Origin of the sequence: Actinomadura litoris (genome assembly GCF_009733595.1) — a bacterium.
Taxonomy (GTDB): Bacteria; Actinomycetota; Actinomycetes; order Streptosporangiales; family Streptosporangiaceae; genus Spirillospora; species Spirillospora litoris.
Map to the genome: position 1 here is coordinate 451123 of NZ_WOFH01000002.1, position 113172 is coordinate 564294.

Below are 113172 nucleotides of genomic sequence, written 5' to 3' on the forward strand. Positions count from 1 at the left end.
TCGGGCAACCGCAACTTCGAGGGCCGCATCAGCCCCGACGTGAAGATGAACTACCTCGCCTCCCCGCCGCTGGTCATCGCCTACGCGCTGGCCGGGACGATGGACATCGACATCCTCAACGACCCGATCGCCGACGGCACCGACGGCCCGGTCCACCTGCGCGACATCTGGCCCGAGCCGGAGGAGGTCGCCTCGATCGTCGAGTCGTCCATCGGCCAGGAGATGTTCGTCAAGGACTACGCGGACGTCTTCAAGGGCGACGAGCGCTGGCGCGGCCTGGACATCCCGACCGGCGACCTGTTCGAGTGGGACGCCTCGTCCACCTATGTCCGCAAGGCCCCCTACTTCGACGGGATGGGCGCCGAGCCGGAGCCGGTCACCGACATCCACGGCGCCCGCGTCCTCGCGCGGCTCGGCGACTCGGTCACCACCGACCACATCTCGCCGGCCGGGTCGATCAAGGCCGGCACGCCCGCCGCGCAGTACCTCCAGGAGCACGGCGTCGAGGTCAGGGACTTCAACTCCTACGGCTCCCGGCGCGGCAACCACGAGGTGATGATCCGCGGGACGTTCGCCAACATCCGGCTGCGCAACCAGCTGCTGGACGACGTCGAGGGCGGCTTCACCCGCGACTTCACGCGGGAGGGCGCGCCGCAGTCCTACATCTACGACGCCGCGCAGAACTACGCCGCGCAGGGCACGCCGCTCGTCGTGATCGCGGGCAAGGAGTACGGGTCGGGCTCGTCGCGCGACTGGGCCGCCAAGGGCACCGCGCTGCTGGGCGTCCGCGCCGTCATCGCCGAGTCCTACGAGCGCATCCACCGCTCGAACCTGATCGGGATGGGCGTGCTGCCGCTCCAGTTCAAGGACGGCGAGTCGGCGGCCTCGCACGGCCTGACCGGCACCGAGACCTTCGACATCACCGGCGTCACCGCCCTGAACGAGGGCGGCGTGCCGGACGAGGTGACGGTGAAGGCCGACGGCAGGGAGTTCACGGCCGTCGTCCGGATCGACACCCCGGGTGAGGCGGACTACTACCGCAACGGCGGCATCATGCAGTACGTGCTGCGGAACCTGCTGCGCAAGTAGGCGTGAGCACTGACGGGCCGCCCCTTGAAGGGGCGGCCCGTTCGCGTCAGCGGCCGGTCGGGAGCGTCAGGCCGCCGTTGCACTCGATGACCTGGCCGGTGATGAAGCCGTTGGTCGCTGCCAGGACCACCGCCTCGGCGACCTCCTCGGGCCGGCCCACGCGTCCGACCGGCAGCGCCGCCGCGTGCTCGGCGAACACCGCCGCGCGGCGCGCCTCGGGAAGCGCGTCCCACCAGGGCGTCTCGATGACGCCGGGGGAGACCGCGTTCACCCGCCGGGGCGCCAGCTCGGCCGCCAGCGGCCGGACCACCGCCTCCAGCGCGCCGTTGATCGCGGCGAGGCCGGAGGTCCCGGGCAGCGCGGCGCGCGCCGAGGAGGCCGTGAGCAGCGTGACCGAACCGTCCTCGGCGAGGTGCGGCAGCGCCGCCTGCAACAACCGCAGGTGCGGCCAGAACTTGCCCTCGAAGCCGTCGCGCAGCTCGTCGAGGTCCAGCGTGGCGAAGGGGCCCGCGCCCGAACCGCCGCTGAGCGCCAGCACCAGGTGGTCGTAGGTCGCACCGGCGGCGAAGAACGCCGCGACCTGCTCGCCGGACGCGGCGTCCATCCGGCGGCCTGTCACGTTCCCGTCGATGTTCGCGGCGGTCTTGGCGAGGCGCTCCTCGTTCCGACCGGTGATCACCACGTCGGCGCCGCGTCCGGCGAACAGGGCCGCCGTGGCCGCGCCGATGCCCGAGCCTCCGCCGCACACCAGAACCCGCTGTGCCATGTCCGCTCCCTTTATCGAGACCAATCGTCTCGACAAGTATTCATCGAGACTCACGGTCTCGTCAAACCTTGTAGGGTGGCGGCCATGACCGGGGAGGCCCGCCGCCCGCACACCGGGCGGCGCCGCAACGAGGCCGCGCGCCGCGCGATCCTCGACGTGGCCGTCGACCTGCTCGGACGCCCCGGCGACACGCCCGTGACGATCGACACCATCGCCGCCGCCGCCGGGGTGGGCAAGCAGACGATCTACCGCTGGTGGCCGTCCAAGGGGGCGGTGCTGCTGGAGGCGATGGCCGAGCACGCCGGGACCGCGATCCCGGTGCCCGACACCGGCACCCTGCGCGGCGACCTGGAGGCGTTCCTCACCGCGACGTTCCGCGCGGCGGGGGAGCGGCTCACCGCCACCGTCCTGCGGCACTCGATGGCCGAGGCGCAGCGCGACCCGCACGCTCGCGAGCAGATGCGCGCGCTCATCGAGACGCGGCGCCGCGTCCTGCGCGGGATCCTCGAACGGGGCCGCGAGCGCGGCGAGGTCTCGGCCGGCTCCGACCTCGACCTCATGGTCGACCAGGCGTACGGCGTCCTGTGGTACCGGATCCTCACCGGGCACGCCCCGCTGGACGACGCGCAGGCCGCCGAACTGGCGCGCGCCCTCTCCGCGCAGGCCGGCTAGCGCTCGGCGGCCAGGCGCAGGCCGAAGCCGATGAAGGCGATCCCGGTCACCTGCTGGCGGCGCCGCCGCACCGCCGGACGCGACAGCGCCCGCCGCGCGGCACCGGCGGCGCCCACCACGAGCGCCAGCCACAGCAGCGTCTCGACGACGTGGATCGCCGCGAACAGCGCGCTCGTCCCGAACACCGGCGCGCCGCGCGGATAGAACTGCGGCAGCAGGCTCATGTAGAACACGCCGACCTTCGGGTTCAGAGCGTTCGTGACGAACCCGCTGCGCCACGCGGCGAGACCGGTGAGCGGCGCGCCGGGGGCGTCCTCGGTGCTCTCGGCCTTGCGGCGCGTCCGCCAGAGCGTCTGCGCGCCGAGCCACAGCAGGTAGCAGGCGCCCGCGACGCGCAGCACGTCGAACGCGATGCGGGACGCGGCGAGCAGCGCGGTCAGCCCCGCCGCGCTCGCCATCGCCCACGCCAGGCACCCGGACGCGACCCCCGCCGCCGTGAGCAGGCCCCTCCGGCGCCCGCCGGCGACGGTGGTGCGCACGACGAGCATCGTGTCCAGACCGGGGGTGATCGTGATCAACCCGGCGACCAGCGCGAAGGCGAGACAGGCGGCAAGCATGCGGACATCTTGCCAAAAATCCAGGTGAGTCCGTCCGAATCGACCGGTAGCGTCCGGGCGGTGCCGCACCTCGACTTCGTCCTCGTCGCCGGGTTCGCCGCCCTGCTCGGCGCCATCGTTCAGGGCAGCGTCGGCCTCGGCGTCGGGCTGGTCGCGACGCCCGTCGTGACGATGCTGTTCCCCGCCGCCATGCCCGGCTCGATCCTCGTCGTCGCCGCGATCATGCCGCTCGCGACCCTCTCCCGCGAGATCCGGCACGCCGACCTGCGCGGACTCGGCTGGGCCTGCGGCGGACGCCTCGCCGGGACACCGCTCGGCGTGCTGATGGTCGCCGCCGTCCCCGCCCGCGTCCTCGGCGTCGTGATCGGCGGCCTCGTCCTCGCCGCGCTCGGCGCCACCACCTGGTCGGCCGAGGTCCCGCGCAACCCCGCCACGCTCGCCACCGCCGGGGTGATCGGCGGCGCCACCGGCACCGCCACCGCGATCAGCGGCCCCCCGATCGCGCTGCTCTACCAGCGCGAGAGCGGACCCCGCGTCCGCGCGACGCTCGCGGCCTTCTTCACCCTCGGCGCGCTGCTGTCGCTGGTCATGCTCGCGGCCGCCGGACGCCTCCCGACCTCGCAGATCACCGCCGGGCTGGCGCTCACCCCGTTCGTCCTCGCGGGCTTCCTGGCCGCCGGCCCGCTCCGCCGCCACCTCACGGGCCCCCGCATGCGCGCCGCGCTGCTGGCCGTCGTCGCCGCGTCCGCTTTGACCCTGATAACCCGAAGCCTCCTGTGACCCGGCTCAGAACTCGGCGAACACCCGCGGGTCGAATGGGTCGGTTTGTCGTTTCGGAGGCTCGGGGGTGTGCGCGGGCTCGTAGGGTGGGGCGGTGCGTCCTACCAAAGCCGAGCTTGAGGCTGCTCGGGATCGGGTCATTCCGGACGTCCTGCCGCCGGTGGGTGAGGTGTTCCGGGTGCTGTTCTGCGGGATCAACCCGGGGCTCTACTCGGGGGCGACCGGGCACCACTTCGCGCGGCCGGGGAACCGGTTCTGGCCCGCGCTGCACCGGTCGGGGTTCACCGACCGGCTGCTGAGCCCGTCCGAGCAGCACCTGCTGCCCGGCTTCGGGCTCGGCATCACGAACCTCGCGCACCGGACGACCGCCCGCGCGGACGAGCTGACCGGCGAGGAACTGCGGGAGGGCGGGCGGCGGCTCATCGAACTCGTCGAGCGGCACCAGCCGAGGTATCTCGCGGTCGCCGGGGTGACCGCGTACCGGACGGCGTTCGCCCGGCCCCGCACCGCGATCGGGCCGCAGGACGAGGCGTTCGGGCCCGCGCGGCTGTGGGTGCTGCCCAACCCGAGCGGGCTCAACGCGCACTGGACGCTGGAGCGGATGGCCGGGGAGTTCGCTCGGTTGCGCGAGGCGGCCGAGGCGTGAGCGTCAGGACGGCTGGTTCGCCGCCGCCGTCGCCTTCGCGGCGGTCGCGGCGGCGAACATCGCGTTCACCTCGGTGACGAGGCCGGGTTTCGGTTCCCAGACCCCGGGGCGGCCGAGCGCGACGATCGGGCGCGGCAGCGCGCGGACGTTCGCCAGGTGGTAGTGGTGCGCGCCGCGCTCGGACCAGGGGCCGCAGTCGCAGGGGCCGCCGGGCGCGCCCGCCGAGCAGACGTGCGCGAGGTCGGCGACCGCGATGACGGCGCCGATCGTGGCCAGCGGGTCGCGCGGGTCCCAGCCGGCCGCCTGGATGAGCGGCGAGTCGCACGCCTTCAGGTCGACGCGCATCGAGGCGTGCACCAGCAGCGGCCCGCGGTAGGCGGTCGGCAGGCCCTGGTTCGAGACGGTCTTGCCGCCTCGCGCGATCGCGAACGCCCAGGGTTGCTGAACACTGATCGCCTGCACGCGGTCACCTCCAGTGCTCGACCTGCCTCCGGTGGCGCGGGACGATGCCGTGAGAGTAGGCGCATCCCGGCGAATATGCCAACGGAGCGGGCGAGTGTGTATCGACATTGATCAGATATGGGACGCGCGAAATTCTCACGGGGTTGACGCGATCACCGTGGGTGCCGGGATTCATGTGACGTCAGCCCTTCAGCGCGCCCGCCATGAGACCGCGCATGAAGAAGCGTCCCAGGAGGAGGTAGACGAGAAGTGTCGGGAGCGAGGCGAGAAGGGCCGCGGCCATCTGCTGGTTGTACTGGACGGCGACGGCGCCCGAACCCGCGGTGTTGTTCAGCATGACGGTGACCGGCCAGCTGTCGGGGGCGCCGAGGAACACCGCGAACAGGAAGTCGTTCCACATCGAGGTGAACTGCCAGATGATCGTCACCGCGAACGCGGGGGCGGACACGGGCAGGACGATCGACCAGTACGTGCGGAGCATCCCGGCGCCGTCCACCCGGGCGGCCTCGATGAGCTGGTCGGGGATCGTGACGTAGTAGTTGCGGAAGATCAGCGTGCAGATCGGGATGCCGTAGACGACGTGGGCGAGGACGAGCCCGCGGATCGTGCCGACCAGCTCCAGGTCGGTGAGCAGGCCCGCGAGCGGGATCATGATGGCCTGGTAGGGGATGAACATCCCGAACAGGAACAGCGCGAACACCGCGTCCGCGCCGGGGAAGCGCCACTTGGACAGGACGTAGCCGTTCAGCGAGCCGAGCACCGCCGAGATCAGCGAGCCGGAGACCGCGATCTTGACGCTGTTCTCCAGCCCGGGGCGCAGCGTCTCCCACGCCGAGCGCCAGCCCGACACGCTCCAGTGGCCGGGCAGGTTCCACGCGCTGCCGGGGTCCGCCTCGTCCAGCGGCTTGAAGCTCGTGACGACCAGGACGTACACCGGCATCAGGAACAGCACGACGAACAGCAGCAGGATCGCGGGCCGGAGGATCCGCAGCGTCCTGGCGGAGGCGGCGGGCGCGGTCATCGGGTCCGCTCCGCGCGCACCGACCACACCAGGTAGGGGATCACCAGCAGGGCCACCGCGAGCAGCAGGTAGGTGGCGATGGTGGCGCCGTTGGCGGGGTCGTGCCGGTCGAGCACCTCCACGTACGTCGCGATCGCCGGGACGTAGGTGATGATCTGCTTGCCCGCGATCGCCATGACCAGGTCGAACACCTTAAGCGAGATGTGCCCGAGGATGATCAGTGCGGACAGGGTCACCGGCCGGAGCTGCGGGAACACCACGTGGCGGTACACCTTCCACTCGGACGCGCCGTCCACCCGGGCGGCCTCGCGCAGCTCCTCCGGGACGCCGCGGAACCCGGCCAGATACAAAGCCATGACATATCCGGACATCTGCCAGATCGCTGGGAGCGCCATCGCGGCCATGCCCCACTCCGGGTCCTGCCACCAGCCGTTCGCGAGCGCTCCGAGGTGCAACTCGCCGAACAGCTGGTTCAGCCCGACGGCGCGCTCGGGCGGCGCCGGGTTCATCAGCCATCGCCACACCACGCCGCTGGCGATGAACGAGACCGCCATCGGGAACAGGTAGACGACCCGGAACGACGCCTCGCCGCGGATGCCCTTGTCCATCAGGAACGCCAGGAACGCGCCGAGCAGCAGCGCGCCGGCGACGAACACGGCCGTGAACAGCAGCGCGTGCTTCACCGCGCCGGGCCAGCTCGGCTGGTCCCACAGGTCCACGAAGTTCCTGCCCTTGTCGAACCGGTAGGGCGAGATCTCGTCGTGCCTCCCGCTCACCGCCTCCCGCGTGTTCCAGAAGATCAGCCCGTACACGAACAGGCCGACCGCCAGGATGGACGGCGAGACCAGCAGCAGGCCGGGCAGCCAGTTCCGGACCCGGCGCGGCACCCGGCGCGTCACTGGCCGCTGTTCTTCGCCGCGCTCACCAGCCCGGCCTGGAGTTTCGCGACGTCCTTGTTCTGTAGGAACAGGCCCACCGCGGTGTCGATGTCGGTGTGCTGCTTCTTGCTCGCGTTCACGCCGTGCCAGAACGAGCCCGCCAGCTTGACGCCGGGCTTGTTCCATTCGTTGAACGCGTATTCGAGGTAGCCCTTGTAGAGCGTCCTGTCGGCGTCCTTGCGTGCGGGGATCGAGCCCTTCTTCGGGTTGAAGAGGTCCTGCCCCTCCTTGCTGGACGCCTCCTTCAGCCACGCGATCGCGCCGCCGCGGTGCGGGGCGTTGCGGGGAAGGGTGAAGGAGTCCGACAACCACATGTACGTACCGTCGGTGCCCGGGGACGGTGCGTATTTGAAATCGGTGTCGAGTTTCTTGCCGAGGCCGTTCGGGGCGTTCCCGGTGAAGTACCCGTAGGCCCAGTCGCCCATGATGTTGAAGGCGGCGCGGCCGTCCACGACCGCCTTCGCCGCGCCCTGCCAGTCGGTGGACGCGGCCTCCTGCGTCGTGTACCCCATGATCTCGCCGAAGTCGCCGAGGGCCTTGCCGACGGCCGGGGTGCCCCAGTCGGCGCCCGGCTTCCACAGCGCGTTGTAGGCGTCGGTGCCGAGGTCGCCGAGCAGGACGTTCTCCAGCAGGTGGTCGGCCGTCCACTGCGCGCCGAGCGACAGCGGCACCTTCTTCGTCTTCGCCTTGACCGCCTTCAGGTCGGCGATGAACTCGGCGATCGACTTCGGCGGGGCGGAGATCCCGGCGTCCTTCAGGACGCCCGGGTTGTACCAGAGCACGTTCGAGCGGTGGATGTTCACCGGCACCGAGTAGATCCTGCCCTGGTAGGTGATCTGCTGGAGGAGCTGCTCCGGGTAGGCGGCCTTCAGACGGTTCTCGTCGTAGAAGGAGTCGAGCGGCTCGATCTGCCCGGCCTTGATGTAGTCGAGCAGTTCGGCGCCCGCGTGGCCCTGGAAGGAGTCCGGCGGCTTGCGGTTCTGGAGGCGGCTGGCCAGCACCGCCTGTGCCTGGGTGCCCGACCCCCCGGCTATCGCCGCGTTGGTGAACTTCGTGCCGGGGTTGCGCTTCTCGAAGTCGGCCTTCATCGCGGCGAGCCCGTCGGCCTCGCCCGCCCCGGTCCACCACGAGAAGACCTCGACCTCGGAGGTGTCGTTGGAGCCCGTCGAGCCGCCGCCGCAGCCCGCCGCCGCGAGCGCGCCGGTCACCGCCACCGCGGCGACGGCCATGAGGCGCCCGCCGGAGGGGCGGCGCCTCCCGGAAGAGCGGGGGGAAGCCTGTCGTCGCATCGTCGCCCGTCCTTTCGTTGCCCCGGAAAACAAACACAGCGTCCGGGCGGACGGGCGGCGGGTCAACACCGCGTATCGAAAAGTGATCTCGCGGTTATCCGGCCATCCCGGTCACCACGGGAGCGCCGGGGGCAGGCCGGTGGTGCCCGCGTCGGGCCAGTCGAGCGGGGGGCCCAGCGGGGCCAGCTCGGCGAGCTGGAGCCGGTACCAGGGCGAGGACTCGGGGCGCCCGGCCAGGTCCAGGCACTCGCGCCAGGTCCACCACGCGGCCTCCTCGACCTCGGCGGGGTTGGCCGTGACCGGCGTCCCGGCCGGCACCGTCGCGCGCACGACCGGGCAGCGCTCGTGCTCGACCGTCCCGTCCTCGGCGACGGCGCGGTACTGGAACGCGGGCAGGACGGGGGACAGGGCCATGACGGCCAGCGACTCGTCCGGGATGCCCAGTTCGTCCTGCAATCGCCGGACCACCGCGCCGCGCAGGCCCTCGCCCGGACCGGGGTGCCCGCAGCAGCTCCCCGTCCACACCCCGGGGAAGGTCCGCTTCGCCAGCGCCCGCTGAGTGATCAGCACGCGACCGTCCGTATCCACGGCATAACAGGAAAAGGCCAGGTGATACGGGGTCTCCCGGTGGTGGCTCTCCGCTTTCGGAGCGGTACCGACGGCTTCGTCAGCCGCGTTGAGCAGCACGATCTCTTCGACGCCCATGCTCATTTCCTACCCCATGGGCGCCACGTCGGTCACCCGTTTCCCGCCCGGGGAGGGGCGGGGTCCGGCGCGTCGCGGGCGAACCGGGATTAAACTCGGAACGGCCCGAGACCAGGGGAGCCCCGGGAGCGGGGAGCGACGCCCCCGACGGAGGAGTTGACACGCGTGAGCCTGCTGGAGTCGATCACGGGTCCCGACGACCTCAAGCGACTGGACGCCGGGCAGCTGCCCCGTCTCGCCGGGGAGATACGTGACTTCCTCGTCGACGCGGTCTCCAAGACCGGCGGGCACATCGGTCCGAACCTCGGCGCGGTGGAGCTGACGATCGCGCTGCACCGCGTCTTCGACTCGCCGCGCGACAAGATCCTGTTCGACACCGGCCACCAGGCCTACGTCCACAAGATCCTCACCGGGCGGCGCGACTTCGGCCTGCTGCGCCAGCGCGGCGGCCTGTCGGGCTACCCGAGCCGCGCCGAGTCCGAGCACGACATCATCGAGAACTCGCACGCCTCCACCGCCCTGTCCTACGCCGACGGGCTGGCCAAGGCGTTCCAGCTCCGCGGCGAGGACGACCGCGCCGTGGTCGCGGTCGTCGGCGACGGCGCGCTCACCGGCGGCATGTGCTGGGAGGCGCTGAACAACATCGCGGCGGGCGTCGACCGCCCGGTCATCATCGTCGTCAACGACAACGGCCGCTCCTACTCGCCGACGATCGGCGGGCTCGCCGGCCACCTCGCCGACCTGCGCGTCACCCAGGGCTACGAGCACGCGCTCGACCTCATCAAGAAGACGGTGCCGCGCGCCCCGGTCGTCGGCACCGTCGCCTACGAGGCGCTGCACGGCATCAAGAAGGGCATCAAGGACGTCCTCCAGCCGCAGGCGATGTTCGAGGACCTCGGCATGAAGTACGTCGGGCCGATCGACGGCCACGACACCGACGCGGTGGAACGTGCCCTGCGCCGCGCCCACGGGTTCGGCCGCCCCGTCATCGTGCACTGCATCACCACCAAGGGCCGCGGCTACGCGCCCGCCGAGAACGACACCGAGGACTGCATGCACGGTCCCGGCGCGTTCGACCCCGCCACCGGCGCGTTCCCCGCCAAGAAGGGCGCACCGGCGTGGACGAAGCACTTCAGCGACGAGATGGTCGCGATCGGCCGCGAGCGCCGCGACGTGGTCGCCATCACCGCCGCGATGCTGCACCCGGTCGGGCTCGCCCCGTTCGCCGACGCCTTCCCCGACCGCGTCTACGACGTGGGGATCGCCGAGCAGCACGCGGTCACCTCCGCGACCGGCCTCGCCATGGGCGGCATGCACCCGGTCGTCGCGCTCTACTCCACCTTCCTCAACCGCGCGTTCGACCAGGTCCTGATGGACACCGCGCTGCACCGCCAGCCCGTCACGTTCGCGCTCGACCGGTCCGGCGTCACCGGCAACGACGGCGCCAGCCACAACGGCATGTGGGACCTGTCGATCCTCCAGCTCGTCCCGGGCCTGCGCGTCGCCGTGCCGCGCGACGGCGCCCGGCTGCGCGAACTGCTCCGCGAGTGCGTCGCCGTCTCCGACGGCCCGACCGCGATCCGCTACCCCAAGGGGCCCGCCGCCGCCGACATCGAGGCGATCGGCAAGGCCGGTGACATGGACGTCATCGCCCGCCACGACGGCTCCAACGGCACCCGCGTCCTGCTGGTGGCGGCCGGGTCGATGGCCGGGCCCGCCGTGGAGGCGGCCGGGCTCATCGCCGCCCAGGGCATCGGGGTCACCGTCGTCGACCCCCGCTGGGTCAAGCCGCTGGACGCGGCGCTGCCCGGCCTCGCCCGCGACCACGCGCTCGTCGCCGTCGCCGAGGACAACGGCCGCACCGGCGCGGTCGGCGACGCCGTCGCCCGCATGCTGCGCGACGCCGAGGTCGACACCCCGGTCCGCACCTTCGGCATCCCGCAGGAGTTCCTCGACCACGCCGGGCGCGGCGAGATCCTGGCCGACATCGGCCTGACCCCGCAGGCCCTCGCCCGCGACGTGACGGAGTACGTCGCGCGGATCACCTCGACCGAGACCCACGAGCCCGCCACCTCCGACTGAGCCCTGTTCATCGGGTCCCGGCCCAAGGCGCTCGCCTGGCGGCCTGATGCCTTGACCGTGCCTTGGCGGGCGCGGTGGCGCTTCGCGGCCTGACCGGTGGGGCCTCGCCTTCGGCGCCCGCCCCACCGGTCGGCTACACGCCCGCGCGACGGCCGAGGTCGCCGTGCGGCACGGCCTAGACCCCCTCGGCCGACAGCAGGTGCCAGAAGTGGGTGATGGACGCGGCGGACGTCCCCAGCTCGCGGCCGGAGTAGGTCCACCGGCCGCGCAGCCGCCAGGGGCGTCCGGCGCCGTCCTGCACGTAGACCTGGAGCGGGAAGCACGCGTCGTGCGCGCGGATGACGCCCCCCGGGTCGACGGAGGGGCGCAGGTCGGGGTCGCCCTCGCAGCGCACGCCCATCACGACCGTGCGGGGATCCTGGCGCAGCAGCCCCTGCGTCAGGTCGTACACCAGCACGGAGACATAATCCGGGCCCAGCCACCGCAGATCGGGCAACGTCTCGGGTGGGGGGAACCCGTACAGTTCGGGACCGCCGGTCACACGCGCACGGTAGCGTCCCCGTCACGCTTCCGTCACTACCCTGCGAGCGGTTTATTCCATCCGCGCGTCATCGGTGGAGCGGCACGCCTTCGTCATGTCCTCCCAGCGGGCCAGCTTCACGCGTTCGCCGCGTCCGAGGGAGCGGGCGAGGGCGATCTCGGCGGCGTCGAGGCCCAGCCAGTCGGCGTAGGTGACGGCGGCCAGCCCGCGCGACTCCAGCAGCTCCTCCAGGGTGCGGGCGGGCGGCGTCCGGTCGGCGGGGAGGTCCTCCAGCAGGTGGCGGACGGTCTCGGCGGCGTCGGACTTGTTGGTGCCGACGACACCGGTCGGGCCGCGCTTGATCCAGCCCGCGACGTACTCGCGGGGGACGGGCGAGCCGTCCGGCGCGAGGATCCGGCCGCCGTCGTTCGGGACGACGTAGGCGCGCTCGTCGAACGGGACGCCCTCCAGCGGGACGCTCTGGTAGCCGACCGAGCGCAGCACCATGCCGACCGGGAGCGTCTCGAACTCGCCGGTGCCGGTCACGCGGCCCGACTCGTTCAGGCGGGTCCGCTCAAGGCGCAGCCCCTCCACGCGGGTGGTGCCGAGGATCTCGACCGGCGCCCGCCAGAACCGGACGTCGATGCGGCGGGGCCGCGCGGCGGGCTCGCCCGTCCAGCCGTTCAGGACCTTGACGTTCGCGCGGACGTGCCGGTCGGTCTCGGCGAGCTCGGCGCTCACCGGGTCGAGGGCCATGTCCTCGGGGCGGACGTGGATGCCGGCGTTGTCCAGCTCGCCCAGCTCGCGGGCCTCCTTCGTGGTGAACTTGGCCTGCGCGGGGCCGCGCCGCCCGACCATGTGGACGCGGCGGACGCGGCTGCGCGACAGCGCCTCCACGACCTGCTCGGGCACGTCGGTCGCGCGCAGCTCCTCGGCCGTCTTGGCGAGGATCCGGACGACGTCGACCGCGACGTTGCCGACACCGATCACCGCGACCTCCTCCACCGACAGGTCGAACTCGTGGTCGGCGGCGTCGGGGTGGCCGCAGTACCAGTTCACGAAGTCGGTGGCGGCGACGCTGCCGGGCAGGTCCTCACCCGGAACGCCCATGTGCCGGTCGACCATCGCGCCGGTCGCGTAGATCACCGCGTCGTAGCAGCCGAGCAGGTCGGCGCGGGTGAGGTCGCGGCCCAGCTCCAGGCAGCCGAAGAACCGCACCCCCTCGCCCTCCAGCACCTTCTGGAGGTACCGGGCGATCGCCTTGATCGAGGTGTGGTCGGGCGCGACCCCGTAGCGGACCAGGCCGTAGGGCGTGGGCAGCCGGTCCAGGACGTCGACGCGCGCTGCGCCGGCGGTCTGCTTCACGAGGGCCTCGGCGGCGTAGAGTCCGGCGGGGCCGGACCCGACGACGGCGACGCGCACTGGGTCTGCCATGGCCGCCATTGTCGCCCACGGCACCGACAAAGGACAGGCGGTTTCCGATCGCGGGCGGCCTCCGTCAGACCCGCCCGCCCGCCAGACGGCTGTGGCGCCGCCCGTAGGCGAAGTAGACGGCGACGCCGACCAGGAGCCAGGCGAGGAACCGCAGCCAGGTGTCCACCGGCAGGTTGATCATCACGAACAGGCAGGCCAGCACCGACAGCACGGGGATGAGCGGCACCAGCGGCGTGCGGAACGCGCGGGGCAGCTCCGGCCGCGTCCGGCGCAGCACCACGACCCCGACCGAGACGACGAGGAACGCGAACAGCGTGCCGATGTTGACCAGCTCGGCGAGCTTGGCGAGCGGGATGAACCCGGCGATCGCCGCGACCACCACCCCCATGATCACGGTGGAGCGGTAGGGGGTGCCGAAGCGCGGGTGGACGGTCGAGAGCCGGGGGGGCAGCAGGCCGTCGCGGCTCATCGCGAAGAACACCCGGCTCTGGCCGAGCAGCAGGATCAGCACGACGGTCGTCAGGCCGACCACGGCGCCGAAGCTGATCACGGTGGCGAACGCGGGATGGCCGACGGCCTTGAACGCGTCGGCGAGCGGCGCCTCCGTGCTCAGGTCCTTGTAGTTCTGCATGCCGGTGACGACGATCGACACCACCGCGTACAGGATCGCGGTGATCACGAGCGAGCCGATGAGCCCGATCGGGAGGTCGCGCTGGGGCCGCCGGGCCTCCTCGGCGGCGGTGGCGACCACGTCGAAGCCGATGTAGGCGAAGAAGACGACCGAGACGGCCGCGAAGATGCCGAGCCAGCCGAAGGTGGCCGGCTTGATCCCGAACAGCACCTGCATCAGCGGCGCGGAGCCGCCCTCGACCGTCGGCGTCGCCTCCGACGGCGGGATGAACGGGTGGTAGTTGGCGCCCTTGACGAAGAACAGCCCCGCGACGATCACCAGCAGCACCACCGACAGCTTGACGGCGACGATCGCGACGGTGAAGCGCGCGGACACCTTGATGCCGAGGACGAGCAGCACGGTCACGGCCAGCACGAGCACGATCGCGGGGACGTTCACCGCGCCGCCCGCCTCACCCGGCGGATGGACGAGCTCGGCCGGCAGCGTCACGCCCGCGTCGTCCAGCAGCGAGACCGCGTATCCCGACCAGCCGACCGAGACCACGGCGGCGGCGAGCGCCAGCTCCAGGACGAGGTCCCAGCCGATGATCCACGCTGGGAACTCGCCGAGCGTCGCGTAGGAGAAGGTGTAGGCGGACCCCGCCACCGGGATCGTCGAGGCGAACTCGGCGTAGCACAGCGCCGCGAGCCCGCAGACGATCGCCGCGAGCACGAACGAGATCGCGACCGCCGGGCCGGCCTTGTCCCTGGCGACCTGCCCGGTCAGCACGAAGATCCCGGTCCCGATGATGATGCCGACCCCGAACACCACGAGGTCCAACGCGGACAGGGATCGGTTGAGCTGATGCTCCGGCGACTCGGTGTCGCGGATCGACTGCTCGACCGACTTCGTGCGCAGCAGGTTCATGCCCGGGAGCTCCTCGCGGTGGGGTGACCTCATGTCCGTCACCCCTATGCCCGTCTTTATCCGCCTTAAGGACGCTCCCGGCGCATGATTCGGCGTGTCAGGTACGGAACCGGCGTCCCGTCACCTTCTCGGAGATGCCCGTCCGGTCGAGGTACGGAGTGATCCCTCCCAGGTGGAACGGCCAACCGGCGCCGAGGAGCATGCAGAGGTCGATGTCCTCCGGAGCGGCGACGACTTCTTCGTCCAGCATGAGGCGGATCTCGTCCGCGAGCGCGGCGAGCGCGCGGTCGAGCACCTGCTCCTCGGTGGAGGGGCGGTCCCCGCCCGCAAAGATCTCCACCGCCTCGGGGTCGAGCGTGAGGTCGGGCCGGTACACGCCGGGCTTGCCCGACGCCACCAGCTTGGCGAGGTTGTCCGAGAGCGGGAAGCGGCCCGGGAACGCGGCGTGCAGCGTCTCGTTGACGTGCAGCGCGATCGCGGGGCCGACCAGCCCCATCAGCACGAACGGCGGCATCGGCAGCCCGAGCGGCGCCGCGGCGCGCTCGGCCACCTCGATCGGCGTGCCCTCGTCCACCGCCGCGACGATCTCGGCGAGCAGCCGCAGCAGCACGCGGTTCACCACGAACGCCGGGGCGTCCTTGACCAGCACGCACGACTTCTTCAGCGTCCTGCCCGTCGCGAAGGCCGTGGCCAGGGCCTCGTCGCCGGTCCGCTCGCCCCGGACGACCTCCAGCAGCGGCAGCACCGCGACCGGGTTGAAGAAGTGGAACCCGACCACGCGCTCGGGGTGCCGCAGCCCCGCGGCCATCTCGGTCACCGACAGCGACGAGGTGTTGGTGGCCAGCACGCACTCGGCCGACACGTGCTCCTCGACCTCGGCGAACACCGCGCGCTTGACCGACATCTCCTCGAAGACCGCCTCGATGACGAGGTCGGCGTCGGCGAAGGCGTCCTTGGTGAGCGAGCCGGTGACGAGCGCGGTGAGGCGGTTGGCCTTGTCGGGGGAGATCCGCCCCTTGGCGAGCAGCCTGCCGATCTCGGCGTGGGCGTGGCCGACGCCCCTGTCGAGCCGCTCCTGGTCGAGGTCGGTCATGACGACCGGCACCTCCAGGCGGCGCGCGAACAGCAGCGCGAGCTGCGAGGCCATCAGGCCCGCGCCGACCACGCCGACCTTCGTGACGGGACGGGCGAGCGCGGCGTCCGGTGCCCCGGCGGGCTTCTTCGCCCGCTTCTGGGTGAGGTCGAACGCGTACAGGCCCGCGCGCAGCTCCCCGCTCATGATGAGGTCGGCGAGCGCCTCGTCCTCGGCCGCGAAGCCCTCGTCGCGGGTGCGGTCCTTGGCGGCGGCGATCAGGTCGATGGCCTTCACGTAGGACGGGGCGGCGCCGTGCAGCCGCCCGTCCACGTTCCAGCGGGCGAGCGCGACCGCGTCGTCCCACGCCTTGCCGGTGTCGACCTCGGGGCGGTCGACCACGACCTCGCCCTTCAGGACGCGGGCCGTCCAGGCGAGCGACTCCTCCAGGAAGTCGGCCGAGTCGAAGATCGCGTCGGCGATGCCCAGCTCGCGGACCTGCGGGCCCTTCAGCATCCGGTTCTGCGCGAGCGGGTTGTCGATGACGACCTTGAGCGCCTTCTCCGCGCCGATCAGGCGGGGCAGCAGGTACGTCCCGCCCCAGCCGGGCACGAGGCCGAGGAACGCCTCGGGCAGCGCGAACGCCGTGACGCCGGTGGAGACCGTCCGGTACGTGCAGTGCAGGCCGATCTCGACGCCGCCGCCCATCGCCGCGCCGTTGTAGTAGGCGAACGAGGGGACGCGCAGCTCGCCGAGGCGGCGGAACACGTCGTGCCCCAGCCTGCCCACGGCGGCGGCGTCCGCGCGGTCGCCGATCAGCGGGACGCCCTTGAGGTCGGCGCCGACCGCGAAGATGAACGGCTTGCCGGTGACGCCGACGGCGGCGATGTCCTCGCGCGCGGCGACGGCGTCGAGCGCTTCGCCCAGCTCGGTGAGGCCGCGCGGGCCGAACGTGCTCGGCCGGGTGTGGTCGTGCCCGTTGTCGAGCGTGATCAGCGCGAGCGTCCCGGCGCCGCGGGGGAGCGCCACGTCGCGCACCAGCGCGTGCGTCACGACCTCGTCGGCGAAGATGTCGGGGTTCACTTGCCGCCCTCCCGGTTCACGTTCTCCCAGAGGACGGTGCCGCCCATCCCCATGCCGACGCACATCGTCGTGATGCCGTACCGGACGTCCGTCCGCTCCTCGAACAGCCGCGAGAGCTGGTTCATCAGCCGGACGCCGGACGCGGCGAGCGGGTGCCCGAGCGCGATCGCGCCGCCCCACGGGTTCACCCGCGCGTCGTCGTCGGCGATCTTGAAGTGCTCCAGGAACGCCAGCACCTGCACGGCGAACGCCTCGTTGATCTCGATGAGGCCGATGTCGTCCATGGTCAGCGCGTTGCGGGCGAGCAGCCGCTCGGTCGCCGGTACGGGCCCGACGCCCATGACCTCCGGCTCCACCCCGGCGAAGGAGAAGTCGACCAGCCGCATGCGCGGGGTAAGGCCGAGGTCGGCCGCGACGTCCTCGGCGGCCAGCAGGCACGCGGTCGCGCCGTCGTTGAGGCCCGCCGCGTTCCCGGCCGTGACGTTGCCGTGCGCGCGGAACGGCGTCTTCAGCGCCGCGAGGTCGGCGACGGTCGTGCCGGGGCGCGGCGGCTCGTCCTCGGTCGCGAGGCCGAAGCCCCGCTCCGCCGAGCGGACCGCCGTCGGGACGAGGTCGGGCTGCACGCGCCCGGCCGCGTACGCCTCGGCCACCTTCGCCTGGCTGCGCGCCGCGTAGGCGTCCGCGCGCCGCCTGGTGATGCCCGGGAAACGGTCGTGCAGGTTCTCCGCCGTGGACCCCATGACCAGCGCGGACGGGTCCACGAGCCGGTCGGCGAGGAAGCGCGGGTTCGGGTCGACGCCCTCGCCCATCGGGTGCCGGCCCATGTGCTCGACGCCACCCGCGATCACGACGTCGTAGGAGCCGAAGGAGATGCCCGCGCCCGCCGTCGTCACCGCCGTCATCGCGCCCGCGCACATCCGGTCGATCGCGTAGCCGGGAACGCTCTTGGGGAGCCCGGCGAGGACGGCGGCGGACCGTCCGATCGTCAGGCCCTGGTCGCCGGTCTGCGTGGTGGCGGCGATCGCGACCTCGTCCACCCGCTCGGGCGGCAGGGACGGGTTGCGGCGCAGCAGCTCGCGGATCGCGCGGACGACCAGGTCGTCGGCGCGGGTCTGCGCGTACAGGCCCTTCGGGCCGGCCTTGCCGAACGGCGTGCGGACGCCGTCGACGAACACGACGTCGCGTGCGGTGCGAGGCACGGTGTCGTCCTCCCTGCGCTGGTGGGTCGGCGACGAGATTACTCGCCGGTAACCCGCCCATCGTACTCGTCGGTAAGCACGCCCGCACGCCGCGGGGCCGCGGGAGCGCCCGCGGCGGGCAGCCGCACGGTGATCGAGAGGCCGCCCTCGGCGCGCGGCACCGTCTCGATCGTCCCGCCGTGCGCCCCGACCACCGCCCGCACGATCGACAGGCCGAGGCCCGCGCCCTCCGCCGACCCGGTCCTGGAGCGCGCGCCGCCGTCCGCGCGCAGCCGCCGGAACGGCTCGTAGATCGACCCCGCCTCGTAGGACGGGACGGGCCGCCCCGTGTTCACGACCTGGAGGAACACCTCGGTCCCCGCCGATCCCGCGGTTCCCGTGCGGACCCAGATCCGCCCGTCCGGCACGTTGTACTTCAGCGCGTTCTCCAGCAGGTTGACCGCGCACCGCTCCAGCAGGACGGGGTCGCCGGTCACCTCGGCCGCGCCGAGCCGCGCCTCCACCTCCACGTCGTCGCGGACGTCGAGCTGGTCGAGGGCGCTGCGCACGACGTCCGGCAGGGGGGTGGCCGTGCGCGTCCCGAGTTCGTGCTCGGACCGGGCGAGCAGCAGCAGCCCCTCGATCAGCCGCTCGTGCCGCGCGGTGTTGCCGAGCAGCACGTCGGCGAGCGCCTTGGTCTCCGGCGGGTTCCTCCCGCTGGCCAGCGCCACCTCCAGCACGGTCCGGTTGATGGTCAGCGGCGTCCGCAGCTCGTGCGAGGCGTTCGCGACGAACCGCCGCTGCGTGTCGAACGCCCGGTGCAGCCGGTCCAGCATGCGGTCGAAGGTGTCGGCCAGGTCCTTGATCTCGTCCTGCGGGCCGTCCAGCGCGATCCGCTCGTACAGGTTGCTCTCCGACAGCCGCCGCGCCGTCGCGGTGACCCGGTGCAGGGGCCGCAGCATCCGGCCCGCCACCACGTACCCGATCACCACCGCGAGGACGCCGACCACCAGCATCGTCACCAGCGAGCTCTGGAGGAGCTGCTCCAGCATGTCGTGCTTCTGCCGGGTCGCCTGCCGGTTCACCTCGGCCTTCAGCTCCTCCAGCCGGCGCGTGGTCTCCGCGTCCGTGAGGCTCCAGAGCTGCGTGCTCGTCGTCCCCGACCCGCGCACCGGGTAGCGCTGCTCGATCATCCGCGCGGTCAGCAGGTACGTCACCGCGACCAGCACCGCCGACATCGCCAGGAACAGCGACCCGTACACCAGCGTCAACCGCGCCCGGACGCTCAGCCTCGGCATCATGCCTCCAGCCGGTAGCCGGACCCGGTGACCGTCTCGATCACACCCGGTTCGCCGAGCTTGCGGCGCAACGTCGCCATCGTCACTCGGACGATGTTGCTGAACGGGTCGATGTTCTCGTCCCAGGCCCGCTCCAGCAGCAGCTCGGCGCTCACCACCCCGCCCTCGGCGCGCAGCAGCTCCTCCAGGACGGCGAACTCCTTGTTGGTGAGCCGCAGCTCCCGGCCGTCCCGCTGGACCCGGCGCCGGTGCGGGTCCAGCCGGACGCCCCGCCGCTCCAGCACCGGTGGGACGGGCGTCCGCGAGCGCCGCGCCAGCGCCCGCACCCGGGCGACCAGCTCGCCGAACACGAACGGCTTCGGCAGGTAGTCGTCGGCGCCGAGCATCAGGCCGTCCACCCGGTCGCCGACGTCGCCGGCGGCCGTCAGCATCAGGATCCGGCCCGTGTGCCGGCGCCCGACCAGCTCCCGGCACACGTCGTCGCCGTGGACGGCCGGGAGGTCCCGGTCGAGCACCACCACGTCGTACTCGTTGCGGGACGCGCGCTCCAGCGCACCGTCCCCGTCGTACACCACGTCGACCGCGATGGCCTGCTCCCGCAGCCCCTCCGCGATCGCGTCCGCCAGCACACGCTCGTCCTCGACGATCAAAACGCGCATGCGCCGAGCATGGCGCAACGGTGGTTAAACCCGGATAAGCCCAGCTCAGGGCTGGACGGCATTGACCTCGTAGGTCGTGTCGGGGCCGGGCGGCGTGCTGAACCGGGCGTTCGGCAGGTAGAGCCGCTTCCCGAAGCGGGTGACGCTCGTCGGGACGTCGAAGCGCTTGTCGGTCAGCTTCTTGGTGACCTTCCCCTCGCCGCCGTCCCTGCTCAACTCGATGACGGCCACGGTGTTGAGCGAGTTCTGCACCGCGTACAGCGTGCGGCCGTCGCGCAGTACGCCGTCACCGCTGGTGAGGACCTCGCCGTGCAGGTCCACCGTCTTCGTCACGCCCGTCGCGGGATCGACCTTGAACAGCTTCCCGGCGTTGGACTGGAGGAGCACGAGGGACTTGTGGTCCGGGCTGGTCGCGATGCCGTTCCCGTTGAACCCGGGCTGGTAGACGATGTCGCCGGTCAGCGGCACCTTCACCACCTCGCCGTCCCCGTCGAGCGGCACCTTGTAGAGCACGGGATTGGTCGAGTCGGTGAACCAGGCCGAGTCGTCGGTCAGCACGACGTCGTTGACGAAGGACGGCACCGTGTTCAGGTCGTAGGACTTGAGCAGCGCCCCGGTGCGCGTGTCGTAGACACGGCCCGTCCCGCTCCGCCCGCCCGCCACGTACAGGCGTCCGTCGACGGTCTTCATCCCGAGCGAGGGCTTGCCCGACGCCGGGGTGATCACCTCGCCCTTCCCGGTGCGCAGGTCGACGCGGTAGATGGCGCCGGTGGCGCGCGAGCCGAGGAACGCCTCACCCCGCGGGCTCGCCGTGATCCCCTCCGGCTGGAAGCCGTTGGGCAGCGGGATGCGGTCGGGCGGCGGCTCGGTGTCGCCGAGGGCGGTCCCTCCGACGGGCAGGACGAGACCGGCGGTCAGCGCGATGACAAGAGTTCGATACAACATGCCGTCAAGATTCCCCGGTTCCCCCGTCCGCACCATCGCGATCCGCGTCGTCTGCTGTGCGATGCGTGCCGTCCCCAGCGCCTGCGGTGGCCTTTTCTCTACCCTGACGCACCGGGTGCCCCCGTCGGGGCGGCGAGGCGAAATCCCCGGCGTCAATGCCGAGCGGTCAAGATCAGCAAAGAATGGAGCGGACGATGATTCGGTCCGGCGCGGCGGGAACGGTCCCGAGGGACCGTTCGCGATGGCGACGCGGCACCCCGTCCGGACTTCCAGCCGGGGGAGCGCAACCCCGACGGCACGCGGAAATGGAAATACTCCAACACCAAATATGTGCTCGTCCGCACGCGCAGGGCTCCAACCAGTCCTCACCCGGCGGCTCCCTCAAGAACGTCACCGACTTCGACCACAGCTGGGCGTCGTCCGCCGATTCGCTGATCACCACCACCCCGGAGCACCACCGCTTCCTCAAGGCGCTGCTGAGAAGCGGCGGCCACCCGAGGGCGGGTGGCCGCCCTTCGCTCAGCCCCAGCCGCCCTCGGCGGCGGTGGACGCGGCGAACTCCCCGAAACTCCGCGCCGGCCGCCCGAGCGCACGCGGCACCCCGTCGGAGACGTGCTCGTCCTTCCCCTCCCTGAGCGGCTCGACGAGATCCGCGAAGGCCGCCGCGTCCTCAGGCGGCACCCCCTGCCCGACGAGTTCGGCGACGTACTCCTCGACGGACAGCGGCACGTAGCGGACGTCGCGCCCGGCCGCCTCGGAGATCGTCGCGGCCGCCTCCTCCAGCGTCACGGCCCGGGGCCCGGAGAGCTCGTAGATCCGGCCGGAATGCCCGTCGCCGGTCAGCGCGGCCACCACCAACGCCGCGATGTCCTCCGCGTCGACGAAGCTCGCGGCCCCGTCGCCGCCCGGCAGCCGCAGCTCCCCGGCGCGGACGGCCTCGGCGAAGAACCCCTCGCTGAAGTTCTGCGCGAACCATCCCGGCCTGCTGATCGTCCACTCCAGCCCGCTCTCCCGGACGGCGGCCTCGCCATCGATGAGGCCCTCCAGCATCCCGCCGCTGTCCTTGGCGTAACCGGGCACGTCGATCCCGCGCCCCGAGGCCAGCACGACCCGCCGCACCCCTAGCCGCGCCGCCCGCTCGACGAACGGCCGCACGAGCGCCGTCCCGTCCAGCGGGACGATGTAGACGGCCCCCACGCCCTCCAGCGCGGCGTCCCAGGTGGCGCGGTCCGTCCAGTCGAAGAAGTGCTCCCCGCCCCGCGCCGCCGCGCGGACCGCCGCCCCCTCCGCCCGCAGCCGCCGGACCACACGCCTGCCGGACTTACCGGTCGCGCCGGTGACAAGAATCTGGTGTTCACCCATGCCCCCAGCCAACCCGCGATCACTGAGACGATCCATGCCTGAAAAGCTCCGCCTGATGTCTGACCGTCTAACCTGAGCCCATGGACGCCGTATCGGAACTCCTGGCAGGCGTGCGGGCCCGCGGCGCCGTCTTCCGCCAGACGGTCATGCGACCGCCCTGGGCGCTCCGCATGGCCAGCGGCGCCCCTCTGACGCTGGCGACGATGCTGAACGGCCACGCCTGGATCGTCCCCGACGGCCGCGACCCGGTGCGCATAGCCCCGGGCGACATAGCGGTGGTCCCCGGCGACGCGCCCTACACGGTGGCGGACGACCCGGCAACGGAACCCACCCAGGTGGTGACCACCGCCGACTACTGCTCAGGCCGGACCGGCACCTGCGGAGACCCCGCCGACGAAGCGGCCGTCCTCCTGAGCGGCGCCTTCGAACGCCGAGGCGAACTGAGCGGACACCTCCTCCACGCGCTGCCTCCCGTCCTGGTGGTGCCGGCCGGGGACAGCCCGTACCCGTCCACGGAACTGATCGCCGCGGAGATCACCAGAGAACGCCCAGGCCGGCAACTGGTCCTGGACCGCCTCCTGGACCTCATGCTGGTCTCCGCCCTCCGCACATGGTTCGAGACACCGGACTCCACCGCCCCCGCGTGGTGCCGGGCATTGGACGACCCGATAGCGGGCACCGCCCTCCGCCTGTTGCACGAATCTCCCGCCCACCCCTGGACGGTCGCGGACCTGGCGGCCAGAACCGGAGTATCAAGGGCGGCCCTGGCCCGCCGCTTCACCGCCCAGGTGGGCGAGCCCCCAATGGCCTACCTGACGGGCTGGCGAATAGCCCTGGCCGCCGATCTCCTGAGAGAAACCGACGAAACCGTATCCGCCATCGCCAGAAAAGTAGGCTACGCCAACGCCTTCGCCCTGAGCGTGGCCTTCGAACGCCTGAAAGGAACCCGCCCTACTACCCACAGAACCAAGGCGAGACCCTCGTGGCCACCTACCTAGAGCTCCCAGCCGTCCCAACGGGCAGCAACTGAAGATCCGCGTATGGCAATGGCCGTATGCGGTCAGGCGGCCACGGTAAGTGATCGTGAGCGCGAGACTGGCGCCATGGAACCACGGAACGCGCGCACATCCCGCCGCCCTCCGCGCCCCCATCCGCCCAGGCGAAAGATGATCGCCGTTTTCACGGCCGGTGCCGTGACGTTCGCCGCGGGCTGGATCACGCTGACCGACGCCGGCGGCGGGGTGCTTCGAGGACTGGGCCTCCTGGAATCCACCCAGGACCGTGCCCGCGGCTTCATGGGCTCGAAGTCGCTCGTGCTGGCCGGGGCGCCGAGGTGGGGCGAGTCGGCGGCCATGGTCACCGGCGAAAGAATGGTGGCGCCGACCTCGAATGAGGCATTCTACGACCGGTACAACGAGAAGGCCGATGACCCGAGGGTGGCCGGGAGCGGGTACTCGGAGATCTCTTTCGGCCTCAAGGCGCAGCGTGCCCAGGTCGTCGAGATAACGCAGATCACCGCGGTGGAGGTCAAGAGAATCCCCATGCCGGACGGCACACTGCTGTGGAGCCCGCCCGGAGGAGGGGACGGCGTCATGCTGACCCTCGGGTTGGCCTTCCGGAACCTTCCCCCACGGGTGCGGGCGCGGACCATCGAGCCTGTATACAGCGAGAATGCTCCTTTCCGCTGGAAGGATCTGGGCCCTTATCCCGGACATGGAAAGGGCAACACCAAGCTGAAGGACCAGGAGACGGTGAGCGTCCAGTTGTTCGTCGACACGCTGAGCGTGCCCACGTCCTTCAAGATCGCGATCTCCTACACGGTGGGCGGAAAAGTGCAGCCGCCCCTGGTCTTAGGCAATGAGGGCGACGAGCGAAGGCCGTTCCGCATCGTCCCTCTTTGTTCGTCGCGCAGGTTCATCGCGGAGAAGAGGGCGTACACGATCGACCTCGGCGCCTCGCGGCCCGGCGTGGTGCCGATGAAAATGGGTTCGATGGGGGACATCTCACTAAAATGCTCCAAGCGACAGAGCTGACGGTGTGCCGCCTTCGCGAGGTCGAGTGATTCGCCGAACGGGCCAGGCCGCCGTCAGCCGGTCGCGGCCGGATCGTCGCGGTGGTGCGGCTAATGCGGGTTTAACCCCTGGGGTGGTCCTCTTGGGGCGCTGGGACGTGGGTTTCCGGCGGAGAGGACGGTATGCGGGTTCGCGGGTTCGGGCTTGTGGTGGCGGCTGTGGTGGGGCTTTCGGGGTGCGGTGGGGAGTCGGGTGGGGTCGCCAGCGCGGGTGGCGGGTCGGCTTCGCCTCAGAAGTCGGTTTCGGCGGAGGACGCGCAGCTCGGGTTCGCCCGGTGCATGCGGGAGAACGGGGTGGACGTTCCGGATCCGGGGAGCGGGCAGAAGGCGCTGCGGCTCGGGAAGGGCGGCGACGGGGAGAAGGTCCAGGGGGCTTTCAAGAAGTGCCGGTCGTGGCTCCAGGCCGGCGGGAAGATGCCCGATCTCAAGGATCCGAAGGCGCGGGATTCCTATGTCAGGTTCGCGCAGTGCATGCGTGAGAACGGGGTCGACATGAAGGACCCGGGGTCGGACGGGGTGATCCAGGTTCCGCGCGGCACCAGCCCCGAGAAGGTCGAGAAGGCGCGGAACGCCTGCCGGGGGCTTCTGCCGGGGAGCGGGAAATGAGATGGGCGCTGGTGGTGGGCGGCGTCGTCGTCCTGGGGGTCGGGGTGGGCGGTGTGGTGCTCCGTCTCGGCGGGGACGAGGCGGAGGCACGGCCCGGGGTGCGGCTGGGGACGGCGGTGGTGACGCGGGGGGATCTCGTGGACACCGAGAAGGTGGACGGAAGGCTCACCTATGACGGGGCCCGGGACGTGTGGACCGGTGCGTCCGGGATCGTGACATGGGCGCCGAGGGAGGGGGCGACCGTTCGCCGGGGCGGGACGCTGGTGAAGGTCTCCGGGAAGCCCGTCACCTTGATGTATGGAGGAAGCCCCATGTACCGGGTGCTCCGGGTGGGGGAGTCGGGTGCGGACGTGCGGCAGCTTGAGGGGAACCTCGCGGCGCTCGGGTACGGGGATCTGACCGTCGACACGCGGTTCACCGAGGCCACGGAGGCCGCCGTCAAGGAATGGCGGGACGATCGAGGGCTTGAGGAGACGGGGGTCGTCGACCCGGCGCAGATCGTTTTCCTTGGCGGGGCGGTGCGGGTGCGGAAGGTGCGGACGCCTGAGGGGAAGCAGGCCGTCCAGGGGCAGCCCGTGCTGGAGGTGGCGGGGACGCGGCGGGTCGTCCATGTGGACCTTGACGCGGACAAGCAGGACCTCGCGCGGGAAGGCGCGAAGGTCTCGGTCGAGCTGCCCGGCGGCAAGGTCGTTCCCGGGACGGTCAGCGAGGTCGGCGACGTCGCGGAGAGCAGCGGGAGCGGGCAGGACCAGAAGACCACGGTGGGCGTCGACATCGCGGTCAAGGGGCGCACGGGACGGCTGGACGAGGCGCCCGTGACCGTCGAGCTGGAGAGCGAGCGGCGGCGGGGCGTGCTGTCGGTGCCGGTCGAGGCGCTGCTGGCGACGCGGGAGGGCGGGTTCGCGGTCGAGGTCGCCGACGGGACGGGCAGGCTCGTCCCGGTGCGGATCGGTGCGTTCGGCGGAGGGCGCGTGGAGGTCACCGGGGTCGCCGAGGGCGTGAAGGTCGGGGTGCCGGAGCGATGACGATCGTCAGGTTGGACGGGGTCACCAAGGAGTACGCGGGCGAGGTCGTCGCGTTGCGCGGTGTCGATCTCGGCGTCGAGGCGGGGGAGATGGTCGCGATCATCGGGCCGTCCGGGTCGGGCAAGTCCACGCTGCTGCACATGATCGGCACGTTGGACCGGCCGACGGCGGGGCGGGTGGAGGTGGCCGGGCACGACGTGGCGCGGTTGTCGGACCGGGAGCTGTCGGCGCTGCGGGCGCGGCACATCGGGTTCGTGTTCCAGCAGTTCCACCTCGCGGCGGGCGTGAGCGCGCTCGACAACGTCGCGGACGGGCTCCTCTACAGCGGCGTGCCGCTGCGGGAGCGGCGGGAGCGGGCGCGGGCGGCGCTGGAGCGGGTCGGGCTCGGGCACCGGACGCGGCACCGGCCGCACCAGATGTCGGGCGGTGAGCAGCAGCGGGTCGCGGTGGCGCGGGCCGTGGCGGGCGAGCCCGACCTGCTGCTGGCCGACGAGCCGACCGGCAACCTCGACTCGGCGGCGGGCGCCGGGGTGCTGGCGCTGCTCGCCGAGCTGAACGCGGCGGGCACCACGATCGCGATCATCACGCATGACGCGGAGGTGGCGGCCGCCGCGCCGCGCCGCGTCCGGGTGCGGGACGGCCTGATCGTCGCCGACGAGCGGGGCGCCCGGTGAGGCCCGCGCGGCTCGGGCCCCGGGACGTGCTGCGGGTCGGGCTCGGCGGGCTGCGAGCGCGCCCGGCGCGGGTGGTGATGTCCGCGCTCGGCATCGCGATCGGGATCGCGACGATGGTCGCGGTCATCGGGATCTCCTCCAGCGGCGAGGAGGAGCTGCTGCGGCGGCTGGACCGGCTCGGCACGAACCTGCTGCGGGCCGAGCCCGGCGACACGCTGTTCGGGGACGCGGCGGAGCTGCCGGAGGCGGCGCCGGAGATGGTCCGCCGGATCGGGACCGTGACGGCGGTCGGCGCGACCGGCGCGACCGGCGCGACCGTGCGCCGCACCGACCGCATCCCGGAGGAGGTCACCCAGGGCATCGCGGTGCAGGCCGCGACGCCCGACCTGCTCGGCACCCTCGGCGCGCGGACGGCGGCGGGCCGCTGGCTGGACGCGGCGACCGGGCGCTACCCCGGGGTCGTCCTCGGCGCGGAGGCGGCGCGGCGGCTCGGCCTGGACCGGCCCGATCTCCTGTGGGGGGACGACCCCCCACGCCCCCCGGAACAGCCCGGTCACTTGTGGAGGGGCGACCCCCCACGCCCCCCGGAAGGGCCCGGTGTGCAGGTGTGGATCGGCGGGCGCCGGTTCACCGTCCTCGGCGTGCTGGCCCCGGCGGAGCTGGCGCCGGAGATCGACCGGTCCGCGCTCGTCGGCTGGGACGCGGCGCGCCGCTACCTCGGCTTCGGCGGGCACCCGACGACGATCTACGAGCGGTCGGCGGACGCGTCGGTCGCCGACGTCCGGGCCGTCCTCGCCAGGACGGTCGACCCCGAGCATCCCGAGCAGGTGCGGGTGAGCCGCCCCTCGGACGCGCTGGAGGCCAGGGCCGCGGCGGCGGGCGCGTTCACCGGGCTGCTGCTCGGCCTCGGCGCGGTCGCGCTGCTGGTCGGCGGCGTCGGCGTCGCGAACACGATGGTGGTCTCGGTGCTGGAGCGGCGCCGCGAGATCGGGCTGCGGCGGTCCCTCGGCGCGACGCGGGGGCAGGTCCGCGTGCAGTTCCTCGCCGAGTCGCTGCTGCTGTCGGCGTGCGGCGGGGTGGCCGGGGTCGTCCTCGGGACGGGGGTCACCGCCGGGTTCGCGCTCGCCAAGGGGTGGCCGCCGGTCGTCCCGGTGTGGGCGCTCGGCGGCGCGCTGGCGGCGACGCTCGCGATCGGGACGGCGGCGGGGCTGTACCCGGCGGCGCGGGCGGCGCGGCTGTCGCCGACCGCCGCGCTGGCCACGGTCTGAGGAACCGGTGCATGATTGGGACGCCGACGACGTCCCACCTGGGGAGGTGCCTCCGCCGCCATGCCCGTGCCACGTCCGCTCCGCGAGCGCTGCCGCGATTTCCTCGGGATCGACGGGGAGATCCGCTACCTGTTTCCCGCGATGGCCCACGGGGGCGGAGCGGGGTTCGTCTTCGTCGTCACCGACGACCAGGTCGCGGTGATCTCCACCGGGTCGCTGAGCCGCAGCACCCCGAAGAGCATCTGGGGCAGCTACCCGCGCGGCACCCGGATCGGCCCGGTGGAGCTCGGCGCCGGCGCGTCCTTCGAGTTCGCCGGGGCCGCGTTCGAGATCGACGACGAGTACGTCGCGGTGGTCAACGCCGCCGACACCGAGATTTTCGCGCGCGACAGCCTGCCGCGCGACCCGCTGCCCGACCTGTGAGGCCGCCTCAGGAGGTGGCGGGCTGGTTCGCCGGGGCCGGGCGCGGCTTGGACGGCGACGAGGAGCGCAGGAACAGCGCCATCACCGGCACCAGGTAGAGCGCCCACATGACGAGCTGGAGCCAGGTGATCTGCGGGGTGACGTTGAGGACGCCCTGGAAGATCGTCTGCATCCAGTCGCCCGGCGTGCCGAACTTGGCGAAGAACAGATGCGGCTCCAGCGCGACCGACCGGAGGCCGGGGAACACCTCGGCCTCCTGGAGGTCGTGGAAGCCGTAGCCGAACACGCCCGCCGCGACCACGATGAGCGCCGCGCCCGTCCAGGTGAAGAAGCGCTTCAGGTTGATCTTCAGCCCGCCCCGGTAGAGCAGGTACCCGAGCGCGACCGCGACCGCGAGGCCGAGCAGCGCGCCGGTGATCGGCTGCGTGGAGCCCTCGGAGGAGTTGCTGATGTTGGTCCACAGGAACAGCGCGGTCTCCAGGCCCTCGCGGCCGACGGCGAGGAACGCCACGAGCGAGAGCGCCACCGGACCGACGTCCAGCGCGCCCTGGAGCTTGCCCTCCAGCTCGGCCTTCATGAACCGGGCGGCCTTGCGCATCCAGAAGACCATCCACGTCACGAGCCCGACCGCGACGATCGACAGCACGCCGCCGAACAGCTCCTGGGTCTTGAACTGCATCTCCGAGGACGCGGCGCTCAGCGCGATCCCGAACCCGACGCTGAGCGCGATGGCGATGGCGATGCCCGTCCAGACGGGCAGCAGGGCGCGGCGGTTGCCGGTCTTCACCAGGTACGCGATGAGGATGCTCACGACCAGCGCGGCCTCAAGCCCCTCGCGCAGCCCGATGAGGAAGTTGCCCAACAGCATCGCGACGCTCCTCCACCGACCACACGTTTTAGGCAAAGCTAACCTAAACAAGTGTGTGCTCGGACGGCGCCCCCCGCAAGAGCGACTTGCGCCGGCAGGCCGGTGGGAACGTTCCGCCGCCTACACGCCGCGGCCTACACGTCCCCCTTGTACTCCAGCCGCAGGAACGCCCTGGCCAGCGGTTGCGCGGTCAGCTCCACCTGCCAGCGGCGGGCGCCGAGCGCGCTGAGGGCGGCGGCGACCGCGGAGGCGGACGCCTCGCCGGGCGGCGTCCACGCGAGCCGGCGCACCGAGTCGGGCTGCATCAGGTTCTCCGAGGGCATCGTGTGCTCCTCGGCGAGCGCGGCCACGACGGCGCGGGCGGCGGTGAGCCGCTTGGCGGCCTCGGGGTCGCGGTCGGCCCAGCGGTGCGCGGGCGGCGGGCCGTCGCCGGGGAGGTTGGCCTCGGGCAGCTCCCGGTCGGACAGGCCGCGGGCGCGGGAGACCGCGCGCAGCCAGGCCGACTGGTGGCGGCGGGCGCCGCGGCCCCGCATGGTCGGCAGCGCCTGCAGCTCGGCGGGGGTCTTGGGGGCCTTGAGCGCCAGCTCGACGATCGCCGCGTCCTGGAGCACCCGGCCGGGGGACAGGTCGCGCTCGCGGGCGATCTTGTCGCGGGCCTCCCACACCTCGCGGACGGTCGCAAGCGCGCGCCGGTTGCGGACGCGGTGGATGCCGGACGTGCGGCGCCACGGGTCGGCGCGGGGCGGCTTCGGCGGCATAGCCAGGATCGCCGCGAACTCCTCCAGCGCCCAGCCGAGCTTGCCGGCCGCCTCCAGCTCCGCCTCCAGCGCGTCGCGCAGCTCGACCAGCAGCTCGACGTCGAGCGCGGCGTAGCGCAGCCAGTCGTCGGGCAGCGGCCGGGTCGACCAGTCGGCCGCCGAGTGCCCCTTCTCCAGCAGGAAGCCGAGGACGTTCTCGACCATCGAGCCGAGGCCGACGCGCGGGTAGCCGAGCAGCCGCCCGGCCAGCTCGGTGTCGAACAGCCGCCGGGGGACCAGCCCGACCTCCGCCAGGCAGGGCAGGTCCTGGTTGGCGGCGTGCAGCACCAGCTCGGCGTCGGCGAGCGCGGCGTCCAGCCCGGACAGGTCGGGGCAGCCGACCGGGTCGATCAGCGCGGTGCCCGCGCCCGCGCGGCGGAGCTGGATCAGGTACGCGCGCTGCCCGTACCGGTAGCCCGAGGCCCGCTCGGCGTCGACCGCGACCGGGCCGGTACCGGCCGCGAACGCGGCGATGACACGTTCCAGACCGGCGGCGTCGGCGACGACGTCCGGCACGCCCTCGCGGGGCTCCAGCAGCGGGATGGCAGGGGGCCCGGTGTCCTGTTCCGGGGGGCCGGCGTCCTGCTCCGGCGTGGCTCCCGCGGGCGGCTTCTCCGCACCGGTCTCCCGCTCGGGACCGGTGGCGCGCGTTTCGGACACTCCCACTGTTTCCGTGTTCTCCCCCGCCGCCTCGGTTTCGGACGCTTCGCTTCCCACGCCCCCTACCGTACGTCTCTCAGCGGCCGGTGCCGCCGGGACGGTCGGGCAGGGACGCGACTCCGGCGGGCGGCAGGCCCGCCGTCGTGCACATCACCTCGCACCACGCCGCCACGTGCCCCGCCAGGTCGTCGCCGGTGGGGGACCAGGACGCGCGCAGCTCCAGCTCGGTGGTGGAGGGCTCGTCGGCCTTGTCGCCGAAGCTCTCCGACACCGCGCGGGTGATCGTCCCGGAGACGCCCGCGTACCCGGCGGGCTCCAGCGCCTCCAGCAGCCAGCTCCACGCGACCGAGCCGATCAGCTCGTCGGCGGCGATCTCGGGCTCCAGGTCGGCGCGGATGTAGGCGACGACGCGGAAGCCGTTCGCCCAGTCCTTCTCCCGCGCGCCGTCGGGGTCGTACAGGACGATCAGCCGCCCCATCGCGATCTCGGTGTCGTCGTCGCGGTAGACGCTGCCCGACAGCGCGGCGGCGTAGGGGGCCAGGTTCCGCGGGGCGGGCATGTCCTCCAGTTCGAGCTCGGGCCGGACGCCCGGCCCGTCGAGGATGCCGCGCAGGGTGTCGAGGGCCCGCTGGAAGGCAGGTGGGTTCATGGTCGGACCGGCCTGGGGCGGGGGGTGGGACTCGGATCGGTGACGGTGGGACGGGGTGCCGCCGCGCGCGACGGGAGGATGCGGGGGAGAGACAGGCACAGCACAGATGGTTTCGTTTCGGGGGCCGGGCCGGTCAGGCGACGGCCCGCGTGGAGCCGGCACGGGACGGGCGGGTGTGAGCCGACCGGTCTCGGGCCGGTTGGGCGTGGTCGATCGAGGGGGACGGGCCGGGCGCCGCGACGGCGCCGACGAGCATGGCCGTGCCGCACTCGGTGCAGGCCCGCTCCGGACACTCCTCGCCGTGCCCGTCGGGGCAGGGCGGCTGCTCGAACATACGTTCATCACCGCAGGTGGAGCAGTACAAGGGGGAACCTCCCTCGGCTATGACACGGATCACGTTCGCATGAGCCGGTGACAGAATGCGGGACTTCGCTCGGCGTGTCCGGAACTTCGTTCGCTTGTTGCGCGTTCCCCGGTGTTTCGGGAGGCGCCCTCCGCCGGGGACTCCGCCGGGTCGGTGCGGCCGCTTCAGCGATCCGTGGGACCATCGGGTGGTGGCCCTTGACGTTGCTGGTCCCGACGACCCCTCCCAGAACGCGCAGGCCCCGGCCCTGCGCGACAGCCCCTTCCTGCGGGCGTGCCGGCGCGAGCCGGTGCCGCACACGCCGGTGTGGTTCATGCGGCAGGCCGGGCGGTCGCTGCCGGAGTACCTGCGGCTGCGCGAGGGCGTCCCGATGCTGGAGTCCTGCACCCGCCCCGACATGATCGTCGAGATCACGCTCCAGCCGGTGCGCCGCTACGCGGTGGACGCGGCGATCTTCTTCAGCGACATCATGGTGCCGCTGAAGGCGATCGGCGTCGACCTCGACATCAAGCCCGGGGTCGGCCCGGTGATCGCCGACCCGATCCGGGACGAGGCGGGGCTCGGCGCGGTGCGTCCGCTCGAACCGGACGACGTCTCCTACGTCACCGAGGCGGTGCGGGGGCTGGCGGGCGAGCTGGGCGCGACGCCGCTGATCGGCTTCGCGGGCGGCCCGTTCACGCTCGCCTCCTACCTGGTCGAGGGCGGCCCGTCCAAGAACCACGACCGCACCAAGGCGATGATGTACGGCGCGCCGCGGCTGTGGGACGCGCTCATGGGCCGGCTCGCCGACCTGACGATCGCGTTCTTGAAGGTGCAGGTCGCGGCCGGGGCGAGCGCCGTGCAGGTGTTCGACTCGTGGGTGGGCGCGGTCTCGCCGCAGGACTACCGCGAGTCGGTGCTGCCGCACACGAGCCGGATCTTCGCCGAGGTGGCTGGGCTCGGCGTCCCGCGCATCCACTTCGGCGTCGGGACGGGCGAGCTGCTCGGGCTGATGGGTGAGGCGGGCGCGGACGTCGTCGGCGTCGACTGGCGCGTCCCGCTGGACGAGGCCGTCCGCCGCGTCGAGCCGGGCAAGGCGCTGCAGGGCAACCTCGACCCCTCGATCCTGTTCGCGCCGTGGGAGACCGTGGAGCGCCGGGCGCGCGACGTGCTCGCCCGCGGCCGTACCGCCGAGGGCCACGTGTTCAACCTGGGGCACGGCGTCCTCCCTTCCACCGATCCGGACGTGCTGGCCCGCCTCGCGGACCTCGTCCACGAGGCGAGCACGGAGTAGTCGGTACGGGGTGGTCAGCGGGGCGGTGGCGGGGCGTGCGGCGGGAGGTCCCGCGGCGCCTCGGCCGGAGCGCCCGCCATCGCCATCTCCGATTCCGGCTCGGCGGCGGGTGCGACCGGGCGCCGGGCACGCAGCCTCCGCCGGACGGCCAGCGCGGGCAGCCCGATCACCGCGGCCGTCACCAGGAACGGCAGCAGCCAGCCCAGCGCGGTCGCGACGCCGCCGACGAACGCGGTGAAGGCGTCCCAGCCGTGGCGCAGGCCGCCGGTGAAACCGCCCCCGTCGTCGTCGGGCTCGGCGGCGACGGCCCCGCCCTTCGCCTCCAGCTCGACGGTCAGGGTCGCGTAGCGGGTGCTGTCCTGGAGCGACTTCTGGCGCGCCTGGAGCGACTCCAGGTCGGCCTCGCGGCTCGCGATCTCCCGCTCGATGTCGACGACCTCGCCGACCGTCCTCGCCTTGTCGAGGAGCTTGCGGAAGGAGGCCAGCGCGGCCCGCGCCGAGCGGACCCGGCTGTCGACGTCGGCGACCTCGCCCGTGACGTCCTCCGCCTGCTGGTTCAGCGACACCTTCGTGCCGAGGTCGACCGAGAGCCGGGCGAGCACCCCGGCGTACTGGTCGGCGGGGATCTTCAGCCGCAGCGTCGAGGACGGCGGGCCGCTCGACCCCTGCTCGCGCTCGATGTAGCCGCCCGCCGCGACGACCCGCTGCTTGGCCTTGGCCGCGGCGGCGTCCACGTCGTCCGCCCTGATCCGCAGCGTCGCGGTGTAGACGACGGAGCGCGCGGCGGGTAGCGGTACCTTCGCGTCGGTGCGGCCCCCGCCGTCCTGCGGCGCCCCGGCCGCCGACCCGGTGGCCCCGGCCTGCGGCGCGGCGCCGCGCCGGGCGGCGGAGGAGTCGCGCCCCCCGCCCGCCGAGTCCCCGCTGGAGGACGACTCGTCCGACCCGCTCGCGCACGCGCCCAGCGCCGCGGCGAGCAGGAGGACGAGCAGCGCGCACGTCACCTGCCTGATGCTTCCGACGATCCGCATTGCGCTTGGACGGCCGTGTCCCACGTCACCGTTCCGGCGGCCCGGTCGCGATCAGGGCACGAAGCGGGCACGCGCCGGTCACGGACACCGGCGACGGGTTATCCACAGCGCACGCCCCGATGCGCGATTCCGCGGGGCGTCTGGGAGGCTGGGAGCCATGACCTCCTCGCCTGCCGCCACCCAAGCCGTCGTCGTCGGGGGCGGCATCGCTGGCCTCACCGCCGCGCGCGAGCTGGCCCGCGCCGGCGTGCGGGTGACCGTCCTGGAGGGCTCGCCGCAGACCGGCGGGAAGCTCCAGGTCAGCGAGATCGCGGGGCTGCCCGTGGACGAGGGCGCCGAGGCGATGCTGGTGCGCCGCCCCGAGGGCCTGGAGCTGGTCCGCGAGCTCGGCCGGGGCGGCGAGCTGGTGAACCCGGGCACCACGTCCTCGGCGATCCTGAGCCGGGGCGCGCTGCGCCCGATCCCGTCCGGGCAGGTGATGGGCGTGCCGTCCGACCTGCGGGCGCTCGCGGCCTCGCAGGTGCTGTCCCCGGCGGGGCTGGCCCGCGTGCCGCTCGACCTCGTCCTGCCCGGCACGCCGCACGACGCGGACGTGTCGGTCGCGGGCCTGGTCGGCGCCCGCCTCGGCCGCGAGGTCGTCGACCGGCTCGTCGAGCCGCTGCTGGGCGGCGTGTACGCCGGGCGCGCCGAGCTGCTCTCGTTCGAGGCGACGCTGCCCGCGCTCGCCGCCGCCGCGCGCGGGCGCCGGTCGCTGATCTCCGCCGTCCACGGCGTGCGGAACGCCGCGCCGAAGGAGGAGGGCCCGGTCTTCGCGACGCTGCCCGGCGGCCTCGGCACGCTCCCGGGCGCGGTCGCGGCCGACCTCGCCGCCGCCGGCGGCACGATCAGGACCGATGCCATGGTCCGCGAGCTGCGCCGCCGCGAGGACGGCTGGCGGCTCACGCTCGGCCCGGCCCGCGACCCCGAGTACCTCGACGCCGACGCCGTGGTGATCGCCGTCCCGGCGGCGCCCGCGTCCCGGCTGCTGCGCGCGCAGGTGCCCGCCGCCGCGGCCGAGCTGGCGCAGATCGAGTACGCGAGCATGGCGATCGTCACGCTCGTCTACCCGGCGGCGGCGTTCCCGAGGCTGCCGAAGGGCAGCGGCTACCTCGTCCCGGCCGTGGAGAGCGCGCACGAGGTCAAGGCCGTCACGTTCAGCTCGGTGAAGTGGCCGCACCTGCGCGCGCACGACCCCGGCCTGATCGCGGTGCGTTGCTCGATCGGCCGGTTCGGCGAGGAACATACCCTGCAAAGGGCGGACGAGGAGCTGGTCGCCGCCGCGACGGCGGAGCTGGCGGACACGTGCGGGGTGGGCGGCCCGCCCGCCGAGACGCGGGTGACCCGCTGGGGCGGCGGCCTCCCGCAGTACAACGTGGGCCACGCCGGACGCGTCGCGAGGATCCGCGCCGCCGTCGCCGGCGAGCCCGGGCTGGCCGTCGCGGGCGCGGCCTACGACGGTCTGGGCGTCCCCGCGTGCGTCGCGTCGGCGCGCGCGGCGGCGGTGCGAATACTCGAACATGTGCGCAGTCGAAGAGGAGCAGACGATGGCAGCGACGGAAGCGGCGGGCAGGCCGAAGGCACGCGAGCTCAATGACGTGATCCGCTACACGATGTGGTCGGTCTTCCGGGTCGCGACCCCCGGCGCGGTCGCCGAGCGGGACGCGGCGGAGGTCCAGGACCTCCTCGACCAGGTCGCCGAGAAGGACGTCACCACGCGCGGCGCCTACGACGTCGCCGGGCTGCGGGCCGACGCCGACTACATGTTCTGGTGGCACGCTCCCACGGCCGAGGACCTCCAGGACGTCTACACCCGCTTCCGCCGGACGGCGGTGGGCCGCGCGAGCGAGCCCGTGTGGTCGCAGATGGCGCTGCACCGCCCGGCGGAGTTCAACAAGAGCCACATCCCGGCGTTCCTGGCCGACGAGGAGCCGCGCGCGTACGCGTGCGTGTACCCGTTCGTCCGGTCCTACGAGTGGTACCTGCTGCCGGACGAGGAGCGCCGCGCGATGCTCGCCGAGCACGGCAAGATGGCGCGCTCCTATCCCGACGTCCGCGCCAACACCGTCTCCTCGTTCGCGCTCGGCGACTACGAGTGGATGCTGGCGTTCGAGGCCGACGAGCTGCACCGCATCGTCGACCTGATGCGCCACCTGCGGGGCGCGCGCGCACGGCTGCACACCCGCGAGGAGGTGCCCTTCTACACCGGGCGCCGCAAGGCGGTCAGCGAACTCGTCGCCAACCTGCCCTAGCCAGTGGCAAACCCTCGGTAAAGTGCGCCCCGTGACCGACTCTCCCGCCAAGCAGAACCCGGCCCAGCACTCCCGGGGCCGGCACGCCAAGCCCCCGTCCGCGCTGTCGATCCGCTGGAGACGGCTGGCCGGAGGGTCGCCGGGCGGGTCGCGGCGGCGCCGGGCGTCGGTCGCCGGGGCGGGCGCCGCGACCCTCGCGCTGGCGACCGGGCTGGTGGTGTTCGGGGCGGTGCCGGGCCTGCCGGGCGGCGGCGCCGAGGCGCCCCGCGCCGAGGTGGCCGCGCACACCGGCCGCCCCGCGCCCGCGACGGCCGGGGTGCGGCCCGAGTCGGTCGAGGACCCCGACGAGGTCCCCGAGGCCGTCCCCTACTTCGAGAGCAGGGATCCGGAGAAGAAGATCGCCCGGCACGTCACCGACGTCCGCCGCAGCGGCGACTTCCTCCGCGTCTACACGGACCTGGGGGAGAGCGACGAGAACTCCAAACCCGCGCTCTCCCTCTGCGAGTGGACGACCCAGTTCCTCAAGGACGGCGGCGACGACGAGCCCCGCGTCTTCGTCCACGGCAAGAGCAGCGACAACGGCAGCGTCGTCCTGGCGAACAAGCAGAGCGACAAGGACGACTGCGAGGTCCCCGAAACCCGCTGACCCCACCTCCAACCCTCCGCCCAGCACCCCCCACCTCCAAACCCGGCCAGCCCCGCGAGTCCCGTACCCATGAGGTTCAGGCCGCGAGGTTCCCGCCCGTGAGTGCCGTGCCCGCGAGTCCCGTGCCCGTGAGGTTCAGGGCGTGAGTGCCCGCCTGCGGGTCCCGTGCTCGCGGGTCCCGTGCCCGTGAGTCCCGTGTCCGTGAGGTTCAGGCTGCGAGGTCTCGCCCGTGAGTGCCGTGTCCGTGGGTGCCGTGTCCGCGGGCGAGGTTCAGGGCGTGAGTGCCCGCCCGCGGGTCCCGTGCCCGCGAGTCCCGTGCCCGCGAGCCCCCGCCCGTGAGTGCCGTGCCCGCGGGCGAGGTTTAGGGCGCGAGTGCCCGCCTGCGGGTCCCGTGCTCGCGGGTCCCGTGTCCGTGAGGTTCAGGCCTTGAGGTCCCGCCCGTGAGTGCTGTGTCCGTGGTCCCGTGCCCGTGAGGTTCAGGCGCGAGTGCCCGTTGTGAGGTGTCGCTCGCGCTTGCCCGCAGGGGCCGGGGCTTGGCCGGGGGTGGGGTGCGGGATTCCGGTTGGGGAGGGTGCGGGCGGGGGTGCTCAGAAGCTGTTGTACTGGGAGTCGGGGAGGTTGCTTGCTTCCAGGTTGTTGCCGCGGTGCTTGGTGCGGGGGAGTTTGATCGGTTTCGGGTCGTCGGTGCCGAGGATCTCGCGCATTCTGGCGTCCTCGACGGCCTCCGGGCCGAGCGCCGCGAGGCGGGCGAGGTCGGTCGTGACCGGTGATTCCGCGAGGCCGCGCCGCGCCGCCTTGCCCTTGCGCGTGGGGCGGGACGCCCCGCGCAGGAGTCCGCGCTCGCGCAGTGCGGCCGCGATCTCTTGCAGTTCGGGAGTCTCGGCCACCGCGGCGAGGAGTGGGCCCAGCATCGTTCCGGTGCCGGGAACGCGCTCCAGGAGCGCGGCCTGAAGGGGGTCGTCCGGCGCGGCCTGTGCGGGGGCGTCCGGCCTCGCCCGGACGGCCTCCACGCGGTGCGTCCGGGAGACCCGGACGCGGCGGCCCTCGACCAGCGCGAGGAGCGCGGTCTGGGCGACCCGCCGGGGGCCGCCGCACAGGAACGCGATCTCGTAGGTGCTCAACTCGCCCATCGACCCTCCGCCCGCCGTGCCGCCCGTTCTCTCGGACGCGCCGCGCGGGCCGATGGTTGCGCTCAGGGCCCTATTCGGCGGGCTCCAGGTTGAGGCTGACGCTGTTGATGCAGTAGCGGTCGTCGGTCGGGGTGCCGTAGCCCTCGCCGTGGAAGACGTGGCCGAGGTGGGAGTCGCAGGCCGCGCACCTGACCTCGGTGCGGAGCATGCCCATCGAGCGGTCCTCGATCAGCACGACCGCGTCCGAGTCGGACGGGGCGTAGAACGACGGCCAGCCGCAGTGGCTGTCGAACTTGGTCTCCGAGCGGAACAGCTCGGTGCCGCAGGCCCGGCAGCGGTAGACGCCGACGGTCTTGGTGTCGGTGTACTCCCCGGTGAAGGGGCGCTCGGTGCCCGCCCGGCGCAGTACCCGGAACTCCTCCGGGTTCAGCTGCGCCCGCCACTCTTCCTCGCTTTTACGGATCTTCTCCATACCGTCGACCGTACCCGGCGAGAGTGTCGGGCCCGTGGGTTAACGTGCTGGTTATGGCCTCGCCGTACATCGAGATCCCGGTCGGGGATCGACTCGTCAAGGTGTCCAACCCCGACAAGGTCTACTTTCCTGAGCCCGGCTACACCAAGCGGCAGCTCGTGGAGTACTACCTCGCCGTGGGCGAGGGCATCCTGCGCGCCACCCGCGACCGCCCGACGACGCTGGAGCGCTGGCCCGCCGGGGTCTTCGAGGGCGCCAGGATGGCGACCCGGGAGGACTACGCCCGCGGCCAGGCGGGCATGGGCGCGGGCAAGTCCGACGCGTTCTACCAGAAGCGCGTGCCCAAGGGCGCGCCCGACTGGGTCCGCACGTCCCGGATCGAGTTCCCGAGCGGCCGCTCGGCCGACGAGGTCCGGCCGACCGAGGTCGCGGTGATCGCCTGGGCGGCCAACCTCGGCACGCTGACCTTCCACCCCTGGCCCGTCCGGGACGGCGACGTCGACCATCCCGACGAGCTGCGCATCGACCTCGACCCGCAGCCCGGCACCGACTTCTCCGACGCGGTCCGCGTGGCGCTCGGCCCGGCCCGCGACCTGCTGGACGAGCTGGGCCTCACCGGCTTCGTGAAGACCTCCGGCAAGGGCGGGGTGCACATCTACGTCCGGATCGAGCCGCGCTGGACGTTCACCGAGGTCCGCCGGGCGGCGCTGGCGTTCGGGCGGGAGGTGGAGCGCCGCGTCCCGGACGAGGTCACCACCCGCTGGTGGAAGGAGGAGCGCGGCGAGCAGGTGTTCGTCGACTTCAACCAGAACGCCCGCGACCGCACGATCGCCTCGGCCTACAGCGTCCGCCCGGTCCCCTACGCGGCGGTCTCCGCCCCGCTCACCTGGGACGAGCTGGCCGACGCCGACCCGCACGACTTCACGATCGCGACCATGCCGGGCCGGTTCGCGCGGGTCGGCGACCTGCACGCCGCGATCGACGACAAGGCGTTCTCGCTGGACGGCCTGCTGGAGCTGGCCGACCGCGACGAGCGCGACCACGGCCTCGGCGACATGCCGTATCCGCCGAACTACCCGAAGATGCCGGGGGAGCCCAAGCGCGTCCAGCCCAGCAAGGACACCGACCGCGCGTGAAAGAGCCGCCGCCCCCTCGGAAGGGGGCGGCGGCCCTCGCCGGTCACTCCGGTCACTCGGGGATCAGGAGAACCTGCGCTCCTGGACCGGCAGCGACACCTCCGCCGGGCCGCGCCACGGGGTGGCGGGCAGCGGGGCGAGCCGTGCCTCGGCGCCGCCCTCGGCGGCGACGACGGGGAAGCGGATCGAGCTGGCCGCCAGGTCCACCGTCACCTGGGCGCCGGTGGGCGTCTCGGTGTTGTAGTCGGCGTCCGTCCCGGCGAGGACGAGCCCCAGCCGGTGGCCCTTCTTCAGCAGGTACTCCTGGCTGAGGGTGTCCCAGCGGACGTCGTAGTACTGGCCGGGCGTCAGCGGCGACGGGTCGCTCAGCGACGAGCGGTTCTGGGCGTCCAGCCAGCCGCGCGCGACGACGTTCACCGGGGAGGTCACCGTCCTGATCTTCGTCTGCTTGTAGCAGGCGTCGTCGGACGGGGTGGCCTCGCCGTGGCAGTCCTCGGTGGTCAGCGTCTGGATGCCCGACCCCGGGCCGAGGTAGTCGACGCGGGTGTCGTCGCCGTAGTCGACGAGCAGCGCGGTGATGTTCGAGGTCGGCTTGTCCAGCTTGATCCGCAGCCGGGCGTCGGGCGTGCCCGACAGCCGCGTCGTCTCGGGCAGCGCGCCCGTGACGTAGGCGAGCCGGAACGGCTTGCCGGTCGTCGGGTCGGTCACCAGCTCCGACTCGCGGTACCCCTGGTTGCGGGAGCCGGCGGCGTCGGTGTAGGTCGCGGTCGCGCCCTTGGGCGCGTGCCACAGGCCGAGCGAGCCGTTCTCGCCGGGACGCAGCGTCACGGTCCTGGCGTCGGGCGCGGGCCAGTCGTCCTGGGTGACCCACGTGTCCGGACCGACCTGGATGTCGGCGCGCGGCTCGTCCAGGACGTCGTTCGGGATCTTCTGCAGCTCGTGGTCGAACCACTTGTGCAGCGTCGTGACCCACAGGTCGCGGCGGATGTCGAACGGGTCGACGTGCCCGGTCTGCGACAGCCACACCTTGCGGCGGACGCCGCGCTGGGCGAGGCCCTTCCACCACTCGGCGAAGTGGTCGTCCTTGACGTTCAGGTCGTTGACGCCGTGGTAGGCGAAGATGCTCGCGCGGACGTTGCCGAGGCGGCCGACCGACCCGTGCCGGTAGTCGGCGTCCTTCCAGTACGCGTTGTAGTTGCCGGTCGCGTCGTCCTCGCCCTTGTCGAGGGCCGCGTTGACGGCGGCGCACTTGGCGGGCGGGTCGGTGTCGACGGTGTCGGCGAGGCCCGGCTGCTCGTCGGTCCAGTACTTCACGCCGTTCATGCGGCTGTAGTTGTACCAGCTGCTGATCGCGGCGATCGGGACGATCGTCTCCAGGCCCTCCACGCCGGTGGAGGCGACGCCGTTGGCGAGCGTGCCGTCGTAGGACTTGCCGATCATGCCGGTGCGGCCGGTGGTCCAGGTGGCCTGCGCGGGCGTGCCGTCCGGCTTGTAGGCCCTGGCCCGGCCGTTGAGCCAGTCGACGACGGCCTTGCCGCCGAGCACGTCGGACGGTCCGCCGCTGACCGGGCAGCCGTCCGAGCGGGTCGTGCCGACCATGTCCACCGCGAGGAAGGCGTAGCCGCGCGGGACGAAGTAGTTGTCGTAGAACAGCGGGAACTTCAGCGGGTTCCCGTTCGCGTCGTAGGTCTTGCGCTCGCTCTCGTTCCCGCGCCCGAGGTTGTCGTAGTACGGGCTCTCGTCCATGATCACCGGCACCTTGAGACCGCTCTCGGTCTCCTTCGGCCGGATGATGTCGACGTTGACCCGGTCGAGCTTGCCGTCGCGGTCGCTGTCCACGCTCGACTCGACGTACACGTGCTCGCGGATCGCGTCCTTGTAGGAGAAGACCGGCTGGGTCACGCCGCCCTCGACCACGATGTGGGGGGACGCCTGCGCGACGGCCGTCGCGCCGCCCGCGCCGACGAGTGCCGCGCCGGTGAGTACGGCGACGGTCATGCTCCGTCGGGTCCGTCTCTGGGATCGCCTGGGCAATCCGCACCTCCGAAGCTGATGGTGGTTCCGTTCGCGCACACGCTCCTCGCCTCGGCGCGCGAGGTAAAGGTTTGCGGTTCGGCGATCTTGCACCGGTTTTGGGCAGAACCTGCCCTTGCGGGCGGCGCGTCCGTGTCCTCCCTCACCGTCCGGCCGCCGCCTCGTCTCGCAGCGTTGCGCCGACGATCGACATTCCCTACTATTTCGGTTTGTTTTACTAAATCGGTAGGGAAAGTGGGTTGCTCATGCCCGAGCACGACGAAGCATCCGGAGCGAGCATGAGCAGGCGGGGCGCCACCGCGGCGATGGGCGCCATGGCCGTCGCAGCAGCCACGGGGCCCCTCGCGACCGGGACGGCCCACGCGGACGAGCGGCCGTTCCGCGCCGACACCGGGGCGCGGCCCGCCAAGCGGCCCAACATTCTGGTCATCCTCGGCGACGATCTCGGCTGGGCCGATCTGGGCTGCTACGGCTCGCCCGCCATCCGCACCCCGCACCTGGACGGGCTCGCGCGGCAGGGCGTCCGGTTCACCGACGCCTACTCGGCCGCCGCCGTCTGCTCACCGACCCGCTTCGGCCTCTACACCGGCCGCTACCCCGGACGGCTGCGCGGCGGACTGGAGGAGCCGATCGCCCGCCCGGACGAGCTGCACGGCATCCCGCCGGGCCATCCGACGCTCGCGTCCCTGCTCAAGGGCGCCGGGTACGCCACCGCGATGTTCGGCAAGTGGCACTGCGGCTTCCTGCCCTGGTACAGCCCCCTCAAGTCTGGCTGGGACACCTTCTTCGGCAACCTGTCGGGCGCCGTCGACTACTACTCCAAGATGACCGCCGACGGCCGCGACCTGTACGAGGGCGAGGTCCCCACCGAGTCGCTCGGCTACTACACCGAGACGATCGCCGACCGCGCCGCCGCGTTCGTCCGCGAGGCGCGGGGCGGGCCGTGGCTGCTGAACCTCAACTTCACCGCCCCGCACTGGCCCTGGGAGGGGCCGGGCGACCGGGCGGTGAGCGCGGAGATCACCGCGCGGATCAGGGCGGGCGACTCCCGGGCGCTCTGGCACGACGACGGCGGCTCCCTCGACACCTACCGCCGGATGGTCGAGGCGATGGACGCGGGCGTCGGCCGCGTCCTGGCGGCGCTGCGCGAGACCGGCCAGGAACGTGACACGCTCGTGCTGTTCTCCAGCGACAACGGCGGGGAGCGCTGGTCCTACCAGTGGCCGCTCAGCGGCGCCAAGGCCGGGCTCAACGAGGGCGGCATCCGGGTGCCGAACATCCTGCGCTGGCCCGCCCGGATCCGCCCCCGCCAGGTCAGCGGCGTCCCCGTGATCACCCAGGACTGGACGGCGACGATCCTGGAGGTCACCGGGGTGCGGCCCGCCGCGTCCCACCCGCTGGACGGCCTGAGCCTCGCCGGGCACCTGCTGCGCGGCGAGCGCGCGCCCGGGCACGACCTGTTCTGGCGCACCCGGACGGCGCGGGCGCTGCGCCGGGGCCGCTGGAAGTACCTGCGCGCGACCCCGTCCGCCCCGGGCGCCCTCTACGACCTCGCCGCCGACCCCCGGGAGCAGGCCGACCTGGCGCGCCGCCGCCCGGAGGTGTTCACCGCGCTGAAGTCGCGCTGGGAGGAGATCGACAAGGGGCTGCTGCCCTACTCCTGACCCTCCGCCAGCCTGCCCAGCATCTCGGGCAGGTCGCCGTCGTGGACGACCGTCATGCGGCGCGTCGCCCGGGTCAGCGCCACGTAGAGGTCCTGCCCGCCCTTCGGTGACTCGCCGAGGATCCCGGCGGGGTCCACGACGATGACCGAGTCGAACTCCAGGCCCTTGGCCTCCCCGGCGGTCAGCACGACGACGGGGGAGTCGAGGGCCTCGGGCGTGGCGCCCACGGCCGCGTCCGGCAGCGCGGCGAGGACGCCGGGGTGCCGCGCCGCCGAGGAGATCACCGCGAGCCGCCCCTCCGCGACGCCGCCGCCCGCCGACGGGCCGGTGGCGACCTCGGCCAGCTCGGCGCCGACCAGGGCCGGGAGCTCCGCCACCCCCGCCTCGACGGCGCGCGGCGGGGCGCCGTCGTCGCGGACGGGCACCGGGGGAACCTCGCCCGGCGCGACGGCGGCCAGCACGTCCTGCGCCACCTCCATGATCGCGGCCGGGGTGCGGTAGTTGACCATCAGCCGCTGCTCGCGCCAGCGCCCCGGGACGTAGCGGTCGAGCATCTGCCCCCAGGACGCGGCGCCCGCCGCGCTGCCGGTCTGCGCGATGTCGCCGACGACGGTCAGCGACCGGGTCGGGACGCGGCGCATCACCGCGCGCCAGGCCATCTCCGACAGCTCCTGCGCCTCGTCGACGATCACGTGCCCGTAGGCCCACTCGCGGTCGGCGGCGGCGCGCTGGGCCGTGGTCAGCGCCGGCCCCTCGTCGTGGTGGCGCTCGGCGAGCAGCGCCGCGTCCACGGTCTCGGCGCCGGTCGACTCGATCACCTCGCGGGCGTACAGCTCGTCCGCCTCGCGCCGCCTGGCCGCCGCCCGGCGCCGGGCCCGCGCGGGCGCGTCGTCGGAGCCGAGCAGCTCGGCGGCCTCGTCCAGCAGCGGGACGTCGGACGTCGTCCACGGCGACCCGGGCGGGCGGTGCAGCAGCGCGACATCCGGGACGTCCGCGCCGAGGCGCGCGAGGGCGTCGGGGTCGGCGAACAGGTCGGTGAGCAGCTCCTGCGGGGTCAGCTCCGGCCACAGCGCCTCGATCGCCGCGCGGACGGGCGGCTCGTGCCAGAGGCCCTCCTTGGCCAGGCGGAGGTCGGCCTCGTCCAGCAGCGGCGCGTCCTCGGCCTCGTCGAGCAGCTCCTGGAGCCAGCCGGGGACCTGGCCCGCGCGGATGATCTCCTCCAGCGGCTCGTCCATGATCTTCTCGAACTGCTCGGCGCGGTTCACCGCGAGCGCCTCCAGCAGGTCGTGCACGAACCGCCGCCGCTGGAGGTTGTGCGGCAGCCGCAGCGCGCGGGCTTGGTCGCGGGCCATCGCGCACGCCACCTCCTCGACGTGCAGGGTCAGGCCGTCCGACTCGACGCTCAGCCCCCCGGGCGGGACGCGCTGGCGGTCCAGCACGGCCGCCTCGACCAGGCCCGCCATCGCGAGGCCGCCCTTCACGACCGCGACGGCGGGGGAGTCGGACGCGGTCGCCCGCAGCCCCGGGTACAGCTCGCCGACCGTGGCCAGCGCCACGTCGGTCTCGCCGAGGCCCGGGAGCACCTGCTCGATGTAGCGCAGGAACGTCGCGTTCGGGCCCACCACGAGGACGCCGCGCCGCTCCAGCACGTCCCGGTGCGTGTAGAGCAGGTAGGCGGCGCGGTGCAGCGCCGCGACCGTCTTGCCCGTGCCCGGCCCGCCCTGGACGACCAGCACGCCCTGCAGCGCCGAGCGGATGACCTGGTCCTGCTCCTCCTGGATCGTGGCGACCACGTCGCTCATCCGGCCCGTCCGGCCGCGCCGCAGCGTCGCCAGCAGCGCCGCCTCGCCGACGATCCCGCCGCGCTCGGACTCCGCCAGCCCCTCCAGGTCGAAGACCTCGTCGTCCAGCCGGACGACCTCCCGCTGCCGTAGGTGCAGGTGGCGGCGCCGCGCGAGGGTGCCGGGCGCGCCCGGCGTGGCCGTGTAGAACGGGCGCGCCGCCTCGGCCCGCCAGTCGATCAGCATCGGCTCGTGGTCGCCGTCGCGCAGCCCGATCCGGCCGACGTAGAAGGTGTCGCCGGGGCCGTCGGCGTCGGAGCGGTGGTCGATGCGGCCGAAGCACAGCCCCTGCTCGACGCCGCTCAGCCTGGCCAGTCGCCGGGCCGCCTCGTCGGTGGCGACGGCGCTCTCCAGCCGCGCCTGGAACGCGCTCCCGCCCCCCGCGGCCGGGCCCCTGCGCAGCGCGTCCTCGGCCCGGGCGCGCTCGGCGTCGAGCCGCTCGTACACGCGGGACACATGCTCCTGCTCCGCGCGCAGGGCCGCCTCGCGCACCTCGTCCCGAGGTTCTCGACGTTCGGGCTTGACAGCATCCGGTTGACGGAGTCCCATGCCTCGGCTACACTCCTGTTCATAGAATGGAGTTTGGTGTGCGCAGTTCGTAAGCCGCCACCTTATCATCCGAATCCCGTCCTTCGTGCGCGTTCCGAAGGACCACCTCTTCGCCGCCGATCCGGCGCTGATCCGCGGCCGGTCCGCCGCCGAACCGATCTTTCCTGTTGTGGCGGCCGTCACCCGCGCGGCGTCTCCCGGTCACCGGCCTTCACGAGGCTTTCCGGCGTTTACTGCCAGACGTCCGAAAGGTCGCGTTTCACATGGCCGACTCCGCGCCCCAGCTCAACCGGAGATCCTTCCTCGTCGTCGGCGGCCTCGCCGTCGGCACCGCCACCGCCGCGGGCGGCGTCCCCGGGACCGCCCACGCCGCCACGCTCCGGTCGCGCGCCCTCGCCGGCGACCCGTTCACGCTGGGCGTCGCCTCCGGCGACCCCGACCCGCGCGGTTTCGTCCTCTGGACGCGCCTCGCCGTCGACCCGCACGCCGAGGACGGCCTCGGCGGCATGCCCGCGCGGCCCGTCCCCGTCCAGTGGGAGGTGTCCTCCGACGACCGGTTCCGCCGCGTCGACCGGCGCGGCACCGCCGTCGCGAGCCCCGAGGCCGCGCACTCGGTCCACGTCGAGCTGAACGACCTGCGCCCCGGCCGCGACTACTGGTACCGGTTCCGCACCGGCACCCATGTCTCGCCGGTCGGCCGGACCCGCACCGCGCCCCGCGCCGACTCCTTCGGCCCGGCCCTCGCGATGGGCTTCGTCTCGTGCTCCCAGTTCGAGCACGGCTGGTTCACCGCCTACCGGCGGCTCGCCGAGGAGCACCCCGACCTGATCCTCCACCTCGGCGACTACCAGTACGAGTACAAGAAGGGCGTCTACACCATCCCGGGCGGCAACGTCCGCGACCACGAGGGCCCCGAGACCGTCACGCTCGCCGACTACCGGCTGCGGCACGCCCAGTACAAGTCCGACCTCGACCTCCAGGCCGCGCACGAGGCCGCGCCCTGGCTCGTCGTGTTCGACGACCACGAGGTCGAGAACAACTGGGCCGACGACGTCCCCGAGGAGGGCTCCGACACGCCCGACCCCGCCGACTTCGCCAAGCGCCGCGCCGCCGCGTTCCAGGCGTACTACGAGAACATGCCGCTGCGCCGCCGGTCGGTCCCGAGGGGGCCGGACATCCAGATCTACCGGCGGGTCCAGTGGGGCAAGCTCGCCAACTTCCACATGCTCGACACCCGCCAGTTCCGCGACGACCAGGCGTGCGGCGACGGCAACAAGGTCTGCGACGCCGCGAACGACCCGAAGCGCTCCATCACCGGGGAGCAGCAGGAGAAGTGGCTGATCGACGGGTTCCGCCGCTCCGAGGCCCGTTGGGACGTCATCGGCCAGCAGGTCTTCTTCGCCCAGCGCGACAGCGACGCCGGGCCGCTGAAGAAGACCTCGCAGGACGCCTGGGACGGCTACGTCGCCTCCCGTGACCGCATCACCAAGGGCTGGGTGGACGCGAAGGTCCGCAACGCCGTCGTGCTCACCGGCGACGTCCACGCGCACTGGGCGAGCGAGCTCAAGGCGAACTACGACGACCCGGGCTCGGCGACCGTCGGCTCCGAGCTGGTGTGCACCTCGATCACCAGCACCGGCGACGGCAAGGACTCCAACCCCGCCGACCACCCCTACCTCAAGATCAACAAGCACCTGCGCTTCTACAACAACCAGCGCGGCTACGTCATGACCCGGATCGGCAAGGAGGAGATGAAGGCCGACTTCAAGACCCTCCCGACCGTGCGGACGCCCGGCGCCGAGATCTCGACCAAGGCCACCTTCGTCATCGAGGACCGCGTCCCCGGCCCGAAGCAGACCTACCTGCGCCCCTACGCCGCCGCGAAGGCGTCGGCCGGGTCCGACCAGGCGGTCATCGACCAGACGATCCGCAACGAGACCCAGCCCTGACCCCCGGCCGCGCGCGGCCGGGCCGCCTCCCTCAGCCGGGGGCGGCGGCCCGGCCGCCGCGGCTCAGCGGTCGGCGCGCGGCTTCTTCGCCGAGCCGCTGAGGATGTCGTCGAGGTCGTAGGCGACCGGCACCTCCAACTGCTCGTAGGTGCACGACCCGGGCGTCCGGTCGGGACGCCAGTTGCGGAACCGCGCGGTGTGCCGGAACCGGTCGCCCTCCATCGCCTCGTAGGCGACCTCGACGACCAGCTCGGGGCGCAGCGCCACCCAGGCCAGGTCCTTCTTGCCCGTCCAGCGGGAGATCGCGCCCGGCATCCGGTCGGCGGTGGCCTCGGTCTGCCGCGCCCAGCCCGCCCACGGATGGCCGTCGAGGTCCTCCATCCGGTAGGGCTTCAGCTCCTCGACCAGCTCGGCGCGGCGCTTCATCGTGAACGAGGCCGCGACCCCCACGTGCTGGAGGTTGCCCTCGGCGTTGAACAGGCCGAGCAGCAGCGAGCCGACGATCGGCCCCGACTTGTGCCAGCGGAAGCCCGCGACCACGCAGTCGGCGGTGCGCTCGTGCTTGACCTTGAACAGGACCCGCTTGTCGGGCGCGTACGGGACGTCGCGCGGCTTGGCGATCACGCCGTCCAGCCCGGCGCCCTCGAACTCCTCGAACCAGCGCAGCGCCAGCTCGTAGGAGTCGGACGCGGGCGTCACGAACACCGGCGCCCCCACCCCCGCCAGGGTCTCCACGAGGCGCCTCCGCCGCTCGCCCAGCGGCACCTCCATCAGCGACTCGTCGCCGACCGCGAGCAGGTCGAAGGCCACGAACGAGGCGGGCGTCTCCTCCGAGAGCAGCTTGATCCGGGACGCCGCCGGGTGGATGCGCTGCTGGAGGCCGTCGAAGTCGAGGCGGGTGCCCCTGCGCAGGACGATCTCGCCGTCGACCACGCACCGCTCGGGCAGCTCCCGCCTCACCGCCTCCACCAGCTCGGGGAAGTAGCGGGTCAGCGGCTTCTCACCGCGGCTGGACAGCTCCACCTCGTCGCCGTCGCGGAAGACGACGCAGCGGAAACCGTCCCACTTGGGCTCGTACAGCAGGTCGCCCTGGGGCATCGTCTTGACCGCCTTGGCCAGCATCGGCGACAGCGGCGGACTGATCGGCAGGTCCATGCCCCCATCTTGCGCCCTGCCACCGACAAAGGGGCAGGCCGGGGGGCCGGAAACGGTCATTGGCTACGCTGGCGCGCATGCGCCGCCTGCACCCCGAGCCCGCCGCCGGCGTCGATCCCTACGACGCCTACGGCGAGCCTCCCGGCCTGCGGCTCGGCATGGTCATGAGCGCGGACGGCTCGGTCACCGACGCCGAGGGCTGGACCGACGGCCTCGGCGGCGAGGCCGACTTCCGCGTGTTCCGGACGCTGCGCGCCCTCGCGGACGCGATCCTCGTCGGCGCCGGAACCGTCCGGACCGGACGGCTCGGCCCGGCGCGCCTCCGTCCCGACCTGCGCGCGCGCCGGGGCGGCCCGCCCGCCCCCATCGTCGTGGTGAGCCGCTCCCTGGACCTGGACTGGTCGCTTCCCCTGTTCACCGAGGCCGAGACCCCGACGGTCGTGGTGACGACGGAGCGCGCGCGGGCCCGCGTCCCGTCCGGCGTCACGGCCGTCGCGGCGGGGGAGGACGAGGTCGACCTGCCCGCCGCGGTCCGCGCGCTGCGCGAGGACCTCGGCCACGAGCGGCTGCTCTGCGAGGGCGGCCCCGCCCTCGCCACCGCCCTGCTCCGCGCCTCACTCGTGGACGAACTATGCCTGAACCTCGCCCCCACCCTCCTCGGCGGGCCCCGCCACACCCGCCTCCTCGGCGGCCTGGACGCGGAGGTCCCGCTCGAACCCGCCGCGCTCTACCTGGACGAGGGCGTCCTGTTCGTCCGCTACCTGGTGCGGGTGTAGCGGAGGAAGAGGAAGTCCTCGTCCTGGAGCGCGTGCGCCAGGCTCAACTCCTCCGGGACGGGCAGCGGCGGCCCGTTCAGGATCCGCGTCGCGGCGCCGGCCAGCAGCAGCGGGCTCAGCGTGAGGCACAGCTCGTCGAGCAGCCCCGCCGCGACGAACCCCGCGAGGACCGAGGGCCCGCCCTCGCACAGCATCCGGCGGTGCCCGCGCGCCTCCAGCGCCGCGAGCGCGGCGGCGAAGTCGAGCGTGGCCTCCCCGGCCGTGATCACCTCGGCGCGCTCGCGGGCCGCCCGCAGCCGCTCGGCGGGCGCGCCGGCGGGCGCCAGCACGATCGTCGGCTCCACCGCCTCGGTGAACACGGGCGCGTCGAAGTCCAGGTCGAGCGTGCGGGAGATGACCGCCAGCGGCGGCACGGCGGACCTTCCCTCGCGCAGGCCGCCCCAGCCCTCGACCGGACGGACCGGGCCGTAGCCCTCGGCCCGCACGGTCCCGGCGCCGACGATCACCACGTCCGCGAGCCCGCGCAGCAGCGAGAACAGGAACCGGTCGGCGGCGTTGCCGAGGCCGCCGCTGAGCCCGGCGCGCTGCGCGGCGCCGTCCAGCCCGGCCACCATGTTGGCCCTCAGGTGGCGGCCCCGTTCGGGCGGGGCGTAGCGCTCGGCGAGGTCGACCGGGCCCGGCAGCGGCGACAGCGTTCGCAAGGTCTCCAAGGTGTCCATAGAGGACACAAGTTACCGCCCGGGCCGTCATCTCCCTGACGGGCCGCGTGACGCAGTGTGCGGCAATCTGTACGAATCAGTCATGGAGGTGTGCCCGCCGCGTCACACTGGGACCTCGGGCCACGGGGAACGAGAACCGCACCGAAGGGAGCGGACGTGGAGTTCGCTGCGCTCACCGCGTGGGTCCTCGCCGCGGCGGTGGGCGGCTACCTGCTGGTCGTCTGGATGGCGAACGGCGGCCGGTCGACGAAGGTCACCCGGTTCCCGATCCTGGTCGTCGTGGGGCACCCCCTGGCCGCCGTGGCCGGGCTCGCCGCCTGGATCGCCTACCTGTTCACCGGCACCGCCTGGTACGCCTGGGGGGCGTTCGCCGCGCTGCTCGTCGTCGCCTTCCAGGGCTTCATGCTGTTCACCCGCTGGCTCGTCGGACGCGGCGGGCGGCACGCGCGGGGGGCCGAGCAGGCGTTCCCGGCCACCGCCGTCGCCGTGCACGGGGCGGTCGCCGCCGTGACCGTCGTCCTCGTGTTCCTCACCGTCATCGTCCAGGCCAGGTGAGCGGGTTCAGCCGAGGCGGCGCAGGACGAGCAGCGAGCGGCCGGGGACGCGCAGGTCGTCGCGCGCCTTGACGCTCGGGCGCTCGCCCGCCGCGTCCGGCTCGGCCGTGTCCAGGACGAACTCCCAGCGCTCGCCGTACTCGCCGCCGGGCACGGTGAACCCGACCGCGTCCGGACCCGCGTTGACCAGCAGCAGGAAGGAGTCGTCGCGGACGCGGCGCCCGTGCGGGTCGGGTTCGGTGATCGCGTCGCCGTTGAGGAACACGCCGAGCGACTTGGCGAACCCGGCCTGCCAGTCGTGGTCGGTCATCTCCTCGCCCGCCGGGGTCAGCCAGGCGATGTCGGCGGCGGCGCCGGTGCCGGTCCCGGTGAAGAACCGGCGCCGACGGAACACCGGGTGGTCGCGGCGCAGCAGCGAGAGCGTCCGCACGAACTCCATGTCGCCGGGATCGTCCCAGTGCACCCAGGAGATCTCGTTGTCCTGGCAGTAGGCGTTGTTGTTGCCCTGCTGCGTGCGGCGCATCTCGTCGCCGTGCGAGAGCATCGGCACGCCCTGCGACAGGAACAGCGTCGCGAGGAGGTTGCGGCGCTGCCGCGCCCGCAGCTCCAGCACGGCCGGGTCGCGGGTGGGGCCCTCGGCGCCGCAGTTCCACGACCGGTTGTCGTCGGTGCCGTCCCGGTTGTCCTCGCCGTTGGCCTCGTTGTGCTTGTGGTCGTAGCCGACGAGGTCGGCGAGCGTGAACCCGTCGTGGCAGGTCACGAAGTTGATGGACGCGAACGGCCGCCGCGCGCTGTGCTCGTACAGGTCCGACGAGCCGGTCAGCCGGGACGCGAACTCCGGCATCGTCGCGTACGAGCCGCGCCAGAAGTCGCGGACGGTGTCGCGGTACTGGCCGTTCCACTCCGTCCACAGCGGCGGGAAGTTGCCGACCTGGTAGCCGCCCTCGCCCACGTCCCACGGCTCGGCGATCAGCTTGACCTGCGAGACGACCGGGTCCTGCTGGACGAGGTCGAAGAACGTCGACAGCCGGTCCACGTCGTGCAGCTCCCGCGCCAGCGCCGAGGCCAGGTCGAAGCGGAACCCGTCCACGTGCATCTCCAGGATCCAGTACCGCAGCGAGTCCATGATGAGCTGGAGCGCGTGCGGGTTGCGGACGTGCAGCGAGTTGCCGCAGCCGGTGTAGTCGAGGTGGTAGCGGCGGTCGTCGTCGCGCAGCCGGTAGTAGGAGGCGTTGTCGATGCCCCGGAACGACAGCGTCGGGCCGAGGTGGTCGCCCTCGGCGGTGTGGTTGTAGACGACGTCCAGGATCACCTCGATGCCCGCCGCGTGCAGCGCGCGGACCATCGCCTTGAACTCCGCCACCTGCTCCCCGCCGCTGCCGGCCGAGGCGTAGCCGTTGTGCGGCGCCAGGAACCCGATCGTGTTGTAGCCCCAGTAGTTGCCGAGGCCCCGCGCCACCAGCGCGTGCTCGGGCACTGACTGGTGCACCGGCATCAGCTCGACCGCCGTCACGCCCAGGCCGAGCAGATGCTCGATCATCACCGGGTGCGCGAGGCCCGCGTAGGTGCCGCGCAGGTCCTCCGGGATCTCCGGATGCAGCTTGGTCAGGCCCTTGACGTGCGCCTCGTAGATGACGCTCTCGTGGTAGGGGGTGCGCGGCGGCCGGTCGTCGCCCCAGTCGAAGAACGGGTTGACCACCACGTTCTTCGGCATGTAGGGGGCGCTGTCGTCCTCGTTGAGCGCCGCCGGCTCGGCGAAGCGGTAGGAGAACAGCGACTCGTGCCACCGCAGCGCGCCGTCCACGGCCTTGCCGTAGGGGTCGAGCAGCAGCTTCGCCGGGTTGCAGCGGTGCCCCTCCCCGGGCTCGTACGGGCCGTGCACCCGGTACCCGTACCGCTGCCCGGGGCCGACGCCCGGCAGGTACCCGTGCCAGACGAGTCCGTCCACCTCGGGCAGGTCGCGCCGCACCTCGGCGCCCTCGGAGTCGAACAGGCACAGCTCGACCCGCTCCGCCACCTCGGAGAACAGGGCGAAGTTCGTGCCCGCGCCGTCCCAGGTGGCGCCCAGCGGATACGCGTCCCCGGGCCATACCTCCCGCGCGGCCTCTTCCATGCGCCCCCCTCGCCACTCGGCGTCGCCGATCGATTCTGACGTACCCGCCCTACCCGCGCGGCGGCACTCCATAGGGGAGACGCCAGACGATCTCGTCCTCGTCGGTCTCGGCGGTGGGCCGCAGCCCGAGCCGCGCCGCCACCGCGGCCGACGCGGCGTTGTCCGGATGGATCGAGGCGACGATCTCGGCGGCGCCGTGCGCGAGCAGCCAGCCCACCAGCGCCCGCGCCGCCTCGGTCGCGAAGCCGAACCCCTGGTAGGGCATGCCTATCACCCACGCGACCGACGCGGCGTTGCGCGCGGCCGACGGCGTGACCGTCGAGCCGTCCGCCGGGGCCGCCACGGTGTAGCCGGGGCGCGCGGGCGTCACGGTCGCCTGGACGTAGCCCACGGCCTGCCCGTCCCGGACGCGGCGCACGACCCAGTTGAGCCAGCCCTCCTGGTGGAACGGCGCCGGGCCCGCCACGAGGTGCTCGTACCGCGCGCGCAGCTCCTCGCCGGTCAGGGGCTCGCCGCCGATGTAGCGGTGCAGGCGCGGGTCGTCCAGCACCGGGGCCATCTCGGCCGCGTGGTGGACCGCCAGCGGCTCCAGGACGAGGCGCGGCGTGCTGATGGTCTCGGCGATCGGCCCGAACACCCGGCCGATCCTACGGCGTACGGCGTCCCGAACGGGCCGGTCAGAGCCCCGTGGCGCGCAGCCGGCGGGTCCAGACGCCCGGGGAGTGCTGCGACGGCGCCAGCCACAGCCACGGCTGCGCGCGCCGGAACTCCAGCTCGGTCCCCGGCTGCCAGGGGTACAGGCCCTCGGGGTTGGGCCAGACGACCTGGAGGAACGGCAGCGGAGGCTGCCGGTAGAACGTGACCGCCCCGGAGAACAGCGCGTCGTACCAGCGGGTGTCCACGGCCCGGAACGCCGCCGGGCGCCCCCGGACGACGTCGTCGCGCCGCTCGCCGTTGGAGGGCTCCGCGCCGTCGGCGGCGCGCCGGCCGAGGGCGTTGAGCGTCTCCTCCGTCTCGTACACGTCGCCGCCGAACATCGCCAGCTCGGGGGAGCGGTGGCTGTGCCACAGCCCGATCGTGTACGCCCAGCCCGGGACGTCCCCCTCCGGGTGGACGAGGACGACGCTCCACCCGTACTGGGTGATGTGCACGATCGTGCGGAGGCGGAAGTTGTCGAGCCGGTCGCGGTCGCCGTGGTCGTGGCAGATCACGCACGCGCATGGGGGGCGACCGTCGGGCATGGCCTTCAGCCTACGATCAATTCGCGCTTCCGGCTCGCCCCGGCGGGCCCGTGCGTAGCCGCCTCCTCACCTACCGCTCGTATCCGCGCCGGTCAGGACACTTTCCTAACAAATCCGTGAACAAGGGCTGGTCGGGTCGCCGCGGCCGCCGCTACTGCCGCACGATCCAGTGGTCGTTCGCGCCCGCGCGCACGAACTTCAGCGTCGGGCACCAGTAGTCGCGCGGGTTCGGGTCGGTGTAGGGCTGCCAGGGGGAGTCCGACGCTCCCGCCGGACGCCACGCGCCGTTCTGCCGGAGCTGGATGGCACTGCTCTCGAAGACGACGTTCTTGGCCTCGGCGCAGTAGTAGGCGTTCCCGGTGGAGGCGTTGCGGCTGGCGTACACCTCGAAGATGTCCCAGCCGTAGGCGAGCTGGCTCGTGTCGGTTCCCGACTTGCTGTAGAACAGGCTCCAACTGGCCGTCTTGTAGTTGTAGAGGTACGCCGACCACGCGTTCCCGCTCGTGCCGGTCCTGACGAGCTGGATGTTGTAGGCGGGATGGCCGTTCACGACCTGGGTGTAGGTCTGCAGGAAGGCGGCGTCCATCTTGATCTCTTTGGCGGGCCCGTTGCCGCCGCACCAGTCCCACGCCCAGATCTCGTTCCCGACGGCCTGCGAATAGACGGTCGTGACCTCCATGCAGGACCCGGCGGCCTTGATGGTGGGCGTGTAGGTGAAGTCGGCGCTGTTGGACACCCGGTAGGAGGTGTCGACGCTCTGCGTCGCCATCATCCCGTCGTGGCTCGCGGCGGTCGGCTCGACGCCCCAGAAATGGTGGAGCTGCTCGCGCCGCACCCGCATGCCGTGCAGTTCGCGGAAGGCGCGGGCGGCCTTCGCGCCCCCGGCGCCGCGGGTGAACGGCCGGGCCTCGGTGACGGTCCCGCTCTTGGGCGCGTCCGGGCTGGGGGAGGCCGGGGACGCGGCGGCCGCGGGCGGCTTCTCGCCCGGGGGCATCGCGGCGGCGGGAGCGGTGGCTCCGGCGGCGGGGACGGCCACCGGAGCCACCGTGAGGGTGGCTAGCGCGGCACACGTGAGCATGCTTCGACGCGGCATGGGGCTACTCCTTGGCGGGGGCGGAGCGGTCGGCATGCGCGCGCTTGCCGTGGCACGTGGCGGGGGGCGTGTCGTGCCGGTCCCAAGGATCATGACGGGCGCCGCGTTGTGTCAATGATCGGAATTTCAGCGCGCTTTCAGTACGCGTCGAAAAGGCCGTGCGGGCGGGCCGGATTCACCCCCGCCGGGGCGCCCGCGGTCAGGCGGTGATGGACGGTTCCGTGGTCAGCATCAGCATCGCGGCGTCGTCGTCGAGCGGCTTGCCCGCGTACCGGAGCAGATCCGCTTGGAGCGCGTCCAGCGCCGTCTCGGGATCGGCGCCGACGAGGAGGTCGGCGCGCTCGGCCAGCGGGTAGAACACGCCCCGGTCGTTGCGCGCCTCCACGACCCCGTCGGTGTAGAACAGCACCCGGTCGCCGGGCGCGAAGCCCACCGAGAACGGCGCGGCGGGCTCCTCGACGAGCCCCGACAGGCCGAGCGGCGGGGCCGGCTCCGGCGGGTCGAGCGCCTGCACCGCGCGACCGGAACGGATGAGCAGCGGCGGGGGATGGCCGCGGTTGAGCAGCGTGAGCCGGCCCGCCGGGTCGAGTTCGGCGAGCACCCCGGTGACGAACTGCTCGCTGGTGAGCTGCCGGGCCAGCGCCCGCTCGATCCGGTCGGCGACGTCGGGCAGCCCCGGCTCGTCGTAGGCGGCCTCGCGGAAGGCCCCGAGCACCACCGCCGCCGTCTCCACCGCGTCCAGCCCCTTGCCCTGGACGTCGCCGACGATCACCCGCACGCCCTGGGCGGTCATCACCACCTCGTACAGGTCCCCGCCGATCCTCGCGCGGGCGGACGCCGACAGGTAGCGGACCGCCGCGCGGACGGGCCCCACCCGGCGCGGCATCGGGCGCAGCAGCACCCGCTGCGCCACCTCGGCGATCGTCCGCACGTCGGCCAGCTCGCGCTCGTTGCGCTCGCGGTAGGCGGCGGCGAGCATCCCGGCGGCCGTCACGCCGACGACCGAGATGAAGGTGGCGTCGCCGGCGCGGGTGCCGATGATCTCGTCGTGCCGCGCCAGGCCCGCGCACAGCGCGATCGCGAACAGGCCCACCCACGCCGTCCGCCGCACGCCCCCGGCCAGGCTTGCGAACGCGGGGCCGAGCGAAAGCAGCGGCAGGTAGCCCACGCCGGGCCCGGCGGACAGGTCGACGGCGGCGACGAGCGCCATCATCGCGAAGGGCAGGATCGTCAGCGGGGAACCATGGCGTCTCCCCAACTGCCCACCTCCGTCCGCGACCTTTTCCACCCCTCACGTGCAGCTTAGTGTCGCGGGTGGCGCTCTCCGCGCAGCACGCCGCCGGGTCGGCGGGGCGCCTCAAAGCTTGCGGAGGACGCCGCCGTACTCGCGGAAGTCCCGTCCCATCCGGGAGGCGCCCACGAACGGGGTCAGCTCGCCGGGCACGGGCGCCGGCGGCGGCTGGCCCGGGTCGGGACGCCAGTGGACCACGTTGACCAGGCCGGGCTCGACCGGGTCCAGGCCGTCCAGGAGCGCGTCGACCTGCGCGCGGGTGCGGGGCTGCCACGCGATCCCGGCGGCGCCCATCCGGGCGTCGAGGTCGGCGGCGCGGACGGGGTCGGAGCAGACGATCTCCGAGAACGCCAGGTGGCTGCCGGGCGCGGCGCGCTCCAGCGCCGTCCGCAGGACGCGGCGCGGGTCGTCGGCGTCCAGCAGGTGGTGGGCGACCGAAAGGAACAGCACCGCGAGCGGCTCGTCGAAGTCGATCAGGCGGCCGACCTCCGGATGGCCGAGGACCGCCTCCTGGTCGCGGAGGTCGGTGGTGATCACCACGGTGGAGCCGTCCCCGGCGAGCAGCGCGCGGGCGTGCGCGAGGACGACGGGGTCGATGCCGACGTAGACGGCCCGGGCGTCCGGCGCGAACTCCCGGGCGACCTGGTGGACGTTGGCGTCGGCCGGGAGCCCGCAGCCCATGTCGAGGAACTGCCGGATGCCCGCCTCCACGACCGGGTGGCGGACGGCCCGGTACAGGAAGAGGCGGTTCTGCCGGGTGATGTCGACGCTCTCGGGGGAGGCGGGCGCCGTCCTCAGCGCGAACTCCCGATCGACCTGGTAGTTCTCCTTGCCGCCGAGGGCCCACCCGTAGACACGGGCGGAGGTCGGGACGTCGTCGGGGATGTCTCGCGTGTCCATATCGCTTCTCTCGGAGCCTCGTGGCCGGGTGTCCCGCTCGCGGGGAAACCGTCCCGCCACGGGGATCGTCATGGCCCGGTTCGGCCATCCCCGCGTCCCGCTCCGGCCATCGCGGCCGCGGACGTGTCGGACGAACTACTCTCCGGAATACGGATGTCGCAGGGGCGGGGGCGGTGGCCATGAGGGGTCTCCGGATCGGCGCCGTCGCGGGCGCGCTGTCGCTCGTCCTCGGCTGCGGGGCGGTCGACGACCCCGGGACGGAGCAGACGGCACCGGCGCGCTCCGGCGGACCCTCCGGGGTCGGCGCGCCCGGCTCAGGCCAGGGCGGCGCGGGAGGCGGCTCAGGGCAGGGCTCCGACTCCGGCTCCGGCTCCGGCTCCGGTGCGAAGGAGTACCCCTGGAGCCTGCCGGGCGGCGACCCCGGCCTCACGGTCGCGGTCGGCGCGATCTACATGGCGATCCGGGCGGGCGACTGCGCCGGGGCCCAGGCGAAGTACGACGCCTACGGCGAGAGCGGCGGGACCCTCAGCGACGAGGGCGACAAGACGATCCTGCGGGTCGGGATCGCGCTGTGCAGGGGCGACCGGGCGACGGCGCTGAACGAGTTCGCGTCCTACGAGTGGCCCGGATACGACGACAACTGGTTCCAGTGCCAGCTCTACACGGTGGCGGGCAGCGTGCTGCGGCACCGGCCGCCGTCCTCGTTCGCCGACTGCCCCGCCGTCCAGCCCGGGACGGGGACCTCCGACTCGCCCTCGCCCGAGGTGAGTCCCGACGACCCGCCCACCGATGAGTCGCCTCCGCCGACCGACGAGCCGTCCCCCTCGGCGGAGCCGAGTTGACGCAGGAGGCCCCCGAGCCCCCGCCTGAGCGGGAGGGGGTCGGGCCCGGCGTGCTGCGCTGGCTCGCCGGGCTGATCGCCAACGTCACCGTGCTGACGGCGCTGCTGGTGTACTTCGGCTGGCAGCGCAACTACGTCATGGCCGACCGGGTGGGGATCGAGGAGAGCGTGCTCGGCCAGTCCGTGCGCGACTACCTGCTGCGGAGTGTCCGTCCCGCCCTGGTGCTGCTCCTGCTGGTCGCCGTCTGCGGGCTCGTGTGGCTCCAGGTCGACCGTGTGCTCGCCCCGAGGGTCCGCGACCGGGGGACGCGGGACCGCCTCGTCCGCCGCGCGCTCGGGTTCCTCTCGGTGAGCTGGCTCGCGCTCCCGCTCGCGGTCTACGCGCTCGGGTTCACCGCCCGCGCCCTCGCCCTGGACGGCGGGCGGGAGTTCGCCTACGTCGCCTGGCCGCTCAGTATCGGCGCGGGCCTGCTGCTCACTTTCTACGGCACGCAGTTGCGCGGGACTTCGCCCGCCGACAAGGAGCCGCTGCTGCGCGCTTTCGTCGCGGTCGCCGTCGTGGTGATGCTCTTCTGGGGGACCTCCAACTACGCGACCCTGCAAGGCAATGCCCTCGCCGACAAGCTCATCACGGGCATTCACCGGCAGAACGAGGTCACCGTCTACAGCCCAAAGCGTTTGTTCCTGGCCGCCCCCGGGGTGACCGAGACCGAGCTTCCGGGCAAGAACGCCGCCTACGGCTACCGGTATGGCGGCCTGCGCCTGCTCGCCCATGCCGGAGGCCATTATTTTCTGGTGTCCGACAGCTGGGCACCTGGCGGCGCGGTGATGGTGCTCAGCGAGAAGGACAATCTCCGCCTGGAGTTCTCCCGCACCTGAACGCCCTCGTCAGGCCCCCGCACAGCCCTGGGGGCCGGGCTTTCCGGGCATATCGGTTGCTTCACGGGCGCCCGGCCGAGGAACTGCGGTAAGTGAACTCCGCGCGTTCATCGGCGTAAGGCTGTTGCAATTGGGAAAGCTCGCCTATCATCGGCTACTCTCGAACTGAGAAACCGAGTGGGAGGAAGTTGCTCATGGCGCAGAAGGTCCAGGTTCTCCTGGTTGACGACCTCGACGGCGGGGCGGCGGAGGAAACCGTCTCCTTCGCCCTCGACGGCCGGTCGTATGAAATTGATCTGAACAAGAAGAACGCGGCCAAACTACGCAAGGCGTTCGCGCCCTACAAGGACAATGCCCGCCGTGCCCGCGCCGTCGGCGCCCGCAGAGGCGCCGGCCGCGGGGCCGGCAACCGCGAGCGCAGCGCCGAGATCCGCGAGTGGGCCCGGTCCGCCGGCATCAAGGTCAACGACCGCGGCCGGATCCCCGCGACCGTGATCGAGCAGTACGAGGCCGCCCACTGACCCACCGTCCGGCGGGGGGCGCGGCCGGCAGGAAGGCTCCACGACGCGGCGGGCGCGGACCTCGCTCCCGGCGCGGTCGGCGGGGGAGCCCCTGGCGGACGGCCGCGCCCTCGCCCGCCGCGCGCCGCCCCCCGCCCAGCCCGCCCCCAGGCCCCCGTTCCCACGCGCTCGCGATACTCCCGGTCATAAAGTGGTGACCCGGGAGGTCTTGCCAGGTGGATGAAGCGCACGGGGATTGCGATGCCCCTTATCTTCGGCCGCTGCTTCATGCTCTGCGGTGGCTGGGGCGGGATGCGGAAGAGCAGGTCGCCTATGTGACCGCGGAACGTGTGGGTGTCGACGAGTTGGCGCTGATGTTCGACGACGTGTACCGGGGCGCCGGCCAACATCTTGCGTCGCGGCCCGCTGATGCGGCTCTTCTGGAGGAGCTCAACAAGATCGATCGAATCTTGGCTGAGATGACCGATGGGCCGAGCGCGCTTTGGTCGCGCGAAGCGCCCTTCTCTGCGCGGGAGTGGGCCGATCTGCGGCGGCAGAGCCGCGGCGTCATCGGCATTCTGCGCCGGCAGTACCCCTGGCTGTGGGAACCGGGTGGAGCGAACTGTTGAACAGGCTCCGCCCGCCGGGCCGTTTCAGGTAAATCAACGGCTGCCGTGCCACGCGCGGCGCGACGTCCCGGCCTTGGTCTACGGCTGAAGACCAAGGCGGCGTCATCTCGGTGTCGGGTATTCAGCGGCGAGCCGGGGCGGCGGTGGAACAGTGCGTCGTAGCCGCCCCCCGAATGGCCGGTTCGTGGCAGAGTATGGGGATGCCTGGCGCGCGGTACGGGGTGGATGCGCCCTACGGGTTCAGCTTCGTGGGCCTGGTCGTGGTGGGGTTCTGGGTGACCGGGCTGGTGATGGCGGTCACCGTCGATCTGGTCGCCGCGCTGCCCGCGCTGCTCGCGGGCACCCTGCTGGCGGGATGCCTGGCCCTGAGCCTGCACACCTCACTGCGCGGCAAGTTCCTGGTCTGGCGGGACGTGCTGGACGAGCTCGACCTGCGTGGCGACGAACGGCTGCTCGACCTCGGCTGCGGCCGTGGCGCCGTCCTGGTGGCCGCGGCCCGGCGCCTCCCGCGGGGCCGGGCGGTCGGCGTGGACCTGTGGCGCGGACTGCACCAGTCCGGCAATTCCCCGGCGGCGACCCTGCGCAACGCCCGTGCCGAAGGCGTCGCCGACCGCGTCCACGTGCACGGGGGCGACCTGCGCAGGCTCCCGTACGCGGAGGCGAGCTTCGACCTGGTCGGGTCCAGCCTGACGGTGCACACCATCTTCGGCGCGGACACCCGCGCCCAAGCGATCGCCGAGGCGTACCGGGTGCTGCGTCCGGGCGGCCGCCTGCTGATCGCCGACCTGGGGCGGACCCCCCGCGAGTACGCAGCCGTGCTGGCCCGGCTGGACGCCCAGGACATCCGCGTGCGCAGCCTCGGCTGGCGCGCGTGGTGGGGCAGTCCGTGGGTACCGACCCGCCTGCTCACCGCCCGCAAACCAGACGCCCCCTGAACACACCTACCGGCACGACCCAGGCTCCGTGGTCACCCGGCGTCCGACGGGCACCGCCCCCGTCGGCCACCGGCACCAGCAGGGGCGCCCCTTCACCCGGGAATGATCTCGCTGGGTCGGTTGTCGCGTGGCTCGGGAGACTCCGGACGCCGATGGTGGAGCAGGGGTCAGCCGATCTTCGGGGTGGCGCGGTCGATGATCGGGGCCAGGTCCAGGCCCGGCGGGAGGGTGCCGAAGGCGCCGCCCCGGTCGCCGGCCAGGCGCGTGGCGCAGAAGGCGTCGGCGACGGCCGGGTGGCCGTGCCTGACCAGCAGCGACGCCTGGAGGACCAGTGCCAGGCGCTCGGCCACCCGGCGGGCGCGGTACTCGATCGTCGCGGTGTCGGTGAGGCTTTCCCTGGCGTCCTTGACGGCCGCGTCCAGGCGCTTGTCGGCTCCTTGGGAGAGGGCGACCTCGTCGAAGAACGTCTCCAGTGTTCGCGGGTCGCGCAGGGCTCGGAGGAGGTCCAGGGCGGCCACGTTGCCGGACCCCTCCCAGATCGAGTTCAGGGGGGACTCGCGGAAGAGGCGGGGCATGCCCGACTCCTCGACGTAGCCGTTGCCGCCCAGGCATTCCAGGGCCTCGGCCGTGTGGGCGGGCCAGCGCTTGCAGACCCAGTACTTGCCGACCGCGAGCGCCAGGCGCTTGAACGCCGTTTCCGTCCCGTCGCCTCGGACGGAGCGGTCGGTGGCGCCCGCCAGCCGGGTCATGAGGAGGGTCGCCGCCTCGGACTCGATCGCCAGGTCCGCCAGGACGTTGCGCATCAGGGGCTGGTCCGCGAGGTATCCGCCGAACGCCTTGCGGTGCGCGGCGTGGTGGGCGGCCGCGGCGACGCCCTGGCGCATCCCCGACGCGGCGCCGATGACGCAGTCGAGCCGGGTCATGTTGACCATCTCGATGATCGTGCGGACGCCGCGTCCCTCGGCGCCGACGCGCCAGGCGAGCGCGCCCTCGTACTCGATCTCGGCCGAGGCGTTGGAGCGGTTGCCGAGCTTGTCCTTGAGCCGCATCAGGCGCAGCGGGTTGAGCGCCCCGTCCGGGAGGACGCGGGGGACGAGGAAGCAGGTGAGGCCGTCCGGGGCCTGCGCGAGGGTCAGGAACATGTCGCACATCGGGGCGCTGGTGAACCACTTGTGGCCGGTGAGGCGGTAGGTGCCGTCCGGCAGCGGGGACGCCTCGGTGGTGTTCGCGCGCACGTCCGAGCCGCCCTGCTTCTCGGTCATCGACATCCCGGCCAGCAGCGCGTTCTTGGTCAGCGGGGCGCGGAGGCCGAAGTCGTACTCCGGGCGGGCCAGCAGCGGCTCGTACCGGGCGGCCAGCTCCGGTGCCTGCCGCAGGGCCGGGACGGACGCGTAGGTCATCGAGATCGGGCAGCCGTGGCCCGCGTCCACCCGCCAGACGTAGAACTTGGCGGCGCGGGCGACGTGCGCGCCGGGACGGGGATCGGCCCACGCGGAGCCGTGCAGGCCGTGGGTCACCGCGACCGTCATCAGCTCGTGCCACGCCGGGTGGAACTCGACCTCGTCGACGCGGTTGCCGAAGCGGTCGTGCGTCCGCAGGACGGGCGGGTGCTCGTTGGCGAGGCGGCCCTGCTCCTGCGCGTGCCCGGTGCCCGCCAGGCGGCCCAGCCCGCGCACCTCGGGCACCGCCCAGCCCGCGCCCTCGCGCTCCAGGCCGTCCAGCAGCACGGCGTCGTCGGCCACGTCGTGGCCGGCGAGCGGGGGGACCTGGTTGAGGACCTCGTGGGTCACGGTGCTCCCTCCGGGTATGCGGGGTGTTACGGAGAACGATACAGAATGCCGTTCGGAACGGGTGCCGGCCGTGCCCCCGACCGGCCTCCCGGGGGCATCCTCCTGAAGTGGTGGGGTGATCTCGTCCGCGCGGCTGATTGCCCGCGAGGCTCGAAGGCATACCTTCGGAAACATGAGTCAGTCCAGTCCGCAGCCGGGGCGACCGCCGGAACGCCGCCCCGCCGACCTGCGGAAGGAGCCCCGTCCCGCCGCGGTGCCGGAGACCGCGGGCGGGCCCGGTGTGGATCCCGCGGCGGTGCCCGGGGTGGGCGTGGTCCGGGCGTCGGACGCCGAGCGGGAGGCCGTGGTCGAGCGGCTGCGCGTCGCCTCGGTGGAGGGCCGGCTGACCTTCGAGGAGCTGACCGAGCGGTCCGAGGCGGCCTACGCCGCGGTCACGCGCGGTGACCTGGAGCTGATCACCCGTGACCTGCCCGGCATGGGCGCGCCCGGAGCCAATCCGGCACCCGTGCAGGTCAAGCGCAAGTTCAGCGCGATCATGGGGGACTGCAAGGAGCGCATCGTCGGCCGCATCGACGAGCGCCTGGAGGCCGTGTCGGTGATGGGCGACGTCGAGTTGGACCTGCGCGGCGCGCAGGTCCCCACCGGCGAGGTCACCGTCTACGCCACCGCCGTGATGGGCGACATCAAGATCATCGTGCCGGACGGGGTGACCGTCGAGCTGAGCGGCCGCGCCGTCATGGGCGACCGGCGGGTCGCGGTCCGCGAGCCCCGGCCCGGCGCGCGGGTCCCCGTCGTCCATGTGGTCGCCCACGCGATCATGGGCGATGTCAAGATCGTGGACGACGAGCACCACGCGCCGCTGCGCCGCGCGATCGCCTCCTGGTGGAAGGACCGCAGCACCTGAGGGGTCAGACGGCGGTGGGCTCCGCCTGGGCGGCGAGCGCCTCGGTGTACCGGTGGACGACCAGCTCGGCGACCTCCGGGGCCGCCCCGAGCACCGGCGACACCGCGTCCGCGCCCGCCGCGAGCGACTCCGCGCGGACCTTGTCGGCGAAGTGGCCTGGCGCGAGGATGTAGGACGCGACGGCCACGCGCGGCGCCCCCGCCGCGCGGAGCGCCGCCACGGCCTCCGCCGGGGACGGGCGCGACGCCGAAGCGAACGCCGGGACCGCGTCCCACCAGCCCCGTGACCGCCACTCCCGCGCCAGCCGCCGGATCGTCGCGTTCGCGGCGGCGTCCGAGGAGCCCGCCGACACCAGCACGACCGCCGTGTCCGGGTCGCCCGGCGGCACCCCCGCCTCGGTGAGGCGCCGCTCCAGCGCGTCCATCAGCAGCGGGTGCGGGCCCAGCGTGGCGGCGGTGCGGGTCCGCAGGCGCGGATGCCGGTTCCGCGCCCGCGCCAGCACGCCCGGGACATCGGTCTTGCTGTGGTAGGCGGCGGTGAGCAGGAGCGGCAGGACGACCGCCGCGTCCGCGCCGTCGCGGGCCAGGCCGTCCAGCACCCGTCCGGGGGCGGGCGGCGCGTGGTCCAGGAACGAGGCGTGGACGGGCACGCCGGGACGCAGCGCCCGGACGGCGTCCATGAGGCCCGCGACCGTCGCGGCGGCGCGCGGGTCCCTGCTGCCGTGCGCCACCGCCACCAGGGGGGTGCTCACAGGTGGATGCCGCATTCGGTCTTGCCCATCCCGGCCCAGCGCCCGCTGCGCGGGTCCTCGCCCGGCGCGACGGGGGACGTGCACGGCGCGCACCCGATCGAGGGGTAGTCGTCGTAGTGCAGCGGGTTGACCAGCACGCCGTTGTCCTCGATGTAGTTGTCCATGTCCTCCTGGGACCAGTCCAGGATGGGGTTGACCTTGACCATCCCGCGCTTGCGGTCCCACTCGACGACGCGGCGGTCGCGGCGGCTCGCGGTCTCGTCCCGGCGGATGCCGCTGAACCAGGCCATGTAGCCCTCCAGCGCGCGGCCGAGCGGCTCGACCTTGCGCAGGTGGCAGCACAGGTCGGGGTTGCGGCCGAACAGGCGCGGGCCGAGCGCGGCCTCCTGCTCGGCGACCGTCCGGGAGGGCGTCACGTTGATCACGTTCACCGGGTAGACGGCCTCCACCGCGTCCCGGGTCCCGATCGTCTCGGCGAAGTGGTAGCCGGTGTCGACGAACAGCACGTCGATGCCGGGCTTCACCTTCGACACCAGGTGGATCAGCGCCGCGTCCGACATGGACGAGGTCAGGCAGATCCGGTCGCCGAACGTCGCCGACGCCCACCGGATGACCTCCAGCGTGGGCGCGCCCTCCAGGGCCGCGGCGGCGGACGCGACGATGTCCTCAAGATCGAGTGTGGGTCTGTCGGTCTCCAGAAGAGTCACCGAGGGATCTCCTTGCGTGTCTGGGGCGCTCCAACACCGAGGAACTTCAACGAGAAGGAACGGACGCAGTCGTGGCAGAACCAGGCCCCGGTCTCCGCGAGGGGCTCCAGGTTCTCCTCACCGCAGTACGGGCAGTAGAACGGCGCGGCACGTTCGCTCATTTCCGCTGCCCTCCGCTACTTCAGATCGGCTTCGTCGGCACGGCGCACCCAGTCGGCGAACCTCTCGCCGTCGGCGCGCTGCTCGTCGAACCGGCGGACCACCCGCTCGACGTAGTCGGTGAGGCCCGCCGAGGTGGTCTTGAGCCCGCGGACCTTCTTGCCGAACGTGGCTCCGAGCTGCCCGCCCAGGTGGATCTGGAAGCCCTCGACCTGGTCGCCGTTCTCGTCCACGACGAGCTGGCCCTTGAGGCCGATGTCGGCGACCTGGATGCGGGCGCAGGCGTTCGGGCAGCCGTTGACGTTGATGGTGAGGGGCTGGTCGAAGTCCGGGAGGCGCTTCTCCAGCTCGTCCATGAGGTCCATCGAGCGCTGCTTGGTCTCGACGATCGCGAGCTTGCAGTACTCGATGCCCGTGCAGGCCATCATCTGGCGCCGGAACGTGGAGGGGCGCACCTGGAGGTCGTGCTCGGCGAGGGCGTCCGCGAGCGCCTCGGTGTTCTCCTCCGGGACGTCCAGGATGACCAGCTTCTGCTCGATCGTCGTGCGGACGCGGCCCGAGCCGTAGCGGGCGGCCAGCGCGCCGATGGCGCCGAGCAGCTCGCCGTTGACCCGGCCGACGCGCGGCGCGAAGCCGACGTAGAAGTTCCCGTCCTGCTGCGGGTGGATGCCGACGTGGTCGCGGCGCTCCTTCGGCGCGTCCGGCTCGGGGCCGTCCGGCAGCGCGTACCCGAGGTACTCCTTCTCCAGCACCTCGCGGAACCTCTCCGGGCCCCAGTCGTTCATCAGGAACTTCAGCCGGGCGCGGCTGCGCAGCCGCCGGTAGCCGTAGTCGCGGAAGATCGAGGTGACGCCGTGCCACACCTCGTGCGCCTGCTCGGGCTTGACGAACACGCCGAGGCTCTTGGCGAACATCGGGTTCGTGGACAGCCCGCCGCCGACGAAGAGCTGGTAGCCGGTCGCGCCCGCCTCGTTCACCACGCCGACGAAGGCGATGTCGTTGATCTCGTGGACGGTGCAGTGCGAGGTGCAGCCCGACAGCGCCGTCTTGAACTTGCGCGGCAGGTTCGAGAACTCCGGCGAGCCGATGTAGCGGTCGTGGATGTCGCGCAGCTGCGGCGTCGCGTCGATGATCTCGTCGGCGGCGATCCCGGCGAGCGGGCAGCCGATGATCGTGCGCGGGGTGTCGCCGCACGCCTCCATCGTGTGCAGCCCGACGGCCTCCAGGGCCTCCCAGATCGCGGGGACGTCCTCGATCCGGACCCAGTGGAGCTGGACGTTCTGGCGGTCGGTGATGTCGGCGGTCCCGCGCGCGTACCGGGTGGAGATGTCGGCGATCGTGCTCAGCTGGGCGCCGCTGAGCTGGCCGCCGTCGATCCGGATCCGCATCATGAAGTAGCGGTCGTCGAGCTCCTCGTCGGGGAGCGCGCCGGTCTTGCCGCCGTCGATGCCGGGCCTGCGCTGCGTGTAGAGCCCGAACCAGCGGAACCTTCCGCGCAGGTCCGCCGGGTCGATGGAGTCGAAGCCGGCCTTGGAGTAGACGTCGATGATCCGGCGGCGGACGTTGAGCCCGTCGTCGTTCTTCTTGTTCTCCTCGTTCTTGTTGAGCGGTTCCCGGTAGCCGAGGGCCCACTGGCCCTCGCCCTTCTTCTTGCGCTTGATCGCGGGTGGCACGGCGCGCGTCCTCATCTGTGGTGGTGAGGGACGCGTAGCGCACCGGCGGTGTGGGACAGCCGGCTCGGCACTGAGCAGGGTGATGCCAGGGATGACGCCGATGCACCACGCGCCCGTCGAGCAGGGCGTGGTCGGGGCGTCAGCGACAGATCGCGCTGCGGACGCGCAGGAAGTCGACGTGCCGGCGTTTCGCCAGCAACGGATCCGCAGCAGTCATGCCTAGACTTTGACACGACGTCTCGCGGGCTGTCCAGTTACGCCCGGCGTCGGCGCACGTGAGAAGAGTCATCCCTGCCGTCTCCAGTTCACCCGGGGCTCCGGTGCGGGGGCGTCGCCGGTACCCGGCCGGCCGGGCTCCCCGCCGAGGTCGGACGGGGCGGCGCCGCCCGCGGCCGCGGCGGGGGAGGGCAGGTGCTGGCAGTCGCACCACGACCCGCCACGGCACTGCCCGTGGTGGCGATCCCGGCACGACTGGCATATCACCCTTCCATTGTCACCGACGGACCGCGATGCTCGGACCCCGGCCGCGGCGCTCGAAACGATCATGGGCCGGCCGACGTTCCGGGACGTCGAAGGGGGTATGGGCGCGAGGATGTACAACGGAGGGCCGGGAGGCCCCCCGAAGCGGTCGGGGGACGGTTCGGGCGACGGGGGGCGGTCGGCACGCCACGCGCGGAGTGGATCACTGAAATGGGCGATGCGGAATGTACCGGGCAGGTAACGCTCTACGGTGGGGTGGTGTGACCACCGTCCCCGACGCCGCGGGCGTCTCGCCGGCCGGGGACCCCGCCCGCCGGGGCGCGCCCGAGGAGCCGTCGGACGCGGGCGAGTCCGACACGGGCGCGTCGAGGGCGCCGAGCACCGGCGCGCCGTTCAGGGGGCCGCTCAGGCGCGTCCGGGAGGCGCTCCGGGCGTGGACCCGCACGGCGGCGCGGACGGCGTGGCTGCTCGCGCGCAACACGGCCGTCGCCGCGTTCCGGTACCGCGTCACGGGCCTGGCGGCCGAGGCGGCGTTCTTCGCCCTGCTGTCGCTGCCGCCGCTGGTCATCGGGCTGATCGGCACGATGGGCCACTTCCGGGGCGCGCTCGGCGCCGACACCGTCGCCGACGTCCGGGCCTGGCTGATCCAGCATGCCCGGACCGTGCTGACCGACGACGCGGTCAAGTCGGTCGTCGTCCCGCTGATCGACGACGTGATCAAGGGCGGCAGCCCCGACATCGTCTCGGTCAGCTTCCTGATCTCGCTGTGGGCGGGCTCGCGGGCCACCAACGTCTACGTCGACACGATCACGATCGCCTACGGGCTGTCGGGCATCCGCGGCGTGATCCGCACCCGGCTGCGCGCGTTCTTCCTCTACCTCGTCGGCCTGCTGGTCATGCTGATCCTGATCCCGCTGCTGGTGGCGGGGCCCGCGCTGGTGCGGGACGCGCTGCCCGAGGGCGCCGGGTTCGTGCTGATGTTCTACTGGCCGGTCGTGGTGGGCCTGTCGATCGCGTTCCTGGCGACGCTCTACCACATGAGCGTCCCGGTGCGGACGGCCTGGTGGCGCGAGGTGCCGGGCGCGGTCGTCGCCCTGCTGATGTGGATCCTCGGCAGCGTCACGCTCCGGCTCTACCTGACCGGCTCGCTGAGCGGCGTGTCGGTGTACGGGTCGCTGTCGGCCGCGATCGCCGTCCTGGCCTGGCTGTACGTGGCGGCGCTCGCGGTGCTGATCGGCGCCGCGCTGAACGCCGAGATCGACCGGCTGTGGCCGAGCGCCGGGACCGCGCGGGCCCGCGCCGTCCGGGACGGGCGGGCCGAGCCGGACGGGCGGGCCGAGCCGGACGGGCTGGAGGAGCGCATCGCGGCCGAGGGCGACGGCCGCGGGTAAAAACTATGTCCGGGGTCGTCCTGAATGGATTAAACATGTCGTAACCTCGCGTGACATGACCCCTCGTGAGAAGACCGGCCGGCTGCGGACCGTGACCGGCACGATCGCGGCGTCCGACATCACCGGGCCGGTGCTCACCCACGAGCACCTGCGGATGGACCTGCGCTGGCCGTCGCGGCCCAAGCTGGCCGAGGCCGACCCCTACCGGTGGCTGGACGAGGAGAAGGCCGTCACGCGGGAGCTGTCGGACCTGCGCGCCGCGGCGGGCCTCGGCCTGGTCGTCGACCTGAGCTGCTCGGGGATGGGCCGCGACGCCGCCGGCCTCGCCCGGATCAGCGCCGGGTCGCGGGTGGCCGTCGTCGCCGGGACGGGCGTGTTCACCGAGCCCTTCCACCCGGACTTCGTCCGCACCGCGCTGGAGGCGGGGGAGACGGCGGGGGTCGAGCGGATCGCCGAGCGGCTGCTCGCCGAGATCGGCTTCGGGCTGGACGGCACGAACTCGCTGCCCGGGGTGATCGGCGAGATCGGCGCGTGGGGTGAGGCGCCCACCGAGGCGGAGGAGGCGTGCCTGCGCGCCGCCGCCCAGGCCGCCCGCTACTCGGGCCTGTCGGTGGCGACCTACGGCCGCGCGGGCGTCGCGCAGCTGGAGATCCTCACCGCGGCCGGGCTGGCGCCGGGCCGCGTCGCCGTCGGCCAGCAGGACCGCGTGGACGACCCGGGCCAGCACCGCAAGATCGCCGAGACCGGCGCCTACGTGTCGTTCGGGACGCTCGGGCTGGCGGGCGAGGACCACGCGGCCATCGGCGCCCGCGTCCGCGGCGTCATGGACCTGCTGGAGGCCGGGCACGCCGACCGCGTGCTGCTGAGCACGGGCGTCTCGCGGATGGACCAGGTCGCCCGCAACGGCGGCGTGGGCTACGGCTACCTCTTCGAGGTGTTCCTGCCGGCCCTGCGCGCGGCGGGCGCCGACGAGGCCACGCTGGAGGGTGTCCTGCGCGACAACCCGCTCCGCTGGCTGACCGCCGGGTCCGCCGCCTCCTGACGCGCCCCGGTCCCTGGCCGGTGCCCGGTCGGGGCCCGGATCCTGGGTAGGACTGCCTCAGGTGCTCGATTGCCTGGGGGTGCACCTATGCGGTGGAAGTCACTGCCCTATTCCGACCGGCTCGCGGCGGGAGAGGTGCTCGCCGAGTGGCTGGTCCCGCTCGGCCTGGACGGCGCGGTGGTGCTCGCGCTGCCGAGGGGCGGCGTCCCGGTCGGGCACGCGGTCGCGCGGCGCCTGCGCGGCTCGCTGGACGTCCTGGTGACCCGCAAGATCGGCTACCCGCCGCAGCCCGAGCTCGGGCTCGGCGCGATCGCCGAGGGCGGCGCGCCGGTGCTGGACGCGGGGCTGCTGCGGCGGCTCGGCCTCACCGAGGACGACGTGGCGCCGATCGTGGCCGCCGAGCGCGCCGAGCTGGAGCGCCGCGTCCGGGTCTACCGGGGGGACCGCCCGCTGCCGGAGACGGCGGGGCGGCCGGTCGTGGTCGTGGACGACGGCCTCGCCACCGGGGGCACCGCCCGCGCGGCCGTGCGGGCGACCCGCGAGCGCGGGCCGTCCCGGCTGGTCCTCGCGGTGCCGGTGGCGGCCGCCGAGACCGTCGGGTCGCTGGAGGCGGAGGTGGACGAGCTGGTGGTGCCCGCCGCGCCGCTGGACTTCCACGCGGTCGGCCAGTGGTACCTCGACTTCGGTCAGCTCACCGACGGTGACGTGGTCGCCTGGCTGGCGAGGCCGCGGGAGGCGGGCTGAGGAGGCGGGCCGAGGAGCCGCGCCGGCGCGGTGGCCGGGAATGGATCGTGCGAATGTCCGGGAAAAGGCCACGCGCCATCTCCCGTTACGGTAAAGCGGCGAAATCCGGGAGCCGCGGGGGAGGAGTGGACGCGGGCAACGCAAACGGCCCCGCGGGGCGGGGCCGTGACGTTTCTCGGTGGCGTGCCGGGGTGCGCGATGGGAGCGTTCGAGCGGCCTGGCCGCCGGCGCGACGGCCGGCTAGGCGGCGTTGGCGCGACGCATCCGGCGACGGCGCTCGGATGCGCGCTCGTCTTCGTTGAGTCCGCCCCACGTGCCGTACTTCTCGGGCCGGGACACCGCGTAGTCCAGGCAGTCCGAGCGGACGGGGCAGCCCATGCAGATCTGCTTGGCCTTGCGTTCGCGGATCTCGCGCTCGGGCTGACGCTCGCCGTCGGGACCGAAGAAGAGGACGAGGTCTTCCCCCCGGCACGCCGCGGCGTCCTGCCAGCCCCAGCTGGGACGAGGGAGGTTTGCCTGCCGACGTACCTGAGCCATGGAACACCCACCTTGATTGGTTTCGAACAATTTCGGGACATGGACGCTCGACATGCTTCAGGTGACATGAGTCAGAAGCGCCGAATGGTCCAACGTCTGGAGTTGCCGCTCTGTTCCCCGTCCGGTTACTCCGGAAACCTGGGGTCGTGCGACAGGGAGACCCTCGAATGGGGCCTCCGTGAGATTACACGAGGGCCGCCTCGTTGAGAAGGGTGAGTTCCCTAACAACGTGGGTTCTCTGGTTCTCATCGCACTCGGGTCCGCAGGGATGGGGGAGTTGGACGGCCTCGACGACCGCCCGGTAACGGCTCCGCCGACTGGTGACGACCACCGAGTACCGGGACGTCCCGTTCGGGGGCCCCGGGGCCGGGTCGACCGATTCCACGGTCACCGCGTCCAGCGCGAGCCGTCCGGTGGCCGCGCGGACGTGGTGCTCGGCCGCCTGCGCCGGTTCGGGAGTTCCGGCGCGGCCGCGCAGCCGGTCCAGGACGACCTCGCCGCGCAGGTAGGCGTGCACCGCCGCGGCGGCCTCGGCCTCTCCGAGGTCGCCGTAGCAGAGCCCGTGCGGGAGGCAGACCAGGTTCGCGGCGAACCGGTCGCCCCCGACATGAGTGGTCTCCCAGACGAGGCGGCCGAAACGTCGCGTGAGCGCTCGGGCCAGCGGGGCGCCCGTCCGCGCGCAGCAGGCGTTGCGGCGCCCGTGCGTGCAGACCAGCAGGACCGGTTCGTGGACCGGCTCGCCGAATCCCGGGCGGACGCCCGCCGCGAGCGCGTCGAGGTCGAGCCCGGCGAGTTCGGCCGGGCCGGCCAGCTCGCGCCCCTCCATCCACACCGTGTCGCCCTGCGAGTACGCGGCGTAGACCTGGAGCGGCGGCGTCGGGCGCCTGCGTCCCGACCGGCGGATGAGCTGGGGGCGGACGCCCTTGGCCTGCGCGGCCCGGACGGTGTCGGCGACCAGGTCGTTCCGGGGGGTGTGGGGGGTCGCCCCCCCGCGCGGGCCCGGGCCGGGGGCGGTGATCTGCTCGATCCGCTCCGGCCAGGGCCCGGGGTGCTCGATCAGGAGCCAGGAGCGCGCCTTCGTCGTCGCGCTCGCCGCGCACGGCCGCTCGCCGGTGTGGCTTCCCGGACAGTGCGCGCAGCCCTTACCACGCGTCAACGAACAACCCCCGCCCCGATCCTTGGTCCTCTTAGGTTAGGTTAACCTAATTAATCTTCCGGAGGCCAATCGGGGTGGCCGACCTCACCCCGAGGGCTCCAAGGAGTGCCTCCGCCGTCGGCAGCGCGGCGGCGCGATCGGCGTCGACGAGCCCGACGCGGGTCCGGCGGTCGAGCAGGTCGGCGGCGTCCAGCGCGCCCTCGTGCAGCGCGCCCCAGGCCAGTTCCGCGCCCAGCACCGGCAGGCCAGGGACGACCGGTTCCAGCAGGCCCGGATCCGTGTCGGCGAGCGCGGCCAGCAGCGGCGCCTCGGTCCCGTACCGCTGGACGAGGCGCCGCGGGGCGTCCAGCGCCGCGAGCCGGGCCGGGGCCGCCGCCCCGACGAGCGGGAGGCGCGCCGTGCGGCAGGGCCCGGCGTCCAGGCCGCGCGCGGCCACGGCCGCGTCCACGGCGTCCCGCGCCATCCGCCGGTAGGCGGTGAGCTTGCCGCCGACGACGGTGACGACCCCGTCCCGCGAGGTCAGGACGGCGTGCCGCCGGGACAGGTCGGCGGTGTCGCCGTCCCGCCCCGGGTCGAGCAGGGGGCGCAGCCCGGCGAACGCGCCGACCACGTCCTCGGGCCGCAGCGGCACCTCCAGCGCCGAGGCGAGGACGTCCAGCAGGAACCCGATCTCCTCCCGGGTCGCGCTCGGGACGTCGGGGATCGGGCCGTCGGCGGGCTCGTCGGTGAGCCCGGCGTACACGCGGCCGTCGCCCTGCGGCAGCACCAGGAGGAACCGGCTGCGCGCGCCCGGCACCGGGATCTGGAGCCCGGCCTGGAGCCCGCCCAGCGCCTCCGCGCGGACCACCAGGTGGGTGCCCCGCGAGGGGCGCAGCGCCACCCCGTCCACCAGGCCGCCCGCCCAGACCCCGGCCGCGTTGACGACCGCGCGCGCCCGGACGGTGATCTCCGCGCCGGTCGCCTCGTCCCGGACGAGCGCGCCGTCGCCCGCGAGCGCCACCGCGCGGCAGCGGGTCAGGACGCGGGCGCCGTGCGCGGCGGCGGTGCGGGCGAGGGCGGTGACCAGGCGCGCGTCGTCGGCGAGCTGCCCGTCCCACGACAGCAGCCCGCCGCGCAGCCCGTGCCGGCGCAGCGCGGGCGCGAACCGCAGCGCCTCGACGGCCGACAGGCGGCGGGGGCCCGGCAGCACCGAGCGCGGGGTGCGGGCGGCGAGGCGCAGCGCGTCCCCGGCCCGCGTCCCGGCGCGCACGAGCGCGGCCTGCGGGCGCGACACCAGCGGCGTCAGCGGCAGCACGAACGGCAGCGCGCGGACCAGGTGCGGGGCCGTCCGGCACATCAGCACGCCGCGCTCGACGGCGCTCTCGTGCGCCACGTCCACCTGGCCCGCCGCCAGGTAGCGCAGGCCGCCGTGCACCAGCTTGGAACTCCAGCGGGACGTGCCGAACGCCAGGTCGTGCGCGTCGACGGCGGCGACCGACAGGCCCCGGGACGCGGCGTCCAGCGCCACCCCGGCGCCGGTCACGCCGAGCCCGACGACCAGCACGTCCACGACCTCGTCCGGCAGCGCGGCCAGCTCCCGCTCGCGGCGGGCGGCGTTCAGGGACGACCGCACGGGGCGGTTCTGGGGGGTCGGGCCCCCGCGAAGAGCCGGCTTCGTCATGGTGCGAGCATCCGGTCGAGGACGGCGCGCAGCTCCGTGTCGAGCGCCTCGGGGGACAGCTCCGGGTCGTCGCCGGTCACCGTCGGGCCCGACAGCGCGAACGACTGGACGACCAGCAGCACCGCGCGCGCCTGCCGCCCGGGGTGGCCCGCGCGGACCGTCCCGTCGTCCTGGCCCGCCCGCAGCGACTCCTCGAACAGCTCCAGGAACGCGTGCTGGCTCGCGCCGAGGCGGTCCAGGACGTAGGGGAGCAGCAGCTCGGGGTCCACCTCGACGATCTTGCGGAGCAGCGGGTGGGCGCGGAACGCCCGCACGCCCGCGACCAGGCCGTCCACCAGCCGGGGCCGGACGGCGCGGCCGTCGTCGGGCGGGTGGACGTCGGCCGCGATCCGGGTCCACTCGCGGGTCATCAGGTCCGCGACGATCGTCCGGACGTCGGGCCAGCGCCGGTACAGCGTCATCCGGGAGACGCCCGCGCGGCGGGCGATGTCGGTGAGCGTGGTGCGGCGCACGCCGACGGCCAGCACGCAGTCGCGCGCGGCGTCCAGGACGGCGTCGCCGGCGGTCCGGCCGGCCGCAGTGTTGTGACGGTTAGACGTCATGTGTCACAGTGTAAGCACAGGACCGGGAGGCGCGGTGGAGGCACGGGACATGCTGTGGAGCGGCTGGGGCGATCCGGCCCGCGCCGAACCGCTGCCGGAGGCCGTGGTCGGGCTGCTGCGCGACCTGCTCGGGGTGCGCCCCGCCGGGGCGCCGCCGGTCGCGCTGGCGGAGGTGAGGGTCCCGCCCTGCCGCCTCGATCCCGCTGATCTGGACGCCCTCGCCGCGACCGCCCCCGTGCGCACGGACGCCGAGTCGCGCGTCCGGCACACCCGGGGCAGGTCCACCTCCGACCTGCTGCGGATACGCGCCGGCGACGCCTCGGACGCGCCCGACGCGGTCGTGCTGCCCGGCACCCACGACGAGGTCCTCGCCGTGCTGCGCGCCTGCGCGGCCCGGGGCGTCGCGGTCGTCCCGTTCGGCGGCGGGACCTCGGTCGTCGGCGGCCTCGCCCCGCGCGGCGGCGCGTCCGGCGGGTCCGGCGCGTTCGTCGCGCTCGACCTGCGGCGCATGAACGCCCTCCTGGCGCTGGACGGGACGTCCCGGACGGCCGTCCTGCAACCGGGCCTGCGGGCGCCCGACGCGGAGGCGCTGCTGGCCGCGCGCGGCTACACGCTCGGGCACTTCCCGCAGTCCTACGAGTGGGCCACGGTCGGCGGGTTCGCGGCGGCGCGCTCCAGCGGGCAGGCGTCGGCCGGGTACGGGCGGTTCGACGACATGGTCGTGGCGCTCACCGCCGCCACCCCCGAGGGCACGCTGGACCTCGGCCGCGCGCCGAGGTCGGCGGCCGGGCCCGACCTGCGGCAGCTCGTCCTCGGCTCCGAGGGCGCGTTCGGCGTGATCACGTCGGTGACCGTGCGGATCCACCCGGTGCCGGAGGAACGCTCCTACGAGGGCTGGCGCTTCGCCTCCTTCGACGAGGGCGCCGCCGCGCTGCGGCACCTCGCCCAGGACGGCCCGCTCCCCGCCGTGCTCCGGCTCGGCGACGAGGCCGAGACCATGGTCGGGCTCGCCGATCCCGCGCGGCTCGGGGCCCCGGGCGGCGCGGGCTGCCTGGCCGTCCTCGGGTTCGAGGGCACCGCCGCGGACGTCGCCGCGCGGCGGGGGCGGGCCGCCCGCGTGCTGGCGCGGGCGGGCGGCGAGCCGCTCGGCGCCGCCCCCGGCGAGCGCTGGGAGCGGGGCCGCTTCGACGCCCCCTACCTGCGCGACGCGCTGCTGGACGCGGGCGCGTTCGCCGAGACGCTGGAGACGGCGACGTTCTGGTCGGGCCTGCCGGGCCTGTACGGGGCGGTGCGCCGGGCGCTGACCGACTCGCTGGCGGGCGCGGGCACGCCGCCGCTGGTCATGTGCCATATTTCGCACGTGTATCCGTCCGGGGCCTCGCTGTACTTCACCGTCGTGTCCGCGCAGGGGGACGATCCGGTCGCGCACTGGGCGCGGGCCAAGGGCGCGGCCTGCGAGGCGATCCTCGCCGCGGGCGGGACGATCAGCCACCACCACGGCGTGGGCACCGACCACCGCGACTGGTACGCGCGGGAGGCCGGGCCGCTCGGCGCGGCGCTGCTGCGCGCCGTCAAGGAGCGCCTCGACCCGGCCGGCGTGCTGAATCCCGGCGTCCTCGTCCCGCCGGCGGCGGGGGAGTAGCGCGGTGGAGGCCCGGCGGGGGACCCCGCGCGCGTTCACCGCGATCGTCAACCCGGCGGCGGGCGGCTCCGCGCCCGCCCGGACGCTGATCCCGCTCGCCCGGCTGCTGCGCGCCGCGGGCGCCGACGTCGCCGTCGAGTACAGCCGCGGGCTGGAGCACGCGGCCGCGCTCGCGCGCGCCGCCGCGGGCGCCGGACGGGTCGTCCTCGGGGTCGGCGGCGACGGCATGGTCGGCCGCGTCGGCGGCGCCCTCGCCGGGACGGACGCGGTCCTCGGCGTCGTCCCCGCCGGGCGCGGCAACGACTTCGCCCGGCAGCTCGGCGTCCCGTCCGACCCGGAGCGGCTGGCCCCGCTGCTGCTGGACGGCGCGCCGCGCGCCGTGGACGCCATCGAGGCCAACGGCACGGCCGTGCTCGGCAGCGTCTACGCGGGCGTGGACGCGGTCGCCAACCGCAACGCCAACCGGGCGCGGGTGCTGCGCGGGTCCGCCGCCTACTACGCCGGGGCCCTGCGCGCGATCGCGACGTGGCGCCCGGCGGACTACCGGGTGACCGTGGACGGCGCGGAGCACCTGCGGCAGGGCTACACCGTCGTCGCCGCGAACTCCGGCTACTACGGGTCCGGCAAGCACATCGCGCCGGGCGCGCGCGTGGACGACGGGCTGCTCGACGTCGTCCTCATCCGGCGGGCGCCCCGGACGCTGTTCTTCGCCGTCATGCGCGAGCTGGAGGACGGCGCGCACGTCCGGCGCCCCGAGGTCGAGGTGCTGCGCGGGCGGGAGGTGCGGATCGAGCTGGCGGGGCCGTCCGCCGCGTCCGGGCGGAGGCTGCCCTACGGCGCCGACGGCGAGCTGCCCGGCGTCCTGCCGGTGACCGCCCGGGTACTTCCGGGCGCGCTTCGGATGCTCGCCCCGGCCCCCGTGACGGCACTCTGACCTGCTGTCTCACAAAAGTTCGAGATTTGGACCCCTCGTTTGGGTCGATTTACGCGTGCATTACGGCTCCACGGATAGCGTCGTTAACGTCCCGTTTCGGGACCTTGGGGCCGTCTGTGGAGGCATCATGGGAAGGCGACTGCTCGCCGTTCTGGGGGGACTCATGATGACCACGGACGCCCTCGTCGTGGTGGCGCCGGCGTCCCTGGGGGTGGCGTCGGCGCCCACGACTCTCCGGAGCCGCGGAGCCGCGCGCGCGGCGCGCGTCCGCCCCGTCCCGATCCGGAGCCTCACCGCCGCCCCGGCCGCGGCCCATACCGCATTGATCGTGTGATGGGGATCACGGTCTAGCATCGGGGTCGCATCAGGCGGGTCTCCGTTCTCACACCTGTGCCACCTTCTCGGCCATCTGGCCTGCATCGGCCAACTTCGTAGGGCATCGTTACCGCGATTCTCGGTGAGATTCGCAGTGTGATCGTTTGGCGGAGGTGGTCGTGACAACCGAGTCATCAGGGCCGGGGTCCGCTTCAGGCGGACTCGACAACGCGGCCTACACGCAGATGAGGCAGTCGCCGGAGTTCGAACGGCTACGCCTGGCCTTCCGCCGTTTCGTCTTCCCCATGACGGTGGCGTTCCTGATCTGGTACCTGCTCTACGTCGTCCTGTCGGCGTACGCGCGGGGCTTCATGGGGCACAAGCTGTTCGGCGAGATCAACGTGGCGCTGGTCTTCGGGCTGCTCCAGTTCGTCTCGACGTTCCTCATCGCCTGGCTCTACGAGCGGTACGCGCGCGGCACGCTCGAACCGCTGGCCTCCTCCGTGCGGGACACCCGCACGGGCGGCGGCGCGGGCGCGACCGCCGTCAAGGACCTCAAGAAGGGCGAGACGAAGACCGAGACGAAGTCCGAGACGAAGTCCGAGTCCGAGGAGGACGGCGCGTGAGCCCCCAGCACCTCGCCGCCCCCGTGCTGGCGGCCTCCGACAGCGAGCACCGGACGATCTCCCTGGTGCTGTTCGCCCTGTTCGTGGCGCTCACCCTGTGGATCACCCTCTGGGCCTCGCGGCAGAACAAGACCGCAGCCGACTACTACGCGGGCGGGCGCGCCTTCACCCCGCTCCAGAACGGCCTGGCCATCAGCGGCGACTACATGTCCGCCGCGTCGTTCCTCGGCATCGCGGGCCTGTTCGCGCTGTCGGGCTATGACGGCTTCCTGTACTCGATCGGCTTCCTGGTCGCCTGGCTGGTGGCGCTGCTGCTGGTCGCCGAGCTGCTGCGCAACTCCGGCCGGTTCACGATGGCCGACGTGCTGGCGTTCCGGATGCAGCAGCGGCCCGTCCGGGCGGCGGCCGGCATCTCCACGATCGTCGTGTCGATCTTCTACCTGCTCGCCCAGATGGTCGGCGCGGGCGCGCTGGTCGGCCTGCTGCTGGACGTCGACGGCGAGAGCGCCAAGATCTGGACGATCGTCGCCGTCGGCGCGCTGATGATCTTCTATGTGACCGTCGGCGGCATGAAGGGCACCACCTGGGTGCAGGTGGTCAAGGCCGTCATGCTGATGACCGGCGCCGTCGTCATGACGGTCTGGGTGCTGTCCAAGTACAGCTTCAACCTCTCGGACCTGCTCAGCGACGCCGCCGACAAGAGCGGCAAGGGCGACAAGTTCCTCCAGCCGGGCCTGAAGTACGGCGCCACCACCGTGTGGTCCAAGCTCGACCTGCTCTCGCTCGGCCTCGCGCTCGTCCTCGGGACGGCGGGGCTGCCGCACATCCTCATCCGCTTCTACACCGTCCCGACCTCCCGCGCCGCCCGCACCTCGGTCAACTGGGCGATCGGCATCATCGGCGTGTTCTACCTGATGACGCTGGTCATCGGCTTCGGCGCGGCGGCCCTCGTCGGCGGCAAGGCGATCGCCGCGCAGGACAAGGGCGGCAACACCGCCGCCCCGCAACTCGCCCAGGAACTCGGCGGCGGGGCGGGGTCGACCGGCGGCGCGGTCTTCCTGGCGATCATCGCGGCGGTCGCGTTCGCGACGATCCTCGCGGTGGTCGCGGGACTCACGCTCGCCTCCTCGTCCTCGTTCTCGCACGACCTGTTCGCGAACGTGTTCAAGCGCGGCAAGGCCAGCGAGCGGGACGAGGTCGTGACCGCCCGGTACGCGGCCGTCGTCATCGGCGCGGTCGCGATCGTCCTGTCGATCTTCGCGCGCGGGCTGAACGTGGCGTTCCTGGTCGCGCTGGCGTTCGCGATCGCCGCGTCCGCGAACCTCCCGACGCTGCTGTTCTCGCTGTTCTGGAAGCGGTTCAACACCGTCGGCGCGGTCGCGGGCATCTACGGCGGCCTCGTCGCGGCGGTCGGGCTCGTGCTGCTCAGCCCGATCTGCTGGGGCGGCAAGACCGACACCCTGCCCAAGGGCAACGTGGACGCGCTGTTCAGCGAGACCACGGTCGCGCCCATCCCGTTGCAGAACCCCGGCCTGATCTCGATCCCGATCGGGTTCCTGTGCGCCTACCTCGGCACCGTCCTGTCCAAGGAGCGCACGGACGAGAAGTTCGCCGAACTGGAGGTCCGGTCGCTGACCGGAACCGGCGCGCACTGAGCCCCTCCGGGATCGGCCAGGTCGCTTGACTGGCGGAACGCCTCCGGGACAGGCTGTGAGCTCTCCCTCACAGCCCCCGGAGGTGTTCTGTTGCGTGCAGAGGACGGAGCGGACGGCGCCGCGGAGCCGCCGCCGCGCGTTCCGGCGTCCGCCAACTCGCGCACGTCCGAGGCGGGCGCCGGCTGGGAGTGCGGAGCGCCGGGCACGTTCAACGCGCTGCTGCCCGACCGGATCCCGGGGTTCTCCTGGCGCCGCCCGACGATCCTGTGGCGGTCCCGCAACGACGTGGTCGCCCGCCTGTTCGGCGACCCGGCCGACGCGATCCGCCGCCGCTGCGTCGCCGCCCTCCGCGAGCGCGGGACGCCCGCCGCGTTCACCGTCCACCGGTCCGCGGCGCGGTTCTCGTTCCTGCTCGTCGGCGACACCGGCGAGGGCGACAAGTCGCAGTACGCGGTCGTCCCTGCGCTGCTGAGCGCCGGCGCCGGAACCGACTTCATGGTCATCGCCAGCGACGTCATCTACCCGGCGGGCGACGCGGGGCAGTACCCGGCGAAGTTCTTCCGGCCCTACAAGGACTACCCCGCCCCCATCTACGCCGTCCCCGGCAACCACGACTGGTACGACGGGCTGCGCGGCTTCCTGCACGTGTTCTGCGACCTGGACGCCGACTGCTCGCCGCCGCCCTGGCGCGGGCCGCTCTCCTTCGTGCCGCGCCTGTTCTGGCGCGCGTCCGGGACGGTCGAGCGGAGCGTGCTCGCCGAGGCGCGGCGCGCCTACCGGGGCGCGCCCGGCCAGCAGGCCGTCCAGCCGGGGCCGTACTGGGCGATCGACACCCCGTCCCTGCGCATCGTCGGCATCGACACCGGCATCACCGGGCGCATCGACCGCGACCAGGGCGCGTGGCTGCGCGAGGTGTCGGCGGGCCCCAAGCCCAAGATGCTGGTCACCGGCAAGCCGCTCTACGTGGACGACCAGCACCGGCCCTGCCCGATCGAGGGCGGCGGGACGGTCGATGAGATCGTGCGCGACCCGGCGCACCACTACGTCGCGGCGATCGGCGGCGACATCCACAACTACCAGCACTACCCGGTGGGGCTGGAGGACGGCCGCGTCCTGCACTACATCGTCTCCGGCGGCGGCGGCGCGTTCATGCACGCGACCCACGTCATCCCCCGCACGCGCGTCGTGGACGAGGGCGACTTCCGCTGCTACCCGCTCCGCGGCGACTCCCTCTCGCGCTACAGCAGGCTCTACGGCCGCTGGCTGCGGCTGCCGAGGCTGTTCGAGCTGTCCCCGAGGGAGGCGACGGCCGCCGTCCAGCACCGCCTCGGCATCGAGCCGGGGCGCGGATACGACGCGCCCGCGCCGTCCGCCCGCGCGCGTTTCGTCGCCGGGCTCCTCGGCGTGCCGCGCGGTGGCCGGCCCCGGCCACGCTTCGCCCGCCTTCCGGTGCGTAAGCTTCCCCAGCGGTTCCGCTCCGAGCTCGCCGACTGGGACACGCCGCCGTTCTTCAAGAACTTCCTGCGTGTGGACGTGACGGAGGACGAGCTGCGCATCCGTTGCTTCGGCGTGACCGGCTGCGGCGACCACGAAACGTCACCGCCGTGCGAGGACGAGGTGCCGATCCCGCTGCGTTAGGTCTCAGATCGGATAATCTTGACGCCGAAAAGCGGGGAATTTCGTGATCTTGAAGCGGCCGACCGCCCGAGCCCGTTACAGTCTTGGCTCACCACACGGGTGAACGGTAACGGACGGTCGGCCGGAAAACGACCGCGTCCTTCAGGAGAGCGATGAGTTACCCCCAGCAGGGCCAGGGCCAGCCTTACCAGCAGCAGCAACAGCAGCAGGCGTACCAGGGCGGCTACGCCCCGGCCCCGCAGCACCAGCAGCAGGCGCCCGTCGCGCGCGGCGCCGGCGCCAACATGAAGCGCCGCAACCCGGTCGGAGCCTGGCTGGGGCTGCCGATCATCACGTTCGGCATCTACGGCATGGTGTGGTTCTTCAAGGTCCACCAGGAGCTGCACGAGTACGACCGGCGCATCGACAACGCCGCGACCAACGCCCTGCTGTCGATCCTGTTCGGCAGCATCACGCTGGGCATCTGGCCGCTGATCATGTGGGTGAAGCTCGGCGGCCGCATCGCCGAGGCCCAGCGCGCCGCCGGGCTGCCCGCGAGCTGCAGCGGCGGCATGGGCTTCCTGCTCGGCATCCTCGGCTTCGGCGTCCTGTACTACCAGCTCCAGCTCAACAAGGTCATCGACCGCTACGGCGACACCCCGGCGGGCCAGCAGGTCTCCCTGGTCGCCTGACCCCGTCCGGGCGACAGAGGCCGCGGCCCTGGCCTCCTGACCCATCCGTGCCGAACCCCTCCGCGCCCCTCGGGCGCGGAGGGGTCGTCGCATGTCCGGCGGTCCCGCGCCGCACGGTTTCATGCCGCACGGTTCCCGCGCCGCACCGTCCGATGCCGCACGGGCCCGCCCGACCGCGGTTCTGTCAGAGGCCGCCGCCACAATGGCGGGGTGCGGATCGCGGTGGCCGCCGGCGGCGGAGGCGGGGGAGTGCTGCGGCCCCTCGCCGAGGACGGCACGCCCACCGGCCCGGCCCGGCAGGCGGCCGACCTGGTCGCCGAGATCGCCGCGCGGGAACGGTCCGACGCGCCGCGCTGGGTGTGGCCCGCCACCGCCCGGCTGTACCCGGCGCTGCTGAGGGCCGGGGTGCGGGTGGCGCGCTGCCATGACCTGGAGCTGGTCGAGACCCTCCTGCTCGGCCACGCGGGACGCTACGGGGAGCCGCGCGCGGTCCGCGCCGCGTGGGCGCGGCTGCGGGGCGAACCCGTCCCGACCGACCCTCCGCCGCCGCGCGCCGAGCCCGCGCAGGCGTCGCTGTTCGACGACGACGCCCCCGGCGCGGACGCTCCCGCCGACGACATCGAGCAGGTCGTCGCCGTGCACGCCGCGCAGCAGCACGCGATCGCCGCGCTGGAGGGGTTCGCGCTGCTCGCCGCCGCCGAGTCCGCCGGGTCGCTGGTCGCGGCCGAGCTGGGCCACGACGGCCTGCCCTGGTCGGCGGCCGAGCACGACGCGCTGCTCACCGGGCTGCTCGGGCCCCGCCCGTCCGGCGGGCTGCGGCCGCGCAGGCTCCAGGCGCTCGCCGACCGGATCAACGCCGCGTTCGCCGCCGACGGCCGCGGACACGTCAACCCCGACTCCCCGGCGCAGATCGTCAAGGCGTTCGCGGCGGTGGGGCGGCCCGTCGCCTCGACGCGCGCGCACGTGCTCAAGCGCGTCGACCACCCCGCCGTGCCGCTGCTGCTGGAGTACAAGGAGCTGGCCCGCCTGCACACCGCCTACGGCTGGGGGTGGCTCGACACCTGGGTCCGCGGGGGCCGGTTCCGCCCCGAGTACGTGGTCGGGGGCGTGGTGTCGGGCCGCTGGGCGACCAACGGCGGCGGCGCGCTGCAGATCCCGCGCGTCCTGCGCCGGGCCGTCGTCGCCGACCCGGGCTGGCGGCTCGTGGTCGCCGACGCGGCGCAGCTCGAACCCCGCGTCCTCGCGGCCCTCGCGGGCGACCGCGCGTTCGCCGCCGCCGCCGCGCACGGCGACCTGTACGCCGCGCTGTCCCCGGCCTTCGGCCCGGAGCGCCCGGAGCGCCCCGGCGGCGCGGCGGGCTCCCCGCAGGGCTCCCGGCGCGATCCCGAGACGCTCGGCCCGCGCGAGAAGGCCAAGCTCGCGCTGCTGTCGGCCATGTACGGCGGCGGGACGGGCGAGGGCGTGCACCTGCTCGGCGTCCTGAAGAGCCGCTTCCCCGACGCGTTCGAGTACGTGGAGGCCGCGGCGCGCGCGGGCGAGAACGGGCACCTCGTCCGCTCCCGCCTCGGCCGCACCTGCCCGCCGCCGTCGGCCGGCTGGCGCGAGCTGACCGCCGCAGCCGACGACGAGGCGGACGGCGCGGACGGCGCGCAGGACGGCGCGGGCGGGCGCCGGCAGGCGAACGCGGCGCAGGCGCTGCGCGGCCGGGGCCGCTTCACCCGCAACTTCGTCGTCCAGGCGACCGCCGCCGACTGGGCGCTGGCGCTGCTCGGCTCGCTGCGCCGCCGCCTCACCGCGCTCGGGCCGCCCCGCCTGGTGTTCTTCCAGCACGACGAGGTCATCGTGCACACCCCGGCGGAGCTGGCGGAGGAGGTGACCGCCGCGGTCCACGCCGCCGCCGAGGAGGCCCGCCGGCTGCTGTTCGGCGACACCTCCGTCGTGTTCCCGATGGAGGTCGCCGCCGTCGACCGCTACTCCGACGCGAAGTGACCACCGCCGGCCTGGGCGGCGCCCCCGTTCACGGGCGGGGAAGGTGCCTGACCCGGGCGGCCTCACGGGTGAGGTGGTCGCGTTCGGGGACGCTCGCGGCGGCGCGCGCGGCCTGGGCGTACAGGTCGGCGGCCCGGTCGAGGTCGCCGGCGCGCTCGTGCAGGTAGGCCGCCGCCGCGGCGCGGCGGGGCAGGTCGGGGCTCAGCCCGGCCAGGGCCGCGAGCCCGGCGTGCGGCCCGTCGGCCTCGCCGACCGCGACGGCGCGGTTGAGGCGCACCACCGGGCTGTCGGTGATGAGCAGCAGCTCGTCGTACCACTCGACGATCTGCGTCCAGTCGGTCGCGGCGGCCGTCCCGGCGTCGGCGTGCAGGGCGGCGATCGCGGCCTGGGCCTGGTACTCGCCCAGCCGGTCGCGGGCGAGCGCGGTCTGCAGGATCGCCACCCCCTCGGCGATCAGGCCGGTGTCCCACAGCGTCCGGTCCTGGTCGGCGAGCGGCACCAGGCGGCCTTCCGCGTCGGTGCGCGAGTCGCGGCGCGCGTGGTGCAGCAGCATGAGCGCGAGCAGGCCCGCGACCTCGGGCTCGTCGGTCAGGGCGTCGAGCTGGCGGGTGAGGCGGATCGCCTCGGCGGCCAGGTCGAGGTCGCCGCCGTAGCCCTCGTTGAAGACGAGGTAGAGCACGCGCAGGACCGTCCCGAGGTCGCCGGGCCGGTCGAGCGCCCGTCCCGCGATACCGCGCTTGGCGCGGCTGATGCGCTGGGCCATCGTCGCCTCGGGGACGAGGTGGGCCGCGGCGATCTGCCGGGTGGTCAGCCCGCCGACCGCGCGCAGCGTCAGCGCGACGGCCGAGGTCGCCGGGAGGACGGGGTGCGCGCACAGGAAGTACAGCCGCAGCGTGTCGTCGGCGGACGGCGCCGGGCCGGGCGCGGGTTCGACCTCGACGGTGAGCTCGCGGCCCCGCCGCGACGCCTCGGACCGGGCGGCGTCGAGGAACTTGCGCCACCCGGTCGCCACGAGCCACGCCCTGGGCTCGCGCGGCGGGTCGTGCGGCCAGGTGTCCAGGGCGCGGATGAGGGCCTCCTGGACGGCGTCCTCGGCGGAGGCGAAGTCGGCGCCGCGCCGGACGAGGACGCCGATCACCGCGGGCACCAGCTCCCGCAGCTCCGCCTCGTTCACCGCGGGGCCGCGGGCGTCTCGCCCAGCAGCGGGCGGACCTCCAGCCATTCGCGGAGCGGCTCGCCGCCGGGGCCGGGGGCCGCCGACAGCTCCCCGGCCAGCTCGACCGCGCGGTCCCAGGAGGGCACGTCGACGACGCACCAGCCCGCGACGAGGTCCTTGGTCTCGGCGAAGGGCCCGTCGGTCACCGGCGGGCGGCCCTCGCCGTCGAACCGCACGAACGCGCCCTCGGGCGCGAGCGCCCGCGTGTCGACGAACTCGCCCCGCTCCCGCAGCCGGTCGAGGAACGCGCGCATGTACCGCAGGTGCGCGTCGACCTCCTCCGGCGTCCACCCGTCCATCGGCCCGTACTCGACGGCGGGCGGCGGACCGCCCCGGTAGTGCTTCAGGATCAGGTACTTCATCGTCGTCGCGCCTCCCCCTCGGGACGAGGCTAGTGGGCCACGCCCCGGACGAGGCCGCCCACCTCGGCGCGGAGGCGGACGAACTCGGGGTCGGCGCGGGTGCCGATCTGGTCGCGGGTCGCCGGGAGCGTGACCTGGAGCTGCTCGCGGATCCGGCCGGGGTTGCGGGCCAGCACCACGACGCGGTCGCCGAGGTAGACGCTCTCGTCGATGTCGTGGGTGACCAGCAGGATCGTCATGCCCTGCGCGCGGTGCACCTGGAGGACGAGGTCCTCCAGGTCCTCGCGGGTCTGCGCGTCCACCGACCCGAACGGCTCGTCCATCAGCAGGAAGGACGGCCGGTAGGCGAGCGCGCGGGCGATCGACACGCGCTGCTGCATGCCGCCCGACAGCTCCCACGGGTACTTGGACGCCGCGTCCGCGAGCCCGACCGACTTCAGCGCCTCGGCGGCCTGCTCGCGCCGCTCGGACCGGTTCGCGCCGCGCCGCCGCAGCGGCAGCGCCACGTTGTCGCGGACGGTCAGCCACGGCAGCAGCGAGCGGCTGTAGTCCTGGAACACGACCGCGAGCTCGTCGGGGACGCCGTCGATGGCCGTGCCGTTGAGGACGACCTTGCCCTCGCTCGGCGCGATCAGCCCGGCGATGCAGCGCAGCAGCGTCGACTTGCCGCAGCCCGACGGGCCGACGATCGTGACGAGTTCGCCCTCGGCGACCTTGAGGTCCATGCCTTTCAGGACGGGGGCGGCACCACCGTAGGAGTGGCCCAGCCCGGAAATCTCCAGCATTCTGATCACCGCGCCCAGGGCTCGTAGAGGGTGGGGTCGCCTTGCTCGACCTGGACTTCCACGAGGTAGGGGCCCTCGTGGGCGAGCGCCTGCGCGAGCGCCTCGTCCAGCTCGGTGGTGGAGGCGACCGTCCGGCCGGGGACGCCGAGCCCGGCGGCGACGGCCGCGTAGTCGATGCCGGCGATGTCGGCGCCGGGGACCGTCTCGATGTCGATGCGGCGGCCGAGCGACCGGATCGCCCCGTAGCCGCCGTTGTTGACGACGACGACGGTCAGCGGCACGCGCCGCTGCGCCGCCGTCCACAGCGCCTGCACCGAGTACATGATGGAGCCGTCGCCGATGACGCAGACGATCCGCTCGCCGTTCCCGGCCATCGCGCGCCCGACCGCGACGGGCAGCGCCCAGCCGAGCGCGCCGCTGCCGGAGGCGAGGAACCCGCCGGAGCGGGTGATCGGCATCCGGGCGTGGAACAGGTCGCGGTGGCTCGGGATCTCCTCCACGATCACCGCGTCCTCGGGGAGCAGGTCGCGGAGGGTCTCGACGGCGAGCGCCGGGTCGATCGGGTCGCCCGCGCGCGGCGGGGCGGGGCGGGGACGCGGCTCGGGCGCGGGCCGGTCGGCCTTCTCGACCAGGTCGAGCAGCCCGGCCAGCGCGGGCCGCAGCGTGGTGAGCAGGCTGGTCCCGACCGTGGACCAGGCCGTCTGCGCCGGGTCGCAGTCGAGGTGGAACAGCCGCGCCCCGGCGGGCAGGACGTCGCCGCCGCTGCCGACGTGGTAGGTGAACACCTGCGTGCCGAGGACGAGGACGACGTCGTGCCCGTCCAGCCGCGCGGCGAGCTGGTCCTTGACCGGGGGCAGGAACCCGCGGAACAGCGCGTGGTCCTCGGGGAACCCGGACCGCCCCGACAGCGGGCTGATCCACGCGGGCGCGCCGAGCCGCTCGGCCAGCTCGACGACCTGGGGCAGCGCCTCCTCGTCGTCCACGCCGGAGCCGACGACGATCACGGGACTGGCGGCCGCGTTCAGCGCGTCCGCGACCTCGCGGAGCGCGGCCGGGTCGGCGGTGAAGGCGGACCTGACCTCGCGGTGCGGGACGGGCGCGGCCGGGCGGTCCCAGTCGTCCTCGGGGACGGAGATGAACACGGGCCCGCGCGGCGGCGTCATCGCGACCCGGTACGCCTCGGCGAGCGCCGCCGGGACGTCCTCGGCGCGCTCGGGCTGGCGGCTCCACTTCACGTAGGGCCGGGGGAACGTCGCGGGCTCGTCGGCGCCGAGGAACGGGCGCGACAGCAGCATGTCGCGGGACTGCTGCCCCGCGAAGACCACGAGCGGCACGCGGTCGCGGTAGGCGTTGAACACCGCGCCGAGCGCGTGCCCGACCCCGCCCGCCGAGTGCAGGCTGACCAGCCCGGCGTTGCCGGTGCCGATCGCGTGCCCGGCCGCGGCGGCGACCGCGACGGTCTCCTGGAGGGCCAGGACGTACTCGAAGTCCTCGGGGAAGTCGCGGAACATCCGCAGCTCGGTCGAGCCGGGGTTGCCGAAGACCGTGGTCATCCCGGCGCGCCGGCAGAACTCGAACACCGCCTCCCGGACGGTGGACCCGGTCGTCATGAAGCCGCCTTTCGCGCCTCGCGGTGCCAGGTCAGGACCCGGTGCTCCACCGCGAGCAGAATCGTGTTGAACAGGTAGCCGAGGACGCCGAGCAGCACGATGACGCACCAGATGGTGGGCATGTCGGACACGCTCTGGGCGTTGGTCAGCTCGAAGCCGACCCCGTCGGAGGTGCCGGGCAGCAGCTCGGAGAAGACCATCAGGATCAGCGACAGCGACAGCGCGAGCCGCAGCCCCGCGAAGATCTTGGGCAGCGCCGAGGGGATGATCAGGAACCGGATCCGCTCGAACGCCGACAGCCGGAACGTCTCGGCCGTCGCCATCTGCACCGGGTCGACCGACCGCACGCCGTCGGCGGTGTTCAGCAGGATCGGCCAGATCGCGCTGAAGATGATGGAGGCGACCTGCATCTGGGTGCCGAGCTCGAACAGCACGATGAACACCGGGACCAGCGTCGGCGGCGGGATCACCCGCGCGAACTGCATGATCGGGTTGAGGTAGGCGAGGGCCCGCTCGGAGCGCCCGATGGCGATGCCGAGCACGACCCCGGCGAGCGTCGACAGCGCCAGCCCGAGCGCCATCCGGCCGAGGCTCGGGAAGATGTTGCCGGTCGCCTCGCCGTTCAGGAACAGGTGGCTCGCGGGTCCGCTGAACCACAGGTCCTTCATGTGCTTGGCGATCTCCCACGGCGGCGGGAAGAACGGGCTGTCGGAGATCCGCGTGGCGACCTCCCACGCGGCGACGAGGATCACGAGGGGCAGCCAGCGGTGCAGGACCCCCCGCACCACCGTCCCGGCGACGCCGCCGCGGGAGCGCGGCGCGGACGACACGGTCGCGGTCGCGGCGGTCACGCGGCACCGCTCCTCTCACACGTCGAGGCGGGGGTCTGGTCCGGGGCGCGGGTCACGAGGCACCGCTCCGGAGCGCGAAGTGCCAGCGGAACAGCCGGTTCTCGGCCTGCACGAGCAGCGTGTCGCTGATGAGGCCGAGGCAGCCGGCCCACACCGTCCCGGCGAGGACGTCGCGGGTGCCGTCCGGCACGTTGCTGGCGTTGGCGATGAAGATGCCGAGCCCCTCGCCGAAGCCGGACAGGATCTCGGTGCCGACCGCGAGGATCAGCGCGATCGAGGCGGCGAGCCGCACGCCCGTCGCGATGAAGGGCGCCGCGCTGCGCAGCGACACCCGCAGCAGCACCTGCGTGCGGCTGAAGCCGAACGTGCGCAGGGTCTCCTTCGCCGTGGGGTCGACGTCGTCCAGCCCGTACATCGTGTTGAACAGGATGGGCCAGCTCGCCGCGTACACGATGAGCGGCACCTCCATGCCCAGCCCCGATCCGAGCACCAGCCCGGCGAGCGGGATGAGCGCGACCGAGGGGATCGGCCGCAGGAACTCCACGATCGCGCGCGCGCCGGTGTTGATCGCCGGGACGCTGCCGAACAGCAGCCCGAGCGGCACCGCGATCACGATGGCGAAGCCGAGGCCGAGCCCCCACGCGGTCAGCGTGACGCGCACGTTGTGCAGGAACTCCGCGTCGCCGAACAGCTCGAACGCGCGGGCGACCACGGTGGAGGCCGGGGGCAGGTAGGAACGGTCCACGATCTCGGCCCGCCCCAGGGCCTCGCTCGCGAGGAACAGGACCGCCACCCCCACGGCCCCCCGCGCCCACTTGCCTGGGCGCGAGAGACCGCGGGATGACGTCGACTGGTGTGTCATGGGTGAACTCGGTGTCCCGCCGTCAGGCCGTCGGCTGGAAGAGGATGGACTTCAGGTCGGGCTTCTGCTTGAGCAGGCCCGCGGTGGTCATCAGGTCGACGACCCGCTGCATCCGGGTGGTGTTCAGCGTGGTCGGGTAGCCCGGCAGCGTGATGACCGACGCGACCTGCGGGTCGATCTTGGCGTAGCCGGGCAGGACCTCCTCGACGCGCTTGCGGTCGCCGGTGGCGATCCCCTGCGCCTTCATGATGGCCCGCTGGAAGGCCGCCGCCGCCTTGGGGTTCTTGCTGGTGAAGTCCTGCGTGCTGACGTAGCCGCTGATCGGCAGCCCGGTCACCGGCTCGCTGCCGCCGTCGACCGCCACCCGCGCGCCCTGCTTCTTCTGGGTGTCGGACAGGAAGGGCTCCACGATGTGGACGGCGTCCACCTGGCCCTTCTCCAGCGCGGCGGCCATCTGCGGGAACGGGATCGCGACGTAGGTGACCTTCGAGGCGTCCACGTTGTTCGCCTTGAGGATCGCGTTCAGCGTCAGCGACTGGATGTTGTTGAGGATGTTGACCGCGACCTTCTTGCCCTCAAGGTCCTTCGCGGTCTTGATCTTCGAGTCGGACTTGACCAGCACGTTCATCATGTTCGAGGTGAGTGTCGCCCCCTCGGCCACGATGCTCAGCTTCAGCGTGCCCTTCTCGTTCGCCTGCAGGAAGGACACGTAGTTGGCGCCGGCGATCAGGTCCACGTCGCCCTTGGCGAGGGCGGGCAGCGCCTGGATGCTCTGCTGGACCGGCTTGATCTGTACCTTCAGGCCCTCGGCTTCGAACAGCTTCTGCTTCTGCGCGATGTGCAGGGCCGCGCCGTCCACGAGGGGCAGCGACGCGACCGTCAGTGTCTTCTTTTCCAGTCCCTTGCTACTCCCGGAGGAGTCGTCGGAGTCTCCGCAACCGACGGCGAGGGAGGCGACCAGGAGAAGAGCACCGAGGAGAACAGAGCGACGTCCGGATTGCCTCATGGCACTCCTTACTCATCAGGGGAAGATGCTGGCGTGGCTGGGTTGACCAGGGCGAAAGAGCCAGGGGGGACGACTGTGGCCACTGTTCCCGCCGCGCCTGATGATCACGTTCGGGGAGAGTATCGCGGGTTGGGCGTCTTGGGTGGTTTGCTTCCGGATTGCGTGACTGTCTTGTGTCCTGCGGGTCTTGCGTGACGCATGGTACGTCGGCGACTACTCCGTCCCGCACGTCCCCTGTTCCACTGGTCGGTACGGCCCGTGGGATCGCCGCCGGACGGGGCGGATTCGGTCCGTCCGTCCCGACCCCATTGGTCCTTTCGGTCAGGAGTGACCGTCCATCGCCGGACGACTCCGGAGAGTGAGCGATCGGACCGGTCCACAAACGGGGTCGCGAAGGTCACGATCTCGAATCGATCCCGGGCGAACAGCGGTCGTCACGATCCGAGACCGCTCAAGGACTGAACGAACATGTGCGGAGCGTGACGGACCGTACCCGTGAAAACGGACAGACGGTAACGAAACCCCGATTGTCGCATTAGTCCATATCGACTCGCCTAGGGTCCTTTGCGGCCCATCCCTGGATGTGCTGCAATGTCGAGCGCCGGAGGCGGAACGATGTTGCATTTGGACTCTTCGTGGTGGTTCGGCCACAGAGGATGCGGCACATCGTGATGGAGAGGGTGTTTACGCCGGATGCAACCAAGCGACGCAGGTCGCGACCTTCCTCGACCCGGGGAGGTCGAGGCACGGTCCGATCCTTCACCACGGACGGGCAGCAGGTTCAGCCTGCGGAACTGGCGGGTGCCGCAGCGCCTCGTCGTGCTGATCCTGGTTCCGACGGTCGCGGCCGTCGCGCTCGCCGGGTTTCGCATCTCGAACTCGGCCGGCCGGACGGAGGCGTACGGGCGGGTCGAGAAGATGGCCGACCTCGGTGAGCACGTCACCCGGTTCCTCCAGGAGTTCATCGCCGAGCGCGACACCGCCGTCGAGTACATCGCCTCCAACCACGACCCGGCCCTGCTGGGCGCCTTCCAGGACCGGCAGCGCCGGACCGACGCGCAGCTCGGCCCCGTCCGCTCGGCCGCCGGGCGCATCGACTCCTCCTTCGGCGGCCAGGCCCTGCGCGACGCCACGGCCGTGCGCGGACGGCTGGACGGCGTCAAGGCGGTCCGCGCCCTCGCGACGAGCACCCGGGTGCCCGCGTTCACCGTCCTGCAGAAGTACTCCGAGTCGGCCCGGGAGCTGGCCGGCATCCTCGACGCCCTCTCGCAGAACGTCGCCGACGACCGGCTCGCGGAGGCCAGCCGCGCGCTCGGCTCGCTCGCGCGCGCCAAGGAGGCCGTCTCCCGCGAGCGCGCCCTGCTGCTCATCGGCGCGCACGGGCACCGGCTCGCCACCGACGAGCTGAACGCGCTCACCGCCGCGCGCGCGGAGGAGGACAGCGCGATCACCGCCTTCCGCGGCTCCTCCTCGGTCGCCCAGCGCCAGCTCTTCGAGGACACCGTCGTCGGCACCCGCATCGACCAGGCCCGCGACCTGCGGCAGCGCGCCATCACCGCGGCCAGCGCGGGGAACGGGCGGCTCCCGGTCACGCTCGGCACCTCGCACGCGGCGCTCGTCATCCGCAGCGTGATGACCGAGATGGTCGACCAGATGCGCAAGGTCGAGCAGTCGCTGGCCGGCGAGATCAGCAAGATCAGTGACGAGCGGGGCGCCGACGCGCGGCAGTCGACGATCACCGACGCGATCGTCGCGGCCATCCTGCTGCTGTTCGTCCTGCTGATCACCGCGTTCATGGCGCGCTCGCTGGTCAAGCCGCTGCGCCGGCTCCAGCAGGGCGCCCTGGAGGTCGCCGGCACCCGGCTGCCCGGCCTGGTCGACCGGCTCCGCGATCCCGAGGCCGCCGCCGGCGGCATCGAGGTGCAGCCGATCGACATCGACTCCACCGACGAGATCGGCCAGGTGGCCCGCGCCTTCGACGAGGTCCACCGCGAGGCGGTGCGGCTGGCGGCCGACGAGGCCGTGCTGCGCGGCAACATCAACGCGATGTTCGTCAACCTCTCCCGCCGCAGCCAGTCGCTGATCGAGCGCCAGCTCCGCCTGATCGAGGAGCTGGAGCAGAGCGAGCGCGACGAGGAGCAGCTCGCCAACCTGTTCCGCCTGGACCACCTCGCCACCCGTATGCGCCGCAACTGCGAGAACCTCCTCGTCCTCGGAGGGCAGGAGCAGGCGCGGCGGTGGAACCGGCCGGTCCCGCTGATCGACGTCGTCCGCGCGTCCCTGTCCGAGGTGGAGCAGTACGAGCGGGTGGCGCTGCGGGTTCAGGGCGACATGACGGTCGCCGGCCCCGTCGTCAACGACCTCGTCCACCTGCTGGCCGAGCTGGTCGAGAACGCGACGGTGTTCTCCGCCGAGCACACCAAGGTCACGGTGTCCGGGCAGATGCTCAGCGGCGGCGGCTCGATGCTCCAGATCACCGACAACGGCGTCGGCATCTCGCCCGAGGAGCTGGAGCAGGCCAACTGGCGGCTCGCGAACCCGCCGGTCATCGACTTCTCCGCCGCGCGGCGCATGGGCCTGTTCGTGGTCGGCCGCCTCGCCGTCCGGCACGGCATCCGGGTCGAGCTGCGCGCGGCGCAGGGCGGCGGCCTCACCGCGTTCGTCGTGCTGCCGGACGCCGTGGTCAGCCCTGGCGAGTCCGCCGGGATCGGCTCGCGCGGCTTCGGCGGCGCCGCGGCCCCCCGCGAGGCGACGGGCGGCGGCGGGCAGCTCGCCGCGCTCACCGCGATCACCGAGCCGCCCGCCCTCGGGGCCGGCGGCGCGGGCGGCGCGTTCGAGCAGGCCGGCGCGCTCCAGCAGGAGGAGTACGGCTCGGGCCCGCAGCCCGTGCTCGGCACCGGCGGGCAGCCGCAGCTCGGCAGCGGCGGCCACCCGATGGTCGGCGGCAGCGGCGCGCACCGCGTGGTCGGCGGCGGCACCGGCCCGATGGCCCAGGCCGGGAGCGGCGCGCACGCCACCCCGCCCGGCCTCACCGGCCCGATCCCGATCGTCCCGCCGGTCGACCAGCGCCCGGCCGACGCCTCGCCCTCCGCCGGCGAGCCCTACCCGTCCGAGCCGTTCGGCTCCGACGCCTACCCGGTGCAGCCCTACGGGCCCTCCGACGACCGCGGCGCCGCCCGCGCGCCCGGCGAGCTGCCCGTCCGCGAGCCCGGCGCGAACCTGCCGGGACGGCCGGGCGCCGGCGACGGCCCGAACGGGCTGTTCCAGCCGCGCGGCGAGCAGCGGCCGCAGGCCGAGCAGCCCTCCGCCGAGCGACCGTCCGGCGAGCGTCCGGGCGGCGCCGCCCGCAACGGGCTCTACCGGCCCGGCCGGCACACCGGCCCCCAGTCCGTCGTCCCCGAGGCGCAGCCCGTGGTGCCCGAGCCGGGCGCCCCGCGGCACATCCCCTGGGAGACGGGTCCGCTCCAGCAGGTCGGCGGCGACACAGGCCCGCTGCCGTCCGACACCCTCGCCGACGGCTCCCCAGGCGGCGCGCGATCCCGGCCCAGCGGAGGCGGGGCCCCGTGGGGGGACAACGGCGACCCGGCGGCGCCCGACGAGGCGCGGCCGGCCACGCCCACGCCCAACCCGCCGGAGGACGCCATCCCGGAGCCACCCGCCACCGACCAGTCCGGATTCGAGACGCCCGCGCTGGCCGCCGCGGCGGCCGAGCCCGCGCGGATCCCGCCGCCGCCCCGGCCCGCCGCCGGGCCGAGGCGGGTCCCCGAGCGCTCGCCGATCTTCGACGCGATGCAGTCGGAGTGGTTCCAGCGCAGATCGGACGCGTCGTCGGGCGAGGATCCGCCGAAGGACTGGGAGTCCCCGGCGGACGCGGGGTTCCGCGCCGCCGAGGCCGTCCGGGAGCCCGTGGCGAGCACGCGCACGTCCGTCGGGCTGCCCAAGCGGGTGCCGGGCAAGAACCGCGTGCCCGGCGCGGTGGGGCGCCAGGCGCAGGCCGGCCAGGCGGGACAGGCCCAGGCCGGGCAGGCGCAGGCCGGACAGGGCCAGGCGCAGCCGGGTCAGGGGCAGGGCGGACCGGGGCAGGCCGGTCAGCCGCAGGGCGGCCGTCCGCAGGCGGGGCAGGCGCAGCCCGCCGCGCAGGACCGCCCGGGACAGGAACCACAGGGCAGGCAGGCGCAGGGCCCGCAGGCCGACGTGGTGCGCAACCGCTTCGCGAGCCTGCAGCGAGGCGTCCATCGGGGCCGCACCGAGACTCGCGGCGGCACGTCAGGTGAGGCGCCGTCGCAGGGCGACGACGAGACAGGAGGCTCCCGGTGAGCGGGCAGGATCTCAACTGGTTGGTGACGAACTTCGCGGACCGGGTCCCGAAGGTCGCGCACGCCGTCGTGGTCTCCTCGGACGGCCTGCCGATGGCCTACTCCTCGGGCTTCCCGCCCGAGCGCGCCGACCAGCTCTCGGCCATCGCCTCCGGGCTGATGAGCCTGACGCAGGGTGCGGCGAAGATCTTCGACGCGGGCGGTGTGAGCCAGACCGTCGTCGAGATGGACCGCGGGCTGCTGTTCGTCATGTCGATCACCAACGGGTCGGTGTTCGCGGTGCTCGCCGCGCCCGACTGCGACCTCGGACTGGTCGCGTACGAGATGACGCTGCTGGTGGAGCGGGTCGGCCGGGTGCTGACGCCCGCGCTGCGCTCCCCGGAGCAGCAGCCGCCGTACCCGGGACCGCCGGTGACCGAGATGGGCGCGGGGCCCGCCCGTTATTGACCGGACTGACTCTGACGGAGGTCGGGCGAGATGGATCGAGGCAGTTCCTACGGAGGCGGTCCGGGAGGTCCGGGCGGCCCGGGGCGCTGGCCGGGGGACCAGGGGCGGGTGCCGGGGCAGGGGGGCCGGCCGCCCGCACGCGAGGAGGAGGACGCCAGTTCGCTGGTGCGCCCGTACGCCGTCACCGGGGGACGCACGAAGCCGCGGTACGACCTGGCCATCGAGGCCCTGGTCACCGCGGCGCCCTACCCGCCGCGGGACGTGGCCGTGCTGACCCCGGAGTACCGGGCGATCATGGACCTGTGCCGGTCGGCCCGATCGGTGGCGGAGGTGTCCGCGATGCTCCGCATCCCGCTCGGCGTCGCGCGGGTGCTCGTCGCCGACATGGCCGTCGAGGGACTGCTGCGCCTGCACCAGTCGCGTCCCACCACGACCGGCGGCCAGCCGGACCTCCGTTTGCTAGAAAGGGTGCTCAGTGGCCTTCGGAAGCTCTGATCAGGTTCCACCCCCGGGGCCGCACGGCGCAGAGGCCGAGCTGACCTCTGTGAAGATCGTCGTCGGCGGCGGGTTCGGCGTCGGCAAGACCACCTTCGTCGGGTCGGTCTCGGAGATCATGCCGCTCACCACCGAGGCGGTGATGACGGCGGCGAGCGCCGACGTGGACGACCTGTCGGCCGTCCCCGACAAGACGACCACCACGGTCGCGATGGACTTCGGCCGCGTCTCGCTCGACCGCGAGCTGATCCTGTACCTGTTCGGCACGCCCGGCCAGCACCGCTTCTGGTTCATGTGGGACGACCTGGTCCGCGGCGCGATCGGCGCGGTCGTGCTGGTCGACACCCGCCGCCTGGAGGACTGCTTCGCCGCCGTCGACTACTTCGAGGAGCTCGGGCTGCCGTTCGTCGTCGGCGTGAACGGGTTCCACGGCGAGTTCCAGTACGCGGTCGAGGACATCCGCGACGCGTTGTCGATCAGCGGGCACGTGCCGATCGTCCAGTGCGACGCGCGCAACCGCGAGTCGACCAAGCAGGTGCTGATCACGCTTGTCCAGCACGCGATGTCGGTGCACGCCACCGCCGCGCCGGGGACGACCTCCCCGAGCTGGACCTGATCCTCCGGCCGGCGGCCGCCGGCCGGGCCCGTGTCGTGTCGCCCACATCCGGGTGATCTACGGTCGCGTAGGTTGCGTGCACCATGCATCATTGCCAACGTGATCGAGAACGAACGGGCACGGGGGACGGCGATGGCGGAGATGGGGCGGATCCGGACGTACGTGGCCCTCGGCGACAGCTTCACCGAGGGCCTGAACGACCCCTACCCGGGTGAGCGGGACCGCTTCCGCGGCTGGGCCGACCGGCTCGCCGAGCATCTCGACGCCCGCGACCCGGGCCTGCGCTACGCCAACCTCGCGGTCCGCGGCAAGCTCGTCCGGCAGATCGTCGACGACCAGGTGCCGCGGGCCGTCGAGCTGTCGCCCGACCTCGTGACGTTCTGCGGCGGCGGCAACGACATGCTGCGCCCCGGCGCCGACCCGGACGCGCTCGCCGTGGTCTTCGACGACGCCGTCCGGCGGCTGCGCGCCACCGGCGCCCGCGTCGTCGTCTTCACCGGGTTCGACCCGCGCGGGCTGAACACCGCGACGCGCATCCGCGGCCGGGCCGCGACCTTCAACATGCACCTGCGCGCCATCGCCGACCGCCGCGACTGCGACGTCGTCGACCTGTGGTCGCTGCGCGTGTTCAACGACCGGCGCGCCTGGTTCGAGGACCGGCTGCACCTGTCGCCCGAGGGGCACCGCCGCATGGCGCTGCGCGTCGCCGAGGTCATCGGCGTCCCGGTCCAGGGCGACTGGCGCGAGCCGTGGCCGCCGCCGTCCCCCGCCGGCTGGCTCACCTCGCGCCGCGCGGACCTCCACTGGGCCCGCGCGTACCTGCTCCCGTGGATCGGGCGCCGCGCCACCGGCCGCTCCTCCGGCGACGGTCGCGACCCCAAACGGCCCAACGCGCTGCCGCTCTAGCGGCGCGACGGGGATGTGCGTGATCGAGCCGGGTCGTAGGGTGCATGCGAGACGTACGTCACCCCGACCCGCCGCGTAGGAGAAGGACCCCCCTGGTGAGTGCCCCCCGGCTGCCGGACCACCTCGAAGTGCTGCTGACGGACGAGCCCGTCCTGGACGTGTACGCGTTCGGGCCGTGGCGCGTCCCCGACGGCCTGTACGAGGACATGCGCGAACGCGCGGTCGCCTACAACGCCGATCCGCGCGCGATCGTGCTGACCAGGCAGCTCAGCGACTTCTACGGCAAGGACACGAGCGCGGCGGGCGCCGAGCAGTGGTCGCTGCTGACGTTCCTGCTGGGTGCCTCGGCGGTGCGCGGCGGGACGCGCGGCGACGTCGACTACGAGCTGCTGTCGGCGTTCCTGGCGACGCCGGAGCCCGCCGTCCGCGACCCGATGGCGTGGTTCACCCAGGGCGGCCGGTGGCGGCCGCCGGGGCTGTGGCTGCCCGAGCCCGCCGGCGACGACCGGGAGCGCCGCGCGGTCATGTTCGAGCTGGCGCGGGCGGGCCTGGAGGTCTTCGACGGCCTGGAGCCGCTGGAGCGGCGGCGCCGGACGCTGATGGACCTGTTCGACCGGCGGGCGTCCGATCCGGCGCTGCGGGAGCAGGACATGACCGTCCCGCAGAAGGCGCTGGAGGAGGTCTGGACGGCGAGCCTCGGCGAGGACGAGCTGGCCGTGCTGCCGGAGATGGCCGGGCCGCTCGCCTACCTCGGCTGGGCGTGCGAGGGCCTGGACGCGGCGCACGAGCGGATCGCCGGGGCCGTCTCCGACGGCGACGACCCCGACGTCGCGCTCGCGCTGCTGCTGCTCGCGGCGGAGGCGCGGGTCGTCCCGGCCGAGCTGGCGGTCGCGCTCGGCACGGCGCGCTACGAGAGGCTGGAGGAGCGGTTCCAGGCGGCGCGCGAGGGCTTCGCGGCCGAGGCGTGGCAGCAGGACGTGCGCGCCTGGCTGGCCCGCGCGCTGGTCGCGGGGGAGGCCGACGCCGCGCGCGGCTGGCTCGACATGGCGGTGCGGATCACCGGCGCCGTGCAGGGCCTGCCGGACGCGGCGATCAGCCCGCGCTGCCGGGTGCCGGTCCGGCCGTTCCAGGCCGACCTGCGGCGGCTGTTCACGGCGCGGCGCGTGTTCAACCCGCTGGGCTCGGCGCTGTTCCCCGAGCGCGTCGCGGCCGGGCGCCCCGGCCGGGCCGCCGACGAGGGGCGCGCCGCCCGGGACGAGGCCGTCGCGGAGGCGATCGTCGGGCAGCCGGAGCTGACCCGGGCCGTCCAGGACGCGCTGGCGGCGCGGCTCGCGGGGGAGCGGCCGGTGCGGCTGCTGGTCGCCGGTCCCGAGGGGACGGGCAAGGGTACCGCCGCCGAGGTGGTGGAGCGCGCCCTCGCCGAGAGCGGCGTGCTGCGCGAGGCGCTGTGGGTCTCCGACCAGGTGTTCGCCTCGCTCGGCGTGAGCGACGCCGTGCTGTGGCTCCAGGCCCGCGTCCGCGACTGCGTGGAGGCGCGGATGCTGCTGGTCGTCGACGACCTGGAGCGGCTCGTCACCTACGAGCGGTGCGGCCCGGCGGCCGTGGAGGAGCTGCGGCGGCTGCTCGCCCGCTCGCCCTCGCTGGACGTCGTCGCGCTGTGCCGGCCGGGCGGCGACCGGCGGCTGATCGACGCCAACCCCGCGCTGGTGCGGGCATTCGAGGTCGTCGGCACCCGCGACTTCGCCGAGGACGGCTTCGCCGAGCTGTTCACCCGCGCCGCCGCCCGGCGCGGCGCGCGCGTCGCCGCCGAGGTCGCGGAGGCCGCCGGGGTGCTGCTCACCCGCACGCCGCCGCTGCTCAACCTGCGCGGGGCGCGGCTCGTGGAGCACATGGTCGGGCAGTGCGTCGCCGCCGCGCGGGCCCGCACGCCCGCCGCCGCGGCGGACGAGCTGGAGATCACCGACGCGGACCTGCCGCAGCGGGTCGTGCACGGCCGCCGCTCCGACCGCGACCCGCTCGCCGAGCTGGCCGCCTGCGCCGGCATCGAGCCGGTCAAACGGGAGGTCGACGCGCTGGTCGCCGAGGCGAAGGCGGCGAGCCTGCGCCGCGAGGCGGGGATGGCGGTCGCGGCGCGGCCCCGGCACCTGGTGTTCACCGGCAACCCCGGCACCGGCAAGAGCCTGGTCGCGCGGATCCTCGGCCGGATCTACGCCGACCTCGGCGCGCTGTCCTCGGGCCACCTGGTCGAGGTGGACCGCGCCGAGCTGCTCGGCGAGTACTCCAGCGAGAGCGTGCTGCGCGTGCGGCGGGCGGTGGAGCAGGCGCTCGGCGGCGTCCTGGTCGTCCGGGACGCGCACGTGTTCGCGCCGTCGGCCGCCGAGGGCCCGCGCGGCCGGGAGGTGCTGGACGTGCTCGGCACCGCCGTCCAGGCGCACGCCGACGACCTCGTCGTGGTGCTGACCGGGCCCGAGGCCGAGCTGAACGGGCTGCTGAAGTCCACGCCCGACCTCGCCGCGTTCTTCCCCCGCACGGTCCGCTTCCCCGACCTCGACGACGACGAGCTGGTCGAGGTGTTCGCCGCCAAGGCCGCCGACGCCGGGTTCGCGCTGGCCCCGGGCGTCCTGGACAAGGTCCGCGCGCTCGCCCAGGCGGCGCCGCGCGACCGCGGCTTCGGCAACGCCCGCATCATGATCAACCTGCTGGACCGGGCCGTCGCGATGCAGGGGCGCCGTGTCCTGGCCGACGGCGTCGTCGACGAGAACGAGTCGCTGGACGAGATCCTGCTGGAGGACGTGCCCGACACGCTCGCGCGGGGCCGCGAGGAGGGGTCGGGCGACCCGCTCGCCGACATCGGCCGCCTCATCGGCCTGGACGCGATCAAGGCGGAGGTGGCCTCGCTGGTCGCCGAGGCGCGCGCCGAGCAGATCCGGCGGGACGCGGGCGTCCCGATCGCCTCCCCGGCCCGGCACATGGTGTTCATGGGCAACCCGGGCACCGCCAAGACGACGATCGCCCGGCTGATCGCCGCCGTGTACGCCCAGCTCGGGCTGCTGTCCTCGGGCCATCTCGTCGAGGTCACCCGCGCCGACCTCGTCGCCGACTACATCGGGCAGACCGCGCCGCGGGTGCGGGGCGCGGTCGAGCGCGCGCTCGGCGGCGTCCTGTTCGTGGACGAGGCGTACGCGCTGTCCTCGGCGGGCGGCGACGGCCGCGACTTCGGCCACGAGGCGGTCGCCGAGCTGCTGCGGCTGATGGAGGAGCACCGCAACGACCTGGTGGTCATCGTCGCGGGCTACGACGCGGAGATGGAGCGTTTCCTGAAGTTCAACCCGGGCCTGGACTCCCGGTTCCCGAAGGTGCTGCGCTTCCCCGACTACTCCGGCGACGAGCTGGTCACGATCTTCGAGTCGATGGCGGCGGAGAAGGGGTTCGAGCTGGCCCCCGGGCTGCTGGACGCGCTGCGCCGGCTCGTCGCGGGGCTGCCGCGCGGGTCCTCCTTCGGCAACGCGCGGGTCGTCCGCAACCTGCTGGAGGCGGCGGTGTCGCGGCAGGCGGGGCGCATCACCGCCGCGCACGACGCGGGCTCCGGCGAGGTCGACGCGGCCGAGGTGCGGCTGCTGCGGCCCGAGGACCTGCCGGACGCCCCGTCCCGCGACGACGCGGGGGGCTTCGGACCCTACATCTAGGCCGCGACGTCCAGGTCAGAGGTCGCCGAGCCGCAGGTCGCCGGTCCGGAAGGGGGCGCTCACGTACTCCAGCACGAGGTCGTCGGCGGCGCCCTCCCGGAACTCGGCGACGAGCGCGCGGTAGGCGGCCTCGGTGTCCTCCAGCGTCGCGGACTCCTTCATCCGCCGCAGCGCGCCGATGATCGCGGTGCGCAGCAGGTGCGCCGGGGACACGTGGTTGACGCCGAACGACAGGTGGGTGGAGACGCCGCCGGTCTCGGCCGACGCCGCGTGCCCCCAGCCCCGGGGGATCACGAGCGTGTCGCCGACGTCCAGGACGACCTCCGCCGACTGGGCCGCCGGGGCCGGACGGGTGTCGTCGTCCTCGGTCCACCCGTCCGGCGGGGCGTCGTAGAGCCGCCACCGCTTGGAGCCCTCGGTCTGGACGACGACCACGAAGTCGTCCCGGTCCCGGTGCCGGTGGAAGCCGCTGGTCCCGGGCGGCGTCAGGAAGACCATCGTGTTGAGGGAGGCGGCCATCGCGCGGGTGACCTCCAGCGCGGACCGGCGCAGCGTCCCGTCCCAGATCTCGGGCCCGGTGATGACCATCGTGTAGCCGCTCGCGACGAGCCGCCGCACCTTGTCCGCCGACAGCAGGAACGGCCACGCCCGCCCCTGCACCTCGAAGTCCGACGACATCAGCGACAGCGGCGCGGCCGTGTTGTCGCGGGAGAACGACACCGACGCGCTGGTGATCTGGCCCCGGTCCAGCCAGGTGTCGACGCGCGCGGCGGTGACGCGGTAGCCGTCCGACACGGCCACGCGCGCGGCGGCGGGACGGCTCGGACGCGTGCGGGCCGTCGTGACCAGGAGGTCGCCGATCGACGCGTACTCCCGGGAGGTGCGCAGGTCATCCATGTGCGGGCTCCTTAGCGGGCTTCGTCGTGGACGAGGTGGTCGGTGACCGCGGTCTCCCGCGTGCGGCGCAGGGCCACGACGACGCCCGCGGACGCCACCGCCGAGGCGAGCGCCCCCGACACCACCATCGTCGCGGCCGGGCCGAGCGCGGCGACGGCGGGAGCGCCGGCGGCGGCCCCGGCGACGGACGCGGCCTGGATGAGCGACCCGCTGGCGGCGAACGCCCGGCCGCGCGTCGCCTCGGGTGTGCAGCGCCTGATCACCGCGCCCTCCCCGGCGTTGCTCATGCCGTTGCCGACGCCGCCGACGACCGCCGCCGCGAGCGCGAGCGGGTAGGTCGCGGCGAGGCCGATGCCGAGGACGCCGAGGCCGAGCATGAGGTTCCCCGCCCCGAGCAGCCCCTCCTCGCGGCCCCGGCCCGCCTCCAGCGCGAACACCTGGATGCCGACCAGCTCGCACACCGAGTAGAGCGCCTCGTACACCCCGAACCCGACCGGGCCCGCGCCGAGGTCGTCGGTGAAGCGGTAGGGCGCGGCGACGTTGTCGGCCAGCGCGATGCCGGCGGCCAGCGCGGTGAGCGGGATCGCGAACCGCAGGACGGGGTCGCCCAGCACGACCCGGAACCCGGCCCTGGCGAAGCCGCGCCCGCCGCCCGCCGGGGCGGCCTCGCGGTGCGGCCGCCTGCGGGCGCCGACGGTCGTCATCGCGATCGCCAGGACGAGGAAGCTGGCCGCGTTGAGGAGCAGCGCCGCGCGGGTGCCCCCGGCCGCGCCCGCGAACCCGCCGACGGCCGGGCCGATGATCCCGCCCAGCGCGCGTCCGGTGCCGAGCCGCGCGTAGCCGCGGGTCGCGCCGTCCTCGCCGGTGATGTGCGGCACCAGCACCGCCGCCGCCGGACGCTCGACCGCCGCCTGCGCGCCGAGCAGCGCGACCAGCCCGACGACGGCCGCCGGGGCGTCCACCAGGCTCAGCGCGACGCTCACCACCGCCTGGCCCGCGCTCGCCCAGATCAGGACGGCCCGCGCCTCCAGCCGGTCGACGATCGCGCCCGCCACCGGCGCCATCAGGATGACCGGGGAGATCTCCGCCAGCAGCAGCGCCGTCACCCAGCCCGCGCCCGCCTCCCGCAGGTGCAGGACCATGGCGAGGAACGCCGCCGTGGTGCCGAGCGTGGACAGGCCGCAGGCCGTGGCGACCAGCGCGAGGTCGCGGCGTGGGCGAACGCTCCTCACCGAACGCTCACCGCCGCGCGTGCGCTCACCGCCGCGCGTGCGCTCATCGCTGCGCGTGCGCTCATCGCTGCGCGTGCGCTCATCGCTGCGCGTGCGCTCATCGCTGCGCGTGCGCTCACCGCCGCGCGTGCGCTCACCGGTATGCGTGCGCTCACCGGTATGCGTGCGCTCACCGGTATGCGTGCGCTCACCGGTACGCGGGCGCTCACCGGTACGCGGGCGCTCACCGGTAGCCGGGCGCTCACCGGTACACGGGCGCTCGTCGCCGCGCGTGCGCTCACCGGTACGCGGGCGCGTATTGGTACGCGGGCGCTCACTGGTACGCGGCCCCGGAGACCTGGAGCGCGCGGTCGAGTTCGCCGGGCGGCAGCCCGAGCCGGTCGCCGAGGCGGCCGAGCGCGGCCGTGGCCGAGGCGATCACGTCGTCGAGGTCGGTGCCGCGGCGGCCGAAGCCCCGCAGGCCGACCTCCTCCAGCGTCGCGGGCAGCGCGCCCGAGGCGAGCCGGTCGACCAGCCGCCGGAAGAACATCGGCGGCGCGTGCCGCAGCGTGACGCTGTCGAGCTGGAGGCGGGAGAGGTCCTCCCAGGGCCCCTGCCGCTCGGTCAGGCATTTCACGGCGGCGGGGTGTTTCAGCAGCGTCTCCGTTTTCGCCAGCAGCGCGTCGATCCGGCCCTGGTAACGGGAACCGAAACTCCAGAGGAGATTCCACCAGACGCGCAGTTCCGCGTGCTCGAAAAGCTCGGCCGTGTCGGGGAGCGTGCCGGCGGCGAACGGCCTTCCGAGGCGTTCCTCGTAGTATTCCCGGATGGGCGTTCCCTCGTACAGCGCGAGGCTCGTGTAGAAATGCTCGTGCGGATAGTGGTCGAGGAAATGCCGTTCGATGAAATCCATGTTCAGGCGGAGGTCCTCGACGGTGCTCGCCGGGTCGACCATGATGAAGTCCAGCGCTATCTCCACGCCGATCCGGTTGAGGAACGCCACGGCCGCGTCATTGACCTCCGGGCCCACGCCCTTGGCGAGCCGGCGCAGCACGGCCGGTGAGGCGCTCTCCACGCCGACCTCGATGAACCGCAGCCCGAGCGCCCGCATCTCCATGATCGCGTGCTGGGCCTTCAGGATCTGGTTGACGCGCGTCCCGAAGCTGAAGGTGACGCGGTCGTCGGCGGCGTGCAGCGCGCGCACGATCTCCAGCGCGCGGCCCGCCTGGACGAAGAAGTTCGCGTCGCTGAAGTAGACGTGCCGGTAGTCGACGTCGTCGCGCTCCCGGAAGAACTCCAGCTCCTCGACCACGTTGCCCGGGCTGCGGGAGCGGTAGCGCCGCCCGATCGTGAGGACGCCGCAGAAGCTGCAGTTGTAGGGGCAGCTCCGCGAGGTGTTGATCGTCAGGGCGGGGCGCAGCTCGTCGCGGAGCGCGTCGTAGAAGTGGAGCCTGGCGTAGGCGCGGTCGGTGACGAAGTCGGCCGCCGGGAACGGGAGCGAGTCGAGGTCGTCGAGCGCGGGCAGCTCGGCGTTCACCTGGACGGCGGCGCCCTCGCGCCAGGTGAGGTTCGGCACCGCGCCGAGCCCGTCCGGCCCCGACTCCAGGCATCGGACCAGGTCGAGCGTGGGGTGCTCGCCCTCCCTGCGCACGACCGCGTCGACCTCGGGGTGGTCGCGGAGGATCCGCCCGTGGGTCGCGGTGGCCTGCGGGCCGCCCATGACGACGAAGCAGCCGGGGTTGCGCCGCTTGACCTCGCGGGCCATGTCGAGCGCGATGGGGAACGACTCGTTGTAGACCGACATGCCGAGCAGGTCGTGGTCCCACAGCCGGTACTGCTCCACCAGGTCGGACGCGCCGGTCGTGGAGTCGCCGAAGTCGAAGCCGGTGGAGCGGTACCCCCGCGACTCCAGGAAAGCCATGATGTAGGCGAGGCCGATCGGGATGGACTTGCGGCGGTCGGAGAACCCGACCGAGGGGTTGAGGAACGCGATCCGCATGCGAGCCTCACCCGCCGCCGCGAACGGGCTCTTCGGCGGAGGCGATCACGCGCCTGGACACCAGCGCGTGCACGAAGGCCCTGTCCTCCTCCGCCATCGCCGGGGCGTCGCAGCGCCCGGTCGCGGCCAGGTCGCGCCACAGGGCGCTGGCCCGCTCGTTCAGCCGGACCGCCGATCCGCCCGCGCCGGCGCCCGCGACGTAGACGCTGCCGCACTCGTCGAGATAGGGCGTGAGAATGGTGTAGAACGCCACCGCGATGACCTCCTGATGGGCCGCCGCCGCGGAAGGGGCGCCTCCCGCGGCGGCCGCCGCCTTGTCGGGGTGCTCAGCCAGAGGTACCCGAATAGCGTTTTCCGAGCATCTTGGTGTAGGTCGCGCTGCCCATCGCCACGTCCGTGAAAGCCGGGGCCTCCCTCTTGGTCTCGCGAAGCTCGTCCCGGACCAGTTCGCGTAGCGACTTGCGATCCGTGCTCATGATGCCTCCCCCCTCTCCGGATGATCGTCGAACGCTCGACGTGATCCATTGTCGGGCGATCTCCAATTCGCTACTTACAAGTGCCATCCTCATTGTTGACCATGCCTTTAGCAATGCCCTTGACTAATTCTTGACTGTGCTGGTTCGATCGCTGTTCGGGCGCCCGGCGGGGCTGCGCTGGGCCGCCGGAGGGTCGGCGGCCCCGTACGCGGCGGCCTGGAGGCCGTACAGCTCGGCGTAGAGGCCGCCGCGCGCCATCAGCGCGGCGTGGTCGCCCTCCTCGATCACCCGGCCGTGCTCCAGGACGTAGATCCGGTCGGCGTAGCGGACGCTCGCCAGCCGGTGCGTGATCAGCAGGACGGTCCGCCCGTCGGTGTGCGCGCGGATCCGCTCGAACAGCAGGTGCTCGGCCCGCGCGTCCAGGGCGGCCGACGGCTCGTCGCAGATCAGCAGCGGCGCGTCCCGGTAGAAGCCGCGCGCGACCGCGAGCCGCTGCCACTGGCCGCCCGACAGGTCGGCGCCGCCCTGGAACCGGCGGTCCAGCAGCGTGTCGTAGCCGCGCGCCAGCTCCGCCACGACCTCGTCGGCGCCCGAGGCGCGGGCGGCGGCGAGGACGGCGGGGTCCGCCGGGCCGCCGCCGCGTCCCATCGCGATGTTCTCCCGCGCCGTCATCGGCCAGTGCGTGTACTCCTGCGCGATCACGGCGACGCGGTCCCACACCTGCTCGGGGGAGACCCGCGACAGCGGCACGCCGTCCCAGGCGACCTCGCCGCCGTCGGGGTCGTACAGGCCCGCGATGACGCGGGAGAGCGTCGACTTGCCGGAGCCGTTCTCGCCGACCAGCGCCACGACCTCGCCCTTGCGCAGCTCCAGTGAGATCCCCCGCAGGGAGGCGGCGTCCGCGCCCGGATAGGTGAAGGTGACGTCCTCGACCCGGATGCAGGCGAAGTCGTCCGGGAGGACCTCTTCCTCCTCCTTGGCGGCGGACGGCAGCGCGCGGCGCGGGATCCTCGCCTCGGCCGTGTCGCAGAACGTCAGGTAGTCGCCGAAGTACAGGCCCTGCTCGTAGCACTGGTTGACCGCGAAGACCAGGTTGGCCAGCGACGTCTGGCCCGTCCTGATCGCGAGCACGGCCGTGCCCGCCACCGCCAGCGGCACCGCGCCCTTCCACAGCATGAGCCCCAGCGCGACGTAGACGGCGCCGGTCGCGAGGCCCTGGAGCGCGTCCCCGGCGACCTTGGCGACCGTCTGGCGCCGCGCCAGGTCCAGCTCCACGCCGCGCTGGTAGGCGGCGAACCGGTCGTACTCCTCCAGCAGGAACGGCCGCATCGTGAACGAGCGGACCTCGGCCGCGTGCCGCCGCTCGGTCATCAGGTCCGACAGGATCCACTTGCGGCGCCCCACCTCCACCAGCTTCAGCAGCGTCAGGTAGCGCATCCGCGCGCTGCGGACCGACGTCCACCCCTCGGGCAGCGCGGTCAGCAGGAGCAGCGGCAGCAGCAGCGGGTGCAGGACGCCGAGCGTGCCCGCGGCCGCGACCAGCCCGACGGCGCCGGTCAGCACGTCCACCGCGTGCTGGACGACCCTCGGCGCCGCCGTCAGGCCCCGGGTCTCCGCGCGCTTCAACTCGTCCAGGAAGTCGGGGTCGTCCAGCGCGGCGAGCGCCACCATCGTCGTCGCCTCGTACAGCCGCAGCTCCACCAGCCGCTCGACCTGCGGCTCCAGCCGCGCCTGCGACCAGCCCGCGCCCGCCTGCAGCGCCGCCCGCAGCGCCGCCGCGCCCGCGACCAGCGCCAGCGAGGGCAGCGCGTCGCGGACCCGGCCCGGCGTCGGGCCCGCGCTGAACAGCGCCGTGAGCACGCCGGTCGTCGCCAGCAGCCCGAACGCGGTGAAGACGCCGGCGAGGAGGTTGAGGGAGATCGTCACCGCCGTGTCCGCGCGGCTGGCCCGCCAGGCCAGCCGCGCCGCCTGGCCGATCACCGACGGTAGCCGCCGGGCCATGACGCGCATCCCGGTCTCGGCCAGCTCGCCGGTCCTGGAGTACCAGGGATGGGTGGCGAGCTCGGGCAACTCCGGTGCGCCCTTGTCACTCCCGCCTCTCCTGGCGCGTCTCTCACCAGCTCTTTCGCGGCGTTTGTCCGCGCGCTTCCCCATTCGCTCCCGCCCCTCGCCCTCAGGTACCACCCGGCAGGAGAAGTGTGCGACGAGAGGAGGAGGTTGTCCGCCTTTCATGTCACAAAGAGTGGCTATATGGAGGTGTGGACAATCCTGCGCCGGATGGACGCGCGCGCCGCCCGAGTTGTCTAGGGTCTACGGCATGACCGACGGCTGGCCGGAGGGCTGGACCCGCAAGGAGGACGACCGCGTGGCACGCAGCAGGCACGAGTCCGCACCCGCGGACCATCCGCAAGCCTACGAGCCCGATCCCTACGCGGACCCGTACTCCGGAGACCAGCTCGCGGGAGGCCGGATCGGCTTCGGCGACGAGCCGCCCGGCGGCTACCGCCGCCGCCGCAGGCGGCGCTGGCCCTACGTGCTCGGCGCGCTGGTCCTGGTCCCGCTGCTGGTGCTCGTCGCCGGGTACTTCTACCTCGACTCGCGGCTCAAGCGCGAGTCCGTGCTCACCGACTACGCGGGCCGGGTCGCCGACACCCCCGGCACCAACTGGCTGGTCGTCGGGTCCGACAGCCGCGAGGGCATGTCCAAGGCCGACCAGCGGCGGCTGCGCACCGGTTTCGCCGCGGGCCGCCGCACCGACTCCATGATGCTGCTGCACTACGGCTCGGGCGGCACGTCGCTGATCAGCCTTCCGCGCGACTCCTACGTCCCGATCCCCGGGCACGGGTCGAACAAGCTGAACGCCGCGTTCGGGTACGGCGGGCCGAAGCTGCTCGTCCAGACGGTGGAGAAGAGCACCGGCATCCACATCGACCACTACGCCGAGATCGGCTTCGGCGGCTTCGTCGGCGTGGTGGACGCCGTCGGCGGCGTGGACATCTGCGTCAAGGAGAAGCTGGACGACCCGAAGGCGGGCCTGAAGCTCAGCCCCGGCTGCCAGACGCTCGACGGCGGCCAGGCGCTCGGCTACGTGCGGACCCGCAAGTTCGCCCGCGCCGACCTGGAGCGCGTCGAGCACCAGCGGCAGTTCTTCGGCGCGCTGATGAAGAAGGCCACCGGCCCCGGGACGCTGCTCAACCCCTTCCGCGGCTGGCCGCTCGCGACGAACGCGACCAAGAACTTCCTCGTGGACGACGGCGACCACCTCTACGACCTCGTCCGGATGATGTGGGCCATGAAGGGCGTCAGCGGCGGGGACGGCGTGACGACCACCGTCCCGATCGGCGGCGTCGGCCGCACGACGGCGGCGGGCTCCTACATCACCTGGGACAAGGCGAGGGCGGCCACGCTGTTCGACGCGCTCAGGTCGGACCGGAAGATCCCCCAGAGCGCGATCACCAAGTGAGCGCGGCCCCGGTTAGAGTCGGGGCATGGCCGAGGTGACGCCGCACGGCGAAGATCTGGACGACCTGCCCACCAAGGAGCTGTACGAGCGGGCCACGGGCCTGGCCCGGGAGCGCCGCGACGTCGGCTTCCTGTGGGATCTGCTGCGCGCGATCCCGGCCGCCGCCGCGGCCACGGGGGAGGTCGGACGCGCCGAGTTCGACCTCCTGCACGGGCTGTCGCTGCTGGAGGAGTTCACCCACGCGGGCGAGGGCGACCTCGCCGAGGCCCTCCGCCCCTTCTACATCGACTACCTCGCCGGGCCCCGCACCCCCTGACGCACCGGTCCCCGGGGCCGCCGTGAAGGGTGGCGCCAAGGGGACATGGACCTGTCTTTGCGTGCCGTTGATCTCTCCGAGGCCGTCCCTGGGAAACACTCTCCGTAGGCATCTGACCGCAGAGGGTGGTTCGAGTGAACAAGAAATACGTGAAGCTGGTGAGCATCGCCTTCGTGGCGTGGTACGTCATCAGCCGGCCCGAAGGGGCGGCGCGCCTGGTCAACGGAGGCCTGGGCAGCCTCGGGAACGCGGCCGAGTCGGTGTCGCGGTTCATGAGCGCGATCCCGAACTAGGACGGCCTTCGCAGACCCCGTGCCCGCGACGGGCGCGGGGTTCTTTCACACCCGGGCAGCAAGCACTGTCGCCGCCGTCACAGTAAAATCCCCCTTTGCGAGCAGACGTGGTTGGGCACAATCGCATCGGGTCATTGTGTCGCTGCGCTACTAGAGGGACGGCGTTACGGATGCTGAAGAAGAACCTCCGCTATGTGGCGATCGCCTTCGTCATCTTCTACTTGCTGAGCTCCCCGGAGGACGCGGCAGGACTGGTGAACAACGCCTTCAGTAAGCTCGGAGACGCCGGCGACCAGCTCTCCTCGTTCGTGAACGGGTTGGGCGACGGCGGCCGGTAGGCCGCGCGCGGTGTGCGGCGGCCGGCGTCCGGCGAGGACGCCGGCCCCGGCGGGCCCGCGGGCATGTCGGACCGGTCTCCTAGGATCGGTCGCATGTCTGTCTACGATGTGGAAATCGGCGGCCTGCAGGGCGGGTCCGCGGACCTCGCGCAATATCGGGGCACGTCCGTGCTCGTCGTCAACGTCGCCTCCAAGTGCGGCCTGACCCCGCAGTACGCCGGGCTGGAGCGGCTCCAGGAGCGCTTCGCCGAGCGGGGCTTCACCGTCCTCGGCGTCCCCTGCAACCAGTTCATGGGCCAGGAGCCCGGCACCCCCGAGGAGATCGCCGAGTTCTGCTCGGCGACCTACGGGGTCACCTTCCCCCTCACGGAGAAGGTCGACGTCAACGGCGAGCAGCGGCATCCCCTCTACCAGGGGCTGGTCGGCACGGCCGACGCCGAGGGGCACACCGGCGACATCCGCTGGAACTTCGAGAAGTTCCTCATCGGCCCGGACGGCGCCGTCGCCGCCCGGTTCGCGCCGCAGGCCGAGCCCGAGTCCGCCGAGGTCGTCGCCGCCATCGAGCGGACCCTCCCGGCCTGAACCCCCCGTCGGCGCGCCTCCCGCGCCCTCTGAGCCCCGCGCCCCCCGTGGCGGGCCCCGCGTCCCCGAGCCGTTCGGCGGGCCCTCAGGGGGCGCGGGTGATGTCCCAGTCGAGGGTGGCGGGCAGCGCGCCCTCCAGCATGAGCAGCCAGCGCTTGACCTCGACGCCCGAGCCGCCGCTGTAGCCGCCGATCCCGGTGGCGGCGACCACGCGGTGGCACGGGACGACCAGCGGGATGGGGTTGGAGCCCATCACCTGGCCGATGACCTGCGCGTGGACGCCCGTCCCGCTGCGGTCGCCCAGCTCGCCGTAGGTGAGCGTGCGGCCGTAGGGGACGGTCTCGTACAACGTGGTGAGCACCTGCCGCTGGACGTCGGAGGTCAGCCGCCAGTCGATCGGCAGGTCGAAGCTTTTGAGGTCGCCCGAGAAGTAGTCGGACAGGGCCGACAGCGCGGGCGCGAGCCGGTCCGGGGCGTGCACGACGGGCAGGCCCGCCGCCCGCGCCACGCGCTCGCGGGCGGCGGGGGTGTCGCGGAAGTGCAGCGAGACGATCCCGGTCTCGGTCTCGCCCACGAGCAGGCGGCCGAGCACGGTGTCGGCCGTGCCGAACGCGAGTGTTCCGGTCATGGTGGTGGGCTCCTTCCCAGCGGACAGCCTTCCACGCGGCTATGTCATTTCCGCCGACATGTCGCCTTTCGAGGCGCACGTTGTCGTCTTCCTGCCAACACCGCCGAGCTGCCTGGGGTTGCGCCCCGCGCGCACCCCGCCCTGCGCGCACCCGCCCCGCGCGCATCCGTGCCGGGGTCGCCCCTCGCTCAGTCCTGGGGGAGCCGGCCGGGGAAGAGCAGCGCCAGCTCGCGCGGGTAGCCGCCGATCAGCCGCAGCTCGTCGTCGGTCAGCGGGCGTCCCGTCTGCGCGTTGCACAGCTGGACGAGCGCGAACGCCAGGTCCTCGTCCACCGGCTCGACGCCGAGGCCGTCCATCACGTGCCGGAACCCGGCCTTGCCGCCGTACTCGCCGGTGAGCACGACCCGCCCGCGCCGCGCGTGCCGGTCGTCGGGGAAGGGGCCGAGGGTCTCCTCGTCGTACAGCTCGTAGTTGCCGTGGTCCTTCAGCGCGCCGTCCGCGTGGATGCCCGACTCGTGCGCGAACGCGTTCCATCCGATGCCGACCTGGTTGTAGGGGAGGGGCTGGCCGAACGCGTAGCCCGCCCACAGCCCGAACCGGCGCGCCCAGGACAGGTCGATCGGGTCGCCGACGTCGGCGCCGCGCTCCTCCAGCCCGAAACCGTGGCGGAACGCGAGGATCGTCGAGAGCAGGTCCGCGTTGCCCGACCGCTCGCCGATGCCGTTCACGCACGTGTTGATCCACACGTCCTGGCCCGCCTCCAGGCCGCCGAGCGCGCCCGACACGGAGTTGGCGACGGCCATGCCGAGGTCGTTGTGGCAGTGCGTCTCGACCGGCATCCCCACCGCCGCCGCGAGCGCCGCGAAGCGCTCGCGGATCCGGTCGGGGGTGTCGCCGCCGATCGTGTCGCAGTAGCGGACGCGGTCGGCCCCGGCCTCCTTCGCCGCCAGCGCGAACTCGGTGAGGAAGCCGTCGCCGGTGCGCGAGCCGTCCTCGGCGTTGACCCCGACCGTCGCCGCGCCGCCCGCCTTGGCCGCCCGCACCGCCGCGACCATCCCGCGGATGATCGAGTCCCGGTCCAGCCGCCCCCGGAACTTGTTCGCGATCATGTAGTCGGACGTCGAGATGGACAGGTTGTAGTGCGCGAGCCCCGTCCCCCCGGCCCGCACCCCGGCGGCCTTCTCCACGTCCCCCGCGACGCCCCGGCACCACCCGGACAGCCGCAGGTCCCCGAACGCGCCCGCCTCCGCCAGCGCGATCTGCGCCCGGACGTAGGGCGCCTCATGGAACAGGAACGGGAAGCCGATCTCGCTCTGCGCCACCCCCAGCCGGCCCAGGTAGAAGTTGACCATCGTCTTGCCGAACTTGGACAGCCCGGTCCGGGCCGTCTGGACGCCGTCGCGGTTGGTGACGTCGAGGAAGTGGATCTGTGGCATGCCCTCAGATTGACACCGCGATCCATATGTATCAATATTGATGAAAATCAATGTCTACGGGGGGGCGGGCCGGTGGACGGCTGGATCGACGCCGCGAGCGCCGCCGAACGCCT

At 73.3% G+C, this 113172-nt stretch carries 106 protein-coding genes (2 of these 106 cut by a window edge); 49 read left to right on the forward strand and 57 right to left on the reverse strand.

Annotated elements, in window-relative coordinates:
* A protein-coding gene (locus tag GNZ18_RS06535; RefSeq protein WP_312874333.1) for an aconitate hydratase crosses the window boundary here: on the forward strand, positions 1 to 1089 show its 3' end. Its footprint begins 1677 nt before the window's first position; 1089 of the gene's 2766 nt are visible here — the last part of the coding sequence; its start codon lies off the left edge, out of view; the stop codon is at positions 1087 to 1089.
* 46 nt (positions 1090 to 1135) lie between these two features.
* On the opposite strand, the gene GNZ18_RS06540 is transcribed toward GNZ18_RS06535, so the two are convergent.
* On the reverse strand, positions 1136 to 1855 hold the full coding sequence (locus GNZ18_RS06540; RefSeq protein ID WP_156215283.1) for an SDR family oxidoreductase: 720 nt from the start codon (positions 1853 to 1855) through the stop codon (positions 1136 to 1138).
* Between the two features lie 84 nt (positions 1856 to 1939).
* Here GNZ18_RS06540 and GNZ18_RS06545 point away from each other — a divergent pair, with 84 nt between their 5' ends.
* Positions 1940 to 2527 carry a TetR/AcrR family transcriptional regulator gene (locus GNZ18_RS06545; protein WP_156215285.1) on the forward strand — a complete coding sequence of 196 codons (588 nt, stop codon included), beginning with the start codon at positions 1940 to 1942 and terminating at the stop codon, positions 2525 to 2527.
* Here the strand turns inward: GNZ18_RS06545 and GNZ18_RS06550 are convergent.
* Positions 2524 to 3144 carry a LysE family translocator gene (locus tag GNZ18_RS06550; RefSeq protein WP_156215287.1) on the reverse strand — a complete coding sequence of 207 codons (621 nt, stop codon included), beginning with the start codon at positions 3142 to 3144 and terminating at the stop codon, positions 2524 to 2526. The two genes, GNZ18_RS06545 and GNZ18_RS06550, sit on opposite strands and share 4 nt — an antisense overlap.
* Positions 3145 to 3204: 60 nt before the next feature.
* Between GNZ18_RS06550 and GNZ18_RS06555 the strand changes: the two genes are divergently transcribed.
* Together GNZ18_RS06555 and mug are read left to right on the forward strand one after the other, a co-directional pair.
* The gene (locus tag GNZ18_RS06555) at positions 3205 to 3924 is read left to right on the forward strand and encodes a sulfite exporter TauE/SafE family protein (RefSeq protein ID WP_312874334.1); all 720 of its coding nucleotides are present in this window, start codon (positions 3205 to 3207) and stop codon (positions 3922 to 3924) included.
* 94 nt (positions 3925 to 4018) lie between these two features.
* A complete protein-coding gene (gene mug / locus GNZ18_RS06560) occupies positions 4019 to 4570 on the forward strand; it encodes a G/U mismatch-specific DNA glycosylase (RefSeq protein ID WP_312874335.1) in 552 nt (183 codons plus the stop codon).
* A 3-nt stretch (positions 4571 to 4573) separates the two neighbouring features.
* Here mug and GNZ18_RS06565 read toward each other — a convergent pair whose 3' ends face one another.
* From GNZ18_RS06565 to idi, 5 genes are all read right to left on the reverse strand, one after another.
* The gene (locus tag GNZ18_RS06565; protein WP_214618896.1) at positions 4574 to 5032 is read right to left on the reverse strand and encodes an ASCH domain-containing protein; all 459 of its coding nucleotides are present in this window, start codon (positions 5030 to 5032) and stop codon (positions 4574 to 4576) included.
* 181 nt (positions 5033 to 5213) lie between these two features.
* Positions 5214 to 6053, reverse strand: coding sequence for a carbohydrate ABC transporter permease (locus GNZ18_RS06570; protein WP_156215290.1), 840 nt, complete (start codon positions 6051 to 6053; stop codon positions 5214 to 5216).
* The gene (locus GNZ18_RS06575) at positions 6050 to 6952 is read right to left on the reverse strand and encodes a carbohydrate ABC transporter permease (protein WP_312874336.1); all 903 of its coding nucleotides are present in this window, start codon (positions 6950 to 6952) and stop codon (positions 6050 to 6052) included. The genes GNZ18_RS06570 and GNZ18_RS06575 overlap by 4 nt, the downstream gene beginning before the upstream one ends.
* Positions 6949 to 8280 (reverse strand): ABC transporter substrate-binding protein, encoded by a 1332-nt coding sequence (locus tag GNZ18_RS06580; RefSeq protein ID WP_308166155.1) that lies wholly within the window; start codon positions 8278 to 8280, stop codon positions 6949 to 6951. Before GNZ18_RS06580 ends, GNZ18_RS06575 begins: the two co-directional genes overlap by 4 nt.
* A gap of 111 nt (positions 8281 to 8391) precedes the next feature.
* On the reverse strand, positions 8392 to 8985 hold the full coding sequence (gene idi / locus GNZ18_RS06585) for an isopentenyl-diphosphate Delta-isomerase (protein WP_156215292.1): 594 nt from the start codon (positions 8983 to 8985) through the stop codon (positions 8392 to 8394).
* 165 nt (positions 8986 to 9150) lie between these two features.
* Between idi and dxs the strand changes: the two genes are divergently transcribed.
* The gene (gene dxs, locus GNZ18_RS06590) at positions 9151 to 11067 is read left to right on the forward strand and encodes a 1-deoxy-D-xylulose-5-phosphate synthase (protein WP_214618898.1); all 1917 of its coding nucleotides are present in this window, start codon (positions 9151 to 9153) and stop codon (positions 11065 to 11067) included.
* Between the two features lie 175 nt (positions 11068 to 11242).
* On the opposite strand, the gene GNZ18_RS06595 is transcribed toward dxs, so the two are convergent.
* The 9 genes from GNZ18_RS06595 to GNZ18_RS06635 all read right to left on the reverse strand — a co-directional run bounded on the left by GNZ18_RS06595 (position 11243) and on the right by GNZ18_RS06635 (position 22155).
* Positions 11243 to 11608, reverse strand: a complete 366-nt coding sequence (locus tag GNZ18_RS06595) for a hypothetical protein (protein ID WP_214618899.1) — start codon at positions 11606 to 11608, stop codon at positions 11243 to 11245.
* A gap of 51 nt (positions 11609 to 11659) precedes the next feature.
* Entirely contained in the window at positions 11660 to 13030 is a 1371-nt protein-coding gene (locus GNZ18_RS06600; RefSeq protein WP_156215296.1) for an FAD-dependent oxidoreductase, read from the reverse strand.
* A gap of 55 nt (positions 13031 to 13085) precedes the next feature.
* Positions 13086 to 14591, reverse strand: coding sequence for an amino acid permease (locus GNZ18_RS06605; RefSeq protein ID WP_376766261.1), 1506 nt, complete (start codon positions 14589 to 14591; stop codon positions 13086 to 13088).
* 64 nt (positions 14592 to 14655) lie between these two features.
* Positions 14656 to 16713 (reverse strand): 3-hydroxyacyl-CoA dehydrogenase NAD-binding domain-containing protein, encoded by a 2058-nt coding sequence (locus GNZ18_RS06610; RefSeq protein ID WP_312874338.1) that lies wholly within the window; start codon positions 16711 to 16713, stop codon positions 14656 to 14658.
* Positions 16710 to 17912: a thiolase family protein gene (locus GNZ18_RS06615; protein WP_214618902.1), complete on the reverse strand. Its 1203-nt coding sequence runs from the start codon at positions 17910 to 17912 to the stop codon at positions 16710 to 16712. The genes GNZ18_RS06610 and GNZ18_RS06615 overlap by 4 nt, the downstream gene beginning before the upstream one ends.
* 38 nt (positions 17913 to 17950) lie before the next feature.
* The gene (locus GNZ18_RS06620; RefSeq protein WP_246249459.1) at positions 17951 to 19189 is read right to left on the reverse strand and encodes a sensor histidine kinase; all 1239 of its coding nucleotides are present in this window, start codon (positions 19187 to 19189) and stop codon (positions 17951 to 17953) included.
* On the reverse strand, positions 19189 to 19848 hold the full coding sequence (locus GNZ18_RS06625; RefSeq protein ID WP_156215298.1) for a response regulator transcription factor: 660 nt from the start codon (positions 19846 to 19848) through the stop codon (positions 19189 to 19191). Before GNZ18_RS06625 ends, GNZ18_RS06620 begins: the two co-directional genes overlap by 1 nt.
* 45 nt (positions 19849 to 19893) lie before the next feature.
* Positions 19894 to 20793, reverse strand: coding sequence for an SMP-30/gluconolactonase/LRE family protein (locus GNZ18_RS06630; protein WP_156215300.1), 900 nt, complete (start codon positions 20791 to 20793; stop codon positions 19894 to 19896).
* Positions 20794 to 21312: 519 nt separating this feature from the next.
* On the reverse strand, positions 21313 to 22155 hold the full coding sequence (locus tag GNZ18_RS06635) for an NAD(P)H-binding protein (RefSeq protein WP_156215301.1): 843 nt from the start codon (positions 22153 to 22155) through the stop codon (positions 21313 to 21315).
* Between the two features lie 80 nt (positions 22156 to 22235).
* Between GNZ18_RS06635 and GNZ18_RS06640 the strand changes: the two genes are divergently transcribed.
* From GNZ18_RS06640 to GNZ18_RS06670, 7 genes are all read left to right on the forward strand, one after another.
* Positions 22236 to 23153: an AraC family transcriptional regulator gene (locus GNZ18_RS06640; protein WP_156215303.1), complete on the forward strand. Its 918-nt coding sequence runs from the start codon at positions 22236 to 22238 to the stop codon at positions 23151 to 23153.
* A gap of 168 nt (positions 23154 to 23321) precedes the next feature.
* Positions 23322 to 24188: a hypothetical protein gene (locus GNZ18_RS06645; protein WP_156215305.1), complete on the forward strand. Its 867-nt coding sequence runs from the start codon at positions 23322 to 23324 to the stop codon at positions 24186 to 24188.
* A gap of 161 nt (positions 24189 to 24349) precedes the next feature.
* The gene (locus GNZ18_RS06650) at positions 24350 to 24832 is read left to right on the forward strand and encodes a hypothetical protein (protein ID WP_156215307.1); all 483 of its coding nucleotides are present in this window, start codon (positions 24350 to 24352) and stop codon (positions 24830 to 24832) included.
* Entirely contained in the window at positions 24829 to 25857 is a 1029-nt protein-coding gene (locus tag GNZ18_RS06655) for a peptidoglycan-binding protein (protein ID WP_156215309.1), read from the forward strand. The genes GNZ18_RS06650 and GNZ18_RS06655 overlap by 4 nt, the downstream gene beginning before the upstream one ends.
* Positions 25854 to 26531, forward strand: a complete 678-nt coding sequence (locus tag GNZ18_RS06660; protein ID WP_156215311.1) for an ABC transporter ATP-binding protein — start codon at positions 25854 to 25856, stop codon at positions 26529 to 26531. Before GNZ18_RS06655 ends, GNZ18_RS06660 begins: the two co-directional genes overlap by 4 nt.
* Positions 26528 to 27799, forward strand: coding sequence for an ABC transporter permease (locus tag GNZ18_RS06665; protein ID WP_312874339.1), 1272 nt, complete (start codon positions 26528 to 26530; stop codon positions 27797 to 27799). Before GNZ18_RS06660 ends, GNZ18_RS06665 begins: the two co-directional genes overlap by 4 nt.
* A 60-nt stretch (positions 27800 to 27859) precedes the next feature.
* Positions 27860 to 28222: a hypothetical protein gene (locus tag GNZ18_RS06670; RefSeq protein WP_156215312.1), complete on the forward strand. Its 363-nt coding sequence runs from the start codon at positions 27860 to 27862 to the stop codon at positions 28220 to 28222.
* Between the two features lie 7 nt (positions 28223 to 28229).
* Here the strand turns inward: GNZ18_RS06670 and efeU are convergent, their stop codons facing one another.
* The 4 genes from efeU to GNZ18_RS06690 all read right to left on the reverse strand — a co-directional run bounded on the left by efeU (position 28230) and on the right by GNZ18_RS06690 (position 31530).
* Positions 28230 to 29090 (reverse strand): iron uptake transporter permease EfeU, encoded by an 861-nt coding sequence (gene efeU / locus GNZ18_RS06675; protein WP_242886237.1) that lies wholly within the window; start codon positions 29088 to 29090, stop codon positions 28230 to 28232.
* A 134-nt stretch (positions 29091 to 29224) separates the two neighbouring features.
* Complete coding sequence (locus GNZ18_RS06680) at positions 29225 to 30430, reverse strand: HRDC domain-containing protein (RefSeq protein WP_312874373.1); 1206 nt, start codon at positions 30428 to 30430, stop codon at positions 29225 to 29227.
* Between the two features lie 193 nt (positions 30431 to 30623).
* Positions 30624 to 31196, reverse strand: coding sequence for a DUF3000 domain-containing protein (locus GNZ18_RS06685; protein ID WP_156215314.1), 573 nt, complete (start codon positions 31194 to 31196; stop codon positions 30624 to 30626).
* Positions 31197 to 31329: 133 nt separating this feature from the next.
* A complete protein-coding gene (locus GNZ18_RS06690; RefSeq protein ID WP_156215316.1) occupies positions 31330 to 31530 on the reverse strand; it encodes a hypothetical protein in 201 nt (66 codons plus the stop codon).
* A gap of 334 nt (positions 31531 to 31864) precedes the next feature.
* Here GNZ18_RS06690 and hemE point away from each other — a divergent pair, with 334 nt between their 5' ends.
* Positions 31865 to 32833: a uroporphyrinogen decarboxylase gene (gene hemE, locus GNZ18_RS06695; RefSeq protein WP_242887070.1), complete on the forward strand. Its 969-nt coding sequence runs from the start codon at positions 31865 to 31867 to the stop codon at positions 32831 to 32833.
* A 14-nt stretch (positions 32834 to 32847) separates the two neighbouring features.
* Here the strand turns inward: hemE and GNZ18_RS06700 are convergent, their stop codons facing one another.
* Positions 32848 to 33834 (reverse strand): DUF4349 domain-containing protein, encoded by a 987-nt coding sequence (locus GNZ18_RS06700; protein WP_173390669.1) that lies wholly within the window; start codon positions 33832 to 33834, stop codon positions 32848 to 32850.
* Between the two features lie 184 nt (positions 33835 to 34018).
* On the opposite strand from GNZ18_RS06700, the gene hemG reads away from it, so the two are divergent.
* The 3 genes from hemG to GNZ18_RS06715 are packed head-to-tail and all read left to right on the forward strand — an operon-like array spanning position 34019 to position 36795.
* Positions 34019 to 35494 (forward strand): protoporphyrinogen oxidase, encoded by a 1476-nt coding sequence (hemG, locus tag GNZ18_RS06705; protein ID WP_156215320.1) that lies wholly within the window; start codon positions 34019 to 34021, stop codon positions 35492 to 35494.
* Entirely contained in the window at positions 35445 to 36149 is a 705-nt protein-coding gene (hemQ, locus tag GNZ18_RS06710) for a hydrogen peroxide-dependent heme synthase (protein WP_156215321.1), read from the forward strand. Before hemG ends, hemQ begins: the two co-directional genes overlap by 50 nt.
* A 31-nt stretch (positions 36150 to 36180) precedes the next feature.
* Entirely contained in the window at positions 36181 to 36795 is a 615-nt protein-coding gene (locus tag GNZ18_RS06715; RefSeq protein ID WP_156215322.1) for a hypothetical protein, read from the forward strand.
* A gap of 587 nt (positions 36796 to 37382) precedes the next feature.
* Here the strand turns inward: GNZ18_RS06715 and GNZ18_RS06720 are convergent.
* Together GNZ18_RS06720 and msrB are read right to left on the reverse strand one after the other, a co-directional pair.
* On the reverse strand, positions 37383 to 37991 hold the full coding sequence (locus GNZ18_RS06720; protein ID WP_281377899.1) for a TIGR04222 domain-containing membrane protein: 609 nt from the start codon (positions 37989 to 37991) through the stop codon (positions 37383 to 37385).
* Positions 37992 to 37995: 4 nt separating this feature from the next.
* Positions 37996 to 38397 (reverse strand): peptide-methionine (R)-S-oxide reductase MsrB, encoded by a 402-nt coding sequence (gene msrB / locus GNZ18_RS06725; protein ID WP_156215324.1) that lies wholly within the window; start codon positions 38395 to 38397, stop codon positions 37996 to 37998.
* A gap of 53 nt (positions 38398 to 38450) precedes the next feature.
* Between msrB and GNZ18_RS06730 the strand changes: the two genes are divergently transcribed.
* On the forward strand, positions 38451 to 39533 hold the full coding sequence (locus GNZ18_RS06730; protein ID WP_156215325.1) for a DNA polymerase domain-containing protein: 1083 nt from the start codon (positions 38451 to 38453) through the stop codon (positions 39531 to 39533).
* Positions 39534 to 39596: 63 nt separating this feature from the next.
* Here the strand turns inward: GNZ18_RS06730 and GNZ18_RS06735 are convergent, their stop codons facing one another.
* Positions 39597 to 41531, reverse strand: a complete 1935-nt coding sequence (locus tag GNZ18_RS06735) for a Xaa-Pro dipeptidyl-peptidase (RefSeq protein WP_156215326.1) — start codon at positions 41529 to 41531, stop codon at positions 39597 to 39599.
* 314 nt (positions 41532 to 41845) lie between these two features.
* Between GNZ18_RS06735 and GNZ18_RS06740 the strand changes: the two genes are divergently transcribed.
* Positions 41846 to 43231: a sulfatase family protein gene (locus GNZ18_RS06740; protein ID WP_156215327.1), complete on the forward strand. Its 1386-nt coding sequence runs from the start codon at positions 41846 to 41848 to the stop codon at positions 43229 to 43231.
* Here GNZ18_RS06740 and GNZ18_RS06745 read toward each other — a convergent pair.
* Entirely contained in the window at positions 43222 to 45621 is a 2400-nt protein-coding gene (locus GNZ18_RS06745; protein ID WP_376766262.1) for a HelD family protein, read from the reverse strand. The genes GNZ18_RS06740 and GNZ18_RS06745 overlap by 10 nt on opposite strands.
* A 263-nt stretch (positions 45622 to 45884) precedes the next feature.
* Between GNZ18_RS06745 and GNZ18_RS06750 the strand changes: the two genes are divergently transcribed.
* The gene (locus GNZ18_RS06750) at positions 45885 to 47570 is read left to right on the forward strand and encodes an alkaline phosphatase D family protein (protein ID WP_156215328.1); all 1686 of its coding nucleotides are present in this window, start codon (positions 45885 to 45887) and stop codon (positions 47568 to 47570) included.
* 63 nt (positions 47571 to 47633) lie between these two features.
* Here GNZ18_RS06750 and GNZ18_RS06755 read toward each other — a convergent pair whose 3' ends face one another.
* Positions 47634 to 48725 carry an ATP-dependent DNA ligase gene (locus GNZ18_RS06755; protein ID WP_156215329.1) on the reverse strand — a complete coding sequence of 364 codons (1092 nt, stop codon included), beginning with the start codon at positions 48723 to 48725 and terminating at the stop codon, positions 47634 to 47636.
* A 77-nt stretch (positions 48726 to 48802) separates the two neighbouring features.
* Between GNZ18_RS06755 and GNZ18_RS06760 the strand changes: the two genes are divergently transcribed.
* Positions 48803 to 49501: a dihydrofolate reductase family protein gene (locus tag GNZ18_RS06760; RefSeq protein WP_156215330.1), complete on the forward strand. Its 699-nt coding sequence runs from the start codon at positions 48803 to 48805 to the stop codon at positions 49499 to 49501.
* On the opposite strand, the gene GNZ18_RS06765 is transcribed toward GNZ18_RS06760, so the two are convergent.
* The gene (locus GNZ18_RS06765) at positions 49483 to 50220 is read right to left on the reverse strand and encodes a pyrimidine reductase family protein (protein ID WP_156215331.1); all 738 of its coding nucleotides are present in this window, start codon (positions 50218 to 50220) and stop codon (positions 49483 to 49485) included. The genes GNZ18_RS06760 and GNZ18_RS06765 overlap by 19 nt on opposite strands.
* Positions 50221 to 50376: 156 nt before the next feature.
* On the opposite strand from GNZ18_RS06765, the gene GNZ18_RS06770 reads away from it, so the two are divergent.
* Complete coding sequence (locus GNZ18_RS06770; RefSeq protein WP_214618919.1) at positions 50377 to 50775, forward strand: hypothetical protein; 399 nt, start codon at positions 50377 to 50379, stop codon at positions 50773 to 50775.
* Positions 50776 to 50781: 6 nt separating this feature from the next.
* On the opposite strand, the gene glgX is transcribed toward GNZ18_RS06770, so the two are convergent.
* The 6 genes from glgX to GNZ18_RS06800 form a co-directional block, all read right to left on the reverse strand.
* Positions 50782 to 52887 (reverse strand): glycogen debranching protein GlgX, encoded by a 2106-nt coding sequence (glgX, locus tag GNZ18_RS06775; protein ID WP_156215332.1) that lies wholly within the window; start codon positions 52885 to 52887, stop codon positions 50782 to 50784.
* 49 nt (positions 52888 to 52936) lie between these two features.
* Positions 52937 to 53524 (reverse strand): GNAT family N-acetyltransferase, encoded by a 588-nt coding sequence (locus GNZ18_RS06780; protein WP_214618921.1) that lies wholly within the window; start codon positions 53522 to 53524, stop codon positions 52937 to 52939.
* A gap of 40 nt (positions 53525 to 53564) precedes the next feature.
* Positions 53565 to 54128 (reverse strand): DUF4262 domain-containing protein, encoded by a 564-nt coding sequence (locus GNZ18_RS06785; protein ID WP_156215333.1) that lies wholly within the window; start codon positions 54126 to 54128, stop codon positions 53565 to 53567.
* Positions 54129 to 54279: 151 nt separating this feature from the next.
* Positions 54280 to 55221 carry a carbohydrate-binding protein gene (locus GNZ18_RS06790; RefSeq protein ID WP_156215334.1) on the reverse strand — a complete coding sequence of 314 codons (942 nt, stop codon included), beginning with the start codon at positions 55219 to 55221 and terminating at the stop codon, positions 54280 to 54282.
* Between the two features lie 199 nt (positions 55222 to 55420).
* Positions 55421 to 56479 (reverse strand): PP2C family protein-serine/threonine phosphatase, encoded by a 1059-nt coding sequence (locus GNZ18_RS06795; RefSeq protein WP_246249460.1) that lies wholly within the window; start codon positions 56477 to 56479, stop codon positions 55421 to 55423.
* Positions 56480 to 56578: 99 nt separating this feature from the next.
* On the reverse strand, positions 56579 to 57412 hold the full coding sequence (locus tag GNZ18_RS06800; protein ID WP_156215335.1) for an SAM-dependent methyltransferase: 834 nt from the start codon (positions 57410 to 57412) through the stop codon (positions 56579 to 56581).
* A 179-nt stretch (positions 57413 to 57591) separates the two neighbouring features.
* On the opposite strand from GNZ18_RS06800, the gene GNZ18_RS06805 reads away from it, so the two are divergent.
* From GNZ18_RS06805 to GNZ18_RS06825, 5 genes are all read left to right on the forward strand, one after another.
* The gene (locus GNZ18_RS06805) at positions 57592 to 58254 is read left to right on the forward strand and encodes a hypothetical protein (RefSeq protein ID WP_156215336.1); all 663 of its coding nucleotides are present in this window, start codon (positions 57592 to 57594) and stop codon (positions 58252 to 58254) included.
* Entirely contained in the window at positions 58251 to 59132 is an 882-nt protein-coding gene (locus tag GNZ18_RS06810) for a hypothetical protein (protein ID WP_156215337.1), read from the forward strand. Before GNZ18_RS06805 ends, GNZ18_RS06810 begins: the two co-directional genes overlap by 4 nt.
* A gap of 194 nt (positions 59133 to 59326) precedes the next feature.
* Entirely contained in the window at positions 59327 to 59653 is a 327-nt protein-coding gene (locus GNZ18_RS06815; protein ID WP_156215338.1) for a histone-like nucleoid-structuring protein Lsr2, read from the forward strand.
* A 215-nt stretch (positions 59654 to 59868) separates the two neighbouring features.
* Positions 59869 to 60261 carry a hypothetical protein gene (locus GNZ18_RS06820; RefSeq protein WP_156215339.1) on the forward strand — a complete coding sequence of 131 codons (393 nt, stop codon included), beginning with the start codon at positions 59869 to 59871 and terminating at the stop codon, positions 60259 to 60261.
* A 200-nt stretch (positions 60262 to 60461) separates the two neighbouring features.
* Entirely contained in the window at positions 60462 to 61196 is a 735-nt protein-coding gene (locus tag GNZ18_RS06825) for a class I SAM-dependent methyltransferase (RefSeq protein WP_246249461.1), read from the forward strand.
* A gap of 167 nt (positions 61197 to 61363) precedes the next feature.
* On the opposite strand, the gene GNZ18_RS06830 is transcribed toward GNZ18_RS06825, so the two are convergent.
* Positions 61364 to 62986 carry an acyl-CoA dehydrogenase family protein gene (locus tag GNZ18_RS06830; RefSeq protein ID WP_312874341.1) on the reverse strand — a complete coding sequence of 541 codons (1623 nt, stop codon included), beginning with the start codon at positions 62984 to 62986 and terminating at the stop codon, positions 61364 to 61366.
* Between the two features lie 172 nt (positions 62987 to 63158).
* On the opposite strand from GNZ18_RS06830, the gene GNZ18_RS06835 reads away from it, so the two are divergent.
* The gene (locus GNZ18_RS06835) at positions 63159 to 63890 is read left to right on the forward strand and encodes a DUF1707 SHOCT-like domain-containing protein (protein WP_156215342.1); all 732 of its coding nucleotides are present in this window, start codon (positions 63159 to 63161) and stop codon (positions 63888 to 63890) included.
* A gap of 4 nt (positions 63891 to 63894) precedes the next feature.
* Here the strand turns inward: GNZ18_RS06835 and GNZ18_RS06840 are convergent, their stop codons facing one another.
* The 4 genes from GNZ18_RS06840 to GNZ18_RS06855 are packed head-to-tail and all read right to left on the reverse strand — an operon-like array spanning position 63895 to position 67195.
* Positions 63895 to 64656, reverse strand: coding sequence for a sirohydrochlorin chelatase (locus GNZ18_RS06840; protein ID WP_156215343.1), 762 nt, complete (start codon positions 64654 to 64656; stop codon positions 63895 to 63897).
* Entirely contained in the window at positions 64638 to 65348 is a 711-nt protein-coding gene (locus GNZ18_RS06845) for a phosphoadenylyl-sulfate reductase (protein ID WP_214618928.1), read from the reverse strand. Before GNZ18_RS06845 ends, GNZ18_RS06840 begins: the two co-directional genes overlap by 19 nt.
* Positions 65345 to 65509: an Insertion element protein gene (locus tag GNZ18_RS06850; protein WP_156215344.1), complete on the reverse strand. Its 165-nt coding sequence runs from the start codon at positions 65507 to 65509 to the stop codon at positions 65345 to 65347. The genes GNZ18_RS06845 and GNZ18_RS06850 overlap by 4 nt, the downstream gene beginning before the upstream one ends.
* Before the next feature lie 15 nt (positions 65510 to 65524).
* Positions 65525 to 67195 carry a nitrite/sulfite reductase gene (locus GNZ18_RS06855; RefSeq protein ID WP_156215345.1) on the reverse strand — a complete coding sequence of 557 codons (1671 nt, stop codon included), beginning with the start codon at positions 67193 to 67195 and terminating at the stop codon, positions 65525 to 65527.
* A 725-nt stretch (positions 67196 to 67920) separates the two neighbouring features.
* Between GNZ18_RS06855 and GNZ18_RS06865 the strand changes: the two genes are divergently transcribed.
* The 3 genes from GNZ18_RS06865 (at position 67921) to GNZ18_RS06875 (ending at position 70837) form a co-directional block, all read left to right on the forward strand.
* On the forward strand, positions 67921 to 69051 hold the full coding sequence (locus GNZ18_RS06865; protein WP_312874342.1) for a YihY/virulence factor BrkB family protein: 1131 nt from the start codon (positions 67921 to 67923) through the stop codon (positions 69049 to 69051).
* A gap of 55 nt (positions 69052 to 69106) precedes the next feature.
* Positions 69107 to 70093 (forward strand): phosphotriesterase family protein, encoded by a 987-nt coding sequence (locus GNZ18_RS06870; RefSeq protein ID WP_156215348.1) that lies wholly within the window; start codon positions 69107 to 69109, stop codon positions 70091 to 70093.
* A gap of 87 nt (positions 70094 to 70180) precedes the next feature.
* Positions 70181 to 70837, forward strand: coding sequence for a phosphoribosyltransferase (locus GNZ18_RS06875; RefSeq protein WP_156215349.1), 657 nt, complete (start codon positions 70181 to 70183; stop codon positions 70835 to 70837).
* Positions 70838 to 71077: 240 nt separating this feature from the next.
* Here the strand turns inward: GNZ18_RS06875 and GNZ18_RS06880 are convergent, their stop codons facing one another.
* From GNZ18_RS06880 to GNZ18_RS06895, 4 genes are all read right to left on the reverse strand, one after another.
* Entirely contained in the window at positions 71078 to 71374 is a 297-nt protein-coding gene (locus tag GNZ18_RS06880) for a WhiB family transcriptional regulator (RefSeq protein ID WP_156215350.1), read from the reverse strand.
* 184 nt (positions 71375 to 71558) lie between these two features.
* Positions 71559 to 72530, reverse strand: coding sequence for a ferredoxin family protein (locus tag GNZ18_RS06885; RefSeq protein ID WP_156215351.1), 972 nt, complete (start codon positions 72528 to 72530; stop codon positions 71559 to 71561).
* Between the two features lie 46 nt (positions 72531 to 72576).
* Entirely contained in the window at positions 72577 to 74190 is a 1614-nt protein-coding gene (locus GNZ18_RS06890; RefSeq protein ID WP_156215352.1) for a glycerol-3-phosphate dehydrogenase/oxidase, read from the reverse strand.
* The gene (locus GNZ18_RS06895) at positions 74187 to 74792 is read right to left on the reverse strand and encodes a TetR/AcrR family transcriptional regulator (RefSeq protein WP_156215353.1); all 606 of its coding nucleotides are present in this window, start codon (positions 74790 to 74792) and stop codon (positions 74187 to 74189) included. The genes GNZ18_RS06890 and GNZ18_RS06895 overlap by 4 nt, the downstream gene beginning before the upstream one ends.
* Before the next feature lie 49 nt (positions 74793 to 74841).
* Here GNZ18_RS06895 and GNZ18_RS06900 point away from each other — a divergent pair, with 49 nt between their 5' ends.
* From GNZ18_RS06900 to GNZ18_RS06930, 7 genes are all read left to right on the forward strand, one after another.
* On the forward strand, positions 74842 to 76434 hold the full coding sequence (locus tag GNZ18_RS06900) for an FAD-binding oxidoreductase (protein WP_156215644.1): 1593 nt from the start codon (positions 74842 to 74844) through the stop codon (positions 76432 to 76434).
* A gap of 4 nt (positions 76435 to 76438) precedes the next feature.
* Positions 76439 to 77368 carry a diacylglycerol/lipid kinase family protein gene (locus GNZ18_RS43560; RefSeq protein ID WP_214618933.1) on the forward strand — a complete coding sequence of 310 codons (930 nt, stop codon included), beginning with the start codon at positions 76439 to 76441 and terminating at the stop codon, positions 77366 to 77368.
* A gap of 560 nt (positions 77369 to 77928) precedes the next feature.
* A complete protein-coding gene (locus GNZ18_RS06910; RefSeq protein ID WP_156215354.1) occupies positions 77929 to 78309 on the forward strand; it encodes a DUF485 domain-containing protein in 381 nt (126 codons plus the stop codon).
* Positions 78306 to 79964 (forward strand): monocarboxylic acid transporter, encoded by a 1659-nt coding sequence (locus GNZ18_RS06915; RefSeq protein ID WP_312874343.1) that lies wholly within the window; start codon positions 78306 to 78308, stop codon positions 79962 to 79964. Before GNZ18_RS06910 ends, GNZ18_RS06915 begins: the two co-directional genes overlap by 4 nt.
* A gap of 90 nt (positions 79965 to 80054) precedes the next feature.
* Positions 80055 to 81602 (forward strand): metallophosphoesterase family protein, encoded by a 1548-nt coding sequence (locus GNZ18_RS06920; RefSeq protein WP_156215355.1) that lies wholly within the window; start codon positions 80055 to 80057, stop codon positions 81600 to 81602.
* 152 nt (positions 81603 to 81754) lie between these two features.
* Positions 81755 to 82273, forward strand: coding sequence for a DUF4234 domain-containing protein (locus GNZ18_RS06925; protein WP_156215356.1), 519 nt, complete (start codon positions 81755 to 81757; stop codon positions 82271 to 82273).
* A gap of 210 nt (positions 82274 to 82483) precedes the next feature.
* Positions 82484 to 84262 carry a bifunctional 3'-5' exonuclease/DNA polymerase gene (locus GNZ18_RS06930; protein ID WP_312874344.1) on the forward strand — a complete coding sequence of 593 codons (1779 nt, stop codon included), beginning with the start codon at positions 82484 to 82486 and terminating at the stop codon, positions 84260 to 84262.
* Between the two features lie 28 nt (positions 84263 to 84290).
* Here the strand turns inward: GNZ18_RS06930 and GNZ18_RS06935 are convergent, their stop codons facing one another.
* From GNZ18_RS06935 to GNZ18_RS06965, 7 genes are all read right to left on the reverse strand, one after another.
* Positions 84291 to 85436, reverse strand: coding sequence for an RNA polymerase sigma factor (locus tag GNZ18_RS06935; RefSeq protein ID WP_312874345.1), 1146 nt, complete (start codon positions 85434 to 85436; stop codon positions 84291 to 84293).
* Positions 85433 to 85840: a YciI family protein gene (locus GNZ18_RS06940; protein ID WP_156215359.1), complete on the reverse strand. Its 408-nt coding sequence runs from the start codon at positions 85838 to 85840 to the stop codon at positions 85433 to 85435. The genes GNZ18_RS06935 and GNZ18_RS06940 overlap by 4 nt, the downstream gene beginning before the upstream one ends.
* 29 nt (positions 85841 to 85869) lie before the next feature.
* Positions 85870 to 86625, reverse strand: coding sequence for an ABC transporter ATP-binding protein (locus tag GNZ18_RS06945; RefSeq protein ID WP_156215360.1), 756 nt, complete (start codon positions 86623 to 86625; stop codon positions 85870 to 85872).
* A 5-nt stretch (positions 86626 to 86630) separates the two neighbouring features.
* The gene (gene mdlC, locus GNZ18_RS06950; RefSeq protein WP_156215361.1) at positions 86631 to 88235 is read right to left on the reverse strand and encodes a benzoylformate decarboxylase; all 1605 of its coding nucleotides are present in this window, start codon (positions 88233 to 88235) and stop codon (positions 86631 to 86633) included.
* The gene (locus GNZ18_RS06955) at positions 88232 to 89086 is read right to left on the reverse strand and encodes an ABC transporter permease (protein WP_216651181.1); all 855 of its coding nucleotides are present in this window, start codon (positions 89084 to 89086) and stop codon (positions 88232 to 88234) included. Before GNZ18_RS06955 ends, mdlC begins: the two co-directional genes overlap by 4 nt.
* Positions 89087 to 89138: 52 nt before the next feature.
* On the reverse strand, positions 89139 to 89879 hold the full coding sequence (locus GNZ18_RS06960) for an ABC transporter permease (protein ID WP_242886164.1): 741 nt from the start codon (positions 89877 to 89879) through the stop codon (positions 89139 to 89141).
* Positions 89880 to 89970: 91 nt separating this feature from the next.
* The gene (locus GNZ18_RS06965; RefSeq protein ID WP_156215363.1) at positions 89971 to 90954 is read right to left on the reverse strand and encodes an ABC transporter substrate-binding protein; all 984 of its coding nucleotides are present in this window, start codon (positions 90952 to 90954) and stop codon (positions 89971 to 89973) included.
* 801 nt (positions 90955 to 91755) lie between these two features.
* On the opposite strand from GNZ18_RS06965, the gene GNZ18_RS06970 reads away from it, so the two are divergent.
* From GNZ18_RS06970 to GNZ18_RS43565, 6 genes are all read left to right on the forward strand, one after another.
* On the forward strand, positions 91756 to 95271 hold the full coding sequence (locus tag GNZ18_RS06970) for a sensor histidine kinase (RefSeq protein WP_173390670.1): 3516 nt from the start codon (positions 91756 to 91758) through the stop codon (positions 95269 to 95271).
* Positions 95268 to 95717 (forward strand): roadblock/LC7 domain-containing protein, encoded by a 450-nt coding sequence (locus tag GNZ18_RS06975; RefSeq protein WP_214618943.1) that lies wholly within the window; start codon positions 95268 to 95270, stop codon positions 95715 to 95717. The genes GNZ18_RS06970 and GNZ18_RS06975 overlap by 4 nt, the downstream gene beginning before the upstream one ends.
* A 30-nt stretch (positions 95718 to 95747) precedes the next feature.
* The gene (locus GNZ18_RS06980) at positions 95748 to 96212 is read left to right on the forward strand and encodes a DUF742 domain-containing protein (protein ID WP_156215365.1); all 465 of its coding nucleotides are present in this window, start codon (positions 95748 to 95750) and stop codon (positions 96210 to 96212) included.
* 40 nt (positions 96213 to 96252) lie between these two features.
* The gene (locus GNZ18_RS06985; protein WP_156215648.1) at positions 96253 to 96828 is read left to right on the forward strand and encodes a GTP-binding protein; all 576 of its coding nucleotides are present in this window, start codon (positions 96253 to 96255) and stop codon (positions 96826 to 96828) included.
* 141 nt (positions 96829 to 96969) lie between these two features.
* Positions 96970 to 97734: an SGNH/GDSL hydrolase family protein gene (locus GNZ18_RS06990; protein WP_156215649.1), complete on the forward strand. Its 765-nt coding sequence runs from the start codon at positions 96970 to 96972 to the stop codon at positions 97732 to 97734.
* A 95-nt stretch (positions 97735 to 97829) separates the two neighbouring features.
* Positions 97830 to 101420, forward strand: a complete 3591-nt coding sequence (locus GNZ18_RS43565; protein WP_156215366.1) for an AAA family ATPase — start codon at positions 97830 to 97832, stop codon at positions 101418 to 101420.
* A gap of 15 nt (positions 101421 to 101435) precedes the next feature.
* On the opposite strand, the gene GNZ18_RS07000 is transcribed toward GNZ18_RS43565, so the two are convergent.
* The 6 genes from GNZ18_RS07000 to GNZ18_RS07025 form a co-directional block, all read right to left on the reverse strand.
* Positions 101436 to 102317, reverse strand: coding sequence for a JmjC domain-containing protein (locus GNZ18_RS07000; RefSeq protein WP_156215367.1), 882 nt, complete (start codon positions 102315 to 102317; stop codon positions 101436 to 101438).
* Between the two features lie 11 nt (positions 102318 to 102328).
* Positions 102329 to 103549, reverse strand: a complete 1221-nt coding sequence (locus GNZ18_RS07005) for an MFS transporter (protein ID WP_156215368.1) — start codon at positions 103547 to 103549, stop codon at positions 102329 to 102331.
* A gap of 313 nt (positions 103550 to 103862) precedes the next feature.
* On the reverse strand, positions 103863 to 105527 hold the full coding sequence (locus tag GNZ18_RS07010) for a B12-binding domain-containing radical SAM protein (RefSeq protein WP_156215369.1): 1665 nt from the start codon (positions 105525 to 105527) through the stop codon (positions 103863 to 103865).
* A gap of 7 nt (positions 105528 to 105534) precedes the next feature.
* A complete protein-coding gene (locus tag GNZ18_RS07015; protein ID WP_156215370.1) occupies positions 105535 to 105780 on the reverse strand; it encodes a hypothetical protein in 246 nt (81 codons plus the stop codon).
* A gap of 73 nt (positions 105781 to 105853) precedes the next feature.
* Positions 105854 to 106003, reverse strand: coding sequence for a hypothetical protein (locus GNZ18_RS07020; protein WP_156215371.1), 150 nt, complete (start codon positions 106001 to 106003; stop codon positions 105854 to 105856).
* A 123-nt stretch (positions 106004 to 106126) separates the two neighbouring features.
* Positions 106127 to 108013: an ABC transporter ATP-binding protein gene (locus GNZ18_RS07025; RefSeq protein WP_376766263.1), complete on the reverse strand. Its 1887-nt coding sequence runs from the start codon at positions 108011 to 108013 to the stop codon at positions 106127 to 106129.
* A 307-nt stretch (positions 108014 to 108320) separates the two neighbouring features.
* Between GNZ18_RS07025 and GNZ18_RS07030 the strand changes: the two genes are divergently transcribed.
* The 5 genes from GNZ18_RS07030 to GNZ18_RS07045 all read left to right on the forward strand — a co-directional run bounded on the left by GNZ18_RS07030 (position 108321) and on the right by GNZ18_RS07045 (position 110995).
* Positions 108321 to 109466, forward strand: coding sequence for an LCP family protein (locus GNZ18_RS07030; RefSeq protein ID WP_156215373.1), 1146 nt, complete (start codon positions 108321 to 108323; stop codon positions 109464 to 109466).
* Positions 109467 to 109491: 25 nt separating this feature from the next.
* Positions 109492 to 109782, forward strand: a complete 291-nt coding sequence (locus GNZ18_RS07035; RefSeq protein WP_156215374.1) for a hypothetical protein — start codon at positions 109492 to 109494, stop codon at positions 109780 to 109782.
* Between the two features lie 134 nt (positions 109783 to 109916).
* A complete protein-coding gene (locus GNZ18_RS07040; protein ID WP_156215375.1) occupies positions 109917 to 110075 on the forward strand; it encodes a hypothetical protein in 159 nt (52 codons plus the stop codon).
* A 170-nt stretch (positions 110076 to 110245) separates the two neighbouring features.
* Complete coding sequence (locus GNZ18_RS40745; protein ID WP_173390671.1) at positions 110246 to 110413, forward strand: hypothetical protein; 168 nt, start codon at positions 110246 to 110248, stop codon at positions 110411 to 110413.
* Between the two features lie 93 nt (positions 110414 to 110506).
* A complete protein-coding gene (locus GNZ18_RS07045) occupies positions 110507 to 110995 on the forward strand; it encodes a glutathione peroxidase (RefSeq protein WP_156215376.1) in 489 nt (162 codons plus the stop codon).
* 85 nt (positions 110996 to 111080) lie between these two features.
* Here GNZ18_RS07045 and GNZ18_RS07050 read toward each other — a convergent pair whose 3' ends face one another.
* Together GNZ18_RS07050 and GNZ18_RS07055 are read right to left on the reverse strand one after the other, a co-directional pair.
* Positions 111081 to 111623, reverse strand: coding sequence for a methylated-DNA--[protein]-cysteine S-methyltransferase (locus GNZ18_RS07050; RefSeq protein WP_156215377.1), 543 nt, complete (start codon positions 111621 to 111623; stop codon positions 111081 to 111083).
* 188 nt (positions 111624 to 111811) lie between these two features.
* Positions 111812 to 113059: a hydroxymethylglutaryl-CoA lyase-like TIM-barrel protein gene (locus GNZ18_RS07055; RefSeq protein ID WP_156215378.1), complete on the reverse strand. Its 1248-nt coding sequence runs from the start codon at positions 113057 to 113059 to the stop codon at positions 111812 to 111814.
* Positions 113060 to 113131: 72 nt separating this feature from the next.
* Here GNZ18_RS07055 and GNZ18_RS07060 point away from each other — a divergent pair, with 72 nt between their 5' ends.
* Positions 113132 to 113172: the 5' end (the start) of a citrate/2-methylcitrate synthase gene (locus GNZ18_RS07060; protein WP_312874346.1), read on the forward strand. It continues 1216 nt past the right edge of the window; 41 of the gene's 1257 nt are visible here — the first part of the coding sequence; its start codon is at positions 113132 to 113134; the stop codon falls past the right edge of the window.

Bases quoted from the DNA above. Each gene is read 5' to 3' on its own strand.
- GNZ18_RS06540 (WP_156215283.1), bottom strand. From the start codon at position 1,855: ATGGCACAGCGGGTTCTGGTGTGCGGCGGAGGCTCGGGCATCGGCGCG.
- GNZ18_RS06545 (WP_156215285.1), top strand. From the start codon at position 1,940: ATGACCGGGGAGGCCCGCCGCCCGCACACCGGGCGGCGCCGCAACGAG.
- GNZ18_RS06550 (WP_156215287.1), bottom strand. From the start codon at position 3,144: ATGCTTGCCGCCTGTCTCGCCTTCGCGCTGGTCGCCGGGTTGATCACG.
- GNZ18_RS06570 (WP_156215290.1), bottom strand. From the start codon at position 6,053: ATGACCGCGCCCGCCGCCTCCGCCAGGACGCTGCGGATCCTCCGGCCC.
- GNZ18_RS06580 (WP_308166155.1), bottom strand. From the start codon at position 8,280: ATGCGACGACAGGCTTCCCCCCGCTCTTCCGGGAGGCGCCGCCCCTCC.
- idi (WP_156215292.1), bottom strand. From the start codon at position 8,985: ATGGGCGTCGAAGAGATCGTGCTGCTCAACGCGGCTGACGAAGCCGTC.
- GNZ18_RS06600 (WP_156215296.1), bottom strand. From the start codon at position 13,030: ATGGCGGCCATGGCAGACCCAGTGCGCGTCGCCGTCGTCGGGTCCGGC.
- GNZ18_RS06605 (WP_376766261.1), bottom strand. From the start codon at position 14,591: ATGAGGTCACCCCACCGCGAGGAGCTCCCGGGCATGAACCTGCTGCGC.
- GNZ18_RS06620 (WP_246249459.1), bottom strand. From the start codon at position 19,189: ATGCCGAGGCTGAGCGTCCGGGCGCGGTTGACGCTGGTGTACGGGTCG.
- GNZ18_RS06625 (WP_156215298.1), bottom strand. From the start codon at position 19,848: ATGCGCGTTTTGATCGTCGAGGACGAGCGTGTGCTGGCGGACGCGATC.
- GNZ18_RS06630 (WP_156215300.1), bottom strand. From the start codon at position 20,793: ATGTTGTATCGAACTCTTGTCATCGCGCTGACCGCCGGTCTCGTCCTG.
- GNZ18_RS06635 (WP_156215301.1), bottom strand. From the start codon at position 22,155: ATGGGTGAACACCAGATTCTTGTCACCGGCGCGACCGGTAAGTCCGGC.
- GNZ18_RS06640 (WP_156215303.1), top strand. From the start codon at position 22,236: ATGGACGCCGTATCGGAACTCCTGGCAGGCGTGCGGGCCCGCGGCGCC.
- GNZ18_RS06645 (WP_156215305.1), top strand. From the start codon at position 23,322: ATGATCGCCGTTTTCACGGCCGGTGCCGTGACGTTCGCCGCGGGCTGG.
- GNZ18_RS06650 (WP_156215307.1), top strand. From the start codon at position 24,350: ATGCGGGTTCGCGGGTTCGGGCTTGTGGTGGCGGCTGTGGTGGGGCTT.
- GNZ18_RS06655 (WP_156215309.1), top strand. From the start codon at position 24,829: ATGAGATGGGCGCTGGTGGTGGGCGGCGTCGTCGTCCTGGGGGTCGGG.
- GNZ18_RS06660 (WP_156215311.1), top strand. From the start codon at position 25,854: ATGACGATCGTCAGGTTGGACGGGGTCACCAAGGAGTACGCGGGCGAG.
- GNZ18_RS06670 (WP_156215312.1), top strand. From the start codon at position 27,860: ATGCCCGTGCCACGTCCGCTCCGCGAGCGCTGCCGCGATTTCCTCGGG.
- efeU (WP_242886237.1), bottom strand. From the start codon at position 29,090: ATGCTGTTGGGCAACTTCCTCATCGGGCTGCGCGAGGGGCTTGAGGCC.
- GNZ18_RS06685 (WP_156215314.1), bottom strand. From the start codon at position 31,196: ATGAACCCACCTGCCTTCCAGCGGGCCCTCGACACCCTGCGCGGCATC.
- GNZ18_RS06690 (WP_156215316.1), bottom strand. From the start codon at position 31,530: ATGTTCGAGCAGCCGCCCTGCCCCGACGGGCACGGCGAGGAGTGTCCG.
- hemG (WP_156215320.1), top strand. From the start codon at position 34,019: ATGACCTCCTCGCCTGCCGCCACCCAAGCCGTCGTCGTCGGGGGCGGC.
- hemQ (WP_156215321.1), top strand. From the start codon at position 35,445: ATGGCAGCGACGGAAGCGGCGGGCAGGCCGAAGGCACGCGAGCTCAAT.
- msrB (WP_156215324.1), bottom strand. From the start codon at position 38,397: ATGGAGAAGATCCGTAAAAGCGAGGAAGAGTGGCGGGCGCAGCTGAAC.
- GNZ18_RS06730 (WP_156215325.1), top strand. From the start codon at position 38,451: ATGGCCTCGCCGTACATCGAGATCCCGGTCGGGGATCGACTCGTCAAG.
- GNZ18_RS06735 (WP_156215326.1), bottom strand. From the start codon at position 41,531: ATGACCGTCGCCGTACTCACCGGCGCGGCACTCGTCGGCGCGGGCGGC.
- GNZ18_RS06740 (WP_156215327.1), top strand. From the start codon at position 41,846: ATGAGCAGGCGGGGCGCCACCGCGGCGATGGGCGCCATGGCCGTCGCA.
- GNZ18_RS06745 (WP_376766262.1), bottom strand. From the start codon at position 45,621: ATGGGACTCCGTCAACCGGATGCTGTCAAGCCCGAACGTCGAGAACCT.
- GNZ18_RS06750 (WP_156215328.1), top strand. From the start codon at position 45,885: ATGGCCGACTCCGCGCCCCAGCTCAACCGGAGATCCTTCCTCGTCGTC.
- GNZ18_RS06755 (WP_156215329.1), bottom strand. From the start codon at position 48,725: ATGGACCTGCCGATCAGTCCGCCGCTGTCGCCGATGCTGGCCAAGGCG.
- GNZ18_RS06760 (WP_156215330.1), top strand. From the start codon at position 48,803: ATGCGCCGCCTGCACCCCGAGCCCGCCGCCGGCGTCGATCCCTACGAC.
- GNZ18_RS06765 (WP_156215331.1), bottom strand. From the start codon at position 50,220: ATGGACACCTTGGAGACCTTGCGAACGCTGTCGCCGCTGCCGGGCCCG.
- glgX (WP_156215332.1), bottom strand. From the start codon at position 52,887: ATGGAAGAGGCCGCGCGGGAGGTATGGCCCGGGGACGCGTATCCGCTG.
- GNZ18_RS06785 (WP_156215333.1), bottom strand. From the start codon at position 54,128: ATGCCCGACGGTCGCCCCCCATGCGCGTGCGTGATCTGCCACGACCAC.
- GNZ18_RS06790 (WP_156215334.1), bottom strand. From the start codon at position 55,221: ATGCCGCGTCGAAGCATGCTCACGTGTGCCGCGCTAGCCACCCTCACG.
- GNZ18_RS06800 (WP_156215335.1), bottom strand. From the start codon at position 57,412: ATGGACACGCGAGACATCCCCGACGACGTCCCGACCTCCGCCCGTGTC.
- GNZ18_RS06805 (WP_156215336.1), top strand. From the start codon at position 57,592: ATGAGGGGTCTCCGGATCGGCGCCGTCGCGGGCGCGCTGTCGCTCGTC.
- GNZ18_RS06815 (WP_156215338.1), top strand. From the start codon at position 59,327: ATGGCGCAGAAGGTCCAGGTTCTCCTGGTTGACGACCTCGACGGCGGG.
- GNZ18_RS06825 (WP_246249461.1), top strand. From the start codon at position 60,462: ATGCCTGGCGCGCGGTACGGGGTGGATGCGCCCTACGGGTTCAGCTTC.
- GNZ18_RS06835 (WP_156215342.1), top strand. From the start codon at position 63,159: ATGAGTCAGTCCAGTCCGCAGCCGGGGCGACCGCCGGAACGCCGCCCC.
- GNZ18_RS06840 (WP_156215343.1), bottom strand. From the start codon at position 64,656: ATGCGGCATCCACCTGTGAGCACCCCCCTGGTGGCGGTGGCGCACGGC.
- GNZ18_RS06850 (WP_156215344.1), bottom strand. From the start codon at position 65,509: ATGAGCGAACGTGCCGCGCCGTTCTACTGCCCGTACTGCGGTGAGGAG.
- GNZ18_RS06855 (WP_156215345.1), bottom strand. From the start codon at position 67,195: ATGAGGACGCGCGCCGTGCCACCCGCGATCAAGCGCAAGAAGAAGGGC.
- GNZ18_RS06870 (WP_156215348.1), top strand. From the start codon at position 69,107: ATGACCCCTCGTGAGAAGACCGGCCGGCTGCGGACCGTGACCGGCACG.
- GNZ18_RS06875 (WP_156215349.1), top strand. From the start codon at position 70,181: ATGCGGTGGAAGTCACTGCCCTATTCCGACCGGCTCGCGGCGGGAGAG.
- GNZ18_RS06880 (WP_156215350.1), bottom strand. From the start codon at position 71,374: ATGGCTCAGGTACGTCGGCAGGCAAACCTCCCTCGTCCCAGCTGGGGC.
- GNZ18_RS06890 (WP_156215352.1), bottom strand. From the start codon at position 74,190: ATGACGAAGCCGGCTCTTCGCGGGGGCCCGACCCCCCAGAACCGCCCC.
- GNZ18_RS06895 (WP_156215353.1), bottom strand. From the start codon at position 74,792: ATGACGTCTAACCGTCACAACACTGCGGCCGGCCGGACCGCCGGCGAC.
- GNZ18_RS06900 (WP_156215644.1), top strand. From the start codon at position 74,842: ATGCTGTGGAGCGGCTGGGGCGATCCGGCCCGCGCCGAACCGCTGCCG.
- GNZ18_RS06910 (WP_156215354.1), top strand. From the start codon at position 77,929: ATGAGGCAGTCGCCGGAGTTCGAACGGCTACGCCTGGCCTTCCGCCGT.
- GNZ18_RS06925 (WP_156215356.1), top strand. From the start codon at position 81,755: ATGAGTTACCCCCAGCAGGGCCAGGGCCAGCCTTACCAGCAGCAGCAA.
- GNZ18_RS06940 (WP_156215359.1), bottom strand. From the start codon at position 85,840: ATGAAGTACCTGATCCTGAAGCACTACCGGGGCGGTCCGCCGCCCGCC.
- GNZ18_RS06945 (WP_156215360.1), bottom strand. From the start codon at position 86,625: ATGCTGGAGATTTCCGGGCTGGGCCACTCCTACGGTGGTGCCGCCCCC.
- mdlC (WP_156215361.1), bottom strand. From the start codon at position 88,235: ATGACGACCGGGTCCACCGTCCGGGAGGCGGTGTTCGAGTTCTGCCGG.
- GNZ18_RS06965 (WP_156215363.1), bottom strand. From the start codon at position 90,954: ATGAGGCAATCCGGACGTCGCTCTGTTCTCCTCGGTGCTCTTCTCCTG.
- GNZ18_RS06980 (WP_156215365.1), top strand. From the start codon at position 95,748: ATGGATCGAGGCAGTTCCTACGGAGGCGGTCCGGGAGGTCCGGGCGGC.
- GNZ18_RS06990 (WP_156215649.1), top strand. From the start codon at position 96,970: ATGGGGCGGATCCGGACGTACGTGGCCCTCGGCGACAGCTTCACCGAG.
- GNZ18_RS07000 (WP_156215367.1), bottom strand. From the start codon at position 102,317: ATGGATGACCTGCGCACCTCCCGGGAGTACGCGTCGATCGGCGACCTC.
- GNZ18_RS07010 (WP_156215369.1), bottom strand. From the start codon at position 105,527: ATGCGGATCGCGTTCCTCAACCCCTCGGTCGGGTTCTCCGACCGCCGC.
- GNZ18_RS07020 (WP_156215371.1), bottom strand. From the start codon at position 106,003: ATGAGCACGGATCGCAAGTCGCTACGCGAACTGGTCCGGGACGAGCTT.
- GNZ18_RS07025 (WP_376766263.1), bottom strand. From the start codon at position 108,013: ATGCGCGTCATGGCCCGGCGGCTACCGTCGGTGATCGGCCAGGCGGCG.
- GNZ18_RS07030 (WP_156215373.1), top strand. From the start codon at position 108,321: ATGACCGACGGCTGGCCGGAGGGCTGGACCCGCAAGGAGGACGACCGC.
- GNZ18_RS07035 (WP_156215374.1), top strand. From the start codon at position 109,492: ATGGCCGAGGTGACGCCGCACGGCGAAGATCTGGACGACCTGCCCACC.
- GNZ18_RS40745 (WP_173390671.1), top strand. From the start codon at position 110,246: ATGCTGAAGAAGAACCTCCGCTATGTGGCGATCGCCTTCGTCATCTTC.
- GNZ18_RS07045 (WP_156215376.1), top strand. From the start codon at position 110,507: ATGTCTGTCTACGATGTGGAAATCGGCGGCCTGCAGGGCGGGTCCGCG.
- GNZ18_RS07050 (WP_156215377.1), bottom strand. From the start codon at position 111,623: ATGACCGGAACACTCGCGTTCGGCACGGCCGACACCGTGCTCGGCCGC.
- GNZ18_RS07055 (WP_156215378.1), bottom strand. From the start codon at position 113,059: ATGCCACAGATCCACTTCCTCGACGTCACCAACCGCGACGGCGTCCAG.